This window comes from Methylocaldum gracile, from assembly GCF_053646815.1.
Map to the genome: position 1 here is coordinate 3,663,291 of NZ_CM132196.1, position 115,343 is coordinate 3,778,633.

General features: G+C 57.4%; 106 protein-coding genes, 1 tRNA gene, 1 pseudogene and 1 CRISPR repeat array (1 of these 109 only partly in view). Of the genes and pseudogenes, 54 read left to right on the plus strand and 54 right to left on the minus strand.

Going from position 1 to position 115,343, the window contains the following annotated elements; genetic code table 11:
* Nucleotides 1-33 precede the first annotated feature (33 nt).
* The 5 genes from ACWJJK_RS16190 to sufT are packed head-to-tail and all read left to right on the plus strand — an operon-like array spanning nt 34 to nt 4,027.
* A complete protein-coding gene (locus tag ACWJJK_RS16190; protein ID WP_086135277.1) occupies nt 34-1,359 on the plus strand; it encodes a TRZ/ATZ family hydrolase in 1,326 nt (441 codons plus the stop codon).
* A complete protein-coding gene (gene ubiG / locus ACWJJK_RS16195) occupies nt 1,356-2,066 on the plus strand; it encodes a bifunctional 2-polyprenyl-6-hydroxyphenol methylase/3-demethylubiquinol 3-O-methyltransferase UbiG (protein ID WP_156879558.1) in 711 nt (236 codons plus the stop codon). The genes ACWJJK_RS16190 and ubiG overlap by 4 nt, the downstream gene beginning before the upstream one ends.
* A gap of 4 nt (nt 2,067-2,070) precedes the next feature.
* Entirely contained in the window at nt 2,071-2,748 is a 678-nt protein-coding gene (locus tag ACWJJK_RS16200) for an HAD family hydrolase (RefSeq protein WP_347257279.1), read from the plus strand.
* Nucleotides 2,745-3,467 carry an SDR family NAD(P)-dependent oxidoreductase gene (locus ACWJJK_RS16205; protein WP_077731162.1) on the plus strand — a complete coding sequence of 241 codons (723 nt, stop codon included), beginning with the start codon at nt 2,745-2,747 and terminating at the stop codon, nt 3,465-3,467. Before ACWJJK_RS16200 ends, ACWJJK_RS16205 begins: the two co-directional genes overlap by 4 nt.
* Before the next feature lie 5 nt (nt 3,468-3,472).
* Nucleotides 3,473-4,027 carry a putative Fe-S cluster assembly protein SufT gene (gene sufT / locus ACWJJK_RS16210; RefSeq protein ID WP_077731161.1) on the plus strand — a complete coding sequence of 185 codons (555 nt, stop codon included), beginning with the start codon at nt 3,473-3,475 and terminating at the stop codon, nt 4,025-4,027.
* Between the two features lie 258 nt (nt 4,028-4,285).
* Here the strand turns inward: sufT and ACWJJK_RS16215 are convergent, their stop codons facing one another.
* From ACWJJK_RS16215 to ACWJJK_RS16280, 14 genes are all read right to left on the minus strand, one after another.
* Complete coding sequence (locus tag ACWJJK_RS16215) at nt 4,286-4,825, minus strand: DUF2058 family protein (protein ID WP_086135488.1); 540 nt, start codon at nt 4,823-4,825, stop codon at nt 4,286-4,288.
* Nucleotides 4,826-4,894: 69 nt separating this feature from the next.
* Nucleotides 4,895-6,055 carry an MFS transporter gene (locus ACWJJK_RS16220; RefSeq protein WP_156879556.1) on the minus strand — a complete coding sequence of 387 codons (1,161 nt, stop codon included), beginning with the start codon at nt 6,053-6,055 and terminating at the stop codon, nt 4,895-4,897.
* Nucleotides 6,056-6,078: 23 nt separating this feature from the next.
* The gene (gene aroC / locus ACWJJK_RS16225) at nt 6,079-7,179 is read right to left on the minus strand and encodes a chorismate synthase (RefSeq protein WP_156879555.1); all 1,101 of its coding nucleotides are present in this window, start codon (nt 7,177-7,179) and stop codon (nt 6,079-6,081) included.
* A gap of 43 nt (nt 7,180-7,222) precedes the next feature.
* Entirely contained in the window at nt 7,223-7,834 is a 612-nt protein-coding gene (locus ACWJJK_RS16230) for an arylesterase (RefSeq protein WP_077731158.1), read from the minus strand.
* Between the two features lie 225 nt (nt 7,835-8,059).
* Nucleotides 8,060-8,983 (minus strand): 50S ribosomal protein L3 N(5)-glutamine methyltransferase, encoded by a 924-nt coding sequence (gene prmB, locus ACWJJK_RS16235; protein WP_156879554.1) that lies wholly within the window; start codon nt 8,981-8,983, stop codon nt 8,060-8,062.
* Nucleotides 8,984-9,154: 171 nt separating this feature from the next.
* Nucleotides 9,155-10,186: an N-acetyl-gamma-glutamyl-phosphate reductase gene (gene argC, locus ACWJJK_RS16240; protein ID WP_156879553.1), complete on the minus strand. Its 1,032-nt coding sequence runs from the start codon at nt 10,184-10,186 to the stop codon at nt 9,155-9,157.
* Between the two features lie 64 nt (nt 10,187-10,250).
* Nucleotides 10,251-10,604, minus strand: a complete 354-nt coding sequence (locus ACWJJK_RS16245) for an integration host factor subunit alpha (RefSeq protein ID WP_077731155.1) — start codon at nt 10,602-10,604, stop codon at nt 10,251-10,253.
* 4 nt (nt 10,605-10,608) lie between these two features.
* Nucleotides 10,609-12,987: a phenylalanine--tRNA ligase subunit beta gene (gene pheT, locus ACWJJK_RS16250; protein WP_156879552.1), complete on the minus strand. Its 2,379-nt coding sequence runs from the start codon at nt 12,985-12,987 to the stop codon at nt 10,609-10,611.
* 21 nt (nt 12,988-13,008) lie between these two features.
* Nucleotides 13,009-14,034 carry a phenylalanine--tRNA ligase subunit alpha gene (gene pheS, locus ACWJJK_RS16255; protein WP_454128291.1) on the minus strand — a complete coding sequence of 342 codons (1,026 nt, stop codon included), beginning with the start codon at nt 14,032-14,034 and terminating at the stop codon, nt 13,009-13,011.
* 84 nt (nt 14,035-14,118) lie between these two features.
* Nucleotides 14,119-14,466: a 50S ribosomal protein L20 gene (gene rplT, locus ACWJJK_RS16260; protein ID WP_077731152.1), complete on the minus strand. Its 348-nt coding sequence runs from the start codon at nt 14,464-14,466 to the stop codon at nt 14,119-14,121.
* 29 nt (nt 14,467-14,495) lie between these two features.
* Complete coding sequence (gene rpmI / locus ACWJJK_RS16265) at nt 14,496-14,693, minus strand: 50S ribosomal protein L35 (RefSeq protein WP_077731151.1); 198 nt, start codon at nt 14,691-14,693, stop codon at nt 14,496-14,498.
* 22 nt (nt 14,694-14,715) lie between these two features.
* A complete protein-coding gene (infC, locus tag ACWJJK_RS16270) occupies nt 14,716-15,240 on the minus strand; it encodes a translation initiation factor IF-3 (protein ID WP_077731150.1) in 525 nt (174 codons plus the stop codon).
* Nucleotides 15,241-15,261: 21 nt separating this feature from the next.
* Complete coding sequence (gene thrS / locus ACWJJK_RS16275; protein ID WP_077731212.1) at nt 15,262-17,178, minus strand: threonine--tRNA ligase; 1,917 nt, start codon at nt 17,176-17,178, stop codon at nt 15,262-15,264.
* 53 nt (nt 17,179-17,231) lie between these two features.
* Nucleotides 17,232-17,308: transfer RNA gene (locus ACWJJK_RS16280), tRNA-Val, on the minus strand.
* Nucleotides 17,309-17,537: 229 nt separating this feature from the next.
* Between ACWJJK_RS16280 and ACWJJK_RS16285 the strand changes: the two genes are divergently transcribed.
* The 3 genes from ACWJJK_RS16285 to ACWJJK_RS16295 all read left to right on the plus strand — a co-directional run bounded on the left by ACWJJK_RS16285 (nt 17,538) and on the right by ACWJJK_RS16295 (nt 20,112).
* Entirely contained in the window at nt 17,538-18,083 is a 546-nt protein-coding gene (locus tag ACWJJK_RS16285; protein WP_166642486.1) for a Slp family lipoprotein, read from the plus strand.
* Nucleotides 18,084-18,116: 33 nt separating this feature from the next.
* A complete protein-coding gene (locus tag ACWJJK_RS16290; RefSeq protein WP_276205404.1) occupies nt 18,117-18,665 on the plus strand; it encodes a Slp family lipoprotein in 549 nt (182 codons plus the stop codon).
* A gap of 244 nt (nt 18,666-18,909) precedes the next feature.
* A complete protein-coding gene (locus ACWJJK_RS16295; protein WP_077731147.1) occupies nt 18,910-20,112 on the plus strand; it encodes a DesA family fatty acid desaturase in 1,203 nt (400 codons plus the stop codon).
* Nucleotides 20,113-20,488: 376 nt separating this feature from the next.
* Here the strand turns inward: ACWJJK_RS16295 and groL are convergent, their stop codons facing one another.
* Together groL and groES are read right to left on the minus strand one after the other, a co-directional pair.
* Nucleotides 20,489-22,126, minus strand: coding sequence for a chaperonin GroEL (gene groL, locus ACWJJK_RS16300; protein WP_077731146.1), 1,638 nt, complete (start codon nt 22,124-22,126; stop codon nt 20,489-20,491).
* A 42-nt stretch (nt 22,127-22,168) separates the two neighbouring features.
* Nucleotides 22,169-22,459 carry a co-chaperone GroES gene (gene groES / locus ACWJJK_RS16305; protein ID WP_077731211.1) on the minus strand — a complete coding sequence of 97 codons (291 nt, stop codon included), beginning with the start codon at nt 22,457-22,459 and terminating at the stop codon, nt 22,169-22,171.
* Between the two features lie 211 nt (nt 22,460-22,670).
* On the opposite strand from groES, the gene ACWJJK_RS16310 reads away from it, so the two are divergent.
* Complete coding sequence (locus tag ACWJJK_RS16310) at nt 22,671-23,639, plus strand: helix-turn-helix transcriptional regulator (RefSeq protein ID WP_077731145.1); 969 nt, start codon at nt 22,671-22,673, stop codon at nt 23,637-23,639.
* Nucleotides 23,640-23,680: 41 nt separating this feature from the next.
* Here the strand turns inward: ACWJJK_RS16310 and ACWJJK_RS16315 are convergent, their stop codons facing one another.
* Complete coding sequence (locus ACWJJK_RS16315) at nt 23,681-23,866, minus strand: hypothetical protein (protein WP_086135268.1); 186 nt, start codon at nt 23,864-23,866, stop codon at nt 23,681-23,683.
* Nucleotides 23,867-24,012: 146 nt separating this feature from the next.
* Here ACWJJK_RS16315 and ACWJJK_RS16320 point away from each other — a divergent pair, with 146 nt between their 5' ends.
* From ACWJJK_RS16320 to cas2, 9 genes are all read left to right on the plus strand, one after another.
* Nucleotides 24,013-24,309 (plus strand): type II toxin-antitoxin system Phd/YefM family antitoxin, encoded by a 297-nt coding sequence (locus ACWJJK_RS16320; RefSeq protein WP_077731143.1) that lies wholly within the window; start codon nt 24,013-24,015, stop codon nt 24,307-24,309.
* Nucleotides 24,306-24,728, plus strand: coding sequence for a type II toxin-antitoxin system VapC family toxin (locus ACWJJK_RS16325; protein WP_077731142.1), 423 nt, complete (start codon nt 24,306-24,308; stop codon nt 24,726-24,728). The genes ACWJJK_RS16320 and ACWJJK_RS16325 overlap by 4 nt, the downstream gene beginning before the upstream one ends.
* Nucleotides 24,729-24,805: 77 nt before the next feature.
* Nucleotides 24,806-27,103, plus strand: a complete 2,298-nt coding sequence (locus ACWJJK_RS16330; RefSeq protein ID WP_168183891.1) for a CRISPR-associated endonuclease Cas3'' — start codon at nt 24,806-24,808, stop codon at nt 27,101-27,103.
* 100 nt (nt 27,104-27,203) lie between these two features.
* Nucleotides 27,204-27,941, plus strand: a complete 738-nt coding sequence (cas5c, locus tag ACWJJK_RS16335) for a type I-C CRISPR-associated protein Cas5c (RefSeq protein WP_086135266.1) — start codon at nt 27,204-27,206, stop codon at nt 27,939-27,941.
* A complete protein-coding gene (cas8c, locus tag ACWJJK_RS16340) occupies nt 27,934-29,682 on the plus strand; it encodes a type I-C CRISPR-associated protein Cas8c/Csd1 (protein ID WP_086135264.1) in 1,749 nt (582 codons plus the stop codon). The genes cas5c and cas8c overlap by 8 nt, the downstream gene beginning before the upstream one ends.
* A 24-nt stretch (nt 29,683-29,706) precedes the next feature.
* Nucleotides 29,707-30,702: a type I-C CRISPR-associated protein Cas7/Csd2 gene (gene cas7c, locus ACWJJK_RS16345; RefSeq protein WP_086135262.1), complete on the plus strand. Its 996-nt coding sequence runs from the start codon at nt 29,707-29,709 to the stop codon at nt 30,700-30,702.
* Nucleotides 30,699-31,340 carry a CRISPR-associated protein Cas4 gene (gene cas4 / locus ACWJJK_RS16350; protein ID WP_077731137.1) on the plus strand — a complete coding sequence of 214 codons (642 nt, stop codon included), beginning with the start codon at nt 30,699-30,701 and terminating at the stop codon, nt 31,338-31,340. Before cas7c ends, cas4 begins: the two co-directional genes overlap by 4 nt.
* Entirely contained in the window at nt 31,337-32,371 is a 1,035-nt protein-coding gene (cas1c, locus tag ACWJJK_RS16355; protein WP_077731136.1) for a type I-C CRISPR-associated endonuclease Cas1c, read from the plus strand. The genes cas4 and cas1c overlap by 4 nt, the downstream gene beginning before the upstream one ends.
* 7 nt (nt 32,372-32,378) lie before the next feature.
* Nucleotides 32,379-32,669, plus strand: a complete 291-nt coding sequence (gene cas2, locus ACWJJK_RS16360) for a CRISPR-associated endonuclease Cas2 (protein WP_077731135.1) — start codon at nt 32,379-32,381, stop codon at nt 32,667-32,669.
* A 190-nt stretch (nt 32,670-32,859) separates the two neighbouring features.
* Nucleotides 32,860-35,563: a CRISPR direct-repeat array (repeat unit 37 nt; unit sequence GTATCTCCCGGCTTAATAGCCGGGAGTGGATTGAAAC).
* Nucleotides 35,564-35,761: 198 nt separating this feature from the next.
* Here cas2 and ACWJJK_RS16365 read toward each other — a convergent pair.
* Nucleotides 35,762-36,934 carry an NnrS family protein gene (locus ACWJJK_RS16365; RefSeq protein WP_077728106.1) on the minus strand — a complete coding sequence of 391 codons (1,173 nt, stop codon included), beginning with the start codon at nt 36,932-36,934 and terminating at the stop codon, nt 35,762-35,764.
* Nucleotides 36,935-36,961: 27 nt separating this feature from the next.
* Nucleotides 36,962-37,324, minus strand: a complete 363-nt coding sequence (locus ACWJJK_RS16370; protein WP_077728136.1) for a DUF488 domain-containing protein — start codon at nt 37,322-37,324, stop codon at nt 36,962-36,964.
* Between the two features lie 168 nt (nt 37,325-37,492).
* On the opposite strand from ACWJJK_RS16370, the gene ACWJJK_RS16375 reads away from it, so the two are divergent.
* Entirely contained in the window at nt 37,493-37,822 is a 330-nt protein-coding gene (locus ACWJJK_RS16375; RefSeq protein ID WP_077728105.1) for a DUF1820 family protein, read from the plus strand.
* 42 nt (nt 37,823-37,864) lie between these two features.
* On the opposite strand, the gene ACWJJK_RS16380 is transcribed toward ACWJJK_RS16375, so the two are convergent.
* The 13 genes from ACWJJK_RS16380 to ACWJJK_RS16440 all read right to left on the minus strand — a co-directional run bounded on the left by ACWJJK_RS16380 (nt 37,865) and on the right by ACWJJK_RS16440 (nt 48,827).
* A complete protein-coding gene (locus ACWJJK_RS16380; protein ID WP_077728104.1) occupies nt 37,865-38,257 on the minus strand; it encodes a ClpXP protease specificity-enhancing factor in 393 nt (130 codons plus the stop codon).
* Nucleotides 38,257-38,874 (minus strand): glutathione S-transferase N-terminal domain-containing protein, encoded by a 618-nt coding sequence (locus ACWJJK_RS16385; RefSeq protein ID WP_156879550.1) that lies wholly within the window; start codon nt 38,872-38,874, stop codon nt 38,257-38,259. Before ACWJJK_RS16385 ends, ACWJJK_RS16380 begins: the two co-directional genes overlap by 1 nt.
* Before the next feature lie 179 nt (nt 38,875-39,053).
* Nucleotides 39,054-39,776 carry a cytochrome c1 gene (locus ACWJJK_RS16390; RefSeq protein WP_077728103.1) on the minus strand — a complete coding sequence of 241 codons (723 nt, stop codon included), beginning with the start codon at nt 39,774-39,776 and terminating at the stop codon, nt 39,054-39,056.
* Between the two features lie 2 nt (nt 39,777-39,778).
* On the minus strand, nt 39,779-41,200 hold the full coding sequence (locus tag ACWJJK_RS16395; protein ID WP_454128292.1) for a cytochrome b: 1,422 nt from the start codon (nt 41,198-41,200) through the stop codon (nt 39,779-39,781).
* Nucleotides 41,201-41,205: 5 nt separating this feature from the next.
* On the minus strand, nt 41,206-41,799 hold the full coding sequence (gene petA / locus ACWJJK_RS16400; RefSeq protein ID WP_077728101.1) for a ubiquinol-cytochrome c reductase iron-sulfur subunit: 594 nt from the start codon (nt 41,797-41,799) through the stop codon (nt 41,206-41,208).
* A gap of 179 nt (nt 41,800-41,978) precedes the next feature.
* Entirely contained in the window at nt 41,979-43,070 is a 1,092-nt protein-coding gene (hisC, locus tag ACWJJK_RS16405; protein WP_156879547.1) for a histidinol-phosphate transaminase, read from the minus strand.
* On the minus strand, nt 43,067-44,380 hold the full coding sequence (gene hisD / locus ACWJJK_RS16410; protein WP_077728099.1) for a histidinol dehydrogenase: 1,314 nt from the start codon (nt 44,378-44,380) through the stop codon (nt 43,067-43,069). The genes hisC and hisD overlap by 4 nt, the downstream gene beginning before the upstream one ends.
* Nucleotides 44,381-44,385: 5 nt before the next feature.
* Nucleotides 44,386-45,030, minus strand: coding sequence for an ATP phosphoribosyltransferase (gene hisG / locus ACWJJK_RS16415; protein WP_156879546.1), 645 nt, complete (start codon nt 45,028-45,030; stop codon nt 44,386-44,388).
* 10 nt (nt 45,031-45,040) lie between these two features.
* Nucleotides 45,041-46,306, minus strand: coding sequence for a UDP-N-acetylglucosamine 1-carboxyvinyltransferase (murA, locus tag ACWJJK_RS16420; RefSeq protein ID WP_086135255.1), 1,266 nt, complete (start codon nt 46,304-46,306; stop codon nt 45,041-45,043).
* An 18-nt stretch (nt 46,307-46,324) separates the two neighbouring features.
* Nucleotides 46,325-46,669 carry an STAS domain-containing protein gene (locus ACWJJK_RS16425; protein WP_166642485.1) on the minus strand — a complete coding sequence of 115 codons (345 nt, stop codon included), beginning with the start codon at nt 46,667-46,669 and terminating at the stop codon, nt 46,325-46,327.
* Between the two features lie 24 nt (nt 46,670-46,693).
* Nucleotides 46,694-47,194: an outer membrane lipid asymmetry maintenance protein MlaD gene (mlaD, locus tag ACWJJK_RS16430; protein ID WP_077728095.1), complete on the minus strand. Its 501-nt coding sequence runs from the start codon at nt 47,192-47,194 to the stop codon at nt 46,694-46,696.
* Nucleotides 47,194-47,976, minus strand: coding sequence for a lipid asymmetry maintenance ABC transporter permease subunit MlaE (gene mlaE, locus ACWJJK_RS16435; protein WP_077728094.1), 783 nt, complete (start codon nt 47,974-47,976; stop codon nt 47,194-47,196). The genes mlaD and mlaE overlap by 1 nt, the downstream gene beginning before the upstream one ends.
* 29 nt (nt 47,977-48,005) lie before the next feature.
* Nucleotides 48,006-48,827: an ABC transporter ATP-binding protein gene (locus tag ACWJJK_RS16440; RefSeq protein WP_077728093.1), complete on the minus strand. Its 822-nt coding sequence runs from the start codon at nt 48,825-48,827 to the stop codon at nt 48,006-48,008.
* A gap of 177 nt (nt 48,828-49,004) precedes the next feature.
* On the opposite strand from ACWJJK_RS16440, the gene mtgA reads away from it, so the two are divergent.
* Nucleotides 49,005-49,727 (plus strand): monofunctional biosynthetic peptidoglycan transglycosylase, encoded by a 723-nt coding sequence (gene mtgA / locus ACWJJK_RS16445; RefSeq protein WP_086135252.1) that lies wholly within the window; start codon nt 49,005-49,007, stop codon nt 49,725-49,727.
* Nucleotides 49,728-49,757: 30 nt separating this feature from the next.
* Here mtgA and ACWJJK_RS16450 read toward each other — a convergent pair whose 3' ends face one another.
* Together ACWJJK_RS16450 and speE are read right to left on the minus strand one after the other, a co-directional pair.
* Entirely contained in the window at nt 49,758-50,021 is a 264-nt protein-coding gene (locus tag ACWJJK_RS16450) for a DUF4404 family protein (RefSeq protein WP_077728091.1), read from the minus strand.
* 58 nt (nt 50,022-50,079) lie between these two features.
* Complete coding sequence (gene speE, locus ACWJJK_RS16455) at nt 50,080-50,928, minus strand: polyamine aminopropyltransferase (protein ID WP_086135251.1); 849 nt, start codon at nt 50,926-50,928, stop codon at nt 50,080-50,082.
* 74 nt (nt 50,929-51,002) lie between these two features.
* Between speE and speA the strand changes: the two genes are divergently transcribed.
* From speA to ACWJJK_RS16470, 3 genes are read left to right on the plus strand one after another with little or no spacing between them, the layout of a single operon-like run.
* Nucleotides 51,003-52,877, plus strand: coding sequence for a biosynthetic arginine decarboxylase (gene speA / locus ACWJJK_RS16460; protein WP_156879545.1), 1,875 nt, complete (start codon nt 51,003-51,005; stop codon nt 52,875-52,877).
* A 30-nt stretch (nt 52,878-52,907) separates the two neighbouring features.
* Nucleotides 52,908-53,768, plus strand: coding sequence for an NAD(P)-binding domain-containing protein (locus ACWJJK_RS16465; RefSeq protein WP_434114292.1), 861 nt, complete (start codon nt 52,908-52,910; stop codon nt 53,766-53,768).
* Nucleotides 53,765-55,045 (plus strand): PepSY domain-containing protein, encoded by a 1,281-nt coding sequence (locus tag ACWJJK_RS16470; RefSeq protein ID WP_434111859.1) that lies wholly within the window; start codon nt 53,765-53,767, stop codon nt 55,043-55,045. The genes ACWJJK_RS16465 and ACWJJK_RS16470 overlap by 4 nt, the downstream gene beginning before the upstream one ends.
* 398 nt (nt 55,046-55,443) lie before the next feature.
* Here ACWJJK_RS16470 and ACWJJK_RS16475 read toward each other — a convergent pair whose 3' ends face one another.
* Entirely contained in the window at nt 55,444-56,685 is a 1,242-nt protein-coding gene (locus ACWJJK_RS16475; protein ID WP_077728088.1) for a sialidase family protein, read from the minus strand.
* Nucleotides 56,686-56,829: 144 nt separating this feature from the next.
* Nucleotides 56,830-59,121 carry a TonB-dependent receptor family protein gene (locus ACWJJK_RS16480; RefSeq protein WP_077728087.1) on the minus strand — a complete coding sequence of 764 codons (2,292 nt, stop codon included), beginning with the start codon at nt 59,119-59,121 and terminating at the stop codon, nt 56,830-56,832.
* Nucleotides 59,122-59,679: 558 nt separating this feature from the next.
* On the opposite strand from ACWJJK_RS16480, the gene ACWJJK_RS16485 reads away from it, so the two are divergent.
* The 23 genes and pseudogenes from ACWJJK_RS16485 to ACWJJK_RS16595 all read left to right on the plus strand — a co-directional run bounded on the left by ACWJJK_RS16485 (nt 59,680) and on the right by ACWJJK_RS16595 (nt 83,427).
* On the plus strand, nt 59,680-60,387 hold the full coding sequence (locus ACWJJK_RS16485) for an energy transducer TonB (protein WP_077728086.1): 708 nt from the start codon (nt 59,680-59,682) through the stop codon (nt 60,385-60,387).
* Between the two features lie 13 nt (nt 60,388-60,400).
* Entirely contained in the window at nt 60,401-61,063 is a 663-nt protein-coding gene (locus ACWJJK_RS16490; RefSeq protein ID WP_077728085.1) for a MotA/TolQ/ExbB proton channel family protein, read from the plus strand.
* 2 nt (nt 61,064-61,065) lie between these two features.
* A complete protein-coding gene (locus tag ACWJJK_RS16495) occupies nt 61,066-61,473 on the plus strand; it encodes an ExbD/TolR family protein (RefSeq protein ID WP_077728084.1) in 408 nt (135 codons plus the stop codon).
* Between the two features lie 118 nt (nt 61,474-61,591).
* A complete protein-coding gene (locus tag ACWJJK_RS16500; protein ID WP_077728132.1) occupies nt 61,592-62,602 on the plus strand; it encodes a KpsF/GutQ family sugar-phosphate isomerase in 1,011 nt (336 codons plus the stop codon).
* The gene (kdsC, locus tag ACWJJK_RS16505; RefSeq protein ID WP_077728083.1) at nt 62,602-63,138 is read left to right on the plus strand and encodes a 3-deoxy-manno-octulosonate-8-phosphatase KdsC; all 537 of its coding nucleotides are present in this window, start codon (nt 62,602-62,604) and stop codon (nt 63,136-63,138) included. The genes ACWJJK_RS16500 and kdsC overlap by 1 nt, the downstream gene beginning before the upstream one ends.
* A complete protein-coding gene (gene lptC, locus ACWJJK_RS16510; protein ID WP_077728082.1) occupies nt 63,138-63,713 on the plus strand; it encodes an LPS export ABC transporter periplasmic protein LptC in 576 nt (191 codons plus the stop codon). The genes kdsC and lptC overlap by 1 nt, the downstream gene beginning before the upstream one ends.
* Complete coding sequence (gene lptA / locus ACWJJK_RS16515; protein ID WP_240502362.1) at nt 63,700-64,401, plus strand: lipopolysaccharide transport periplasmic protein LptA; 702 nt, start codon at nt 63,700-63,702, stop codon at nt 64,399-64,401. Before lptC ends, lptA begins: the two co-directional genes overlap by 14 nt.
* 3 nt (nt 64,402-64,404) lie before the next feature.
* Nucleotides 64,405-65,130: an LPS export ABC transporter ATP-binding protein gene (gene lptB / locus ACWJJK_RS16520; protein WP_077728081.1), complete on the plus strand. Its 726-nt coding sequence runs from the start codon at nt 64,405-64,407 to the stop codon at nt 65,128-65,130.
* A gap of 92 nt (nt 65,131-65,222) precedes the next feature.
* Complete coding sequence (locus tag ACWJJK_RS16525; protein WP_077728080.1) at nt 65,223-66,686, plus strand: RNA polymerase factor sigma-54; 1,464 nt, start codon at nt 65,223-65,225, stop codon at nt 66,684-66,686.
* Between the two features lie 30 nt (nt 66,687-66,716).
* Nucleotides 66,717-67,004, plus strand: a complete 288-nt coding sequence (gene hpf, locus ACWJJK_RS16530) for a ribosome hibernation-promoting factor, HPF/YfiA family (RefSeq protein ID WP_077728079.1) — start codon at nt 66,717-66,719, stop codon at nt 67,002-67,004.
* A 60-nt stretch (nt 67,005-67,064) separates the two neighbouring features.
* On the plus strand, nt 67,065-67,922 hold the full coding sequence (rapZ, locus tag ACWJJK_RS16535) for an RNase adapter RapZ (protein WP_077728078.1): 858 nt from the start codon (nt 67,065-67,067) through the stop codon (nt 67,920-67,922).
* A gap of 93 nt (nt 67,923-68,015) precedes the next feature.
* Complete coding sequence (locus tag ACWJJK_RS16540) at nt 68,016-69,245, plus strand: ABC transporter substrate-binding protein (protein WP_454128293.1); 1,230 nt, start codon at nt 68,016-68,018, stop codon at nt 69,243-69,245.
* A 40-nt stretch (nt 69,246-69,285) separates the two neighbouring features.
* Nucleotides 69,286-70,251 (plus strand): PQQ-dependent catabolism-associated beta-propeller protein, encoded by a 966-nt coding sequence (locus ACWJJK_RS16545; protein WP_077728076.1) that lies wholly within the window; start codon nt 69,286-69,288, stop codon nt 70,249-70,251.
* Nucleotides 70,252-70,254: 3 nt separating this feature from the next.
* A complete protein-coding gene (locus tag ACWJJK_RS16550) occupies nt 70,255-70,998 on the plus strand; it encodes an ABC transporter ATP-binding protein (RefSeq protein ID WP_077728075.1) in 744 nt (247 codons plus the stop codon).
* Complete coding sequence (locus ACWJJK_RS16555; RefSeq protein ID WP_077728074.1) at nt 70,995-71,804, plus strand: ABC transporter permease; 810 nt, start codon at nt 70,995-70,997, stop codon at nt 71,802-71,804. The genes ACWJJK_RS16550 and ACWJJK_RS16555 overlap by 4 nt, the downstream gene beginning before the upstream one ends.
* The gene (rfbB, locus tag ACWJJK_RS16560; RefSeq protein ID WP_086135240.1) at nt 71,801-72,871 is read left to right on the plus strand and encodes a dTDP-glucose 4,6-dehydratase; all 1,071 of its coding nucleotides are present in this window, start codon (nt 71,801-71,803) and stop codon (nt 72,869-72,871) included. Before ACWJJK_RS16555 ends, rfbB begins: the two co-directional genes overlap by 4 nt.
* A gap of 65 nt (nt 72,872-72,936) precedes the next feature.
* Nucleotides 72,937-73,815 (plus strand): annotated as a pseudogene (rfbA, locus tag ACWJJK_RS16565) (glucose-1-phosphate thymidylyltransferase RfbA).
* Nucleotides 73,812-74,369 carry a dTDP-4-dehydrorhamnose 3,5-epimerase gene (gene rfbC / locus ACWJJK_RS16570; RefSeq protein WP_156879543.1) on the plus strand — a complete coding sequence of 186 codons (558 nt, stop codon included), beginning with the start codon at nt 73,812-73,814 and terminating at the stop codon, nt 74,367-74,369. Before rfbA ends, rfbC begins: the two are co-directional and overlap by 4 nt.
* Entirely contained in the window at nt 74,366-75,280 is a 915-nt protein-coding gene (gene rfbD, locus ACWJJK_RS16575) for a dTDP-4-dehydrorhamnose reductase (protein ID WP_156879542.1), read from the plus strand. The genes rfbC and rfbD overlap by 4 nt, the downstream gene beginning before the upstream one ends.
* 339 nt (nt 75,281-75,619) lie before the next feature.
* Nucleotides 75,620-79,138: a DNA polymerase III subunit alpha gene (gene dnaE, locus ACWJJK_RS16580; protein WP_086135482.1), complete on the plus strand. Its 3,519-nt coding sequence runs from the start codon at nt 75,620-75,622 to the stop codon at nt 79,136-79,138.
* A complete protein-coding gene (locus tag ACWJJK_RS16585; RefSeq protein WP_156879541.1) occupies nt 79,135-80,499 on the plus strand; it encodes a TolC family outer membrane protein in 1,365 nt (454 codons plus the stop codon). The genes dnaE and ACWJJK_RS16585 overlap by 4 nt, the downstream gene beginning before the upstream one ends.
* A 112-nt stretch (nt 80,500-80,611) precedes the next feature.
* Nucleotides 80,612-82,585, plus strand: a complete 1,974-nt coding sequence (gene ftsH / locus ACWJJK_RS16590; protein ID WP_454128294.1) for an ATP-dependent zinc metalloprotease FtsH — start codon at nt 80,612-80,614, stop codon at nt 82,583-82,585.
* A gap of 323 nt (nt 82,586-82,908) precedes the next feature.
* A complete protein-coding gene (locus tag ACWJJK_RS16595) occupies nt 82,909-83,427 on the plus strand; it encodes a nuclear transport factor 2 family protein (protein WP_077728068.1) in 519 nt (172 codons plus the stop codon).
* A 59-nt stretch (nt 83,428-83,486) separates the two neighbouring features.
* Here the strand turns inward: ACWJJK_RS16595 and ACWJJK_RS16600 are convergent, their stop codons facing one another.
* Nucleotides 83,487-84,947, minus strand: coding sequence for a glycosyl hydrolase family 57 (locus ACWJJK_RS16600; RefSeq protein WP_077728067.1), 1,461 nt, complete (start codon nt 84,945-84,947; stop codon nt 83,487-83,489).
* Nucleotides 84,948-85,077: 130 nt separating this feature from the next.
* Between ACWJJK_RS16600 and ACWJJK_RS16605 the strand changes: the two genes are divergently transcribed.
* Nucleotides 85,078-85,932: a DUF3530 family protein gene (locus tag ACWJJK_RS16605; RefSeq protein WP_347257397.1), complete on the plus strand. Its 855-nt coding sequence runs from the start codon at nt 85,078-85,080 to the stop codon at nt 85,930-85,932.
* Between the two features lie 66 nt (nt 85,933-85,998).
* On the opposite strand, the gene ACWJJK_RS16610 is transcribed toward ACWJJK_RS16605, so the two are convergent.
* The 3 genes from ACWJJK_RS16610 to purM form a co-directional block, all read right to left on the minus strand.
* Entirely contained in the window at nt 85,999-86,373 is a 375-nt protein-coding gene (locus tag ACWJJK_RS16610; protein ID WP_077728065.1) for a cupin domain-containing protein, read from the minus strand.
* Nucleotides 86,374-86,444: 71 nt separating this feature from the next.
* On the minus strand, nt 86,445-87,170 hold the full coding sequence (locus tag ACWJJK_RS16615) for a glycosyltransferase family 2 protein (protein ID WP_077728064.1): 726 nt from the start codon (nt 87,168-87,170) through the stop codon (nt 86,445-86,447).
* Between the two features lie 28 nt (nt 87,171-87,198).
* Nucleotides 87,199-88,248, minus strand: a complete 1,050-nt coding sequence (gene purM, locus ACWJJK_RS16620) for a phosphoribosylformylglycinamidine cyclo-ligase (RefSeq protein ID WP_156879540.1) — start codon at nt 88,246-88,248, stop codon at nt 87,199-87,201.
* A gap of 220 nt (nt 88,249-88,468) precedes the next feature.
* On the opposite strand from purM, the gene ACWJJK_RS16625 reads away from it, so the two are divergent.
* From ACWJJK_RS16625 to ACWJJK_RS16640, 4 genes are all read left to right on the plus strand, one after another.
* Nucleotides 88,469-89,452, plus strand: a complete 984-nt coding sequence (locus ACWJJK_RS16625) for a DUF2066 domain-containing protein (protein WP_280858437.1) — start codon at nt 88,469-88,471, stop codon at nt 89,450-89,452.
* Nucleotides 89,449-90,018: a CDP-alcohol phosphatidyltransferase family protein gene (locus ACWJJK_RS16630; RefSeq protein ID WP_156879539.1), complete on the plus strand. Its 570-nt coding sequence runs from the start codon at nt 89,449-89,451 to the stop codon at nt 90,016-90,018. Before ACWJJK_RS16625 ends, ACWJJK_RS16630 begins: the two co-directional genes overlap by 4 nt.
* 67 nt (nt 90,019-90,085) lie before the next feature.
* A complete protein-coding gene (locus ACWJJK_RS16635) occupies nt 90,086-90,481 on the plus strand; it encodes a hypothetical protein (RefSeq protein ID WP_156879538.1) in 396 nt (131 codons plus the stop codon).
* Nucleotides 90,482-90,716: 235 nt separating this feature from the next.
* Nucleotides 90,717-91,766 carry a COX15/CtaA family protein gene (locus ACWJJK_RS16640; RefSeq protein WP_156879537.1) on the plus strand — a complete coding sequence of 350 codons (1,050 nt, stop codon included), beginning with the start codon at nt 90,717-90,719 and terminating at the stop codon, nt 91,764-91,766.
* A 2,070-nt stretch (nt 91,767-93,836) separates the two neighbouring features.
* On the opposite strand, the gene ACWJJK_RS16645 is transcribed toward ACWJJK_RS16640, so the two are convergent.
* The 14 genes from ACWJJK_RS16645 to ACWJJK_RS16710 form a co-directional block, all read right to left on the minus strand.
* Nucleotides 93,837-94,274, minus strand: a complete 438-nt coding sequence (locus tag ACWJJK_RS16645) for a barstar family protein (protein ID WP_454128295.1) — start codon at nt 94,272-94,274, stop codon at nt 93,837-93,839.
* Between the two features lie 11 nt (nt 94,275-94,285).
* The gene (locus ACWJJK_RS16650; protein ID WP_156879535.1) at nt 94,286-101,611 is read right to left on the minus strand and encodes an RHS repeat-associated core domain-containing protein; all 7,326 of its coding nucleotides are present in this window, start codon (nt 101,609-101,611) and stop codon (nt 94,286-94,288) included.
* An 86-nt stretch (nt 101,612-101,697) separates the two neighbouring features.
* Nucleotides 101,698-103,407 (minus strand): binary toxin-like calcium binding domain-containing protein, encoded by a 1,710-nt coding sequence (locus tag ACWJJK_RS16655; protein WP_156879534.1) that lies wholly within the window; start codon nt 103,405-103,407, stop codon nt 101,698-101,700.
* Nucleotides 103,408-103,508: 101 nt separating this feature from the next.
* Nucleotides 103,509-103,931, minus strand: a complete 423-nt coding sequence (locus tag ACWJJK_RS16660) for a hypothetical protein (RefSeq protein WP_454128296.1) — start codon at nt 103,929-103,931, stop codon at nt 103,509-103,511.
* 223 nt (nt 103,932-104,154) lie between these two features.
* Nucleotides 104,155-104,577 carry a hypothetical protein gene (locus ACWJJK_RS16665; RefSeq protein ID WP_454128297.1) on the minus strand — a complete coding sequence of 141 codons (423 nt, stop codon included), beginning with the start codon at nt 104,575-104,577 and terminating at the stop codon, nt 104,155-104,157.
* A gap of 959 nt (nt 104,578-105,536) precedes the next feature.
* Complete coding sequence (locus ACWJJK_RS16670; RefSeq protein ID WP_086133563.1) at nt 105,537-106,325, minus strand: hypothetical protein; 789 nt, start codon at nt 106,323-106,325, stop codon at nt 105,537-105,539.
* Nucleotides 106,322-107,065 (minus strand): type III pantothenate kinase, encoded by a 744-nt coding sequence (locus tag ACWJJK_RS16675; protein ID WP_454128298.1) that lies wholly within the window; start codon nt 107,063-107,065, stop codon nt 106,322-106,324. Before ACWJJK_RS16675 ends, ACWJJK_RS16670 begins: the two co-directional genes overlap by 4 nt.
* Nucleotides 107,066-107,078: 13 nt before the next feature.
* Nucleotides 107,079-108,068: a biotin--[acetyl-CoA-carboxylase] ligase gene (locus ACWJJK_RS16680; protein WP_454128299.1), complete on the minus strand. Its 990-nt coding sequence runs from the start codon at nt 108,066-108,068 to the stop codon at nt 107,079-107,081.
* Between the two features lie 24 nt (nt 108,069-108,092).
* The gene (locus ACWJJK_RS16685; protein WP_434111812.1) at nt 108,093-108,728 is read right to left on the minus strand and encodes a PilZ domain-containing protein; all 636 of its coding nucleotides are present in this window, start codon (nt 108,726-108,728) and stop codon (nt 108,093-108,095) included.
* A 19-nt stretch (nt 108,729-108,747) separates the two neighbouring features.
* Complete coding sequence (locus ACWJJK_RS16690) at nt 108,748-110,025, minus strand: replication-associated recombination protein A (RefSeq protein WP_166642529.1); 1,278 nt, start codon at nt 110,023-110,025, stop codon at nt 108,748-108,750.
* Nucleotides 110,026-110,065: 40 nt separating this feature from the next.
* Nucleotides 110,066-110,689: an outer membrane lipoprotein chaperone LolA gene (lolA, locus tag ACWJJK_RS16695; RefSeq protein ID WP_077728049.1), complete on the minus strand. Its 624-nt coding sequence runs from the start codon at nt 110,687-110,689 to the stop codon at nt 110,066-110,068.
* Between the two features lie 14 nt (nt 110,690-110,703).
* Nucleotides 110,704-112,065 (minus strand): adenylosuccinate lyase, encoded by a 1,362-nt coding sequence (gene purB / locus ACWJJK_RS16700; protein WP_454128300.1) that lies wholly within the window; start codon nt 112,063-112,065, stop codon nt 110,704-110,706.
* A 36-nt stretch (nt 112,066-112,101) separates the two neighbouring features.
* Nucleotides 112,102-113,226 carry a tRNA 2-thiouridine(34) synthase MnmA gene (gene mnmA / locus ACWJJK_RS16705; protein WP_454128301.1) on the minus strand — a complete coding sequence of 375 codons (1,125 nt, stop codon included), beginning with the start codon at nt 113,224-113,226 and terminating at the stop codon, nt 112,102-112,104.
* 4 nt (nt 113,227-113,230) lie between these two features.
* Complete coding sequence (locus ACWJJK_RS16710) at nt 113,231-113,710, minus strand: NUDIX hydrolase (RefSeq protein ID WP_156879529.1); 480 nt, start codon at nt 113,708-113,710, stop codon at nt 113,231-113,233.
* A 160-nt stretch (nt 113,711-113,870) separates the two neighbouring features.
* Here ACWJJK_RS16710 and ACWJJK_RS16715 point away from each other — a divergent pair, with 160 nt between their 5' ends.
* The 3 genes from ACWJJK_RS16715 to clpA all read left to right on the plus strand — a co-directional run.
* Nucleotides 113,871-114,623, plus strand: coding sequence for an elongation factor-1 alpha (locus tag ACWJJK_RS16715; protein WP_077728045.1), 753 nt, complete (start codon nt 113,871-113,873; stop codon nt 114,621-114,623).
* Nucleotides 114,624-114,741: 118 nt separating this feature from the next.
* Entirely contained in the window at nt 114,742-115,062 is a 321-nt protein-coding gene (gene clpS / locus ACWJJK_RS16720) for an ATP-dependent Clp protease adapter ClpS (protein WP_077728044.1), read from the plus strand.
* A gap of 15 nt (nt 115,063-115,077) precedes the next feature.
* Nucleotides 115,078-115,343: the 5' end (the start) of an ATP-dependent Clp protease ATP-binding subunit ClpA gene (gene clpA / locus ACWJJK_RS16725; RefSeq protein ID WP_133716913.1), read on the plus strand. It continues 2,002 nt past the right edge of the window; 266 of the gene's 2,268 nt are visible here — the first part of the coding sequence; it begins with the start codon at nt 115,078-115,080; its stop codon lies beyond the right edge, outside the window.

Below are 115,343 nucleotides of genomic sequence, written 5' to 3' on the forward strand. Positions count from 1 at the left end.
ATGATAAAGTTTAGTGAAACACTAGGTTATCGAATGCAAATCGACACTCTGCTAAAGGCGCGCTGGATCATCCCGGTGGAGCCCGATCGTATTGTTCTGGAACATCATGCTCTCGCCATAGACGGCGGGCGGATCGTGGACATCCTGCCGATTTCCGAGGCCGAACTTAAATATCAAGCCGCGTCGGTGGAGTCGCTCGATCGTCATGCTCTGATCCCAGGCTTCGTCAACGCCCATACCCATGCCGCCATGACGTTGTTGCGCGGCGTGGCCGACGACCGTCCGCTGATGGAATGGCTGCTCGACCATATTTGGCCCTTGGAACAGAAATGGGTCGGCGAGAACTTCGTGCGCGACGGCACCGATCTGGCGATGGCGGAAATGATTCGCGGGGGCGTCACCTGCTTCAACGACATGTATTTTTTTCCCGAGGTTACTGCCCGCCAGGCGGCACGTTGCGGCATGCGCGCCGTGGTCGGCCTGATCCTTATCGATTTTCCGAGCGCATGGGCGAGCGGCCCCGACGAGTATTTATCCAAGGGACTGGCGCTGTACGACGAACTTCGCCACAACCCTTTGATCACCACGGCGTTCGCCCCGCATGCGCCCTATTCCGTTTCGGACGAGCCCTTGCTGAAGGTTCGTACCTTGGCTGCGGAACTCGACCGCCCGATCCACATGCATCTGCACGAAACCCGGGACGAAATCGATCAGGGCCGCCAGCGTTACGGCATGCGCCCCATGAAGCGGCTTCAGCAGCTGGATCTTTTGGGCCCGTCCTTCGTTGCGGTACATATGACCCAGCTCACGGATGAAGAAATCGGCCAATTCGCCGAATCCGGCGGCAGCGTCGTGCACTGTCCCGAATCGAATCTGAAGCTGGCCAGCGGCTTTTGTCCCGTCGCCAAGCTCGTCAAGGCGGGCATCAATGTCGCCATCGGCACGGACGGCGCGGCCAGCAACAACGATCTCGACCTGATGGGTGAAATGCGTGCCGCGGCCTTGCTCGCCAAGGCGGTATCGGGAGATGCCGCCGCGGTTCCGGCCCATACCGCATTGCGGATGGCGACGCTCAACGGGGCCAAGGCCTTGGGACTCGAGGCGGAGATCGGTTCGCTGGAAATCGGAAAGTCTGCCGATATCACGGCTATCCATCTCGACGAACTCGAAACCCAACCCTTGTACGACCCGATTTCGAATGTCGTCTATGCGGCCGGACGCCATCAGATCACTGACGTCTGGGTGGCGGGACGCCAGCTTCTGAAAAACCGCGAGCTCACGACTCTGAACACCGAAGAACTTTTCCAGAAAGCCGCCGCCTGGCGGGAGAAATTAATCAGCGTACAGGAACGGCCATGACGAGCACCGAAAACGTCCACGAACACGAAATCCACAAATTCGGCGTGCTGGCCGATCGCTGGTGGGACCTCGACGGGGAATTCAAGACCTTGCATGCGGTCAACCCTTTGCGCATTCAGTTCATTCGCTCCTTCGCGGAACTCGAAGGCAAGCGTGTCGTCGATGTCGGTTGCGGCGGTGGAATACTGAGCGAGGGACTGGCGCGGGCCGGCGCCCAGGTAGTCGGTATCGACCTAGCCGAAGAGCTTTTGGACGTCGCGAAATCCCATGCGGACGAATCGGGGATCGGTGTGGATTATCGACGGGTCAGCGCCGAGGCGCTTGCCGAGGCGGAATCCGACAGCTTCGACATCGTGACCTGCATGGAAATGCTGGAGCACGTGCCGGAACCCGCATCGGTGGTCAGAGCCTGCGCCAAACTGGTCAAGCCGGGCGGACGGGTATTTTTCTCCACCCTGAACCGGAAGCTCAAAGCCTATCTCCTCGCGATCGTCGGTGCAGAATACCTCTTGAACATGATTCCCAAGGGAACCCACGACTACGCGACCTTCATCAAACCGTCCGAGCTCAGCCGATGGGCACGGGAAGCGGGACTCGAGCTTCTCGGCATGGAGGGCATCGCCTACAACCCGATCACCGGGCAGTTCACCCTGAGCCGCGATTTGGATGTCAATTACCTGGCGGCATTCGCCAGACCCGAGGAATAAACGCATGGCAGCAAACCCGACGGTTTCCGCCGTGCTGTTCGATCTGGACGGAACTCTGCTCGACACCGCGCCCGATCTGGTCTTTGCCGCCAACGCCGCGCTCGCCGAGGCCGATATTCCGCCGCGTTCCGTGGACGAACTCAAGCCCTGCATCTCGGGCGGCGCCGCCGTCATGCTGCGCTGCGCGTTCAACGGGGATTACGAGCCGGCGCTCTTCGGCCGAGTGCAGCAACGGATGCTGGAGCTTTACCACGCCCATGTCGCCGACCGCACCCGCTTCTTCGACGGTACCGAATCCGTGCTCGGCGAGCTCGAACGGCGCGGCATTCCCTGGGGCATCGTCACCAACAAGATGAGCAGGTTCACCGATCCCTTGCTGAAAAAACTAAATCTGGCCGACCGTGCCGGATGCGTCATCAGTGGCGACACCACCGCCGAAAAAAAGCCGCATCCACTTCCCCTTCTGGAAGCCAGCCGGCGTTTGAATCACCCCCCGGAAGAGTGCGTCTACATCGGCGATGCTCCCGGCGACGTGGAAGCCGGCCGCCGAGCCGGCATGACGACCCTCACGGCGCTGTACGGTTATATCGCGGCGGAGCATGCGCCTCATGACTGGGGCGCCGACGGCCTGCTTGCGACACCTCGGGATCTGCTGCCCTGGCTGGACGGAGCGCTGTCATGAGCGGCTCGATGCTTGCTGACCGCGTCATTCTCGTTACCGGTGCCGGCGGCGGGCTCGGCTCGGCGGTTTCGAAGACTTGCGCCGCCGAGGGCGCGACGGTCATCCTGCTCGGAAAGACCATACCGAAGCTGGAGAAGGTCTACGACGCCATCGTAGCTGCCGGAGGACCGCAACCGGCGATTTATCCACTCGATTTGGCCGGCGCTACCGAGGACGATTACCGCGATCTCGCAGCCTCGGTCGAGCGGGAATTCGGCGCGCTGCACGGACTGGTGCATTGCGCTGCCGAGCTCGGCGCACTCGGACCGGTAAGCGATATCAGCGGTGGACTGTGGCAACGTCTGCTTCACGTCAACCTGACCGCGCCGTTCCTGCTGACCCGGGAACTCCTGCCATTGATAGCGAAATCTCCCGATTCGGGCATCGTATTCATCACCGACTCGGTGGCCCGAACCGGAAAAGCCTATTGGGGTGCTTACGGGGTGGCCAAGATCGGCCTGGAAGGCTTCGGGCGAATCCTTTCGGACGAGCTGGAAAGCCGCAAGGTTCGCGTTCACCTGTATTCGCCGGGTCCCATGCAGTCCCCGCTTCGCCGGCGCGCCTATCCGGCCGAGAACCCGGCGGGGCTGCCTTTGCCGGACATCCATGCGGAGCAAATCGCCCGCCTGCTGAGTCCAAACGAAACACCTTCAAACGCTTATCTGATTAACAACGCATAACACTTATGTACGGTTACGGTCGCGAAAGCATCGTCCTTCAGCGGGATGTCAACGTCGTCCAGATCCCCGACGGCACCCCCGGTTCACTGCCGAAAGGCCACGTAGTAAGTCTGTATCAGTCTTTGGGCGGCAACTTCACCGTGGTCACCGAAATGGGCCAGATGGTGCGCATCGCCGGAAACGACGCCGATGCCCTCGGGAAAGAACCGCCGATCATGGGCAATCTCGTGAGCGGCACGGATCCCGAATCCGTCGAAAAAAACGTTTGGGAAGTGCTGAGGACCATTTTCGACCCGGAAATACCGGTCAACATCGTCGACTTGGGGCTGGTCTACCACTGCAAGGTGACTCCCGTCGAAGAGGGCAAGAACGATGTCGACATCATCATGACCCTGACCGCACCCGGCTGCGGCATGGGCCCTGTCCTGCAATACGACGCCGAAGCGGCGGTAAGAAATCTCCCGGGCGTGAACAGGGTGAACGTCGAAGTGGTCTTCGATCCGCCCTGGTCGCGCGACATGATGTCCGAGGTGGCGAAACTTCAGCTGGGAATGATCTAGACCATTTTCCGGTTTGGTACGGTCCCCCAGGCTGCCCGTAAGTCGGCCATCCTTTGCCAACAAAACCTCTGGCCGATCTGTAAACGTCGGGAAAGGATTCCCGACCTACTCGGCCGCCCAGGCGCATCGTTGTAGGTCGGCAATCCCTTGCCGACAACCCGCTGTGTTGAGAACCGACGTCCTGGCGCTGCCGGAGCGTCCGTTTGCGATTGGGGTGGGATTCCCGACCTACAACTGATCACACGTCGCCAGACGCGCCTACCACATCAAATCGTCGGGGATCTTGTAATCGGCATATTCGTCGTCGGCATCCTGCGCTTGATCGGGCTGATTGAGCAGAACGATTCGGGTTTCATCCCGCTGCTTGATTTTTTCGGCCACCGGCAGCGGGACGATCTCATACCGAGACTCCAGGCTGGCTATTGCAAGCCTGCCCGCCACAAGACTTTGATGTACCGTTTTGGACACATAGAGGGTTTTGACCTTGTTGTCGTGCGCGAACCGGTAAGCGATCTCGTCCTCCCCCGGCGAGACGCGGTTCATCTCGATCAGCTGCTTGATTTGCGCGGCAAGCGCTTTTCTTTCCGCTTCTTTGGCTTTTTCCAGATTGAGCTGGCGGTCACGCTCGACTTTTGCCGCCATAGCGTCCTGAGCCGCGCGCTTGCTCTCGTCCTTTGCGGCGGCATTTCCGTGGCGATTCTGCTTTTCTTGTTTCCGCGCTTCCTTGCTGGCCTGTTTGGCTTGCTTGTCGTTGACCAAGCCCGCCTTTAGAAGCTGATCTCTCAGGGAGTTACTCATGCCCATGGCTCCTGTTTCGTCTCATATTCAATGCCACACCCACATCTTTCAATACCGACGGCAGAACGGTCAATCCACATCCCGTTTCCCAACGGACGGCCAGGCGACCAGTAAGGCCAATAAGCTGGAGCCCGCCGCCGCCGTATAAACCCAGTGAGGCCCCCACGCCGTCCAGAAGTATCCGCTGTATAGACTACCCAGCGCGCCGCCCAAACCGAAACTGAGGGCACTGTAAAGGGCTTGTCCTTTGCCGTGATGCGGACCGCGGAAATGGCGATGCACCAGATGGATGGCGGCCACGTGGGCCGAGCCGAAACTCGCCGCGTGAAGCAGTTGGCCGGAGAAAATCGCCGCAAGGCTATCGACACCCCAGGCAATCAATAGCCAGCGCACAACGCTCAGGGCGAGGCTCGCCAGAAAGATCCGGCGCAGACTGTAGCGCGCCAGTAAACGGTGCAAGAACGCGAACAGCACGATTTCCGCCAGGACGCCGAGTGCCCATAACTGACCGGTCTCGCCGCTGCTGAAGCCGTGATCCCGAAGATATACCGAGAAAAAGACGTAGTAAGGACCGTGTGCGAGTTGTTGCAGCATGCACGCCAGGAAAAAAGCAATGACGTCGCCATGCTTCAAGATATTCGACAAAGAGCTCGGTTCCGGGCCATGAATTTCCTTCGGACCTCTCGGCACAGCCAGGCTGACCAGCCACAGCCCGCCGAACAGCAGCACGATCAACTGCGGTAGACAACCGATCGAAAGGACGCGCTCCAAAGCCTTGCCGATCGACACGACCGCCGCGATGAAGCCAATCGAGCCCCATACCCGCACCCAACTGTAGCGATACGTATCATGGCGCAGGTGATTGAGCGTGACGGTTTCGAAAAGCGGCAGCATGGCATTCCAGAAGAAACTGAATACCAGCATGACCAGGGCGAATCCTGCGAATCCTTGCAGTCTTAAAACCAGGCTGAAAGCGACTAGGGTGAAAAATCCGGCGAGCCGGACGACGGACAGGGTCCGCCCCGTTCGATCCGCCAGCCACCCCCAAAGATTCGGCGCGACGACTCGGGTCGCAGCGGTAATGGCGATCAACTGGCCGATCTCCGCCGCAGAGAATCCCGTGTCCTGGAGATAAAGCGCCCAGTACGGCAAAAAGGCGCCCAGCGCCGCGAAATAGAAAAAATAAAAGCCGGACAACCGGCCGTAAGGCACTTTACGCGCCGAGAGCATGGCTGGCGGAAGATCGTTCGGGGCTACGGAGCCCTGGATGGAATCGGCGCCAATTCCGTCTTCACGTCCGGATTCTGGGCGCGATGCCGCAGGTAATGATCCATCAGCACTAGGGCCGTCATCGCTTCGGCGATGGGGGTGGCCCGGATGCCGACGCAGGGGTCGTGCCGACCCGTGGTGATCACCTCCACGGGCTCGCCCCTGACGTTCACGGAACGGCCCGGCAGGCGCAAGCTGGAGGTCGGCTTCAGTGCGATGCTGGCAACGATATCCTGTCCCGAGGAAATGCCGCCCAATACTCCGCCGGCATGATTGCTCAGGAAACCTTGCGGACTCATCTCGTCGCGGAACTCGGTGCCTTTCGCCTCGACGCAGGCGAAACCGTCGCCGATCTCCACCCCTTTGACGGCGTTGATGCTCATCAAGGCATAAGCCAGCTCGGCATCCAGCCGGTCGAAAATCGGTTCGCCCCAGCCCGGCGGCACGCCGGTCGCGACGACGTTGATGCGCGCGCCGATGGACTCCCCTTCTTTGCGCAGAGCGTCCATATAGGCTTCCAGCTCCGCGACCTTCTCGGGGTCTGGGCAGAAGAACGGGTTGTTGTCCACCTCCTCCCAAACCACCCGATCGATCTTGATCGGGCCGAGTTGGGCCAGATAAGCGCGGATCGTCACGCCGACCCGTTCTTTCAGATATTTCTTGGCGATGGCGCCGGCAGCCACCCGCATGGCGGTTTCGCGAGCGGACGAGCGCCCGCCGCCGCGGTAATCCCGGAAGCCGTATTTCATATGGTAGGTGTAATCGGCATGACCCGGCCGAAAGGAGTCGGCGATCGTGGAGTAATCCTTGGAACGCTGATCCACGTTCGCGATCAGAAGACCGATCGGGGTGCCCGTGGTACGCCCGTCGAACACCCCGGACAAAATCTTCACTTCGTCGGGCTCGCGGCGTTGCGTGGTATGCCGGGATTTGCCGGGGCGCCGCCGTTCCAGCTCCCCCTGAATGTCGGCCTCGGACAACTCCAGGCCCGGCGGGCAGCCGTCCACGATGCAGCCGATGGCGGGACCGTGGCTCTCGCCGAAGGAAGTGACGGTAAAGAGTTTGCCTAGGGTGTTTCCGGACATGGTAAAGATTTCAAACGTTCCTAAACGACGGAGCTATTAAGGTTCAAATCGCCCCCGCCACCTTGAGCCGATCCGCCACTGCCTCGGCCAGCATCCGATAGCCCGGCCCATTCGGGTGTACCCCATCGGATTTGAGCGAATTGTCCCGGATGATTTTGCTCAGCGTCCCGGTTTCGAAGGGAATCGCGAACTCTTCGGCGATCTTTGCATAAAACTCGGGCGGCGAGAACATCAGCCCGAACTTGGGCACGGCGATCAAAACCACGCTGATGCCGCGGTCCCTGGCCAATTTGACCATGGCCCGGACGTTGTCGGCCGCCTGCTGCTCGCCCAAGTTGCGCAGAAAATCGTTACCGCCGTGGCATAGAATCAACAGCGTGGGCTGATGCTCGTCCAGCAGTGCCGGCAGGCGCTCCAGACCTTCCGCACTGGTTTCGCCCGGCACGCCGGCGTTGATGACCTCTCGCCCGATCAAGCCTTGCAATACCGATGGATAACTCTGCTCGGAACCGGCGCCGGTTCCGAAAGTCAGGCTGTCGCCGAACGCGAGCACCTTCGCCTCCGTCGGAAGCTTCGGCAGTTTCGCGCTAGAGCCACAGGCCACCAGCCATAACAGCAGAACAGACATACCGGCGACTTTTAACTGAACTCTCATTGTTTCCCTCTGCTTGATCTTGTTCGTTAGTAACGGGTCGATCACGTTGAATCAACGTGCAACAAATCCTGGGCTGTGGTTACGAGGAACCGCATAGTGAACGAAGCATACGGTTCGCGTACTCATCGCCCCCGACAAGAATAGTCGTGCCTCGGATTGCTGCTAGCAGAGATTCCATGAGAGATTGCAATATTGTCCCAGCGCTGGCGGACTTGTCAGCTTCTTCTAACTCTTCTGAAAAAGCTTGTTACACCGGTCGACCTGTTCGGCAGTCAGCAGGAACACACCCTCGCCGCCCCGCTCGAAATCCAGCCAGTAGAAGGGAACTTCCGGGTAGGCGGTTTCCAGGGCTTCGGCGCTGCTGCCGACTTCGACGACAAGAACGCCCTCCGGTTTAAGGTGGCGATGGGCGTCCCGGAGGATGCGGCGCACGCAATCGAGGCCGTCTTCGCCCGCTTCCAGGCCCAGCCTCGGCTCGGCGTGATATTCCGGCGCCAAGCCGCGCCACTCGTCGAGGTTTACGTAAGGAGGATTGCTGACGATCAGATCGTAACGCCGGTCGCCCAACTCGGAGTAAACGTCCGATTTGATGGCGTTCACCCGGTCTTCCAGGTGGTGCTTCTTGATATTGATACGCGCCACTTCCAGCGCGTCCGACGAGATATCGACGGCGTCGACCCGTGCCTCCGGAAAGGCGTAAGCGCAAGCGATGGCAATGCACGCGCTGCCGGTGCAAAGATCGAGCACGTCGTGCACCCGGTCCGCCTCGATCCAGGGAGCGAAATGGTTTTCGATCAGTTCGGCGATGGGCGAACGCGGCACCAGTACCCGTTCGTCAACATAGAAGGGCAAACCGGCAAAAGAAGCCTCGTGAACGAGATACGCCAGAGGCTTGCGCTCGACGATGCGGCGCTGGATGAGTGCGAGGACACGCTCGCGCTCGTCCATGGTCAACGTGGCCGCGAAATAGCCGCCCGGGAGATCGTAAGGCATATGCAAGGTATGAAGCACCAAGGCGGCGGCTTCGTCCAGTGCGCTGGCGGTACCGTGGCCGAAAAACAACTCCGCTTGCACGAAACGGCTGGCGGCCCAACGGATGTAATCGCGGATGGTGGTTAAGGTTACGGACGGATGGGGTGATGTCGACATGGCCGAAGATTCCGGTAGACCCGGTATTGTAATGGAAAATCGCCCCGTACCGACGAGGCTTATGGAAAATCCGCCGACGGACGCACTAGAACCAACGGGTACGTTACCACCAGAGCTACGGTTTACGCGAACGGTCTACTTGAGTCTCTGCCCGTCACCATTGAAACCGCTTTAGGGATAAAGCCCGATATTTCTGAGCCCTTTCGTTTCCTCCAGGCCAAACATCAGGTTCATGTTTTGCACCGCTTGGCCGGCTGCACCTTTCACCAAATTGTCTATGACCGACAAAATTACCACCGTATTGCCGTCCATAGGCCTATGGACGGCAATCTGGCATCGGTTTACGCCGCGCACGTTGCGAGTGTCGGGATGGGAACCCGCCGGCAGAACGTCGACGAAAGGTTCGGCTCGATAGCGCTCCTCGAATAGCGCCTGCAAGTCGCCGTGCGCGGCGCTCAGTTCGGCATAAACCGTGGCGTGAATACCCCGAATCATGGGGATCAAATGGGGCACGAAGGTGAGGCCCACGTCCTGTCCTGCGGCTTGGTCCAATCCCTGCTTGATTTCCGGCCAATGACGATGGCCTTTGACGCTATAAGCCTTGAGGCTCTCGCCCGTTTCGCTCATAAGCATGGGAATTTCTGCTTTGCGCCCGGCGCCGCTAACACCCGATTTCACGTCGGCGATGATGCGGTCCAAGCGAATCGCCCTCGCCTCAATCAATGGCAATAATGCCAGTTGAACCGAAGTCGGATAACAACCGGGGCATGCGATCAGCCGCGCCGACCGAATCAGTGCCCGATTCACTTCGGGCAGCCCGTAAACGGCTTCTTCCAACAGCTGGGGAGAAACGTGCGGCTCTCCGTACCAATGAGCCCATACATCCGGGTTTTTGAGGCGGAAATCGGCGGACAGATCGATAACTTTGACGCCCCGCGCCAACAAGGCTTCGGCCGTCCGCATCGCAGTGCCGTTGGGCGTCGCGAAAAACACCACGTCGCATCCGGCTAGCGCATCCGCCGAGGGGTCGACGAAGATCGCATCGACGAAACCCCGCAGGTTCGGATACAGCTCGTCGACTCGTTTTCCGGCATCGGCCCGCGAGGTGACGATGGTTATGGCGACGTCAGGATGAAGCGCGAGAATCCGCAGCAACTCCACACCGGTATAGCCGGTACCGCCTACAATGCCGACTCGGATCATTCTCGGCTCTCTCGTTCGAAACGAATTAGGGACGATTTCCGCGAAGGAAGCAGGTCAAGAAAACTCACGACCCTCGAGATTTTTTCGCGCTCGGCGCTTCGCTTTCTAGCCGAACGTTCTCGGCGTTTTGTCTCGAATACGCTTCCACGCTGACCTTCAATTTCTGTCCCGGCTTGAACGTCACCACACGGCGCGCGGTGATCGGAATCTCTTCACCGGTTTTCGGATTTCTGCCCGGCCGCTGATTTTTGTCGCGAAGATCGAAATTGCCGAACCCAGACAACTTCACTGAATTTCCTTGCGCCAGCGCGGCCTTGATCTCTTCGAAAAACTGGTCGACCAACTCCTTGGCATCCCGCTTGTTAATGCCGTGGTTCTCGAAAAGCCTCTCAACCATATCTGCTTTGGTCAGTGCCATCTTTTCAATCTCTCAACCTAGCATTGAATTCTCTGCTCAGACGTTCCAAAACGCGTCCTACCGTTTCATCGACCCTGGCGTCGGTCAAGGTTTCGGCCTCATCCTGCAACACCAAACCGAGAGCGACGCTCTTCCGACCGGTCTCGACACCCTGCCCCCGGTAAACGTCGAACACCACGACCTGGCGCAAGATAGAGCTATCCGCTTCTTTCACGCACTCGATCAAACGATCGATCGTGACGGATTCGTCAACGATGACCGCGATATCCCGGCGCACCTGCGGGAACTTCGATATTCCGTGGAATACCGGAATATGCCTTCCGAGCAGCACGTCTTGATCGAGCTCGAACAGAAACACGCTCTGTTCGAGGCTTAGTTGCTTTTCCAGGCGAGGATGCAGCATTCCGATCCAACCAAGCCGTTCGCCCTCGAGCCGGATTTCCGCCGATTGCCCAGGATGAAGCGCCGGATGAGCAGCGGCGACAAATTCCAAACCAGCCTCCCGGCCGGTCAGTTTGACGATGCCCTCGACATCGGCCTTCACGTCGTAAAAATCCACGGAGCGAGCCGCTTCTCCCCACTGCTCTTCATGTACCGCCCCTATCGCCAGGCCAGCGATAGATTTCCGCTGTTCGATGCCGCTGCTCCGCCTCGCGAAACGCAGACCTGCTTCGAATAGGCGCACCCGGTTCTGCTGGCGGAACGTGTTCTTGAGAGCCGCGTCCAGCAAACCGCACCAAAGGCCGGTGCGCATGACGGCCAAGTCGGAGGAAATCGGATTCTTCAAGGCCAGATAGGGAATTTCCGGCTCGATCAGCGCCTGCCGAGCTTCGTCCACGAAACTGTAGGTAATCGCCTCCTGGTAACCGCGATCGACCAGGAGGTTCTTAACCCGGTCCAGATCGAGTATTCGTTCGGACACCGGACGCATCGCCGTCGCCATGACCGGATGGCGGCGCGGCAACGATTCGTAGCCGTAGACCCGTCCGAGCTCCTCGATGAGATCGGCCTCTATGGCGATATCGAAACGAAATCCGGGCGGCGTCACGGACCATCCCTCCGGATGGTCCGCGAGAGTCATTCCCAGCCGTTTGAGAATTTCGGCGACCTTCGGTCGTTCGATGCTCATGCCGAGCAGACGGGTAATCCTCGCGTAACGCAGCGGAATCGGCGCGCGTCGCGGCAAATGCGGGGGGCTGGCCGCTTCGACGATGGGTCCCGCTTCTCCGCCAGCAATGGATAATATAAGTTCGCTGGCCCGCTCGATGGCACGAGTCTGCAACTCGGGATCAACGCCTCTCTCGAAGCGATGGGACGATTCGGTATTCAGCCCGTAGCGCCTAGCCTTGCCCATGATAACGCTCGGCGTGAAAAAAGCGCATTCGACGAAAATATCGGCAGTGCCATCGCCCACCGCGGAGTCGCTGCCGCCCATGATGCCCGCCAATGCCAAGGCTTTTCGTTGATCGGCGATCACCAAAACATCGGAGTCCAGCGCGATTTCCTCGCCGTTCAAGAGGCGCAGCTTCTCGCCCGGCGCCGCATAGCGAACGTGGATGCCGCCCTCCAGCTTGGCCGCGTCGAAGGCGTGCAAAGGTTGTCCCATTTCCAAGAGCACATAATTGGTAACGTCCACTACCGCATCTAGGGATCGGATACCGGCGCGCCGCAAACGTTCGCGCATCCATAGCGGTGTCTGAACGGTACGCGATACGCCTTTGATCAGCCGCCCCAAATAGCGCGGGCACGCTTCGGGTGCGGAAACGCTCACCGGGTGCTCTTCTCGAATCGTTGTAGGAACGGCAGGAACGTCCGGTACCGCCCAATCCAGAGCGTTGAGCAAGGCCACTTCGCGCGCAATGCCTTCTACGCTTAGACAATCCGCGCGGTTCGGTGTCAGATCGACCTCGATGATGCAATCGTCCAGTTTCAGATAATCCCGAACATCGATCCCCACTGGAGCATCCGAGGGCAATTCCATCAGCCCTGCTTGGGGATCGTCTATTCCCAACTCCTTGGCCGAACACAGCATGCCAAACGAGGCGATGCCGCGAAGCTCTGACTTCCGAATGGAAACATCCCCCGGCAGACGTGCCCCTTCGATGGCGAGCGGCACACGCATCCCGACCCGGACGTTGGGCGCTCCGCATACGATTTGAAGAGGTTCACCGGAACCGCCGGACACCAGACAGACTCGCAGCCGGTCGGCGTGTGGATGCGGCGAGACTTCGAGAACTTCGGCCACGATAACGCCGCTGAACGACGCAGCGGCGGGTTCGGCGCTATCGACCTCAAGACCCGCCATCGTCAACTGATGAACCAGTCTTTGCGTGTCTATCGATGGATTGACGTATTCTCGTAGCCAGGCCTCGCTGAAGCGCATGGGAAGGACCGTATGTTGTTCTTAAAATGCCGCGAATTGTGAAAGAAATCTAAGGTCGTTCTCGAAAAACAGCCTGAGGTCGTTGATGCCGTAGCGCAGCATCGCGAGCCGTTCCACGCCCAAACCGAAGGCGAAACCGGTATAGCGTTCCGGATCGATCTTGACGAATTCGAAAACCCGCGGATGGATCATCCCGCAACCCATTACCTCCAGCCAACCGGTCTGCTTGCAAACGCGGCAACCTTCGCCTCCGCACATGACGCACTCGATATCGACTTCGGCGGACGGTTCGGTAAACGGGAAATAAGACGGGCGGAAACGTACCTGCATGTCCTTTTCGAAGAACAAGGTCAGGAACTCGTAGAGAATACCCTTGAGGTCGGCAAAGCTGACGTCCCGATCGACGACGAATCCTTCCACTTGATGAAACATCGGGGTGTGGGTCAAATCGGAATCGCAGCGATAGACGCGGCCCGGCGCGATGACCCTAAGCGGCGGGCTCTGGGTCTCCATGATCCGCACCTGCACCGGTGAGGTATGGGTACGCAGGAGGGTGTGCTCGTCGAAATAAAAAGTGTCGTGCATCGCCCGCGCGGGATGATGGGCGGGTATGTTCAACGCTTCGAAGTTATGGTAATCGTCCTCGACTTCGGGGCCTTCGACGATGTCGAATCCAACGTTCTTGAAGAGTTGGCTAATGCGCCGCAACGTCAGAGTGACCGGATGGAGCCCTCCCGTACGCTGCCCGCGCCCCGGCAGGGTAACGTCGATGGTTTCCCGCTTGAGACGTTCTTCCAGCTCGCTCGCCTCCAGAATACTCTTTCGGGCCTCCAAATCGGCTATAAACTGGTCTTTGGCCCGATTAACCCGGCCTCCGGCCTCCCGTCGCTGTTCCGCCGGAAGCGTACCGAGTTCTTTCATGCGCTCGGTAAATACACCTTTCTTGCCGAGATAATGTACTCGCACTTGATCGAGTTTTCCGAGCGTATCGGCCTCGGCCACTTGCTTTCTGGCCTGCACGAGAAGCTCTTCAAGGGGTGTACTCACAGCCTTGCTCGCTTGGACAACGGTTTTGAAATGAAGAACGGGAAAAACTCCGGGCGAGTCTTTCCCGTGAAGATCAGACGCGGGCTAACCCTGGGCGATCTTGGCCAATTCAGCGAACGCATCTTTGTCGCGAACAGCCAAATCTGCCAGAACTTTACGGTCGATTTCGACGGACGCCTTTTTCAGGCCATCCATAAAACGGCTATAAGACAGTCCGAATTCGCGCGCGGCGGCATTGATTCTCACGATCCAAAGCGCACGGAATTGGCGTTTTCTCTGTCTGCGATCCCGATAAGCGTATTGGCCGGCTTTGATAACCGCCTGCTTGGCAACGCGATAAACTCGGCTACGGGCGCCGTAATAACCTTTCGCCTGCTTGAGAACCTTTTTGTGCCGGGCTCTCGCAGTGACGCCTCGTTTTACTCTAGGCATGGGCTTCTCTCTCGATGGGCAAGAAAAAATCAGCTATAAGGCAACAAGCGAGTCGCGCTCCGCACATCCGAAGGGTGCAAGGCAGCGGGATTGCGCAGTTGGCGCTTTCTCTTGGTGCTCTTCTTCGTCAGAATGTGACGACGATGCGAATGATTGCATTTGAAACCGCCGGACGCAGTACGCTTGAAGCGTTTCGCTGCGCCGCGATTGGTCTTCATCTTAGGCATATAAATCTCCAACAACTCAAGATTATTTTTTTCTCTTCGGCGCAAGCGTCATGCTTAACTGCTTACCTTCCATTTTCGGAAACTGCTCTACGACGGCGTGCTCCACGAGGTCCGTCTCGATCCGCTTCAGAAGGTCAATGCCCAATTCGCGATGACTCAATTCTCGACCGCGAAACCGAACAGTGACCTTTGCCTTATCGCCGTCCGATAGAAAGCGAATGAGATTGCGCAGCTTGACCTGGTAATCGCCCTCGTCCGTACCCGGCCGGAATTTGATTTCCTTAACCTGAATCTGCTTTTGCTTTTTCTTGGCCGCTTGCAGCTTCTTATTCTGCTCAAAACGGAATTTACCGTAATCCATTACCCGGCAAACGGGAGGATCGGCTGCCGGCGAAATCTCGACCAGATCCAGATTCGCATCATAAGCAATTTGCCTGGCTTCTCTGGTCGACACGACTCCTACTTGATTACCGTCGGGTCCGATCAACCTGACAGTGGGCGCCGTGATCTCTTCATTCAGGCGCGGCTCTTTTCTTTCAGCAGTGATATCCTATTCCTCCGAACGCAATTATTGAAACGCAGCGCGACTCGCCACCTCGTCGGTAAACTTGCCGATCAAATCCGGCAAGCTGAAACCGCCTAGATCCTGGCCTTTCTGTGTACGAACAGAAACGGTACGGGAATCCAGTTCTTTATCGCCGACGATTAATAAATAAGGCACACGCTGCACGGTATGCTCGCGGATTTTAAAGCCGATCTTCTCATTTCTCAAGTCGGACTTTACCCGAAAGCCTTGTTTTACAAGCTCCGCAGCCAATTCGGCGGCATATTCGGCTTGATTTCCGGTAATGTTGAGCACCACCGCCTGAACCGGCGCCAGCCAAAGCGGAAAATACCCTGCGTAATGCTCGATGAGAATGCCGATGAAGCGTTCCATCGATCCTATGATCGCCCTATGCAGCATGACCGGCGTATGGCGGGCATTGTCTTCGCCCACGTATTCGGCACCGAGACGCCCCGGCATCATGAAATCCACCTGAATCGTCCCGCACTGCCATACCCGACCGATCGCATCCTTCAACGTGAACTCGATCTTGGGGCCATAGAAAGCTCCCTCACCGGGCTGCAATTGGTATTCGATGTCTTGCGCGGCCAAAGCAGCCATCAGCGCAGCTTCGGCCTTATCCCAAATTTCATCGCTGCCGAGCCGCTTGGGCGGGCGCGTGGACAGTTTGTACTGGATATCGGTAAAGCCGAAATCCGCGTACACCTTACGCAAGACACCTATGAATGCGACAACTTCCGCCTGAATTTGATCCTCGGCACAAAAAACATGGCCATCGTCCTGATTGAAACCGCGCACACGCATGATCCCGTGCAAGGTGCCGGAGGGCTCGTTGCGATGACAGGAACCGAATTCCCCGAACCGGATCGGCAGTTCGCGATAGCTATGCAGATGCTGTTTGAAAACCTGGATGTGACCGGGGCAGTTCATGGGCTTTACCGCATACTCTCTATTCTCGGACGCGGTAAAAAACATATTCTCGTGAAAGTTGTCCCAGTGGCCCGAAGCTTTCCAAAGGCTTACGTCCAGAATCTGAGGACAGCGGATTTCTTGATAGCCATTCTCACGGAACACCCGGCGCATGTACTGCTCGACCTGCTGATACAGCGCCCATCCATTGGGATGCCAGAACACCATTCCGGGAGCTTCCTCCTGAGTATGGAACAGGTCCTGCAGCTTGCCGATCTTGCGATGATCGCGCTTATCCGCCTCTTCCAGCCGATGCAGATAGGCGTCCAAATCCTTCTTGTCGGCCCAGGCGGTGCCATAGACACGCTGCAGCATGGCATTGCGGGAATCCCCCCGCCAATAGGCACCCGCCACCTTCATGAGCTTGAAGGCTCTAAGCTTTCCGGTATCCGGCACATGGGGACCGCGACAAAGATCGGTAAAATCCCCTTGCGAGTAGAGGGAGATTTGCTCGCCCTGAGGTATGGCTTCGATAATTTCGGCCTTATAGTGCTCGCCCTGGTCACGGAAAAATTTGACGGCTTCTTCCCGACGCATCACCTCCCGCCTGACGGGAATCGCCTTTGCCGCCAATTCCGTCATTTTCTTTTCGATTGCCTCGAGGTCTTCCGGCGTAAAGGGACGTTCGAAGGCAAAATCGTAGTAAAACCCGTTTTCCACCACCGGACCGATCGTCACTTGCGCGCTCGGATACAACGCCTTAACGGCCTGAGCCAGCAGATGGGCAGTTGAATGGCGAATAATCTCCAGCCCGTCCGCGTCCTTACCCGTGACGATTTCGACTGCGGCGTCATGTTCGACAAGAGTCGACAAATCGACCAGTTTCCCGTCGATTCGACCAGCCAATGCCGCCTTAGCCAATCCCGGACCAATGGACTGCGCCACCTCCATAAGCGTTACGGGGTGATCGAATGTGCGAGCGGAACCATCCGGCAGACGTATCACGGGCATCAGTCGAAACCTCTTCAACAAAAAAAGCATCGCCCAGCGATGCTTTTCGGAATTGGTAGGCGCGATTGGACTTGAACCAACGACCCCCACCATGTCAAGGTGGTGCTCTAACCAACTGAGCTACGCGCCTAAAATCAAGAAACGCAATTATAGAGCTATTTTTTGTTTAATTAAAGCCTTTCGTTCTCATCGCATTTAAGCGGCAAAATTTCACGGGTGGCAACGACGGGAATTGGTTATGATGGCCACTAGATGTGAATTCGGCAGGAGCAGTTCTGTCCAATTAAGAGGAAAGCAGTTCCGCAAGGGTGATAAACATGGCCATGTCACCGATCGAAACCTCGATTTCGGAAGTTTGTTTGGGTAGATCGAAGTTGTTCCGATTAGTATTGTTATGGATAACGCTCTTAAGCATAGCGGGGTGCGCAACCAGCCCGTTTTCGAAACCCATTCGGACGGCGACGAAAACGCAGCCATCGTTCTCGGAAATCAGCGCCCGCCCCGACGCCTACAAAGGCAGGACGGTCATGCTGGGCGGCGTGATCGTCCAAACCAGCAACCGCCCACAGTTCACCGAAATCGAAGTCTTGCAAAAACCGCTAGAAAGTTCGGATCGCCCGGAAGACGTCGACACTTCCGCCGGACGATTCCTGATTCACTGCAACCGCTTCCTGGATTCGGCGGTCTATGCGAAGGGACGCGAAGTGACGGTCGCCGGAGAGGTCCAAGGCAAGGAAACCAAGCCTCTCGATCAAATCAACTACACCTACCCGGTAATCGGTTGCAAGGAAATTCATCTTTGGGCCAACCGGCCGACTTACACCTATTATCCGACGCCATACTGGTACGATCCTTGGTGGCGAGGCTGGCCCGGCTATTACCCTTATTGGTACCCTTATTGGTAAGACTCATTCAACTCAAAAGGCTGCAACGCTACTGTGAGAGAATCTCGGATCTCGAAAAAGGACATCCGATCCGGCTACCCAATATCCTGGCCCCGCTTTCTCGGCCTGGCCGCCTTACTTGCGATCACGCTACAACTCAGCGGTTGCGGCTCGGTACTGTCGCGAGCGACCATGGACCAGGTCGATCCGAAACTTTCGCCCGAAACTGTCCTGAATAACCCAAAAGCGTTTATCGGCCAAGCCATTCTCATCGGCGGAACTATCCTTAGCGCCGAAAATCTACAGGAAGGCACGTTAGTCGAAGTACTGACCTATCCCACCGATAGACGAGGCGAGCCGGAACTCAGTGAGCCCGCATTGGGCCGATTCTTAATATTGTATCCCGGCTATTTAGACACACTCATCTACGAACAAGGCCGGCGAATTGTTGCAGCCGGTCGCGTCATCGGCGAACGCACGACGGAAACCGGCGAAGCGACTCGTGCATTTCCGTTGTTACGTCCTTTGGAGATCAAACTGTTATCCGAATATGACACCGGACCTCGGATCGGTATTGGCTTAGGCGTTGGATTTGGCTTTTGATCGATGATCATAGCCTCGCGTCTTGCCGGTCCCTGCAACACTCAATCCCACCCGATAAACCAGTTAGAAAACGTGCGGATTGAAAATCCATTCGATGCTATCCAAAATGGCGTCGCGTGCATTCGCCAAGGCGGATGCTTTTTCCAATTCGTGCTCTTTGAGGCAACTCTATGGAAAGATTTGCAGCCCCTTAAGGATTGTTAGTTAATGCCCATCTCTTATTTTTTATTTTTATAGTGAAAAAATGATTAACGGTTTACTCGACCTCCCCTGGTGGGGACTTATTGCCGTTACGCTCGGTCTGACCCACATCACCATTGCCAGCGTCACGATTTTCCTACATCGCCACCAGGCGCATCGCGCTTTGGACCTTCATCCGGCGGTCAGCCATTTTTTTCGGCTCTGGCTGTGGCTGACAACTGGCATGGGCACCAAGGCCTGGGTCGCGATTCATCGCAAACACCACGCCAAATGTGAAACCCCGGAAGACCCCCATAGCCCTCGCGTGTTTGGCATAAGCAAGGTCTTATGGGAAGGCGCGGAACTCTACCGGACCGAAGCAGCCAATCCGGAAACCTTGGATCAATACGGCTACGGCACGCCTGATGACTGGCTGGAGCGAAAACTTTACTCGCCGCACCCCGGTCTTGGCGTCGCGCTTATGTTTCTCGCCGACGTTGCGCTGTTCGGCTTCTTCGGCATTACCATTTGGGCCGTACAAATGCTCTGGATTCCCTTTTGGGCAGCGGGCGTAATCAACGGCCTGGGGCATTTCTCCGGTTATCGCAATTTTGAAACCCGCGATGCGTCCACCAATCTCTTCCCGATAGGCTTACTGATCGGCGGCGAGGAACTTCACAATAACCACCATGCCTATCCCTCTTCGGCGCGGCTATCCTCCCGTTGGTGGGAATTGGACATCGGGTGGGCCTACATTCGCCTGATGGAACTATTGAAGTTAGCAACGGTTCGCCGGGTTGCTCCAAAAATTCGCATTCTTCACGACAAGAAATTGATCGATTTGGCGACAATACAGGCCGTAATGCGTAACCGGGTCCATGTGCTGGCTTTATACGGCCGTAGCGTGGTGCTTCCGGTCCTGCGTCAAGAATTAAAGACTGCCCTCCCGGCATCCCGACGCCTGCTCCGCGATGCAAAGCCGCTCTTGGTTCGAGAGGATATCCAATTCGATGAGGCCGCCACCCACATCCTTGATCGAGCACTGAACTTGAGCCAAACACTTCACACCGTTTACCAATTCAAGGAGGAATTGAAACAGCTTTGGGCGAACTCTTCAGTCGGCTACGAAGCACGTGTGCAGTCGCTCAGAGAGTGGTGCCAACGAGCGAAGGAGACTGGCATCCAATCACTTCATGAGTTTGCCGACTTGTTGCACGGCTATACCATTACAAATCGGCTGTCCGTCAATTATTTACCCAGCACTTAAGCCAAGCACCACTCACATGCTGCCGTGCGGCGTCTCATGTGAGTCATGATATGGTCGGGAAAGTAGCGACCTGTTCATCCAGGATCAGGCTTTCTCGGCCTTCCGCAACGATCATTTGCGATTGATAAGAATCCCCGATTTACTTGGCGCACCGGTCCTTAGGTCGGCAATCCATAGCGACAAACCCATTGCGTAGAAAAAGGATTTTCGACTTACAAGTCGTGCAGCGCTGTAAGCCGGAATAAGCATTTCCGCGGGTTTATCCATGTAGCTTTGGACAGCGATGCCAAGGACACGGGCCCAAAGCTGAAAATGCTTCAAAAAAAAGCCCCATCCGAAGATGGGGCTTTTTTACACTTAAATGATCGGTCGGCGATTACATCATGTCGCCCATGCCGCCCATTCCACCCATGCCTGCCGGCATCGGAGTCTCTTCCTTCGGCTCTTCGGCAACCATTGCCTCAGTGGTGATCATGAGACCCGCCACGGAACCGGCGTTCTGCAGCGCGGTACGGGTCACTTTCGCCGGGTCCAGAATGCCCATGGCGACCATATCGCCGAATTCGCCGGTTGCTGCGTTGTAGCCGAAATTTCCGGAACCCTCGGCTACCTTGTTCAGAACCACGGACGACTCGTCGCCGGCATTGGCCACGATCTGGCGCAGCGGCTCTTCCATCGCGCGGCGGGCGATGCTGATGCCGACATCCTGATCGTGGTTTACGCCTTTCAGATCCTTGATCTTTTGCAGAGCGCGGACCAGAGCCACGCCGCCGCCCGGCACGATGCCTTCTTCAACCGCAGCGCGGGTCGCGTGCAACGCGTCTTCCACGCGGGCTTTCTTCTCCTTCATCTCGACTTCGGTGGCCGCGCCGACCTTGATCACTGCCACACCGCCGGCCAACTTCGCCAAGCGCTCTTGCAGCTTTTCTCTATCGTAGTCCGACGTGGTCTCTTCGATCTGCTTACGGATCTGGGTGATACGGCCCTGGATTCTTTCCTTAGCGCCGGCGCCATCGATGATGGTGGTTTCTTCCTTGCTGATCTGAACCTTCTTGGCATTGCCCAAATCGTTCAGACTCGCTTTCTCCAGGCTCAGACCCACTTCTTCGGAAATTACGGTGCCGCCCGTCAGGATAGCGATGTCTTCCAACATGGCTTTACGGCGATCGCCGAAACCGGGCGCTTTAACGGCGCAAACCTTGATGATGCCGCGCATGTTGTTGACGACCAAGGTCGCCAGCGCTTCGCCTTCGACATCTTCCGCGATGATCAGCAGCGGACGACCGGCTTTAGCGACGCCTTCGAGTACCGGCAGCATGTCGCGGATATTGGAAATCTTTTTCTCGCAGATGAGGATCAGCGGGTTTTCCAGCTCGGCGCTCATGCTTTGCTGATTGTTGATGAAGTACGGCGACAAATAGCCGCGGTCGAACTGCATACCTTCGACGACATCCAGGCTGTTTTCAAGGCCCGAACCTTCCTCGACCGTGATCACGCCTTCCTTGCCCACCTTGTCCATCGCTTCGGCAATGATCTTGCCGATGCTCTCGTCTGAGTTGGCGGAAATGGTGCCGACTTGAGCGATCGCGTTGCTGTCGGTGCAGGGAACGGACATTTCGTGGATAGCGTCGACGGCGGCGGTGACCGCCTTGTCGATACCGCGTTTCAGATCCATAGGATTCATGCCGGCGGCCACGGCCTTCAGGCCCTCGACCAGAATCGATTGCGCCAGAACGGTGGCGGTGGTGGTGCCGTCGCCCGCGACATCGGAAGTCTGAGACGCGACTTCCTTCACCATCTGAGCGCCCATGTTTTCGAACTTGTCGGAGAGCTCGATATCTTTCGCCACGGATACGCCGTCCTTGGTGACGGTCGGCGCGCCGAAACTCTTTTCGAGCACCACATTGCGGCCTTTCGGACCCAAGGTCACTTTCACCGCCTGTGCCAGAATATTGACCCCGCGAACCATGCGGATCCGCGCGTCATCACCGAATCTTACGTCTTTCGCTGCCATTACGATTTACCTTCGTTGGTTGATGTTGAATTCCGGGCGTGCTCAGTCTTCGAGCACAGCCATGATGTCGTCTTCGCGCATGACAAGGATATCCTCGCCATCGAGTTTCACCTCGGTGCCGGAATATTTGCCGAACAGCACCTTGTCGCCCGCTTTGACTTGCAGCGCGCGCACTTGCCCGTTATCCAGAGTCTTGCCGTTACCCACCGCAAGAACTTCACCGCGCATCGGTTTTTCCGCAGCCGTATCCGGAATCACGATTCCGCCCGGCGAAGTCCGCTCCTCTTCGAGGCGCCTCACGATAACACGGTCATTCAAAGGACGAATTTTCATCATACTCTCCTGTTCCTACTGATGATGTATTGACTGACGAGCGGTCGACCAGACCCTAGCTTTGTTAGCACTCGACTAAAACGAGTGCTAATCATAGCCGTCGAATATTTCATGTCAAGATCAACGCTCCCCCACCACATGTGGAAGAGCTGCGCGAATCCGCGTTTTTCCTGGGTTAAGATTCGTGCGCAACCAGCTTCGAGAAAAGAACATGGACCGCACCGAACGCTTCTACAAAATCGATCAACTGATCCGCGACCGGGAAAACGTCTCTCAAAAGGCGTTTCTTGAAGAATTGGGTATATCGGCAGCCACTTTCAAGCGTGATATCGAATATATGCGTAGTCGATTCAACGCGCCGATCGTTTGGGACCGAAAAACCCGCGGCTACCGCTTCGGGCCCCATGGCGGCGATGCGGCCTACGAGCTGCCCGGCCTTTGGTTCAACGCCTCGGAAATTCACGCTCTTCTCACCATGCGCCAACTGCTCGCAGACCTTCAGCCCGGACTGCTCGAACCGCATATCCAGCCGCTGCTCGCTCGCCTCAATGCCCTGCTCGGCGCCGGCGATCACGAGTGGCAGGAAGTCGAAAAACGGGTCCGGGTGTTCCATGTCGCACGGCGAACGGTGGATCTACAGCATTTCGAAGTGGTTGCGACGGCTCTGCTCAGACGCCGCCGGCTGCGAATTGTCCATTACAACCGCAGCACCGATGAAACATCCGAACGCACGGTGTCGCCGCAGCGCCTGATCCACTACCGCGAAAACTGGTATTTGGACGCCTGGTGCCATCTCCGTGAAGCGATCCGAAGCTTCGCCGTGGATGCGCTCCGCTCCGCATCGGCGCTCAACGAACCCGCCGTAGACATCCCGGACGAAGAGCTGGATCGAGAACTGGCATCCGGTTACGGCATCTTCTCCGGCGCCGAAATCCACTGGGCGGAATTGCGTTTTACGCCCGAACGCGCGCGCTGGGTCAGCCATGAAATCTGGCATCCCAAGCAAAAGACCCGGTTCGAGCCGGACGGCAGTTACACCCTCGAAATCCCCTACGCCGACGACCGCGAACTGATCATGGACATCCTCAAGCATGGCGCGGACGTCGAAATCCTCGCTCCCGAATCGCTCAGGAGCAAACTGCAAGAAACGGTTCGGGCAATGGCGGCCCGCTACGAATAAAAATTTTTACCGATAGAGTTAGTGGCTCACGCCCTGAGCGACTACCTGTCGTAGAGTATCTCCGTCGTTACACCCATCGGAGATACGATCATGTTCAACGTCTTCTCTTCCATCCGCAAAATCCGGAACGCTCGGGCTTCTGCAAGCTCCGCCACCAGCCATCCCGCCTGTCCTTTACAGCCGAGCCCGTTATCCCGCCAAACGCCGGATGCTTCGGCGCGCGTCAACTACGATATTCCGACGTACATCCGACGCGGTATCAAACTCAGCAGCTTGAACTAAGAAACAAGCACGGAACGGCACGATAAATACCAAGCCGAGAATTCGATACAATGACCATATTAACTGGTCATATAGTATCGAGGTATCAATCATGGAAATCACCGCAGCGGAATTCAAAGCCAAATGTTTGAAACTGATGGACGAGGTCAGCAAAACCCATGAGCCCGTCGTCATCACCAAGCGAGGCAAACCGATTGCCAAACTGGTACCGATCGAAGAACCGTCGGAAACCCAATTCGGTTACATGAAAGGCACGGTCACCGTTCTGGGCGATGTCGTTTCCCCTATCGACGAACCCTGGAGCGCGTTAACGGGCGACGAGGATGATCTCTACCGTGATCTCGCGCCGGGTGGACAACCCAACGATGGATGCCGGGCAAATAAATGAACGGACTGTTGCTGGATACCCACGCGTGGCTTTGGTACGCGGAAGGCAATTCCGAGCGCTTGCCGGCGGATGCGGTCGCACATATCGAAGCCATGCGCCGACAGTCGAGACTATTCGTTTCCACGATTTCCATTTGGGAAATCGGCATGTTGCAGAACAAACGCAGACTTACGCTCTCGGCGGCGTTCAATGTTTGGGTCGAGCACGCAACGGCTCTACCGGGGCTTCGATCACTGCCTCTGGATGCCGAAAGCGCGGTGGAAAGCACCCAGCTTCCCGGATCGATCCACGGCGATCCCGCTGATCGTTTTCTTATCGCTATTGCGCGAGTCAAGGGGCTGCATCTGATGACCGCCGACGAGAAGATCGCCGAGTATGCGCGGGAAGGTTATCTCAAAGTTTTCGGTTTGGCGGGCTGAAGGAAATCACATTGCCCGAAGACGATGTAAAAGGCCCAAATCCCTTATTGGAGTCCATGTAAATGTATGGAGGTGCGGTGATCTACTATGCACACAGCGATAACAAGGCCGGATCCAAGCATCCACTAGCAGAGCATTTGCGGGACGTTTCGAAACTCGCAGGAAAATTCGCGGAAGCTTCCAGCTTCGCGGACGAAGCCGGCCTTGCCGGGCTCTTGCACGACCTCGGGAAATATGGCGATCGGTTTCAGGCACGGCTTGAAGGAAAGGACCATGGACTGGATCACTGGTCGATAGGTGCTTGGCTGGCGCTACAAAAGGACTATCAAGCCGTCGCTGCGGCGCTGGCGATTCAAGGTCATCACATTGGCCTGCAATACTTGCGCGGGTCCGAGTTGGCGAAACTAAACCCGACCAAGCTCGTTCAAAGCCATCCCCAACAACTCAGTTTGAGTGAAACGGATCTGGCAACCCTCAAATCACGCCTCCTCGCCGACGGTCTGACTCCGGCAAAGCCCGAGAAAACTGTCTGTGGAACGGAAATCAGATCGGGCTTCGATCTTATGCTCGACATTCGCCTGCTGTTCTCCGCCCTGGTCGATGCCGATTTCCTCGACACCGAAGCACATTTCCAAGGCGGACCGGACGGCAAGCGCCACCGGCCGGACGGGCCGAAGTTGCAAGCTAGCGATGCGCTGGAAATTCTGCTGGCCCATATCGACAAACTCGGCCGCAGTTCGAAGGCCGATCCCGGAGTGGCAAAAGTCCGACAATGGCTGCGCGACGACTGCCTGAGCGCCGCGGAACATCCGCCGGGGCTATTCACACTGACGGCACCGACCGGCAGCGGAAAAACCCTCGCCATGCTCGCCTTCGCCCTGGCGCATGCTGCGAAATACGAATTACGACGGGTGGTCGTCGTCATCCCGTATCTCTCGATCATCGAACAGACGGCTGCCATTTACCGAAGTCTGTTCGAACCGCACTTCGGTACCGACTATGTCTTGGAACATCACTCGCTGGCCGGTTTGGGGAAGGAAGAGTGCGAGTCCGATGCGGAGGGGGAATTTGGTGACTCCGACGAACGCCGACGGCGACAACTCTCGGAGAACTGGGATGCGCCGATCATCGTTACGACCAGCGTGCAGATGTTGGAATCATTGTTTTCGAACCGGCCGTCCGCCTGCCGCAAGCTTCACCGCCTGCCCCGGTCCGTGATTCTGTTTGACGAGGTCCAAACGCTGCCCGCGCCGCTGGCAGTACCGACGCTGGCGACGCTTACTCACTTGGCTCACGCCCATAAGAGCAGCGTCGTGTTCGCGACGGCAACGCAGCCGGCGTTCGAGCATTTGCACGCCCATGTTCGAACGCATGCGCCAGCGGACTGGCAGCCTCAAAAAGTCGTTCCGGCACCGGAGCGCCTATTTACACCGATGCAGCGAGTTAAAAGAATATGGGCTGATCCAAGCCAGCCCGTAGTTTGGCCGGAATTGGCCGAGCAAATCCGTGAAAAACAGCAAATCCTGTGCATCGTCAATCTCAAGCGTCACGCGCGTAAGCTTTGGGAAGAGTTCGACGATCCGAATACCTTTCACCTTTCCACAAATCTTTGCCCTGCGCACCGGCAAGTGTTGTTGGCGGATATCCGTGAACGGCTTGCCACGGATAAACCAGTACGCCTGATCGCCACCCAATGCGTGGAAGCCGGTGTGGACCTGGACTTCCCATCGGTTTTTCGCGCTTATGGCCCGCTCGAAGCTATCATCCAAGCTGAAGGCCGTTGCAACCGAGAGGGAAGACTCGTCGATTTGGGAGAGCTGCGGATATTCATGCCCGAAGACGAAAACTATCCACCGGGCGGTTACCGCCAAGCTGCGCAAATCACCAAGATGCTGTTACAGCGGTTCGGGCCGGAAGGCATGACATTGGATAACCCCGATTTCATCACGGCCTACTATCGGGAGCTTTACGACATCGGAAAACCGGAGGCTTCGAAAAAAACGGAGGAACTCCTCCAATATGTCCGGGAAGGCTCCTTTCCGGATGTTGCTCGCACTTACCGCCTGATCGAACAGGATGCCATTAACGTAATAGTGCCCTACCAGGGAGAAATGGCCTTGTTCGAAGAACTCCTCCGGATGGCGGAAGAAACCGGATTAACCGGAGAGTTCATCAGAAAGGCACGACCGCTCGCTGTCAGCCTGTTTCGCCCCGAATCTGGTAGCCCGGTATGGGACAGTCTGTTGGAAGTTCAGACTCTGAAAAAAGGGCGACGGGGGCGACAAGAAGAATGGTATATCGCCGCGAAATCCGAGCACTATCATCCGCAATTGGGTTTCATGCCGCCGGAAAGCTTGAATTTGTGGATTGCATGAACCATGCGATTAAATCAGTCATCAGCCGCCGAATAAGACTCACTACTACAATTGATCGAGTGCATTGCTCGTTCGAATTATGACAAAGGGGGGATTACTCATGCGTGGACAAACGCACTGCTTGGAAGTGTGGGGCGATTTCGCTTGCTTCACCAGGCCGGAAATGAAGGTCGAGCGCTTCAGTTACCCCGTCATTACGCCGTCCGCCGCCCGCGGCATCTTCGACGCGATTTATTTCAAACGGAGTTACGGGTTCTACTGGCAAATAGAGCGGGTAGAAGTTTTGGCATTTCCGAAATACGTCGCTCTGCGCCGCAATGAAGTAAAAGACAAAGCTCCCAGCGAACGCACGCTGTGGGCATGGATGGAACGAAGAGAGGAACCCGAACCATTGTGGGCGGACGGCGATCGGGACTCCCTCGGCACCGATCAGAAAGGGCGCACACAAAGGCAAACCATGGCGCTTCAAGACGTGCGCTACCAGATTCACGCCCATATTCGGTTACGACACGAAACCCACGACATTCGCGAACTCGACGAACAATTCGCCCGCCGTGCACGAACCGGCAAATGCTTTTACCAGCCCTATTTCGGCTGCCGCGAATTCCCGGCTTATTTCGAACCCGTCGACGAGACCTCTCCGCGGAAACCAGCAATCGGCCTCGATTTGGATTTGGGTTGGATGCTGTATGACGTATTCGACTTGAATCTTGCCAACGATTCTTTCGGAAAACCCTCCATCAGCGTATTCCACGCTCGAATGTCACGCGGAGTGATCGAAATTCCGCCCTATAACAGTTCCGAAGTCCGTAAGAACGAGGAAGCCGGACATGCTTGATTCGGTTCTTAAGCAAGCCGGTAACTCCGAGCCAGGCTTTTCCGAAAAGACCGTCAAATGGCTGATTACCTGCACGAGCGAAGGGCAATTTACCGGGCTGGTCTCTTTAGGCGAAGGCAGAGGCCGTACATTTTCTTCCTGCCCGAATCTGACCCAACCCGAATTGGTCGGCGGCGGTGAGGTACGCAGTCATTTCCTGATCGAAGGACTCCCTACTGTCGCTCTGTATCTTGATCCGAAAGCCGACGAAAAAGAGAAAGCCAAGTTCGAAGCAAAGCACGCGTATTTCATTCATCTACTTAAGCAGGCCGCGGAGCATGCGCCGTATTTGACTGTTGCGGCGAGCCTTCTAGAAAATCCCGAGGCGCTGGCAGCAATTCGGGAAGAACTGCGCGGAGCTAAAGCCAAGTTCACCGAAACCGCAACGCTGCGTATCGACTCCATCACTCCCTTAGAACGAGACGAATGGCGGAACTGGTGGCGGACATTCCGCTCGGGCCTACGAACCGCAAAAGGTAGAAAAGCATCGCCGATGCGCTGTCTCGTTACCGGGGAACTGATCGAGCCAGCCCCTACTCATCCCAAAATCAGCGGCTTGGCAAGCGTAGGGGGTCTCCCTGCCGGTGACGTCCTGGTGGGTTTCGACAAAGCCGCATTTCAATCCTACGGACTGGATCAATCGGCCAACGCCGCCATGTCCGAGGAAATCGCAACGGCCTACACGGAAACCCTCAAACAGCTCATCGCCAAAAAGAGCGTCAAACTCGCCAACACTCTTGCCGTCTATTGGTACACCGAGACTCCCGAACTACCTGATGAAGAGAATCCGCTCAGCTGGATAACCGAAGCACCGGAACTGACCGCCGCAGGCGCCGAAGCCCTGGCCCGCGATCTGCTAGAAGCCATCCGCGAGGGCAAGCGCCCCGACCTTGCCAACAATCGTTATGTCGCCCTGATGCTATCCGGCCAAGCCGGCAGAGTCATGGTGCGGGACGTAATGCAGGGCTGTTTCGAGGAGCTTACTGAGCGTGTTGGTAATTGGTTCGATGACTTGGCCATCGTTACCCGCGATGGCAAAAGTGTGGCCAAATCGCCCAAGTTTCTCGCTGTAGCCGGAAGCTTGGTCCGCGATCTCAAGGATTTACCTTCGCCCTGGCTCCAACAGCTTTGGCGAGCGGCGATAACCGGCGCGCCGATTCCAACCTTCGCTTTGGCGCAAGCGGTTCTGCGCGCCCGCATCGACGTCATCAACCACAACCTCGCATCCCATCCCCGCATGGGTCTCTTGAAAGCCTTTCACATCCGACAAGGAGATCGAGCCATGAGCGCATATTTGAATCCGGAACATCCAAACTCCGCCTATCACTGCGGCCGTTTGCTGGCCGTCTTCGCTAGACTGCAACGAGCCGCTCTGGGCGATGTCGGCGCCGGTGTCGTGCAACGCTACTACACGGCCGCCAGCCAAACGCCGGGACTGGTATTGGGACGATTGGCCGCGAACGCCAAAAATCATTTAAGCAAGCTGGAGGGAGGCTTGGCGTGGTGGTACGAAAACCAGATCGCCGACGTAATGAGCCGGATTCGCGACCAAATTCCAGGCACCTTGACCTTGGAAAATCAAAGCCTGTTCGCCCTCGGTTATTACCAGCAGCTCGCCGCATTGAATGCCGGCAAAGGCAATGGCAATAGAAATTCAGGCATAGAGACTGATCAAAGCACTTCACCCGAATCACAAGACTAACAACAACGACAAGGATCACGGACTATGGCTATCGTAAACCGTTACGAATTCCTGTTTCTGTTCGACTGCGAAAACGGCAACCCCAACGGCGACCCGGATGCGGGCAATGCGCCCAGGATCGATCCCGAAGATATGCGAGGACTGGTTTCGGATGTCGCTTTGAAACGGCGGGTGCGGAACTATGTACAGATAGCGCGAAATAACCAGATGCCCAACGCCATTCTGGTGGAGCATGCCACCAATATGAACCGGCCGATACTTAAGGCGCATGAAGAAACCGGGGGTATCCCGGAAAAAGGAGCGTCCAAGAAAAAGGTCGGCGAAGCTAGGAAATGGATGTGCCAAAGCTTTTTCGACGTACGCACATTCGGCGCCGTAATGAGCACCGGCGCTAACGCTGGTCAGGTACGCGGCCCGGTCCAATTCACTTTCGCCCGATCGCTCGACCCGGTCCTGCCGCTGGATATTTCCATTACGCGCATGGCCGTTGCCGAGGACGTCAAAGGCGCAAAAACGTCGGCGGAATTTCAGCAGTGGGAGGAAGAACAGCCCGAAGACAAACTCCGCACCATGGGCCGCAAAAACCTGATTCCCTATGGTCTCTATGCTGCCAAGGGTTTCATCAGCGCCAATCTAGCCCAAGATACAGGCTTCGGCGACGACGATTTGGCCTTGTTTTGGGAGGCGCTCGCCAATATGTACGACCATGACCGTTCCGCCAGCAAGGGTTTTATGTCGTGTCGCGGCCTTTACGTGTTCAAGCATGTCGGCACCGATTCGAATCTGGAACAGCGCAAACGCCAAGCGATGCTCGGTTGCGCTCCCGCTCACAAGCTGCTGGATATTGGCAGGACCCCGGAGGAAGGCAAAGTAATCGAGATTTGGCTGAAGAAACAACTTGAGACGGCATCGCCCCGTCGCTTCAACGATTACGAAATCAATGTCCGCGCAGATAGGATCCCCGCCGGTGTAGAACTCTGGATGTGGGACGCTGAACGCGGGGCGTTGGTCAAGCAATGACCGACACAAAACCACCTGATCTCATCCCCCTCTCCGCTCTCAACCAATACGCCTATTGCGCGCGGCGCTGCTTCCTCATTCACGGTGAGGGCGAGTTCACGGACAACGTGCATACCGTGAGCGGATCGCGGGAACACGAACGGGTCGATAACGCCGGCTATGAACACAAAGCCGATGTCCGGGTCGAGTATGCGGTACCCGTTTGGTCGGATCGCTTGGGGCTGACCGGGAAATGCGACGTACTGGAGTTTCGAGATGACGGAACGATTTATCCCGTGGAATACAAGCACGGTCCCAAACGGCGCTGGCTAAACGATGACCTGCAGCTCGCAGCTCAAGCCATGTGCGTGGAAGAAATAACCGGCAAACTCGCGCCCAAGGGAGCGATCTTTCACCAAAAATCGCGACGACGGCGCGAAGTGATTATCGACGATTCCCTTCGCTCGCTGGTGAAAGAGACGGCCTCAGCAATTCGCTCGATGCTTGCCGCAGGCGTCAGCCCACCTCCTATCGAGGACTCACGGCGTTGCGGGGAATGCTCTCTCAAGACGATATGCGAACCGGAGCTTCTGCGGGCGGTTGCCCATGTATCGAAATTGGCAGCCGGTCTGTTCCAGCCTGAAGAGGACGCCGTATGACCGTTCTTCTCAACACCCTTTACATCACCACGCCGGATGCATACTTGCGCCTCGAAGGCGAAACCGTGTGTGTGATGATCGAAGAGGAAAAACGGCTACAGGTACCGCTGCATCATTTGGGAGCCTTCGTGCTGTTCGATCATGTAATGCTGAGCCCGGCACTGCTGGGGCGCTGCGCGGAGGATGGCCGCTCCATCGTTTGGCTGGACCGGTCGGGACGCTTCAAGGCACGGCTCGAAGGCCCGGTCAACGGCAACGTGCTGCTGCGCCAGGCCCAGTATCGGGCGGCCGACGACGAGTCGCAAACGCTGGCAATCGCCCGCGCCACCGTCGCCGGCAAGCTGCGCAACAGCCGCCAGGTGCTCATGCGGGGTGCACGGGAAACCGACAGCCCGCCGGAGCGGGACGCACTGGTTCAGGCGGCGCGTCTCATCGCCAATCAGATCCGCAAGATCCCCCAAGCGGACAATCTCGACACGTTGCGGGGGCTCGAAGGCGATTCCGCGCGCATTTACTTCGATGCCCTGCCCTATCTGATGAAGCCGTCGGCCCGCGAAGCTTTTCCTTTCTCGACCCGAAACCGCCGCCCGCCGCGAGACCGCTTCAATGCTCTGATCTCGTTTCTCTACGCCTTGAAGCTGGCCGACTGCCGATCGGCGCTGGAAACGGTCGGGCTCGATCCGCAACTGGGATTCCTTCACGCGGTTCGGCCGGGGCGTCCGGCACTGGCGCTCGATTTGTTGGAGGAATTCCGCGCGCCCCTGTGCGATCGGCTCGCGCTGACCCTGATCAATCGCGGCCAGATTCAACCCAAGGATTTCGACGAACGGGAAGGCGGTGCGGTGCTGCTCAACGACAGCGGCCGGAAGACCGTGATCGCCGCGTATCAAACCCGCAAGCAGGAAACCTTGAAGCATCCGGTGCTGGATGCCGAGGTATCCATCGGTCTCTTGGCGCAATTGCAGGCGAGGCTGTTGGCCCGCTATCTACGCGGCGATATCCCGCACTACGTTCCCTTCCTGAACCGCTGAGGTAAACATGTTGCTTCTGGTCAGTTACGACGTCTCGACCGAAACCTCGGAAGGCCGCCGACGGCTCCGGCGAGTCGCCAAGGTCTGCCTCAACTACGGTCAGCGTGTGCAAAAATCGGTGTTCGAGTGCAAGGTCGAGCCGATGCAACTGGAAATCTTGAAGAACGACCTGCTGGACATCATCAATGAAGAGGAAGACAGCTTGCGGATTTACCGCATCGTAGAGCCGCTTGAAAAAAACGTCATGGAATTCGGCAAGTTCAAGGCGGTCGACTTTACGGATACCTTGATCGTATGAGTGCTCTGCCGATGCGCGAACTGGAAGCAATGGCAAAATGCCGGGACATTCGCGCAGACCATAAACTTATGACTTTATTCCCTTTCGTTGCCAAGAATTCAAAATTTCTTCCGGCTTTGACACTCCCGGTCCTCCCGTTCGCGCTTTCCTGCCGTTTTTTCCTGATTTATTCTTGCTTTGCCGAAAGGCTGTATCTCCCGGCTTAATAGCCGGGAGTGGATTGAAACCCAATTGCCGCCGCCTTTCTTGGTGACTATCTCGTGTATCTCCCGGCTTAATAGCCGGGAGTGGATTGAAACTCGTCAACACTTGGAACGTATGCCGCGGACAGAGCGTATCTCCCGGCTTAATAGCCGGGAGTGGATTGAAACGAGAAGATACCGGGCGCTTAGGGTTTCCATCCAGGTGTATCTCCCGGCTTAATAGCCGGGAGTGGATTGAAACTCCGGGTACCGATTCCGCTATTCCCTCCATTATCTCGTATCTCCCGGCTTAATAGCCGGGAGTGGATTGAAACCTATCCTAAGCCGCTAATTCTTCGCTGCAAAAACTCTGTATCTCCCGGCTTAATAGCCGGGAGTGGATTGAAACTTGGAGAGGACCTCGACCGCTTGCACCGGCTGGGCGGTATCTCCCGGCTTAATAGCCGGGAGTGGATTGAAACCGATCCGGGTAGGAACCTGCAACGGCTCAGCGCCGTATCTCCCGGCTTAATAGCCGGGAGTGGATTGAAACGGCATGGTGTTGCTTGAGCTGCTCGGCCTTGGCCGTATCTCCCGGCTTAATAGCCGGGAGTGGATTGAAACACCTTTTGGGAGGCCCTAACGATTATCGCCCGTTGGTATCTCCCGGCTTAATAGCCGGGAGTGGATTGAAACCTGGTGGGCCTTGCCGAGCTTCCGGCTGTTGCGGTATCTCCCGGCTTAATAGCCGGGAGTGGATTGAAACTCGGGCAGGGTCAACGGCGTGGTGAGATTTACCCGGTATCTCCCGGCTTAATAGCCGGGAGTGGATTGAAACTGACAATGAAACCCTTACCGTTACCCAGTACCGGACGTATCTCCCGGCTTAATAGCCGGGAGTGGATTGAAACAATGGCAATATTACCCATTGACTATCAATCTCATGTATCTCCCGGCTTAATAGCCGGGAGTGGATTGAAACCAAAACCTTGCTAACAATCGCAGTTGGGAACGGCGGTATCTCCCGGCTTAATAGCCGGGAGTGGATTGAAACACTGGTTTATGCTATCTCGGCAAAAACCGATCGAGTATCTCCCGGCTTAATAGCCGGGAGTGGATTGAAACTTTCCGGTTCGGGCAACGCTTTGATAACCGGCGCGGTATCTCCCGGCTTAATAGCCGGGAGTGGATTGAAACATTACGGCGTGTTCCAACATCATCCACACGAAAAAAGTATCTCCCGGCTTAATAGCCGGGAGTGGATTGAAACATGAGCAAAATCTATCTCGACAAAGACGTTTTGACAGGTATCTCCCGGCTTAATAGCCGGGAGTGGATTGAAACTTCAAGATCAAGCCGTGATTTTTCAAGCTCGGCGCGTATCTCCCGGCTTAATAGCCGGGAGTGGATTGAAACGAGTCAAGTCCCGGCAAATTCCATCGCTATTGGCTGGTATCTCCCGGCTTAATAGCCGGGAGTGGATTGAAACTCCAAATCAATTTTGAATGCTTAGTGTTTAAGTGCGTATCTCCCGGCTTAATAGCCGGGAGTGGATTGAAACACTTGCGCATCGTCGGAATGGATAGATTTTCCGAAGTATCTCCCGGCTTAATAGCCGGGAGTGGATTGAAACTACTAAAGTTTCGGCTATTTCAACCGCCTGATCAGGTATCTCCCGGCTTAATAGCCGGGAGTGGATTGAAACATTGTGTCGAGATAGACAATATTACTCATCGCTCCGTATCTCCCGGCTTAATAGCCGGGAGTGGATTGAAACAGCGAGGGGAAATCCTGGATGTCGGGCATGATCCGCGTATCTCCCGGCTTAATAGCCGGGAGTGGATTGAAACCAAAACCTTGCTAACAATCGCAGTTGGGAACGGCGGTATCTCCCGGCTTAATAGCCGGGAGTGGATTGAAACCATTGACCGCCAGACCAATAGGAAATTTACATGGCGTATCTCCCGGCTTAATAGCCGGGAGTGGATTGAAACCTTGCCGCGCTTTAGGCCCATCGCTTCGAGATGGGGTATCTCCCGGCTTAATAGCCGGGAGTGGATTGAAACTGCGCGTGATTGGGGTTGATTGAGGCAACGCGCCGGTATCTCCCGGCTTAATAGCCGGGAGTGGATTGAAACTAGCTATTTCTTGCGCATAATCAGGCGAGCAAATGTATCTCCCGGCTTAATAGCCGGGAGTGGATTGAAACAATCAAATCGCGAAATTTTGTTAGAGCGTCGTGAAGGTATCTCCCGGCTTAATAGCCGGGAGTGGATTGAAACGCCTACCCCTCCTACGAACAGCTCATGGACGACAGTATCTCCCGGCTTAATAGCCGGGAGTGGATTGAAACGCCGTAGGGCGGGCAACTGAAAAGGAGGTCGAAGGTATCTCCCGGCTTAATAGCCGGGAGTGGATTGAAACTAGACATTTCGCGGATGACTATGTATAGGCTTTTGAAGTATCTCCCGGCTTAATAGCCGGGAGTGGATTGAAACATACTACGCAGTTGATTTTCCAGCGCTGCACCGGGTATCTCCCGGCTTAATAGCCGGGAGTGGATTGAAACATTTTTTAGTGGTCGGTCTATTGGCACTTACCGCGGTATCTCCCGGCTTAATAGCCGGGAGTGGATTGAAACAGGATGCTCGCGACGAGCACTCCACGCCCACCGAGTATCTCCCGGCTTAATAGCCGGGAGTGGATTGAAACTTCACCAGGGAAATACCAACATCCCAGTCGAGACCGTTAAGGAAGCTCTGATCAAGTCCTTCGACAGGCTCAGGACGAACGGTAATGTATTGATTCCGTTCGTGGTGAGCCCTTCGACTCGGCTCAGGACAGGCTTGTCGAACGCTCTCCTGAGCCTGTCGAAGGGGCATGAACGGAATCCACTTGTTCAGAGCTTCCTTAAGACGTGAGGCGCGGTGCGAGCAAGATGGGGAGGTAGCGCACCAGAAACAGCAGATAGGCCGCGACCCAGAACCCTATCGCGGCTAACATGGGTAGACCATCCGGTTGCGCGAAAAGCCGGAAAACGGTTCCGAGGGTCATCATTGCGAAAGCGGCGGTCATCGAAGGAAAGGCTCGCAATGGCCGTCCGGTGTGGCCGAGCGCGACTCGAGCCGCGACACCCAGAATCATCGTGCCGATAGCCCCGTAGCCGAGCGCATGCAGACCGCTATCCCAAAGTCCCGGATGATCGAACAGCAGACTCGTTCCGAGCAAGGCCAGCCCGATGGGTATCCAGGCATAGCCGACGTGCAGAATCCAGAGCAGCGGTTCCGGATAGGCCAGCCAACCGCGCCATCGAGCGAGGCGGATGAACTGGAATACGGACGCAATGACGCCCAGTGAGCCGATTTCCGCCGAGTGGGGCCAAAAAACGAAGCCTAGGGCAAACAACAGGCTTACCGCGACGGTGGTGCCCTCGAATCGGTCGAAGGGAGGCAAACTTGTCCCGAGCTGAGGACGATTCAGACGCAGCCAGTTCTGAGTGAAGCTGGGAATGATCCGGCCGCCGATCAGCAGGATCATGCCGATCACGAGACATAACCCGATGCGCAATGCGGCCTCCTGTCCCGCCACATCGCCGGATGCCACGAAGAAGAAATATGCCTCGGTTGCGAGAAATGCAAATAGCAAACCCAGCACTTTATAGTTTCGGGTATTCCGGACCGCGATGACCTCGCGGGAAACGAGCGCCAGCATTCCTCCCCAAAACAGGACACTGGCCGAAGCCCATAAACTGCTGCCGAAAAGACTTGGAAGGAAAGCGCCTATCCGGGCCGCGCCCCAAAGCACACACAGTATCATCAGTGGCGTTCCCGCAACCGGAGGCCGGCCGGTCCAGGTAGCGACGGCTGTCAATAAAAACCCCGCAATCGCTGCTCCGGCGAACCCGAAGATCATTTCATGCCCGTGCCGAACCGCGGCGGGCAATGCATCCGGCCAGGCCAGGACTCCGCTAAGGTGAAGCCCCCAAGCCGAGATAGCCAGAACGGCGTAAACACCCACCAGCAGGAAAAAGGCGCGGAAGGCATAGCTGAACAAAACGCGGGAATCGAAATGGATAGGGTCCATAAATCAGTCGCTCCAATGTACGATACCTTAAGCCAAAGGCGAGGATAAGCGCTTCAAAAGATACTCCGCCAAAGCCACCGCACTGTTGTGCTCGGTGTCGCGAGCGCTGTAGAGCAAGGTGATCCTTCCGCGAGCGGCAGCCTCCAGGAGCGGCCGGAGCACCTCGGGGTTTCGGTCCAGTTCGGTAAAATAACGCCGCCTGAATTCGTCCCATTTTGAAGGGTCATGGCCGAACCAGCGCCGCAGATCGCCGCTCGGTGCCGCCTCTTTGATCCAGGCCGTCATCGCCAACGCCTCTTTTTTGATTCCTCTCGGCCAGAGCCGCTCGACCAGGAAGCGTTCTCCATCGCCAGCAGCCGGCATCTCGTAGACCCGTTTCACACTTACCATGAAGACTCCTCGCGAAACCACGAAATCGATGGCAACTAACATACAGTCAGCCGGCCGCGCGAAATGCTTGAGGCTGACAGCAACGTACGTCGAGTGCGCTAATTGCCTTATAATAAGCCCCACGTCCCGTCCGCCCCGAACCACCTCCCCAATACCTAGCTAACTATCATGTCGGATAATCTGATTTACAAGGTCGTCTTTATCAATCAGAACCAGGTTTACGAAATGTATGCCAAGCGGGTTTTCCAGGGCGAGATGTTCGGATTCGTGGTGATTGAGGATTTTATTTTCGGCGAGACCACATCCGTGGTCGTAGATCCTTATGAAGAGAAGCTAAAGACGGAATTTGCCAATGTCCGGCGCTCATTCATTCCGATGCATGAAATCATTCGCATCGATCAGGTGGAACGCCGCGGGACCGCCAAGATCATTCCCCTCGATCGGGAGGCGGGTCAATCGGGCAAAGTCACGAAGTTTTACGTGCCGGACAAGTCGTAGCGCACACGTTTGTCGGCAAAGGATTGCCGACCTACAAGTGAGTTACTTGACGACCTTGAGCACCGGCTTTTTCTTCGTGCTAGGTGTCTGAGGCGCGGAATCGGCGGGTGGAGGCGTGTCGTCATCTCCCTCATCGTCGAAAATCATTCCTTTTCCGTTTTCTTGCGCATATATAGCCAGAACTGCGCGCATCGGGACGGTTATTTGCATCGGCGTTCCGCCGAATCGGGCACCGAACTCGACCTCTTGATTACCCAGAGACAAGCCGTGCACGGCTTGCGGCCGCAAATTCAGCACGATCTTTCCGTCTTGAACGTACTGCCTGGGCACGACGACACCCTGCGCCTCGGCATCGACGAGCAGATAGGGCGTGAATTGGTTATCGACTATCCAGTCGTATATCGCTCGTATCAAATACGGCTTGAGCGAAGTCATCAGGCACTCAGCGGCTCGGCAAAAGAGGTTAAATCCCGCTCTTGTTCACTTAAACTGGCTTGAAACGCATCGCGCTCAAACAAGTGTCGAGCATAGGCCGTAATCGCCTCCGCCTGTTTCGGCAGATCTATGCCCAACGTGGGCAAGCGCCAAAGCAGCGGAGCGAGCGTACAGTCTACCAAAGAAAATTCGTCACTGAGAAAATAAGGCTTGGAAGCGAATGCCGGAGCCGCGGCAATAAGACTGTCCCGCAGCAGTTTCTTCGCTTTGGTGTCCTTTTTATCCTCCGAACTTTCGATTTCGTCCAGCAATCGGTACCAATCCTGGTCGATACGATGGACCAACATGCGAGCCCGCGCTCTCGATACGGGGTCCATGGGGTGCAACGGCGGATGAGGAAAACGTTCGTCCAAGTATTCCATGATGATCCGGGACTCGTACAGCACCAGATCGCGGTCCACCATCGTCGGGGTGTTCCCGTGGGGATTCAGCGCAAGCAATTCTTCCGGCGGCTGATTGGCATCGACATATTCGATATCCGCCGCAATTCCTTTTTCGAATAAAACAATCCGTGTTCTGTGGCTATAGGCGCAGGTCGGGGAACAAAAAAGCGTCATTACCGATTTGCGACTGGCAGTGGTTGCCACGCTGAACACCTCAAGAAAGACTAAAAGGTTCCGGTTGGAAAAAATTAACGGTTGGCGCACCGGCCTCCGCCGGGAAAAGTCGTTCGCTGCGAGCGCCTACGAACATCATCGGTTTCCAACCGGCCGGCCGCTCATTTTACCATTAAACCTCAATGAATATTCTTCCAATATTCTTTCTTCAATCGGTACATGATTACCGCCAGCACCACTAGGAATAAGATGACGTATTTTCCGAGCGGAAGACGTTGGAGCTTGGAAGGCTCCGACACATATGCAAGAAAGTTGACGATGTCCGTCAGGGCTTGGTCGAATTCCTTAGGCGGCATCTCGCCTTTCTTGACCAGCCGAACGTCGATGACCGCATCTGCGCCATTGATCTTCTTGATCACAGGCTCTTGGGTGCCTTGCAGCTCCCATAAGACATTGGGCATCGCTACGTCTGGAGAAACCAGATTGTTTACCCCGAACGGCCGCTTGGGATCGGTATAAAAGCCTTTGAGATAGCTATAGACCCAATCCCCGCCCTTGGCCCGCACGACGAGAGAAAGATCGGGCGGCGCCACGCCGAAGGCGTTTTCCCCATCCTCCTTACTCATTGCGGTCTCGAGATAGTCGTGAATTTTGACGTTGCCGAACATGAACTCGCGTCGCATGGTGTCCTCGCTGAGCTCCAGGTCCTTGGCGATCCGCGAGTAGCGAATCTGCTTCGCGGAATGGCAACCCATGCAGTAGTTGGCGAAGAAGCCGGCTCCTCTCCGAACCGAATCGGTATCGAAAATATCCACATCGGCGTCCAAGAGTGGCTTTACCGGATCTACCGCAGACGCAGCAAAAGAAAATAACAACAGTGCTATGCCGAATGCCGTTTTCATTCTTATTTGCTTCCGTAAGTTTTCAGCCATCCGGTTACCGCCGATAGCCGTTCTTTTACGTTTTGATAATAGGGATGGGCTCCAACAGCCTCTAACCGCGCTTTCACATTCCGATAGAACTCACTGGTCCGGACTGCCTCCACGCCGCGTTCGACCATCCGCCAATGCCTGCCCTCGCGCTTGCTTAGCGGAATGACGGGTTCGGCCAAGCGTTCGGGTACCGGTTTGGTTTTTTCAAAACTCGGATAAAACGGCATCAAAAGCAGGAAAGCGAAATAAATGATCGTGAACAGCCGAGCAAAAGCCGTTGCAGTCGGCGTGACGGGCTTGGTTCCGAGTATGCCGAGTCCGAAAAAACTCACCACGAACAACGCCAGCGCGATTTTAAAAATCCCCCCTCGGTAGCGGATCGATTTCACCGGCGAGCGATCCAGCCACGGCAGCAAGAACAGCAGAACGATCGATGCCCCCATCGCCATGACGCCGCCCAGCTTATTCGGAATCGCGCGTAACACCGAGTAAAACGGCGTGAAGTACCATACCGGCTGAATATGCTCGGGCGTCGCCGCCGGATTTGCCGGTTCGAAGTTCGGATGCTCCAGGAAATACCCGCCCACTTCCGGCATGTAGAAGATGACGATCGAACAGACGATCAGGAAAATGACCGCGGCGTACAGATCCTTGACGGTGTAATACGGATGGAACGGTATGCCGTCGATCGGAACGCCGTTTTCGGCCTTCTGTTTCTTGATCTCGATGCCGTCCGGATTGCTGGAACCCGTGGTCCGCAGGGCGACCAGGTGAAACACCACCAGAATCAGGATGGCCAGGGGAATCCCGACGACGTGGAGCGCGAAAAACCGGTTCAAGGTCGCATCGGCGACCACGTAATCGCCCCGGACCCATATCGCGAGGTCTTCGCCGATGACCGGAATCGCACCGAACAGCGAGATGATGACCTGCGCTCCCCAGTAGGACATTTGCCCCCAAGGCAGCAGATAGCCCATGAAGGCTTCCGCCATGAGGAGCAGGAAAAGCGTCATGCCGAACAGCCAGATCAGTTCCCGAGGCTTCTTGAAAGAGCCGTAGAAGATCGCCCGGAACATGTGAACGTAGATGACGATGAAAAACATCGACGCGCCCGTCGAGTGCATGTACCGGAGCAGCCAGCCGTAATCGACATCGCGCATGATGTATTCGACCGAATCGAACGCGAGTTCGGCCGAGGGCTTGTAGTGCATCGTCAGAAAAATCCCGGTCAGGATCTGATTGACGAGTACGAGTATCGCCAGGGAACCGAAGAAATACAGGAAATTGAAATTCTTCGGAACGTAGTATTCAGTGAGCTGGCTTGTCCAGAGCTTCGTGACCGGAAACCGCTCGTCCAACCAATTCAAAAGAGCTTTTGCTTTTTCCGAAGCCATCTCGCCTACTCCTCGCCGCCGCTCATACCGATTACGATGCGCGTATCGCCTACAAAGTGATAAGGCGGAATTACCAAATTGGTCGGTGCCGGAACCGCCTTGTACACGCGTCCCGCCAAATCAAAGCGAGAGCCGTGGCAGGGGCAGAAAAATCCGCCCTTCCAGTCCGGCCCCAAGTCGGCGGGTGCAACTTCGGGACGATAGACGGGAGAACATCCGAGGTGGGTGCAGATGCCGACAGCGACAAAAATCTCGGGCTTGATGGACCGAAACTCGTTAGTCATCGCTTTCGGCTGTTCCGACTCTTTCGACCGGGGATCACGCAATTGGTCGTCGAGCGTCGGCAGGATCGCCAAGCTGTTGGGAGTTCTGTTCAATATCCAAACCGGCTTGCCCCGCCACAAGACGCGAATCAATTGTCCCGGCTCGATCTTGCTGATATCGACTTCCACCGGAGCCCCCAAGGCTTCTGCCTTGGCGCTGGGCTTCATGGACGAGATGAACGGCGCCGTCGCGGCGCCGGTGCCTATGGCGCCGATAACCACCGCCGCCTGGGTTAAAAAACGGCGTTTGTCGATATCCACGCCTTCAGTAGTCATGCCAACATCTCCCGAGTACCCCTCTAAGATAGGTCTTATAATTTTCAATTGTATTTGGTTCTAATTCCGGAACCCGCCAGTTCCATATCGTTGAATCGTTATAGTTGACAATGCGTTTCTCCAGGGGGGAGGATTTTGTTTGAGAAAGGCTCAGAAAGCAATAGCACAGGATATATGCCCTACGAAGCCAGAACGTTCGCAAGCGCCTTAAGGAATTTGCGATTTTCCTCCGGCATTCCGATGGTTACACGCAAACACCCCACCAGCCGGCCGCCGGAAGGGTGCAGATTCTTGATCAAGACGCCCGAATCTTTCAGCTTCCGAAACACTTGATTGGCATCGTGCCGCAACAGCCTGAACAAGATGAAATTAGCGTCGCTCTGATAGACCTGGACACCGGAAAGCCGGCCAAGTTCTTCGTATAAGTACTGCCGATCCTGCAAAATGAGCCCCACCTGAGCCTCTAGCACACTCCGCTTCTCGATGGCGAATTCGGTGCTGATTTGGGTCAATACGTTGACATTGTATGGCAGCCGAATCTTGTCGAATTCGTCTATCCAGGCCTTGGCGCCGGCCAAGAAACCCAAGCGCAGCCCCGCCAGCCCCAATTTGGACAGTGTGCGCATGACGAGGAGCCTATCGAATTCCGCGAGTCGAGGCATGAAGCTGCGCCCCGCATAGGCCGTGTAGGCTTCGTCCAAGACCACCAATCCCGGAGCTATTTGCAGGATTTCTGCGACATCGTCGGTATGGAACAAATTGCCGGTCGGGTTGTTGGGGTAGGCCAGAAAGATCACGGCAGGTCGATGCGTCTCGATCGCCGCCCGCATCGCGTCCATGTCCAGAGCAAAGTCCGCTTCCCGCAAGGGTACGCCTACAAACTTGAGCCCCAAGCAGGACGCGATCTGCCGGTACATGACGAAAGTCGGCTCGGGCGCCAAAACCGTCGCGTCGCGTCCTTGCAGTGCCATGAGAATGATCTGAATGATTTCGTCGGAACCGTTCCCCATCAGGAGATCGGCTTCCTCGGGCACCCCGTAAGCTTCGCGCAACTTGGCTTTGAGCCGGTTGCACGAGGGATCGGGATAGCGATTCGGCTGAGCTTCGCGGAGCCGGGCCAGCCATTCCTCGACCATGTCATCCGGCCACGAATAAGGATTTTCCATGGCATCCAATTTGACGTAACCCGAAGAATCCGGAACGTGATAGGCCGACAAAGCCAGTATTTCCGGTCTCAGCAAGGAACAGACCTTGCTCGCGAGATCGCTCATGAGCGTTCTACGATCCGGTATTCGGCGGAGCGCGCATGAGCCGTCAGTCCCTCGCCTCGTGCCAGCACGGACGCGGTCCTCGCCAATTGGTCGGCGCCTTGCCGTGAGCAGAAGATCAGGCTGGACCGCTTTTGGAAATCGTAAACGCCCAAAGGCGACGAAAATCTGGCGGTCCCCGAGGTGGGCAGCACGTGATTGGGACCGGCGCAGTAGTCGCCCAAGGCTTCCGCCGTATAGCGGCCCATGAAAATGGCGCCGGCATTGCGGATTTTGGTAGCCAAACTTTCCGGATCTTCCACGGAAAGCTCAAGGTGCTCGGGCGCGATGCGATTCGCCACCTCCGCCGCCTCGTCCAGATCCCGGACTTCGATCAGAGCGCCGCGGCGGGACAGCGAGGTCCGGATGACTTCGGCCCGCTCCATGGTCGGCAACAGACGGCGTATGCTCGCTTCCACCGCATCCAGATGAGCGCGGTTCGGACTGACCAGTATCGCCTGGGCATCCTCGTCGTGCTCGGCCTGCGAAAAAAGGTCCATGGCAATCCAGTCCGGGTCGGTGCCGCCGTCGCTGATGACGAGAATTTCCGACGGGCCCGCCACCATGTCGATGCCCACCTGGCCGAACACCAGCTTTTTCGCGGTAGCCACGTAGATATTGCCGGGGCCGACGATCTTGTCGACGCGCGGCACCGTGGCGGTGCCGTAAGCCAGCGCCGCCACCGCCTGCGCGCCGCCGATCCGAAATACGCGGTCTATGCCGGCAAGATAAGCGGCCGCGAGAACCAGGGGATTGGTCTCGCCGCCCGGAGTCGGAACCACCATGACGATCTCCGGCACGCCGGCCACCTTCGCCGGAATGGCGTTCATCAATACCGACGACGGATAAGCCGCCTTTCCGCCGGGCACATAGACGCCGACCTTGTCCAAGGGCGTCACTTGCTGTCCCAGCACCGTGCCGTCGGGTTCCGCATAGCGCCAGGAGTCCATCTTCTGGCGCTCGGCGTACAGCCGGATGCGATCCCCGGCCTTCATCAACGCCTCGGCCGATTCGGCGGGCAAACCGTCCCACGCCTTTTTCAGCTCGTCGCGCGACAGTTCGAGACCCGAGGCGTTCACCGCGTCGAAACGGTCATAAAGACGGGTGAGTTCTATCAGCGCGGCATCGCCCTCCTTCCGGATACGCGCGATGATGTCCATCACCCGCGCGTGAATCGCCGCGTCCTCGGCTTCGTCCCAGGCCAAAACCGCGTCCAGACCCTTCGCGAAATTCGCTGACCCCGCTTCGAGACGGGTAATCGAGATATCCAACATGGTGCTTACCCCGCTTGCTTGCTGCGTTCGCTGACGACTTGCCTCAATTCTTCGACGAAGGACGTGACCTCGCGGTGCTTCATCTTCATCGCGGCCTTGTTGACGATGAGCCGGCTGCTGACGTCCATGATCAGATCGCGCGGCTCGAGTCCATTGGCCTTCAGCGTGTTTCCGGTGTCGACGAGATCGACGATGCAGTGGGCCAAACCTACGAGAGGCGCCAGTTCCATAGAACCGTAAAGCTTAATGATATCCGCCTGAATGCCGCGGCTGGCGAAATAACGGTGGGTAGTTTTCACATATTTGGTCGCCACCCGCAATCGACCTCTCGGCACGGGCGCCGAATCCTTCATGGCCGCCGTCATCAATCGGCAGCGGGCAATGCCCAGATCCAGCGGCTCGTACAGCCCTTGGGCATCGTACTCGACCAATACGTCCTTGCCGGCGATTCCGAGATCGGCGGCTCCGTATTCCACGTAGGTGGGCACGTCGGTAGCCCGGATAATCAGGAACTGAACATCCTCGCGATTGGTCGGCAGGATCAGCTTACGGCTCTTGTCCGGATCCACGGTCGGAGCTATCCCGACCTGCGCCAGCAGCGGGAGCGCCTCCTCGTAGATACGTCCTTTCGATATGGCTAGAGTGAGCATGCGGGGCGTTTCAATTGGGTATGCGGCGTATCTCCGCGCCGAGCTGCGATAGCTTCTCTTCGATGCACTCGTATCCGCGATCGATATGATAAATCCGGTCGACGATGGTCTGGCCTTCGGCCACGAGTCCGGCCAGCACCAGGCTTGCCGAAGCCCTCAAATCGGTGGCCATGACCGGTGCAGCCGTCAGGTTCGGCCTGCCCTGAACGATGGCGGTATTGGATTCCAGCTGGATGTCGGCCCCCATGCGCTGCATTTCGTGCACATGCATGAACCGATTTTCGAACACGGTCTCGGTGATCACGCCGACGCCCTCGGCAACCGTGTTCATGGCCGTGAATTGCGCCTGCATATCGGTCGGAAACGCCGGATAGGGCGCGGTGCGCAGCGATACCGCTTGCGGCCGATTGCCCTGCATGTCGAGTTCGATGGTCGAATCGGTACACGTGATCAGCGCCCCGGCCTCGCGAAGCTTGGCCAAGACCGCGTCCAACAAATCCGGGCGGGTATTCTTCAATTTAACCCGGCCGCCGGTCATGGCGGCGGCCACCAGATACGTGCCGGTCTCGATGCGGTCCGGCAGGATACGGTAGTGCAGCCCGTTGGCGGATAGGGATTCGACACCTTCGATTTCCATGATGTCGGATCCCGCGCCGTAAACTTTCGCGCCCATCTGATTGAGGAAATTGGCCAAATCCACCACCTCGGGCTCGCGCGCGGCATTTTCGATGATGGTCGTCCCTTTCGCGAGCACCGCCGCCATCATGAGATTCTCGGTGCCGGTAACCGTAACCTGATCCAGAACCAGGCGGCAACCTTTGAGACGCTTGGCGCCGGCGTGAATATAGCCGTTCTTCACATTGATATCGGCTCCCATTGCGGCCAGACCGTGCAGGTGCAGATTCACCGGCCGGCTGCCGATGGCGCAACCGCCGGGCAGCGAAACCTCGGCACGGCCGAAGCGCGCCAACAAGGGCCCCAAGACCAGAATGGAAGCCCGCATGGTCTTCACGAGCTCGTAAGGCGCGAAAAAATTCTCGATCGGTCCGGAATCCACTTCGATATTGAGCTTTTCGTCCACCATCAGGTGCACTCCCATGCGCCCGAGCAATTCCATGGTGGTGGTAATGTCGTGAAGATGCGGAACGTTGCCGATGATCACGGGCGTTTCCGACAACAATGCACCCGCGAGTATCGGCAATGCAGCGTTCTTGGCCCCCGAAATGCGCAGCTCCCCATGAAGAGGTTTGCCGCCGGTAATAAGAAGCTTATCCATTGTTTGTATATGTTTTTGCTAGTCCGAGATCGATCGATCGACCGCGTCGGTTGAGTCGACGGAAATCAAGTGCTCGATACCGCTGACTCGAGCGATCGCCATGACATGCTGTGGAAGATGCACATAACGCAGTTCTGTCCGGGCTTGCGCCGCCTGCCGCATCCACTCCACCATAAGAGCGACGCCGGCGCTGTCGACGCGGGAGACCCCCCCCAAATCGAACGAAAGCCTGGACGCATCCCGGAAGACGGCCAAAGTCTTCTTCAGCACATCCGCTACGGTCGAAAAGCTCAGCTCGCCCTCGAGCCTGTAGCGGCCTTGACCTTCATCGATAAATTCGAATGGGACGGGGGATTCAGCCATAACGAGCATCGCGTAATTCCGGTATTACTCGGAGGACGTGGCAGCCCCGCCACTCGCTCCGCCGCCTTCCGCTTTGTTGAACAGGAAACGGCTGATGACCTGCTCGAGCACGATCGCCGATTGAGTCAGTTCGATTTCGTCGCCGTCGGCCAGGTGCTCTTCCGCGCCGCCGGGCGACAGACCGATATATTGCTCGCCCAACAGACCGGCCGTAAGTATGCTGGCACTGGTGTCGATCGGAAGCGTGTCGTATTTCGGATCGATCCGCATCTCCACCACGGCTTCGTAGGTTTGATTGTCGAACGATATGGCGCTGACCCGTCCCACCGTGACACCGGCCACCGATACCGGAGCCCGAACTCGCAGACTGCCGATATTTTCGAAGCGCGCGACGATTCTGTAGCTGTCATCGTTGCTCCGCAGTTCGGCGAGATTGCTGACCTGCATGGCTAAGAAAAACAAAGCGATCAAACCAACGGCAACGAACAAACCAACCCAGATCTCGATTGCTTTCGATGACTGCATCAATCCCCCCCGAACATTAAAGCTGTCAGCACGAAATCCCACCCGAGCACGGCGAAGGCCGAATAAACGACCGAGCGCGTGGTCGCCCGGCTGACCCCTTCGGAAGTGGGCACGGCATCGTAACCTTCGAACACCGCAATCCAGGTGACGATGACCCCGAATACCGCGCTTTTGATGAGACCATTAACGATATCATCGTAAAAATCGATTCTGCTTCTCATCTGAGACCAGAACGCACCCTCGTCCACCCCGAGCAACCCGACGCCGACGAAATATCCCCCCATGACGCCGATCATGCTGAACAGCGAGGCCAACAGAGGCATCGACAAACAGCCGGCGAAAAAGCGTGGTGCGATAATGCGTTTTAACGGATCGACCGCCATCATTTCCATTCCGGAAAGTTGTTCGGTCGCCTTCATCAAGCCTATTTCCGCGGTCAAAGCGGAACCCGCTCGCCCCGCAAACAACAAGGCCGTGACCACCGGCCCCAGTTCCCGCACCAAAGAGGCCGCCACCATCACGCCCAAGGTCTGCTCCGCCCCGAAATCGGAAAGTACATTGTAGCCCTGAAGCCCCAATACCATGCCGACAAACAAGCCGGAAACGCTTACCAACAGAATGGTGAGCACCCCCACCGAATAAACCTGCGCCAGCAGCAGGCGAATGCGCCTCAGTATTTCAGGCAGCCCCGTTAGGACATGGCAGATAAACAAGTTGGCCCGACCCAACTTTTGCATCGTGCCCAGGGTCGCGTGTCCAAGTTGCTGGAATGGGGCTAACATGGGATTTTCCGAATAAATGACGGTCTATTTCAGGCAGGCGGATTGAGTAAATCGGCCGCATAATCGGGCGCTGGATAATGAAACGGCACCGGACCATCCGCCAAACCTTCCATAAACTGTAGGACCCAAGGCGACTCCGAATGACGGATCGCGTCGGGCGTGCCTTGGCCGACTACCTTGCCCTCGGAAATAAGATAGATGTAATCGGCAATGGATGCGGTTTCTTCGACATCGTGGGATACGACGATGCTGGTGAGTCCCAGTTCCCGGTTCAGGTCGCGTATCAGCTTCACCAGCACGCCCATGGAAATCGGGTCCTGTCCGGTAAACGGCTCGTCATACATGATCATCATGGGGTCGAGCGTGATAGCCCGCGCCAATGCCACCCGCCTGGCCATGCCTCCGGAAAGCTGCGCCGGCATCAGGTCGCGAGCGCCCCTTAAGCCTACCGCTTGGAGTTTCATCAAGACCAGAGTCCTGATCATGGACTCGGGCAGTTTGGTATGCTCCCGGAGCGGAAAAGCGACGTTTTCGAATACGTTGAGATCGGTCAGAAGAGCGCCGGTCTGAAAGAGCATCCCTATTTTTTTGCGAAGCTCGTACAAACGACCGAGCGATAGCTCGTGCACTATGCGCCCGTCCACGGTGATAGTGCCGCTGTCCGGCCGCAGTTGACCGCCGATCAGTTTCAGGAGAGTGGTCTTGCCGGTGCCGCTGGGCCCCATGATGGCGGTAATCTTGCCTCTGGGGATGTCCAGATTGACGCCATCGAAGATCTTGCGGCTGCCGCGGCTGAACGTGAGGTTTCTGATAGAAACTAGAACTTCGCCACCCGCATTCCCGCCAGCCATGTTTTGATGAAGCGCCACTTAAATCGGTCGGAAAAATGGCGTATTCTGGCCAGCTATGACGCGTGAGTCAACTTTGAAGCGGCTGCAATGGATCTGACAACCCATTCGAGCCCCTGCCGATTAGTCCGTCCGGGGCGCCGCATCAAAGGAATCTTAATAAAAATCCGCAAACGCGAAATGGCGCTGAGAAACATTCTTCGCAAGTTCATCCTGACGTTCGTCGCCCTCACCGTTATCCCCGTCGCCCTGCTTCGCTGGCTTCCTCCGCCGACCAGCGCGTTCATGCTGCGCGCGCAATTTCTGGCGCTTATCGAAGGGAAACCGGGATTCCGGCCGCGCTATAACTGGGTTTCCTGGGACCACATTTCGCCTTATGCGAAAGTCGCCGTGATCGCCGCCGAAGACCAGTTGTTCGACCGGCACTATGGTTTCGATCTGAACGCTATCGGCCAAGCCTGGAAGCATAACCAGCAGGGCAAGCACATCCGGGGCGCCAGCACGATTTCCCAACAAGTCGCCAAGAATCTGTTTCTTTATCCGGGGCAAAACTACTTCCGCAAGGCCTTGGAGGCTTATTTCACTGCGTTGATTGAATTGATGTGGCCGAAGCGGCGGATACTGGAGGTTTACCTGAATATCGCCCAATTCGGCGAAGGAATTTACGGCGTTTCGGCCGCCGGGAAAGCCTTTTTCGCCAAATCGGCATCGAAACTCAACCCGAACGAAGCCGCCCTGCTCGCCGCCGTTCTGCCCAACCCCGTGCGTTTACGTGCGGACAAACCTTCGGCTTATGTGATGCATCGCCGGTTATGGATACTAAGACAGATGAAGCAGCTGGGAGGGTCGGATTATTTGCGGAATGTCGACAGCCAGACTCGGGCAAAAGCGGGTTTAACGTAACCCGCCTTTGCCGAGTGTTTCAGAAGAGGATCAGATCCCCAGGTTGCTCAAGGCAACCATCAAGTCGTTGAGAATGCCGGTAATGCGGGGATGTTCGACTTCGAACTGCGAAATCGCTTCTTTCATGTCATCCACCAAATGCAGGTGATGCTCGTCTTCCGATGCCTCGAGCCGCCGCTCGAGATCGGCAAGCAGCGTTTCCAGCCGAGCCCTCACTTCCGGGTCGCTGGTATTCAGATGTTCAATCTCGGTGCGCAGGTTGAAAAGCGCTTCGCTTATTTCTTTCTCAGTCATGGGATCTTTTCCTCAAACCCGTCGTTTTCCGCAAATCGTAACACAGGCCGCCGTCCGCTCAAGCCATCGCCGCCCTGAAGAACTCCGGCGCGACGAAAGCTGCCTTATGGATCTCGGCGTTGTAGTAGCTCGTTGCAAACGGTTTGTTTCGGGCATCGGCCTCGCGGAAATGGGTCAGACCCGATTTTCCCGCCAGGGTCCCGCTCCACCAGCCAGATGGATAGATGAACTGAGGAAAGAACAAGGTGCGCGTTTCGGGAAATCCCGCCTGGCGCATGGTCTTGTGCATGGCCTCGATCAGCGGCATGTGGAACAGCGGCGATTCGCTCTGCTGGGCGAGAATCCCGTCCTTGCGCAGGCAACGGAAACACTCGCGGTAGAACGCCTCGTTGAATAAGCCCTCGGCCGGCCCCACCGGATCGGTGCTGTCCACGATGATGAGATCGACGCTGTCGGCCGCCGCATCCTTTACCCACTGAATGCCGTCGATGAAGAGCAGCTCGGCGCGCGGATCGTCGTTCGATTCGCACAACTCCGGAAAATACCGCTCGGCAAGCCGGGTCACCCGCTCGTCGATCTCGATTTGAACCGCCCGCTTGACCTCCGGGTGTTTGAGCACTTCCTTGAGGCTCCCGCAGTCGCCGCCGCCGATGATCCAGACGGTTTCCGGATTCGGATGGGTGTATAGCGCCGGATGGGTCATCATCTCGTGATAAAGAAAATTATCCCGATCGGACACCATCGTGCAGCCGTCGATGACCATGAGCGTGCCCAGCCATTCAGTCTCGTAGATCTCGATGCGCTGAAACGGCGTCTGCTCCTCGTGGAGCTTATCAGTCACCTTCAAAGAGAGCGCGCTCCCGTGTTTCGGATAAACCTCGGTAAACCAGTTTTCGTCGCTCAGCATGGTGTTCCTCGCAATGGAAAAATCGGAGGATTTTCCACATAATTCAACCTTTTTTAAAGAGCTTGGCCACCGAAATGAGTTGGAGTCTAGAGCAGGCGGTCGATACCTACGCCATCGAGCACTGGGGAGAAGGCTACTTCGGCATCAATGACGAAGGCCACGTGGTCGTCCGTCCGACCAAGAATCCGGTGCAAGGCACGGTGGATCTCTTCGAAATCGCCCAGGCGGTACGCCAGGAAGGCTTGTCGCTGCCGGTCCTGGTGCGCTTCACCGATATCCTCCGCGACCGCGTGGGCCTGCTGCACAAGGCCTTCGAAAAGGCTCGCCACGAGCACGATTATCGAGGCAGCTATACACCGGTCTATCCGATCAAGGTCAATCAGCAGCGGAGCGTGGTCGAGGGCATTTTAAAAAATGGTCATACGTCAGTCGGCTTGGAAGCCGGCAGCAAATCGGAACTTCTGGCCATACTGGCCTTATCCGATGCCGGCACGGTAATCTGCAACGGCTACAAGGACCGATCCTACATCCGCCTGGCCTTGATCGGACTCAGCCTGGGACTGAACGTCTTCATCGTCATCGAAAAGCTGTCCGAACTGGAGCTGGTGCTTTCCGAATCGCGAGATCTGGGGATTGCGCCGCAATTGGGCGTCCGGATCAGACTGTCCAGCATCGGCGCCGGCAAATGGCAGAACAGCGGCGGCGAAAAATCGAAGTTCGGTCTGCACGCGAACGAACTCCTCAAGCTGATCGTCAAATTGCGAGAAGCCGGCGGACTCGAATGGCTCAAACTGATGCATTTCCACATGGGCTCGCAGGTCGCGAACATCAACGACGTCAAGACGGCGCTGCGGGAAGCCAGCCGCTATTACGCGGAATTGCGGGAACTCGGCGCCCATCTCGCCTGGGCCGACGTGGGCGGCGGACTCGGCGTCGATTACGAAGGCACCCATTCGGTCAGCGACTGTTCCATCAATTACAGCATCGACGAATACGCCCACAGCATCGTGCGCGCCTTTTCGGAGGCCTGCGCCGAATACGGTTTGCCGCATCCTAACCTGATCACCGAATCCGGACGTGCGATGAGCGCACATCATGCGGTGCTGATCACGAATATCATCGATATCGAATCGGTGGCCGAAGACGGAAGCCCTCCGGCCGAAATCAAGGCAAAACCCTTGCAGGACCTGGCCGACCTGCTCCGCGCCCTGCCCCAGGAGTCGCCGCTGGGCGTGTATCACGACGCGCAATTCGATCTCGCCGAAGCCCGAGCGATGTACGTGCAGGGCAAATTGAGCCTGGCCGAACTCGCCGATGCGGAACGGCTCAACGCAGCCATTTGCCATGCCGTTCATAGGCGCCTCGACATCCGTCTCCGCGCCCATCGCGAGCTGATCGACGAACTCAACGAGCGGCTTGCCGACAAGGTGTTCTGCAATTTCTCGCTGTTCCAGTCCATGCCGGACGCCTGGGCGATCGCACAGGTGTTTCCGGTCATGCCGCTGCAGCGCCTGCACGAGGAACCCACGCGCCGCGCGGTGATCCAAGACCTGACCTGCGATTCCGACGGCCGGATCAATACCTACATCGATCGGCAGAGCCTCGAAGCCACCCTGCCGCTGCATACCCACAAGCCGGGCGAACCCTATCTCATCGGCATCTTCCTGGTCGGCGCCTACCAGGAAATTCTGGGGGACATGCACAATCTGTTCGGCGATACTCATTCGGTCAACGTCGAACTCGATGGAGCCGGCGGCTACCGTTTCATCCAGCCCATGCGGGGCGACGGCGCCCACGACCTGCTGCGCTATGTGCATATCGACCCGGAAGAATTGGAGCGCGCCTATCGCAAGAAGCTGGTCGAGGCGCGGATCCCCTCCGAACAGCGCAAGCGCTTCGAGAGCGAGTTGATCGCCGGCTTGCGAAGCTACACCTATCTCGAGGAGTAAACGGCATTGAACACCGAAGGCAAAAAGGACATTAGGGCGGGCTTCATCGGTCTCGGCGCGATGGGCACTCACATGGCGCGAAACGTGGCCAAGGGCCGTTATTTGGCTTCCGTCTGGAACCGCACCGAAGCCAGCGCGATAACGCTTTCTCAAGAATTGGGCGTACAGTGCGCCGTCTCGCCCGCCCTGCTCGCCTCGCACGTCGACGTGACTCTAATTTGCGTCTCGGCCGATGCCGACGTGCTGGAGGTGATACACGGCATGTTACCGGCGCTGCGCCCGCACACAGTGGTGATCGACATGTCCACTGTGAGCAGCGATACCGCGCGAGAAGCCGCCAGGCTGGTTGAAAGCAAGGGCGCGGATTTTCTCGATGCGCCGGTGACCGGCGGCGTCGAAGGCGCGAAGAACGGGACCCTAGCGATCATGGTCGGCGGCAAGCTCGAGACCTTGGAGCGAATTCTGCCGGTACTGGAAACCATGGGCAGCCGGATCGTTCACATGGGCGACGTGGGTGCCGGCCAGGCGGCCAAGGCGGTGAACCAGATCATGGCGGCCGGCATCAACGAGGCCGTGACCGAAGCCATGGCATTCGGAGCGGCGCTGGGACTCGACATGCGCAAGGTCATCGACGTCGTTTCCGGCGGCGCGGCCGGAAACTGGTTTCTGGAAAAGCGCGGACCGACCATGACCCAAGGCGTGTTCAAACCCGGCTTCAAGCTCGCCCTGCACCAAAAGGATCTGAAAATCTGCAAGGGCATGGCGGACAAGCTGGGGCTCAAGCTCCCGGTCACCGAAATGGCCATGACCGATTACGCCAAGCTCATCGCGGACGGCCACGGCGACGAGGATATCTCGGCCCTCTATCGTCTCAAGCGGCCATCGCCGTGAATTTCGCACGAACAGCCTGGCTCAGGATCCATCTTTATCTCGCGCTGGGCGGCGGTTTTCTATTCGTCCTGCTGGGGCTCAGCGGAAGTCTCAGCGTCTATCGCGAGGAACTGGACGAACTTCTCAATCCTCGGCTGACGGTCGATGAGCCGAAAGGGGGATACCTCCCCTTGGACCGCATCATGGCGGCGGTGCGGGAGGCGCATCCTGATCGATATGGCGCGTGGGTACTGGAAATGCCGCGCTCCCGCAACGGCATGATCACCGTCTGGTACGAAAAACCCTACGAGACTTTTGGCGAGTTCTATGCGCCTCTCATGGTCTCGGTGAATCCGTACACGGCCGAAATCGTAGCCAGCCGATTCTGGGGCCGAACGGCGGCGACCTGGATATATGACCTCCATACTCAACTGCACTTCGGACGGTTCAGGTGGAACGCCGTCGGCATCCTGGGGCTGTTACTGGTTGCCTCGGCAAGCACCGGCCTCTATCTCTGGTGGCCGGGATTCAGCCGGCTTCGCCGAAGCTTTGTGATCCGACACGACGCCGGCCTGGCACGACTCGCTTTCGACCTGCACCGCACGCTCGGTCTGTTCAGCGCCGTTGTCCTGCTGTTGCTGGCTTTCACCGGATTCCATCTGGCTTATCCGAGCCTGCTGGAAACGATGCTCGGGGCTTCGGAGATGGGCCACGGCGACGAGGGTCCGGAAATCATCAGTACCGGCGCTCCAAATGGTCGCCCCGTCGGCCTGGCCGAGGCGGTTCTGGTCGCACGGGGCCTATTTCCGCACGCCGAAGTGAGGCGCGTCGCGACGCCAGCCGGGGAAAACGGCACCTACCGCATCAATTTGCGGCGCTCCGGGGATGCCAACATCAGACACCCGGCAACCCTGGTCTGGGTCGACCGCTGGAGTGGGCAGATTCGTGAGGTGCGCAATCCTAATAAGTTCAGCAGTGGGCAAGCTTTTATCAGCCGTATCTGGCCCTGGCACACCGGCGAGGCTTTCGGCGCGACGGGCCGCTTCGTCTGGTTCTGTGTCGGCCTGATGCCGCTCGTGCTTTATGTAACCGGCCTATTGCACTGGCTGCACCGGCGCGGTTCGATCGCGGATAGGGAGATCGATCTTTCGACACTTCGGCCTAAGCTGGAACTCGCCTGGAGCGCTTTTTTGCGCCAGTCGGCGGACCTTCTCCGCTTTGTCCGCATCTTGGCAGGGTGGGCTCTGGTGCGATTGATGCGCCTCGCCCAATGGGGCAAGCGGCGCTATCTGGATTGAGGTTCGACGAGGACTCCCTTGGCACGTCGCTTTGATGGGTTACGGCGCACTCGCAGCGCATTAGAGCGTTTTTCATGTCGGTGTACGGATTCGTGTCGGGAAGGAAGAGTGTAGGTCGGCAATCCCTTGCCGACAAAGCCCTTTGCTGAGCCGGTACGTCGGCAAAGGATTGCCGACCTACATATCGGGATCCCTTACACCGAATCGAAAAATGCTCTAATCGACGGCCAACTTATATCGGCGTGCGCCTAACCCATCCTACGAAATCCCGGTTGCCATGACGCATCAAAAGATTCGTAGATGATGGGTAGAGCATTTGTAGGTCGGCAATCCTTTGCCGACGACCCCATTGGCCCAACCGCACTCGCGAGTACCCGCACAGCAGGTATGAAAATGTTCTAGCGGCCGGCCCCATCGAGCGCAATCACCTTGAGCCCGTCCTTTTCCGTAGCCCAGGAAACATAAACCCGGTCGCCGTTGGCGTGCAGGAAGGGGTTGTCAGCCCCGCTTTCGGTTTCGGCCAGAACGCGCGGTTCGGTCCAATTCGCTCCGCCGTCGGTCGAGCGCATGGTCTTGAGCTGATTGTTCTTGCCGTCGAACTCCAGCCAAACCAAATCCACCCGCCGCCCCACGCTCAAGACGTGCGGATGGGCCGGCATGGCCGCCGGATTCCCGAACTTGATCGGTTGGGTAAAGTGCGAGCCGACATCGTCGGAATAGGCATAAAACAAACCCGTCGCGTCGGGCGCGGCGCTATACCAGGTCAAGTGATAGCGTCCATCCCTGGCGATCGACAGCCCTGGCCCGTGGTGGGGACAACCTTCTATGTGCCAGTTTTCATGCGTCACCCGAACCGGCCGGCCCGGCTTGTCCCAATCGGCGAATTTGAGCAGCGCATGGTCGCGGATATTCTCGGGATAGACGTTGCGCCAGACGATGAGCGGCAAGCCGTCGATGTCGATGGCGGCCTGCAGCCGGCAGCACTGACAGGTGTAATCGGCCGCCTTGACATTCGGCTTAAAGCTCTTGCCGCCGTCGTCGGACCAGGTGTAATAGAGAGAAGAACCGTTATACGGCTGGTTCTTGGCCTTCGCGGCTTCGACATCCCTCGCGTCCAGCCAGGCAATGAAGATCTTGCCGTCGCGGCTGATCGCCAGACTGTCGAAAGAATGGCCGATGATGTCCAGGTTGTCGTTAACCGTGACCGGCTTGGAGAACGTCTTGCCGCCATCCACGGAGCGGGCGAAGCGGATATAGCTGCTGAAACGTTTTTCCAAACCTTGCGTCCAGGTGAGATAAATCTCGCCTTTTGGGCCGATCGCGATTTTAGGTCGGCTCTCGCCGTGAGCCAAAACGTTTTCCGGCTCGCGATTGACCGCCACCGGCTTGCTCAAGGTCTTGCCGCCATCCTTCGAGGACTGAACATAGATTCGCCCTTGCTGGACCCATGAAAGCCATAACCGACCGTCGGCATCGAATACCACGCTGGGCGTCCGCGCGCATTTTGGTGTCGGAGCGGCCGCCGAATCCTTGCAATAAGCGGGTTGAGAGGAGGACGGGGCGCTCCCGTGCCCGGCCCAGACGAATTGGCTGACCAGGGCCAACGCCGGCAAGCCGACCAATCTGCAAAACACATTCATCAATCTTCACCTTTTCCGGGTTAACACAACCTCAAACGGAAAATAACCGAGAAATCCCTGTCGGGCTAGGCGCCCTGGAGGGACCTCGGGTGGAAAAACGGCGGGCGAGAAGCAGGGCCTCCTCCGCCGCTGGTTGCCAAGCAATCAGTAATCTATCGAGATGCCCCCGAAGATCGTGCGGTCGAAACCGGGATTCAGGATAGCGGTCCCGCTCCGAGTTGCCCTATCAGCCACGCTCGTGCTGGCGACCCATTTTTCGTCCGTGAGGTTACGTCCTTCGACAAACACGTGATAGCCGAGTTTATTGAACGTATTCTTATAGCCGGCACGGGCGCCAAACAAGGTATAAGCAGGCGCCTTGAGGGTGTTGGCGTAGTCCACGTAATAATTGCTGGTCATGCGGATATTCGGGCCGATGTAGAAACCGGAGGGATGTTCGTACACGGCTTCCGCGCCGCCGAAATGATTGGGCGCCCCCGGAATGTAATTGTCGCCGTAGGCGGAATCGTTGTCGTACAGGAATCGCTGGTAGGTATAGGTCAATCGCACGCGCAGCAGATCATCCCCCATCAAATCCAAAGGAATGAGAGCGCCCGTACCGACTTCGACGCCCGTATGTGTGGTCTTGTCGGCATTATTGGTGCTCGTCTGAGTCTGACCGGGCAGCAGCGTGGAGAGAATCTCGTTGTTGATCCAAGAGTGGTAGACGGCGAGGTCCCAATTGAAGACGCCTGCCTCGCCGCGGGTCCCCACTTCGATCGTCGTCCCCTCCTGCGCATCAAGAGCAGATTCGCTGCTTGTCTGATTCAACCGCGGATCCCGGAACGCCAATTGGGTATTGGTCGGCGGCTCGTAACTGCGGCTGAAATTGGCGAAGAACTGTTGCTTCTCGGTCGCCTGCCAAAGCAGCCCGACCTTGGGACTGAAGGCGGTGTACCAGCGAGACGCATCCGTCTCGAAGGCGTTGCCGATCTGTGACGTGGGCACGAAGAAATCGGTCAGGCTGCGCCGCTTGGCATGAATGAATTGACCGCCCACCACGAGATCCAGGCTGGAGGTCAATGCGAAACGATCTTCCCCGAAGATTTCGATGTTGAAGGCCTCGCTCTTGGCGTTATTCAGCTTGGTGCCGATCTCCGCGCCCGGCAGGGTGTTGTCCACCGTGCCGTAGGACTTGCCCCAGCCGAAGAAGCCGCCCAGCACGAAGCTGTTACGCGAACCGAACAGCGATCCGTCGTGAGTGAAACGCCAACTGAGGCCGGCGTCCTGCTGCCGGTTGCGGTTGAACGAGCCCGCCAAATTGCCGTAGTCGATCAGAAGACCGCCGCACGCGGGATTATTGATCGTCACGATGCCCTCCGAATCCGGCGTTCCCCGGCAAGGCGAGTTTCGGTTGAAAGAATTAAAAGGCGATAAGGGGTGCCACAGCCGACGATTTTCGTACCAAGCCCCCACCGTCAGCACGTCATCTGGCGTGAACTTGATGGTATGCCGGACATCGCCGCGCAGCGTCTCGAGGTTACGTTGAACGTCGAGGGTTTCGAATTTATTGAAGAACGATCCCGGCGATAGACCATTCTGGGCTTGGTAAGGGTCATCATAATACTGCTCGAACGAAAGAGACCCCGGCAGCTGCAGCTGGTTCTTGCTGGCGAACAGATGCACGCGGGTTTCCTGATCCTCGTTCCAGCGGTAACCGAAATTGGCGTAGCCCCTGGAAATATCCTCTTCGCTATGGTCCCGGAAACTATTGTTGTAGGTCCCGGTATAAGAAACGAAATAATCCAGATCCTCGTTCAGCACGCCGCCGACCATCAGTTGGGGACGGTAGTAATCGTGCGAACCGGTGACGAAGGTCGTATGAATGCCCGGCGTATTGCGGCCGTTGCGCGAGACGAAGTTCACCGCGCCGCCCAAGAAGGCCGAACCGTATTGCAGGGCGTTGGAGCCGCGATAAACCTCGGTGTAAAGCGCGTTCATCGGCTCCAGAAGCTCCGGATTGGTAAAGCCGTCGGTTCCGGTGAGCGGCAGGCCGTCGCGCAGATAGCGCAGCCCCGCCGAACCGAAAGTCAGCGAAGTTCCGGCGCCGCGCACCAGAATACGGGTTTCGGAATTGCCGTATCGGCTTTGAGAAAAAACACCCGGCGAATAACTCAGGACATCGGCCACGCCACCCGGCGTCGGGCGGCTGCGGTACTCTTCGGAATGGATGAAGGTGGTTGCGCCCGGAACCTGGGAAAGCTTGTACTTGGCCGTTTCCGCGCTGGGCGTTGTCAGCGATTCCCCGGTTTCTTCGGGGGCCGTCACTTCGATCGTCTGCAAACGATGTTCTTCGGTATGATCGGCGACAGCGAATCCGGAAAACAATAAATTCAGACTGAAAACCGCCATCCCAACACGAAATGGCGATATCAATACATCCTCCTGCATCTTCATATTTATTTTTTCTTTTATTAAGACCGAGCCTTTTAATAGGAAAATTCGTGCCACTCCTTTTCGTCAGCAACCATCCGGTCCACAGCGGCCATGCACGCTGCCGACAGGCAAGAACTGCGTGATATGCCACACCTCGATGTGTCAAATACCGATATCGCTTTCCGCCAAATCGCTCTTCCCCACCGGAAACGAACATGAGCAATTTTCATTTAGCATTTATTTTCAACGATCTATAAAATACGCCGCCACAACGCGATGCTGTCCAGGAACGGAGTCTCCGTGAAACCCAAGATGGGATATCCGGATTGCGTCATATCACACAATCGGGCATGCGCGATGAGCTCATTTGTACCGACAGCCTAGATTTGGCGAGCAGCGCTCCACTCAACTTGATATGGACCGATATTTGCTAAGAATAGATGGTCATAGCACCGGTATTTAGACGTTTGGGATTAAAATCCGTATGTAAAATGCTTACACAGTAAAAATTCTCGTTATTATTCTCAATTTGAGTTGTACCCTCCAATTTCTACCGAACCATCACTCGCACATCTGTATATGACTTCGATGTCCGCCGACACCAAGCAAGGATGTCGCTCGTGGCTGGAGACCGCTTTCTCGATCGCTGCCGCAGCGGCACTGCATGCCGCGGTTTGGGCCGCCTGGCTCGCCGCCCCGGTAGACCGGGAACCGGCGGAAACTCCACCGCAACTGCTGGAAGTCTCGCTTGTCGCGGCACAGCCCGAAGCCAGTCCCGAGCCGCCCCAACCGCAGGTACAACAGCCGCCGCCCAAACCCGAGCCCAAACCGGAAAAACCCGCACCGAAAAAACCGGACAAACCTAAACCCAAGCCCAAGCCTAAACCGGTGGCTCGGCCGACACCGGCACCCGAGCCCTCTGAAACTCCGACGCCCAGCGCGCCGGCCACTGTCCCGACCGCGTCGACCCAGGGCAAGCCGGCCGCACCAGCCCCTGCGCCATTCGTCGAAGCCTCTTACAAGGCGCCGGGCCTGAACAATCCGCCGACGCGTTACCCACGTGTCGCGTTGGAAAGACGCTGGGAAGGCAAGGTCACCTTGCGCGTTCAAGTCATGCCGAACGGCTCGGCGGGCGAGATCAAAATCGAAGGCAGCAGCGGCCACGAGATTCTGGACGACGCGACCGTGGATCAGGTCAAGAACTGGCGCTTTATCCCCGCGCGCAGGGGCGACCGGGCCGTGGTCAGTTGGGTTATCGTCCCGATTGAATACAAACTAAAACGATGAAAAAGGCTATCGCATGATTCAGATCTCTTCTACCGATATCGTTCAGATCACCTTAGGGGTGCTGATCGGATTTTCCGTCATTACTTGGAGCATCATCTTTTTCAAGAGCTGGACGCTCTGGAATATCGGCCAGCGAAATCGCGGCTACAGCAAAGACTTCTGGGCGGCGCCGGATCTCGCCACTGCCTCGGGTCTGGAACATTCGGCGAGTGCCTTGGGCCGCATCGCAGGAGCAGGATTCGGCGTTCTCAAGGACATGCGCAGCAAAACCTCGCGCATGCTCGAGTGGAGCGGCGACATCGAGTCGATTCTGGAACGGTCCCTGCGCCAACAGATCAGCCGAGAACGCAAGGATCTGGAACAAGGGCTGTCCATGTTGGCCAGCATCGGCAGCACGTCGCCCTTCGTCGGGCTGTTCGGCACGGTATGGGGCATCATGCACGCTTTGCAGGACATCGGCGAGGCCAAATCGGCCAGCCTGGATGTGGTCGCCGGCCCGATCGGCGAAGCACTGGTCGCCACGGCAATCGGCATCGCAGCGGCCATTCCGGCGGTATTGGCTTACAATTTCTTTTTGAGACGCATCAAGCTATGCGAAGCGGACCTCGAATATTTTGCCACCGACTTCCTTAATCTCGCCGTGAAGACAGGCCTTAAAGCCGACGGGAGCGAGTAACCATGGGATTCAAAACCGATTCGTCTTCCGATCGGGAGGCCATGAGCGAAATCAACGTGACGCCGCTGGTCGACGTCATGCTGGTATTGCTGGTCGTGTTCATCGTCACCGCACCGCTGCTGACCCAGGCGGTGAAAGTCGATTTGCCGAAGACCGAAAAAACCGACCCCGCCCCCGACAAGCACCTCGCCACCATCGCCATCGACGCCCAGGGTCAGATCACCTTGAACGATCAGCCGCAACCGCTGGAAGCCATGGAGCAGCTTCTGCGCGATCTGCAACAGGCCGATCCGGAACTGATCGTGCAGTTCCAGGCCGACACCGCCGTTCCCTACGGTCGGGTCGCGGAAGCCATGGCCGTCGCTCACAAGGCAGGCATTACCAAGCTCGCGTTTGTCACCCGGGAGTGACCGCTTTTGCGGCACCAAATGCCTCCATTCCCATCGCGAATATCCAGGCTCTTGGAAAACCCGAAATCGGTATGCAATATTCATGGCATAATTGCTTCATTTTGAGCAGTTCACACGCATGACGTCGAGCTTACAGCGCACCACACTCGCCACGACCTACGATGAAGACAGCCTGTGCCGGGCCGGACTCAAGGTCGTACGGACCGAGGCCGAGGCGGTAGCCGCCTTGATGGGGCGCATCGACGGTCATTTCGCGGCGGCCTGCAAACTCATACTGGCCTGCAAGGGCCGGATCGCGGTGACCGGAATGGGAAAATCCGGCCACATCGGCGGCAAGATCGCCGCCACTTTGGCGAGTACCGGTACGCCTGCCTTCTTCGTGCACCCCGGAGAAGCCAGCCATGGCGATTTCGGCATGATCACGGCGCACGATGTCGTTCTGGCCTTGTCGAATTCGGGGGAAACCCCCGAGATTTTGGCCATCTTGCACCTGATCAAACGACTCGACGTTCCTTTGATCGGCATGACGGGCAACCCCAAATCCACGCTGGCCAGGCAATCGCTGGTGCATATCGACACATCCGTAAAGGAAGAAGCCTGCCCGCTCGGTCTGGCCCCCACATCGAGCACGACCGCGACGCTGGCGATGGGAGATGCTTTGGCCGTCGCATTGTTGGAAGCGCGAGGATTCACCCGGGAGGATTTTGCATTCGCGCATCCGGGAGGGAGTCTCGGACGGCGACTGTTAACCCGGGTGCAGGACGTCATGCACACCGGCCCGGAAATTCCGGCGGTGCCGGAAACGGCCCTGGTACGCGACGCGGTTCTGGAAATGACGGCGAAAAAGCTCGGAATGACCGCTATCGTCGATAGCGACTATCGAGTGCTCGGAATTTTTACCGACGGCGACCTCCGGCGATTGTTCGAAAAGGCCGGCGATATTCACACCACGCCGATCAATGAAGCCATGACACAATATTGCACCAAAGTTTCGGCCGAACTGTTAGCCGCGGAATCGGTACGCATCATGGAGGAAAAGCGGATCAGCGCTCTCTTGGTCGTCGACGAGGAGAACAGGCTGATCGGCGCACTCAATATGCACGATTTGCTGAGAGCCGGGGTGGTTTGATGCCCGAGCATGCGCCTCAAGACGTGCTGGCTCGCGCGGCCGGCATCCGCCTGGTCATTTTCGATGTGGACGGCGTTCTGACCGACGGCCGGCTTTTTTTCGACCAGCAAGGCCAGGAATACAAAAGCTTTCATGCCCGCGACGGCCATGGCATCAAGTTGCTTCAGGGGACGGGCGTAGCGACGGCAGTGATTTCCGGTCGGCGTTCGCAGTCGGTGGCGCTGCGCATGGAGAGCCTCGGCATTCGTCATGTCTATCAGGGGTACCAAGACAAACTGGACGCGTTCGAGCATCTTCGCAATGAGCTGGCGCTGGCTCCCGATGAAATCGCCCATGTCGGCGACGATCTCCTGGATCTGCCGATCATGCGCCGAGTCGGACTGGCGGTGGCGGTAGCGGACGCCCACTTCAGCATTCGACAGCATGCCCACTGGGTTACGCCCAGTCCCGGCGGAGCGGGCGCCGCACGGGAAGTCTGCGATCTCGTTATGAAAGCCCAAGGCACCTTGCAAGGCGTTATCGAGAGTCATTTCTGATGAGCATTTTTGCTCTGAGATCGCTGGTAACCTATCTGGGATTGGCCACCCTGGCATTGTTTACCTGGTGGCTTGCCGGCGTTTTTATGCCGGCCGAAGAATCTGCCGGACCGAGAACCCACGGAACAATCGATTATTATTCAAAAAACCTGAGTCGTACGCTGATGGACGAAAACGGCAAACCGAAGCAACTGCTGTTTGCCGTAAACCTTACCCATTATGTGGATCAAGACCGTACCGAATTGGTACAGCCGGTTCTGACGCTCTACGGAAAAGACGGACCGCCGTGGGTCATTCATTCCGATAACGCCCTCATGCCGGGCGAAAGCGATACCATATTTTTGAACGGAAACGTCCTTATTCTGCGCGAGCGGGACGAAAACGGCCGTACGCTGAAAATCGTCACCCAGAACGCCAGAGTCCAACCGGACAACAACTACGCCGAAACCGACGAGTTCATACAGGTACTGAGTCCGCCGGACGAACTGACCGGCAATGGCGCACGAGTTCACTTCGGCGATGATTTAAAAGTCACGATTCTTTCCAATGTACGAAGAAAGCATGAATTCCCCTAAGAGCCGCGGCTGCAACTCGGTAGATCCGAGCGACAGCCCCGGATGCGAGACCTACCGTTTTTATCCAATCGCAAACGGCGTCTTCGGGAAGGGGCTGGCCGGCGCTCCCGGCCAGGCCGTTTGCGATTGGAGCACCGGAATGACCCTTCCAATACGTATTCAGCAAGCGTTCCCTGAAAGGATCGTCGGTTTTATTTCAACCCTGCTGATCGCCTTATGGTTTTTATTCGCCGCTGAGAACACGTTCGCATTGGACAGCGACTCGAAGCAGCCGATTTATATCGAAGCCAACACGGCGACTTACGATGAAAAGACCGGCCAAACCGTATACACCGGTGATGTGAAAGCCACTCAAGGCAGCCTCGATGTTCAAGGCGACCAAATGACCGTTTATCAGAAAGGCGGCCAGACCGAGAAAATTATCGTTACCGGAAATCCCACCCGGCTGAAACAAACCCCGGAAGGCGGCAAGGAAGACATTCACGGGACCTCGCAACGTGCCGATTATTTTCCGGATACCGGAATACTGATCCTCTACGACAAGGCATTGGTCTGGCAGGGACAGAATTCGACCGCCAGCGACATCATCGAGTACGACACCAAAAACGGTTTATTCAAGGCCGGCAGCCCCACCACCGGCAGCAAACGCGTACATGTAAAAATGCAGCCGAAAGAGAAATCCGAATAAGCGATGGCGATTCTAGTTGCTACCGATCTACTCAAACGCTACAACAAGCGCAATGTCGTCAACGGTGTCTCGCTGCAAATCCACAGCGGAGAAGTCGTAGGCTTGCTGGGGCCCAACGGGGCCGGAAAAACCACCAGTTTTTACATGATCGTGGGGGTAATACGTCCGGATAGCGGTACAATCTACCTCGACGAACACAACATCACGAATCTCCCCATGCATGCCAGGGCGCAACTCGGCGTAGGCTATCTGCCGCAGGAGCCTTCGATCTTCCGGAAGTTGACCGTAGCCGACAATTTGCGGGCGGTATTGGAATTGCGCAAAGGATTGACCAACGGACAGCGAGAACTGGTGATCGAGGAGCTTCTCGAGGAATTCAGTATCGGCCATCTGCGCAACCAGCCCGCCCTGGGACTCTCGGGCGGAGAGCGCCGAAGAGTGGAAATCGCGCGGGCCCTGGCCTGCGAGCCGCAGTTCATGCTGTTGGACGAACCGTTCGCGGGGGTCGATCCGATCTCGATCATCGACATCCAAAAGATCATCGAGCACCTGAGAGACCGCGGCATCGGTATTCTCATTACCGAACATAACGTGCGCGAGACGCTCGGAATATGCAACCGCGCCTATATCCTCAGCGGAGGCGTCGTGATCGCAGAAGGCACGGCGCAAGACATAGTACAAAACAAGGAAGTACGCCAAGTTTATCTGGGCGAACATTTTTCCCTTTAGACAGTCCCTTTCATGGTTAGTACCTGTGCACTAGAATGGTTCTGATTTTTCACTCTCACACTGCCAACGCGCATTTCTGGACGTAAAGCTTCATGAAGCAAACTCTGCAACTCCGGTTGGGTCAGCAGCTGACCATGACCCCCCAATTGCAACAGGCTATCAAGCTGCTGCAGTTGTCAAGCCTGGATTTACAGCAGGAAATACAACAGGCGCTGGACTCAAACATGATGCTCGAAGTGGCGGAAGACGAAGGCAGCCACGGGGAGTTTCATGACTCGGTAGAAACCCCTGCCCCGTCCAGCGAGCCGGAATTCAAGGAGTTGTCGAATCTCGACGCCCAAACCGATATCCCCCAGGAATTACCGGTCGATACCTCATGGGACGAGGTGTACGACAGTTTTCAGAGCTACTCCGTCGCGGCCTCAGATTCGGACAGCGACGATTTCATTTTTCAGCGGGCGCCGGCCCAGTCCTTGCAGGATTACCTGCACTGGCAGATGGAGCTGACGACGTTCAGCGAACAGGACTACGCCATCGCCACGGCGATTATCGACGCTATCGATGACGACGGCTATCTGACGGTCAGCGTGGAAGACATCCATCAGGGCCTCGTCAATCAAATCAACGGATTGGAGATCGAGGAAGTGACGGCCGTTCTGCATCGGGTTCAGAATTTCGATCCGCCCGGAGTGGCCGCGCCGGACCTCGCGAATTGCCTGGCGATCCAATTGAATCAGCTGCCCGATGACACTCCGTGGAAAAAGGAGGCGTTCACGCTGGTGACCCGGCATCTGGAGCTCCTGGCCAAGAAAGATCTGGCCAAGCTCAGACGCACGCTGGAGCTGTCCGAAGAGGATCTGAACCACGTGGTGGCTTTGATCCGTACTTTGGAACCCAAACCCGGCCGCAAGATCTCTGCCTCGGAATCTCAGTACGTGATTCCCGATGTGTTCGTGGTCAAGCAGGGAAACGATTGGATCGTCGCTCTCAACCCCGAAATTTCGCCCAAGCTGCGCGTCAATCCGTTTTATTCGGGCATGATCAAGCGCGCCGACAACAGCGCGGACAACGTCACCATGAAGAACCATCTGCAGGAAGCGCGCTGGTTCATCAAAAGTCTGCAAAGCCGGAACGACACCCTGCTGAAAGTGGCTCGCTGCATCGTCGAACGCCAGAAAGACTTTTTGGAATACGGCGAGACGGCCATGAAACCGCTCGTTTTGCGAGACATCGCCGAAGAAGTGGGAATGCACGAATCCACCATTTCCAGGGTTACAACGCAGAAATATATCCACACGCCGAATGGCGTCTTCGAATTCAAGTACTTCTTCTCCAGTCATGTCTCGACGAATGCCGGCGGAGAATGTTCGGCAACCGCCATCAAAGCATATTTGAAAGAAATCATCGAAGGCGAAGATCCGCTGAAGCCTCTGAGCGACCACACGATCGCAGCCATGCTGAAGGGACGGGGCATCAACGTGGCGCGCCGCACCATCGCCAAATATAGGGAAGCCATGGCTATTCCGCCGTCCAACGAAAGAAAACGTGTTTTTTGATAACAATCATCCAAAACTAGGGAGATCATCATGCAAATCAGCATCACCGGCCATCACATCGACGTAACCGAAGCCCTGAGAAATTACGTCATGGAAAAAATGCAGCGGATCGAACGTCATTTCGACAAGATCGTAAATGTGCACGTGGTGCTCGAAGTGCAAAAACTGGCTCAAAAAGCGGAAGCGACGGTGCAAGTCAACGGCGCCAGCTTGTTCGCTCAGGAGGAAAGCGAGGATCTGTATGCCGCCATCGACGGCATGGTCGACAAGCTCGATCGACAAGTCGTCAAACATAAAGAAAAAGTTCAAGAGCACTGATCACTCGCCCCACAGCACATTCGTTTTTTCGGCTGATATAGGCGTGAGCAAAACGTCGCCATGAAACTCGTCATCGTCAGCGGTTTATCCGGGTCGGGCAAGAGTATCGCGCTGGAAACTCTAGAGGATTCCGGTTACTACTGCATCGATAACCTGCCGGTCTCGCTGTTCGAATCTTTTATACGGCAAGCCGTGATCAGCAACCCGGGAGCGTTCCGGAAAACCGCGATCAGCATCGATGCCCGAAATCAGAGCGCGAGTCTGGACCAGTTTCCCCTGACTTTGGAACTGGCCGACAGGTTCGGGATAGAGTGTCAGATTCTCTTTCTACAGGCGGAGACCGACACTCTACTCAAGCGTTTCAGCGAGACCCGCCGCAAGCATCCGTTAACCGATTCGGCTCGTCCGCTCAGCGAAGCGATCGAACTGGAGCGTAAGCTGCTGGAACCGGTCGCGAGTCGCGCCCATCTCCTTGTAGACACCACTTACACCAACATACATCAGTTGCGTGAACTGATAAGAGGCCGTCTCGGAGCGAAGCAGGAGCATTCGATGTCCTTGTATTTCCTGTCTTTCGGCTACAAGAACGGCATTCCGCTCGACGCGGACTTCGTGTTCGATGCGCGCTGTCTACCCAACCCGCATTGGGAACCCAGCCTGCGCAGCAAGACCGGTAAAGACGCGGAAGTGATCGAGTTTCTCGCAAACATTACCGAGGTTCAAAGCTACCTGGACGACGTCGTCGCCCTATTGCAACGCTGGATACCCCGGTTCGCGGACGAAGACCGCAGCTATCTGACCGCTGCCATCGGATGCACCGGCGGACAGCATCGTTCGGTCTATCTGGTGGAAGCGCTGGCAGAACGCTTCCGTTCGGATACGTACGATATTCTTGTTCGGCATAGGGACTTGAATTAGCCCCGACGCCGGACCGCACGGACATCGGGTCTGGCGTTTTTCCGGGCCACAGCCGGTTTCGTTATAATTCCCACGGTCGAACGGTGCGGAATCATGCTTTCAATTTCAAAAACACTACCGCTTATTTTTCTCAGCTTCCTTCTGGCGGCCTTCACGCCGGCCTACGGAGCCAAGAAAACGGCGCCGGCGCCGAAATCCCAACCCAAGGCAAGCGCCGAAGCGAAGCTCGATCAACTGCCCATCGCTTATCTCGCGCAGGCCCCTCAAGGCCCGCCGGTCCTGCCTTTTTTCGAGCAGGCGGTCACCGACCGAGGGGTACAGGGCGCACGTCTCGGCATTCAGGACAACAATACCACCGGCCGCTTCACCCGCCAGAATTTCAGCTTGCGTGAAAGCATCGTGCCGCCGGACGGCGATGTTGCCGCGGCATTCAAAGCCCTGCTGGCAGACGGCCATAGACACATCCTCCTCAACCTGGAGTCCACAAAGATCCGCGAACTGGCGGCTTTGCCCGAATCGAAAAATGTTTTGCTATACGATATCGCCACCCGGGACGATGAATTCCGCGGCGAAGCCTGCCGCCCCAACGTACTCCACCTTTTGCCCAGCCGAGCGATGCGCGCCGATGCCTTGGGGCAATACCTGGCGAAGAAGCGCTGGAACAAGTGGTTCCTGGCTGCCGGACCCAACGACGGCGACAAGCTTTACGCCGAAGCGGTTAAACGCGCTGCCAAGCGTTTCGGAGCGAAAATCGTTGCGGAAAGGACCTGGCAACACAGCTTCGACGAACGCCGCACGCCGGAATCCGAGGTACCGGTTTTCACCCAGGGCGTCGAATATGACATTCTCATCGTCGCCGACGAATCGGGTTTATTCGGTGATTTTCTTCCTTATCGCACCTGGCAGCCTCGCCCCGTCGCCGGCACTCAAGGGCTGGTGGCGACCGCTTGGCACCGGACGCACGAGGCATGGGGCGCGCTGCAATTGCAGAACCGTTTCCGCGATCAAGCCGGCCGCTGGATGACCGAGGAAGATTACGGTGCCTGGCTGGCGGTTCGGGCCATCGGTGAATCGGCCACGCGCACCAAATCGGTCGATTTCGACAAGGTGAAAACCTTTATGCTCGGAGAAGAATTCGCCCTGGCCGGATTCAAGGGCGTGCCCTTGTCGTTCCGACGCTGGAACGGCCAATTGCGGCAACCGGTGCTGATCGCTTCCGAACGGTCGATGGTAGCCGTCGCTCCGGTGGAAGGCTTTCTCCATCCCAAGAACGAATTGGATACCCTGGGTTACGATGAACCCGAGTCGAAGTGCCGCTTCTAAGCCGCGCAATAAATCCCAGTCTTACCAGAGGAAACAATCGATGAAAAAACTGATGATGTCGGCCCTTTTGCTGGGAGGAATGGCCTCTAGCTCCGCTTTCGGCGAAACGGTCTTCGTCACCTTGGAAAAAGACAATGCTCTGGCCGTGGTCGATGCCGCGCAAGGGAAACTCATAAAAACCGTCAAGATCGGGAAACGCCCTCGGGGCATCGTGCTGAGCAAGGATCAACGCCAGCTCTACGTCGCGGCCAGCGACGATAACACCATTCAGGTCATCGATACGGAAAGCTTGAAAGTGGTCGGCAAACTGCCTTCGGGGGAAGATCCGGAAACCTTCGCGAGGGACCCCGAAGGCCGGTTCCTGTACGTCTCCAACGAAGACGACAATCAGGTGACCGTGATCGAGATCGCCTCCAAGAAGGCCGTCAAAACCGTTCCGGTCGGGGTTGAACCGGAAGGCATCGCGGTCAGCCCGGACGGGAAATGGGTGGTCAGCACCAGCGAAACCACCAATATGGCCCACTGGATCGACCGCAGTAGTCTCGACATCGTGGACAACACGCTGGTCGATCCGCGTCCACGCGCCTGCGCATTCACCGACGACAGCCGGCAGCTCTGGGTCACTTCGGAAATTGCCGGCACCTTGACCGTATTCGATGTCGACACCAAACAGCCGGTCAAAAAGATCGGCTTCAAGATTCCCGGCGTCACTCAGGAGAAAATCCAGCCGGTCGGCATTCGTATCGATAAGGATCGACGTTACGGGTACGTGGCCTTGGGGCCGGCGAACCGGGTCGCCGTCATCGACGCGCAAAAGCTGGAAGTCGTCGACTATCTCCTGGTCGGTCAGCGGGTTTGGAACCTCGAATTTTCGCCGGATCAATCCCGGCTCTATACCACCAACGGCGTGAGCAACGACATTTCGATCATTGATCTCAAACAGCACAAGGTTCTGAAGTCCGTCGCCGTGGGCCATTACCCATGGGGGCTCGTCGTTAAACCTTGAACCATGACTCTTAATGCCACACCTGCCCTGACCGTGGCGGGACTTTCCTATGCCTACGGCAAAAAGAAGGCGCTTGACCGCGTGAGCTTTGCCGTTGCGCCCGGTGAATGCACCATTTTGCTGGGCCCCAACGGCGCCGGCAAGACCACGCTGTTTTCCCTGATCACAAGGCTGTACGACAGTCGCGAAGGACGAATCCTTATTGCGGGACACGATGTCAGGAAAGAATTCAGCCGAGCCCTGGCGCAACTGGGCGTCGTTTTTCAGCAAACGACCCTGGATCTCGATCTGACCGTGCTGCAAAACCTTCACTATCACGCTTCGCTGCACGGTCTGAGCCGCCGCCGCGCCGACGCGCGCATCCGGGAAGAACTGGAGCGTCAAGGTATGTTCGAGCGGCGGAAAGAGAAGGTTAGGCAGCTCAACGGCGGCCACCGGCGCAGGGTCGAAATCGCGCGGGCCTTGTTGCATGAGCCCCGGCTACTGCTTTTGGACGAACCCACGGTCGGCCTGGATGTTCCGAGCCGTAAGGCCATCGTCGACTACGTGCATCGGCTGTGTTCCGATAGCGGCATCGCCGTGCTCTGGGCCACTCATCTGATCGACGAGATCTACGAAAACGATCGTCTGGTCGTATTGCACAAGGGAGCCGTTAGGGCCGACGGTTCTATCCCGGAGGTATTGAAAACCACCGGCGCTGAAACCGTGGGCGACGCGTTCCACAGGCTGACGCGGGAGGCCGCATGAGGCTCATGCACTACCTCCGCGCCTTGCGCGGCATCATGGCGCGGGAACTGCTGCGCTTCGTGCACCAGCGCGAACGCTTCGTCTCGGCCCTGGTGCGCCCCCTGGTCTGGCTGTTCATCTTCGCTGCCGGTTTCCGCTCGACTTTGGGCGTCGCGATCATTCCGCCCTATGAAACGTATATTCTGTACGAGGTCTACATCACGCCGGGACTGCTCGGGATGATTCTGCTGTTCAACGGCATGCAGAGTTCTCTCTCCATGGTTTACGACCGCGAGATGGGCAGCATGAAAACCCTCTTGGTGTGTCCCTTGCCCCGCTGGTATTTGCTGATAGACAAGCTCCTGGCCGGCGTTCTGGTCGCGGTATTGCAGGCGTACACCTTTCTCCTCATCGCCTGGTTTTACGACATCCAAGCTCCCTTGGAAGGCTATCTGAGCGTGTTGCCGGCGCTGGTCCTCTCCGGTTTGATGCTGGGCGCGCTCGGCCTGCTGCTGTCTTCTTTCGTCAAGCAGCTTGAGAATTTCGCCGGCGTCATGAACTTCGTGATTTTTCCGATGTTCTTCCTGTCCACCGCGCTCTATCCGCTGTGGAAAATCCAGGAATCCAGCGAACTCCTCTACACTCTCGCCTCGTACAACCCATTCTCCCAAGCCGTGGAACTCATCCGTTTCGCGCTCTACGGTCAGTTCAATCTTTACGCTTGTATCTACACATCCGTGGCGCTGATTGTTTTTCTGATCATCGCCATCATCGGATACAATCCCTCACGAGGAATGATGCAACGTAAGGGTGGACCAGCCGCATGACACAATCGAAAACAATATTGGTAACCGGAGGTGCCGGATTCATCGGGGGAAATTTCGTGCTTCGCCAAATGCGCCGGGCGAATCTTCAAGTCGTCAACCTGGATGCCCTGACCTACGCGGGCAATCTGGATACGCTGGAAAGCATCAAGGACAACCCCGCCCACGTCTTTGTCTTGGGCTCCATCGGCGACCGCAGCCTGGTGGATTATCTACTGGAACGCTATCAGCCGGACGCCATCGTCAATTTCGCCGCGGAAAGCCACGTGGACCGCTCGATCGACTCGCCGGAACCTTTTATTCAGACCAATATTCTCGGCACATTCCAATTGCTGGAAGCGGCGCGCCGTTATTGGCGGTCGCTTTCTCCCAAGGCGCACAAAGCGTTTCGCTTCCTCCACGTCTCCACCGACGAGGTCTACGGAACGCTGGGATCCGAGGGGTTCTTCACCGAGGAAAACCCTTACCGACCAAACTCGCCCTACTCGGCTTCGAAGGCCTCGTCGGACCATCTGGTCAGAGCCTACTTCCACACTTATGGAATGCCGACTCTAACCACCAACTGCTCCAACAACTACGGACCGTACCAATTCCCGGAAAAGCTGATTCCGCTGATGATCCACAATGCCATGAACGGCAAGCCGCTGCCGGTCTACGGGACCGGTGCCAACGTGCGCGACTGGCTTTACGTCGAGGACCATTGCCGGGCCGTCGAACGAGTCCTTGAGGATGGCAAAGCGGGCGAGGTCTACAATATCGGCGGCAACAACGAAAAAACCAATCTGGAAGTCGTCGAGACCATCTGCAGCTTGCTCGATGAATTGTTGCCTAATTCCAAATACCGTCCGCACCGCGAACTGATCACTTTCGTTACGGACCGCCCCGGCCACGATCTCCGCTACGCGATCGATGCCGGCAAGATACGCCGGGAGCTGGGATGGGAACCGGCCGAAACCTTCGAGACCGGACTCCGCAAGACCGTGGAGTGGTATCTGGAAAACCAGAACTGGTGCCAGCGGGTCATGGACGGCAGTTACCGGGGAGAACGCCTGGGAATCGAAAAGTCCTGAGTGCAGCGGTCTGCCGGCGACAACAAACAGCATGCAAGGGGGGAATATCTTTGAAGTCCGATAACTTGAAGGGGATTATTCTGGCTGGGGGCTCGGGCACTCGCCTGCATCCGTTGACCTATGTCGTCAGCAAACAGCTACTGCCGGTTTACGACAAACCGATGATCTATTATCCCCTGTCGGTGCAAATGCTGGCGGGCATACGGGACATACTGATCATCACTACTCCCCAGGACGCGCCTTTATTCCAAAGTCTATTGGGCGACGGCGAGCAATGGGGCATGTCTATCCGTTATGCCGTGCAGCCGAAACCCGAAGGACTCGCCCAAGCCTTCATCATCGGACGGGAGTTTGTCGGCAAGGATCGTTCCTGCCTGATCCTGGGCGACAACATTTTCTACGGCCATGGCCTCCAGACTTATCTGGAAAAAGCGGTTGCCCGCGAAACCGGTGCCACGGTTTTCGGTTATTGGGTCAAGGACCCCGAACGCTACGGCGTCGCAGAGTTCGATGAGAGTGGCCGCGTGGTGAATCTCGTGGAAAAACCCAAGCGCCCCAAATCCAATTACGCCATCACCGGTCTTTACTTTTACGACAACCAGGTGGTCGACATGGCGGCCGACCTGAAACCCTCGGCCCGCGGCGAGCTCGAAATCACCGACATCAACAACCTGTATCTGGAGCAAGGACGGCTTCAGGTCGAAAAACTCGGCCGCGGCGTGGCGTGGCTCGACACCGGAACGCACGACTCGCTGCTGCAAGCTTCCAATTTCATTCAAACCATAGAAGAACGCCAAGGCCTGAAAATCTGCTGCCCGGAGGAAATTGCCTGGAGCCAGGGCTGAATCAGCGGCGGCGATCTGGAAAAGCACGCCATGAAGCTGAACAAGAGCGGCTATGGAGAATACCTGATCAGACTTCTAGAACTGGGCCGCCCCGCATGAATATAGAATCCACTCCATTGCCGGGCGTGTTGCTGATCAAGCCCGACGTCTTCGGCGATGCCCGCGGCTTCTTTCTGGAAACCTGGAATCGGCGGCGCTATCGGGAAGCCGGTTTGGACCGGGAATTCGTTCAAGACAATGTATCGCTGTCGCGCAAAGGCATTCTGCGCGGTCTGCACTTCCAGAATCCCACCCCGCAGGGCAAGCTCGTGCAGGCCTTGCAAGGCGAGGTATTCGACGTGGCGGTCGACATCCGCACCGGCTCGCCGACTTTCGGCCAGTGGTTCGGTGCGCTCCTTTCGGAAGAAAACCACCATCAGCTTTATGTGCCGGAAGGTTTCGCCCATGGGTTCTGCGTGCTGAGCGAGACTGCGCTTTTTTCCTACAAGTGCACCGATTTTTATAATCCGAGCGCGGAATACAGCCTCCGCTGGGACGATCCGGATCTGGGCATCACTTGGCCGATCGACAATCCCGTTTTGTCGGCGAAGGACCAATCCGCCCGGAATTTGAAGGATTTTCCCCGCGAGCTGCTCCCCGTCTGGCAAGCATGAAGATTCTCCTGATCGGACGTGAAGGACAGGTGGCGTGGGAGCTACGCCGGAGTCTTGCCTGCCTGGGCGAAACGATAGCACTGGATCGCCGGTCGACTCCGGCTTTGGACTTGACCGTTCCCGATTCCATCCGCGCGTCGGTGCGGCAAATCCGGCCCGGCTTGATCGTCAATGCGGGTGCCTACACCGCCGTGGACAAAGCGGAACAGGAAAACGATCTCGCCTTCCGGGTCAATGCCTTGGCGCCGGGCATCCTGGCGGAGGAAGCGCTGAACGTCGGCGCCGGCCTGATCCATTATTCCACCGACTATGTTTTCCCGGGCGACGGCGATGCGCCCTATCGCGAGGACGATCCGGTGGGCCCGCAAAATGCCTACGGCCGAAGCAAACTGGCCGGCGAAGAGGCCATCCGCCAGGTCGGCGTGCCTCACTTCATCCTGCGCACTGCCTGGGTTTACGGACGGCGCGGCCAGAACTTTCTGCTCACGATGCTGAGACTGATGCGGGAACGCGAACTCGTCCGCGTCGTGGACGATCAGTACGGCGCTCCTACCTGGAGCCGTCTCATCGCCGAGGCCACCGCCTTGATGCTTGCCAAGTCCACCGCGAACGGACGGTTCGAGCCGGGCGATCGGCAAGGAATTTATCATCTGAGCTGCGACGGACAGACGAGTTGGCACGGCTTCGCCTGCAATATACGCGACTACTCCCTCGAAAAGGGATTGTTGCCGGAATCCGCCGCCAGGCTCGAACCAATCCCGAGCTCCGAATACCCCACTCCCGCACGGCGTCCGAAATATTCCGTGCTTTCCAATAAAAGGCTCTTCGAGGAATTCGGTCTGGCCTTACCCGATTGGGACCAGGCTCTCCGTTTTTGCCTGGATGAATTTGCATACCGAACAAAGGATTGAATTACCTATCCTCGGCGTTGGCAAACATGCCTGAACCGTTTCTCACGCCTGAATTACTGCGGTTCCGCAAAGTTCGAATCCGGTCCAGTGGCCGCGAAGCCAAATCGAGCCGACTTTGACGCCGATGTTTACCATACGATGGAAGATCGTCTGATGAACGAATGGTCGACACACGTGCGAATAAAATGACAACGCAGCAGTTCGGATGCGCCTGATTGGCGAGAACACGTTCGAGCCTAGAACGTACATTCTCACGAAAACTAGGAGAATGCCGATCACGCACCGCAACAAGTGACGGAAAACGATCTTTTAGACAAACCTGCAAGCTACCCGAACTTCATGACCGAAGCGCTCGATCCCCGTTTCATTCACCTGCGCGTCCACACGGAATACTCCCTGGTCGACGGACTGGTCGACGTGAAAGCCCTGGTCAAGCGCACGGCGGCGCTGGGCATGCCGGCGGTGGCCGTGACCGACCAGTCCAATCTGTTCGCCCTGGTCAAGTTCTATAAAGCGGCCTTGGCCGAAGGGGTTAAGCCCATTGCCGGAGCCGATGTGCAGCTATACAACGAAGCCGACCCGGCCTCTCCGCATGCTTTGACGCTGTACGTGCAGAATACCGCGGGATACCGCACCCTCACCGAATTGATTTCCCGCAGCTATCGGGAAAATCAGCATCAAGGCGTGCCCTTGCTGATGCCCGAGTGGCTGGAAGAAAAAAACGAGGGACTCTTGGCGCTCTCCGGCGCCCGCCGAGGCGATATCGGACAGGCTTTGCTGATGGGCAACGTAAGCGAAGCGAAACGCCTGCTCGAACGCTGGCTCGGAATTTTCGACCGGCGCTTTTATCTGGAGCTGCAACGCACCGGACGTCCGGACGAGGAGGAATACATCGAGGGTGCCGTGAGCCTCGCGATCGAGCTCGACGTCCCGGTGGTCGCCACCAACGACGTACGTTTCATCAGCCCGTCGGAATTCGAGGCTCACGAAGCCCGGGTCTGCATCCATCAGGGCCGGGTATTGGACGATCCGCGCCGCCCGCGCGATTACACCGAGCAGCAATATCTCCGAAGCCCCGAGGAGATGGCGGAGTTGTTCGCCGATCTCCCCGAAGCCCTGGAAAACTCGGTCGAGATCGCCAAACGCTGCAATCTCGAACTGACCCTAGGCAAGAACTTTCTGCCGCAATTCCCCGTACCCGAAGGCATGAGTACGGCGGAATTTTTCGCCGAGGAGTCGCGCAAGGGGTTGAAGGAACGTCTGGCGGTCCGACCGCCCACCGGGAGCGGGAGTCTCGAAGACCGGCGCAAGCGCTACGAAGAGCGGCTGGAACTGGAAATCTCGGTCATCAATCAGATGGATTTCCCCGGCTACTTCCTGATCGTGGCCGATTTCATCCAGTGGGCCAAGAAAAACGGCATTCCGGTTGGGCCGGGACGCGGCTCCGGCGCGGGCTCGCTGGTGGCCTACGCCCTCAAGATCACCGACCTCGATCCCATCGAATTCGAACTGCTCTTCGAGCGCTTTCTTAACCCCGAGCGCGTGTCCATGCCCGACTTCGACGTGGACTTCTGCATGGAGCGCCGCGACGAGGTGATCGACTACGTAGCCCGCAAATACGGGCGCGACCGGGTGTCCCAGATCATCACCTACGGCAGCATGGCGGCCAAGGCCGTGGTGCGAGACGTGGGCCGGGTACTGGGCCATTCCTACGGTTTCGTGGACAAGATCGCCAAGCTGATTCCGTTCGAACTGGGCATCACCCTGGACAAGGCCCTCACCGACAGCGAAGACCTCAGAAAGCTGTACGAGAGCGACGAGGAAGTCCGAACGCTGATCGACCTCGCCAAGTCGCTCGAAGGCATTACCCGCAACGCCGGCAAGCACGCGGGCGGCGTCGTCATCGCGCCGTCCCAGCTGATCGATTTCTCCCCGCTGTACTGCGAACCGGGCGGCGAAAACCTGGTGACCCAGTTCGACAAGGACGACGTGGAAGCGGTGGGTCTGGTCAAGTTCGACTTTCTGGGACTCCGCACTCTCACCATCATCGACTGGGCGCTGGAAACCATCAACAAACAGCGGGCCGAGAAAGACGCGCCGCCGGTGGACATCGCCCAAATTCCCCTGGACGACCCCGACACCTACAAGCTGCTGAAAAGCTGTTCGACAACCGCCGTCTTCCAGCTCGAATCACGCGGCATGAAGGACCTGATCCGGCGCCTGCAACCGGACTGCTTCGAGGACATCATCGCCCTGGTGGCGCTGTTCCGTCCGGGCCCGCTGCAGTCAGGCATGGTCGACGACTACATCAACGTCAAGCACGGCCGCACCAAGGCGGAATTCCCGCACCCAGTCCTAGAGCCGATTCTCAGGCCCACCAACGGCGTCATCGTATACCAGGAACAGGTGATGCAAATCGCCCGCGACATGGCCGGTTACACTCTGGGCGGCGCCGATCTCCTGCGCCGCGCGATGGGCAAGAAAAAGCCCGAGGAAATGGCGAAACAGCGGGAAATCTTCGTCACCGGCTCGGTCGGGCTAGGGGTCGACGAGAATATCGCCGGCTACATCTTCGATCTCATGGAGAAGTTCGCCGGCTACGGCTTCAACAAGTCGCACTCGGCGGCCTACGCGCTGGTGTCCTACCAGACCGCCTGGCTCAAGGCCCATTTTCCGGCTGCCTTCATGGCTGCGGTGCTGTCCTCGGACATGGACAACACCGACAAGGTCGTGGTCCTGATCGAAGAGTGCCGGGAAATGAAACTGGCCGTCCAGCCGCCGGACATCAACCGCTCAGAATACCGCTTCGCGGTGCTCAACGACCGCACCATCCTGTATGGCCTAGGCGCGATCAAAGGAGTTGGCGAAACGGCGATCCGGGATATTCTCGAGGAGCGCAAACGCGGCGGCCCGTTCGAGGATCTGTACGATTTCTGCCGCCGGGTCGATCTGCGCAAGGTCAACCGGCGCGTGATCGAAGCGCTGATCCGCTCCGGCACCCTGGATTCCATCGATTCGAATCGCGCACGCCATATGGCGGAGCTGTCGGACGCGATCAAAGCGGCCGAACAACACGGTACCATGGCCGAAACCGGGCAGGACGACTTGTTCGGGCTCGGGGGCCCGGCAGAGGCCGAGGATACGCCGCGCGTCGCAACAGCCGTCGAACCTTGGCCGGAAGACGAGCGCCTGGCTTACGAGAAAATGACGCTAGGGCTCTATCTCACCGGCCATCCGATCGGCCCTTACGAGGCCGAAATCCAGCACTTCGTTACCGGCCGTCTCGGAAAATTGTCGCTCGACAACGAGCGGGGGCCCGGAGGACGCCGGGAAGTGCGCGCCGTAGTCGCGGGGCTCGTCGTGGAGCTTCGCGCCCGGCAGAACAAGAACGGCAAGCGCATGGCCTTCGCCACTCTGGATGACCGAACCGGAAGGCTGGAAGTAGCGGTGTTTTCGGAGGTTTTGGAAAAATACCGGGAACATTTGGTGAAGGACGCGCTGCTCGTCGTCGAAGGCAATCTGGGTTTCGACGACTATGCCGGCCAACTCCGCCTGACCGCGGAACACCTGTTCACCATGGCGCAGGCGCGCGCGCACTTCGCCAAACATCTCTTCATTCAATGGCCGCCGTCGGGCCCGAACACCGCCCCTTCGGAAGCCCAGTGGGTCAACGAACTCGTCGATCTGCTCGCACCGTTTCGAGGCGGCAGCTGTCCGATTTATATCGAATACCGAGGGAAAGCGGCACAGACGACGATTCAGCTCGGGGAAGCATGGCGCGTACATCCCGGCGATGAACTGCTCGCGCGTCTTAAAAAGCGTGTCGGAACCGATAAGGTGAAGCTGCATTACCAATGAAAAAAGGCATCTTGCTCGCTCTATTGTTGCTCGTGACGGCAGGCGCGAAGGCGCAGGATCTCTTGCAAATCCTCGAACTCGCGTTGCAACGCGATCCAAGGCTGCGCGAAGTGGAAGCGACCCGCAACGCCGTCCTGGAAGCCAAGCCGCAAAGTGTCGCCCGTCTATTGCCGACTTTGTCGCTGACCGGCGAGCTCAACCGCAACTCCGTGCTGTCGAAGTTCGAGGAGTTTCAGCTCGCCTTCATCGCCGGTGCCCGGAATGTCGGCTTCTGGAACAGTGCGGCCAGCATCAACCTGACTCAGCCGATTTATCATCACGACTATTGGGTCCAGCTGAGCCAGGCGGACAATCAAATCGCCGAGGCGGAAGCCAATTACGCGGCGGAGCAACAAAACCTGATGCTGCGTACCGCGCGTGCCTATTTCGATGTTTTGTTCGCCCAGGACAGCCGCGAATTCGCGCTGGCCGAGCAGCGCGCCATCGAGCGCCAGCTCGAACAAGCCAAGGCACGGTTCGAGGTGGGACTGATCGCCATTACCGACGTGCACGAAGCCCAAGCGGGTTACGACCAGGCCCGGGCTAATGTCATACAGGCCGAAAACCAGGTGGACAACGCGCGGGAAGCGCTCCAGGAAATCATCGGCGAATACGACCTTGCCCTGGCCGAACTCGCCGAAAAGATTCCGTTGAAGGGCCCGGATCCCGAAAACATCGAGAACTGGAGCGACCTGGCCCAGCAAAGCAATCTCAGTATCGTTGCAGCCGAGAACCGCAGCCTGGTGGCGAAAAAAGATATCGATCTTCAGTTCGCCGGCCATCTTCCGTCGATGGATCTGGTCGGCTCGGCGGGATTCACCGATACCAACCGGCCGCGCGGCATACCTACCGAATATCAAGTCATCGGAATGCAAGTCAACGTACCGATGTTCGCGGGCGGCGGCGTCAACTCGCGGGTTCGCCAGGCCCGCCATGAATACGAAGCGGCCCAGGAAAATCTGGACGGCGTACGGCGGTCGGTCAAGCGTCAAGTGAAAGATGCTTACCGTGGTATTCTGTCCGCCATCAGTCAGGTGGAGGCCCTCCAGGCGGCGGTAGTGTCGTCGCAAAGTGCCGTGGAAGCGACCGAAGCCGGGTTGGAAGTCGGCACCCGAACGATGGTCGACGTCCTCGCCGAACAGCGCAATCTGTTTCGGACCAAGCGCGATTATGCGCGGGCGCGCTACGATTACATCATCAACAGTCTGGCGCTCAAACAGGCCGCCGGGACCTTGAACCCAGCGGATCTCGCGATCGTCAATCAGTGGCTGGGTCCGAATTCTCGAGCGGATTCTACGGCACCCGACGAATCCGAGTTCTGACCACGTCAAAAAGAGTCTTTTTTGAGTCAACGCCGCCGGCGGAACCAATCGCACCCCATCGGGTTCGAAACTGTATCCGTCGGCTGTCCCGCGGTTCCATTGGGAGATTCATATGAATAAGAATTCACGAGATTCCTTGTTGGATTCCCTCGGTAAAGGTGTTCAGGAGTTCTGGAAAAAACTGACCGACAACTTGCGAAGCGCAGACCTCGACGGGAAACCCGATACGGAAATCAATCCGCGCGCCGGCGATGAGAGCGATTATCAGAGCATGCGGCGACGGCGCATCAATCTCTGGCTTTATCTCCTTCTGATCTTAGCCACCTTGTATTTCTGGCAGGGCTATCAGGAAGTACGCCAGGACGAAATCCCATATAGCGATTTTCTGAAATACGTGCAGGAACAACAGGTAGAGGACGTCGTCGTGATGGATCAAGTGATCACCGGGTACCTGAAGCCCGAGGCTCCCGGCGAAGAACGACGCCGTTTCATCACCGTGCCATTATGGAATCAGAATTTGGCGCAGGCCCTGGAAGAAAAAGGCGTCAAATACACCGTTCGCTACGGCAACAACTGGTTGGGCAACTTCATCTTCAATTGGTTGTTGCCTATCGGCATTCTGTTCGCGCTCTGGACCTGGATGGCGCGCCGCATGACCGGCGGGCGCGGGCTTTTGAACTTCGGCCGCAGCCGGGTTCGCATTCATGCGGAATCGTCGGTCAAGGTCACGTTTCAGGACGTCGCGGGCGCCGAGGAAGCCAAGCAAGAGCTCAAGGAAACCATCGAATTCTTACGCAATCCGGCCCGTATCCAACGACTGGGCGGCCGCATGCCGAAGGGCGTCCTTCTGGTCGGCGCACCCGGCACGGGCAAGACCTTGCTGGCGCGCGCAGTGGCCGGCGAGGCCGGGGTGCCGTTCTTCAATATCAGCGGTTCCGAGTTCATCGAGATGTTCGTCGGAGTGGGCGCGGCGCGGGTTCGCGACCTCTTCGAACAAGCCCGGCAAAAAGCGCCCTGCATGATCTTCATCGACGAACTCGACGCCATCGGGCGGGCGCGCGGCGGCCCGGTGGTCATGGGCGGTCATGACGAGCGCGAACAGACCTTGAACCAACTGCTCACGGAAATGGACGGCTTCGATCCATCGATCGGGGTGGTGGTCATGGCGGCCACCAACCGCCCGGAAATCCTCGATAGAGCCCTGCTGCGCGCGGGCCGCTTCGACCGGCAGATCGTGGTCGACAAGCCGGGCCTGGACGACCGGGTTGCCATACTCCAGCTGCATACCCGCAATATCAAGTTGGGGCCGGACGTGAATCTCCGGGTCGTGGCCCAACGGACGCCTGGTCTGGTTGGCGCGGATCTCGCCAATATCTGCAACGAAGCCGCCATCATCGCCGTGCGCGAAAACCAGGAAGCGGTCGGCATGAGGCACTTCGAGGCGGCCATTGACCGAATCATCGCCGGCCCCGAGAAAAAGAGCCGTACGCTCAGCGAACCGGAGAAGCGCCGAGTTGCATATCACGAGTCCGGCCACGCACTGGTGGCCGAGGTCGTTCCCACCGGCGAACCGGTACACAAGGTCTCCATCATTCCACGCGGCGCGGCCGCCTTGGGCTTTACCCTACAATTGCCGATCGAGGAAAAATTCCTCGCCACCGAGGACGAACTCCGCGACAAGATCGCCATCCTGCTTGCAGGACGCGCGGCCGAAGAGTTGGTATTCGGCAATATATCCAGCGGCACTCACAACGATCTCGAGAAAGCCAGCGAAATCGCGAGGGCCATGGTTTGCCAATTGGGCATGAGCAAGAAACTCGGCCCGCTCACCTACGGAAAAAGGCAGCAGCTCGCATATCTCAATATCGAAGGAACCGAGGAGCGGAATTTTAGCGAAGAGACCGCGCAGCTAATCGACTCGGAAGTCAGGGAACTGGTCGAGGAGGGGCAGCGCCGGTCGCGGGAAATTCTCACGCAGCGACGCACAACTTTGGATGAAATCGCCAAGATATTGCAGGAACGGGAAGTCGTCAGCGGCGAGGAAATCAAAGAGGTGATCCACAGGATGGAGCGGCGCTCGGCCTGACACTTTCTCACATCCAACGAAGCCACGGGCGGAGATCTATTCTCCGCCTCCTTCGCTTTTCCTGCCATCATGGCCGATAAGCCGATTATCGGCCGCTGTTCCATCTTATCTCGACAAATCGATTCATATCCCGCCAGCGCGCCGCACCGATTTTCCGGCGGCGAGCAAGCGCCTCGATTCGCGTGAATAGTTCACTTCCGGCGGAGATCAAGCCCTCTAGAATCCGAATCGAAGGGAGGTCGCTTGGGAGGCGTCGCATAAGGAATTGGACAAAGCCAGCCTTCAATTTCCCATAGATTTCATTACATCGAAGGACTACAGGAATGACTAACTCATCGCGCTCGAAATTCATCATTTTTCCATTAATAGCCACCGTATGCGGATTCATGCTCGCTTTTGCCGCACCGCAAGCCGTTCGCGCCGATGCCGTCGACGACGAGATCAAAGGGTTGATAATGCAGTTCCATAATGCATCCACGACCGGCGATATCGACTTCATGGAATTCATCACCTCGCGTTCGCCGGATGCCTTGGCCTTGGGCACCGATACCCCCGAGGTCTTCGTCGGCCACGACGCGATCGTAGCCTGGTGGCAAGGCATTTTCGATTTTCTGGCGTCTATCGGTTACGAGAATGGCGGATTGCCGGTGGTTTCGCCGGTCAATCTCCAAGTCGGGCACCGGGGCGCGGTTGCCTGGGCCGCCGAGCAGGCGGTTTGGCACTTCGCGAACGGTGATGTACCGTTCCGCTTGAGCCTGGTGTTCAGGAAAGAACACGGCAACTGGAAAATCATTCAGCAACATTTTTCCATAGGCGTGCCGAATTCCGAGTTACCGATTTGATCGGTCCAAGCAAAAAGCGGGCTGTACAGCCCGCTTCTTTCGCGCCTCGCGAAACTCGTTCAGAAATCGCTGTTGAAGATCTCCGTCGCCCGTCGGCAAATCTCTCGGCCGTAATCCGTCCACAGACCTTGCCCCCAGTACCGGTAGCAACTGGTTTGAGCCGTCATCAAATGGAACAGTGCATTCCGATAACGCGGATCGTCGGTCGGCGCACCTTTTTTCAGGACCTTCTCGTAAAACAGTGCGCTGGCTTCTTCCATGGGGCCCAATACGTTCTCATAGCCTTTCACCCAGGAAATATCGCTGGTCCAGCTGCCGCCCTCCATGTGAAACCGGTGATCTTCTTTCTTGATCTCCTCGATGATTTTTTCCAGCTTTTCGGCACCGTCGCCGGGTTTGAAACGGTCCCAAATCATTTTTTGAAACAAGGGTTGTACCGTCGGGAAATCGCTTTCTGCTATCCCCGTGTCGGCTAAAAATTCCAGGTATTCGGTCACGTTCATGAGCGGCGTTTCCGACCCGCTGGCCTCGCGGACCACCTCCATGAACTTCGGCGGAAATTCGTTCATCATCACGCCGCCGTTCTCGCCATCGGCGATTTGCGTCACCAGCGGCGGGACCGATTTTCCGGCCAGATCCCAGCGGGACAGGCTTCTGGCCTCGTAGTAAGGCTGCATCTGCGCCACCAGCTTGGTATCGCTGCCCTGGGTCTTGATGATCGCGATGATGCTGACGCTTTCGCCTTCCGAATTGGTGCAAACCAGCCGATGCGGCAAATGCTTGTGCTCCGGTCCCCAGCCGTTTTCGGGACGCTCGACGGTATGCTCCTGCACCAGAACCCACGTATAGCCGCAATCCCGGAGCGTCTTCACGAATTCGTAGGCGACATCCGGATGATTCGGCAGCGCCATCTCGGAAGGCGAGAAACCCCGCACCCGCGTCAAAGCCTCAACGCCGAAAATGGCGGCGAAATGATGCTGCCAGGCTTTGACGTGCAGGCGATAATCCTGAACCGGTGTTGACGGGGCCACGGCATGGCCCCAGGGCGCGCCCAGCCATTCGACGGCACGGCGGTAATCCGGATTTACGGTGATCGTCTTGAGATTGTCGAACACGTCGTGCAAGCCCATCTCGCGAAGGCCGTAGAACAGGGTTCCCGAGTATTCCAGCATGACCCTCGGTTCCTTGCCCTCGTGTATCAGTTGCGGCACGAACTCGCCCATGCGCTTGTAGCACCAGTGGAAAACCGGGGCGTTATGGTTATCGCCGATATGCTGATTCTCCATCATGTGCTTGAGATTGCTGATGATCTTGGCGGTGGACGGATCCCCGCCACCGGCCGGAATCAAAGGCTGATGCATGTGCAGCGCGATCGCGGCGGCGCTCTTGATGCGGCCGAACTCGATTGGACTGGAATTCTGGAAGACCGTGTCCGGCCGGTTTCGAATCGCCTGTTCGATCAAAGATTCCGACCCCGAGATATTGGGAAGACCATCGATGGTTTCAGAGAGTGTTTCCATGGGTGACGCTCCGGTACACTGAAGAGGATTGTTCGGCTTCGTAGCGCATTGGCTCCGGCCAGTTTACACCAATCGAAATCGCCGGACCGCTGAACGCTTCATACCTTTTGGCCTTTTTCGAGGAAACAATTTGTGTTCAAAAACCCGCCTCTGTAAGCAAATTTTGATTATCTCGATTTCGGCGTGTCTGGCGAGTAGCGAGACCTTGGCAACGGATGTGCATCGGGAGCGTCAAATCGCCGACGATATCGGGACTCGTACACACCCGGACGAAGCGATTCGGCTGGAAGCGTCCGATCTGGGATTTCAGGGACTATACCGAGAGGCAGTATCGAAAGACGTACGCGGCGGCGTCATCCTGCTGCATGGGAGACATTCGAATCAGGATGCGGCCGATCTTATTCGTCCGCTCCGACTAGGCTTGCCGGTACACGGCTGGAGCAGTTTGTCTTTGGCGATGCCCATATCGGACGCCGACGATCTGCAAGGCCATGCGAATCTTCTTGCAGAAACGATCGCAAGGCTGCAATCCAGCGTGGAGTTTCTCAAGCAGAAAAAAATCGGGAATATCGCCTTGCTGGCCCACGATATCGGAGCATGGACGGCATTGAGCTATCTCGCCGATTCGCCCGACGGAGCCGTGAAGGCCGCGGTGCTGATCGACCCGGCCCCCGTGCGGAAGCTCGATCCACCGCCGATCTCCCCCGATAGCCTGAGCGCCATCCGCTTGCCTATACTTGAAATTCTAAGCAGCCGAATATCGGTGCCGATGGACGACGAAGCGTCCCGCAAGCGGGCCGCCATGAAAACCAATCCGTCCTATCGGTTGCTGGTTCTGAATGAGCCCGATCACGGATGGCAAGACATCGGAGAATTTCTGGTCAACCGTGTTCACGGTTGGCTAACCAATTTGCAGATTAGTGCCGCTTTGGATGCTGCTCCTCCTTCTGCGCCGGAGAAGCAAAGCGGCCTGAATCCAAAATAGCTGCGCCGCCCCTTGGATGACGTGTGCCCACCGGATCGTTCCGCTTCCCATGGGCAAATATCTTGCTTACTTAGGCGCCGCCAATTCCATGATGATGACCTCGGCCTCGCCTTGCCCGACATTCTCCGCCGTCATCCATTGACCGGATTCCCAAAACACCTCTCCGGGCCCGTATTCGCGAACCTGGCCGCCTTCCTCGATTTTCACCTTGCCCTTCACGACGTAACGAGGCCCCGGCCCTTCATGCGTATGCAAAGGTGTCTTGTAACCCTCCGGGAAAATGACCCGAATGACCCGCGAATTGACCTTATTGGTTGGCAGCTCGAGGGCTTTCTCCAAAAGCACTTGGCGAGGCGGCATCTTCGGTTCCTCAGCCCGGCCCACTCCGGCCCAGACTACGGAAAAAACGACAACTGCATGTAGGACGGGATTCGGTCTCATATTATTTTCCTTTGTTCTTATGCGAATTAAATCTAAAAACTTACGCCATCTCGCCCGGGAGATAAAGACCTTTAACCGCCCACTTCCTTCACTTCAGGAAAGCGTGCGCGCCGTTGCAGCCACATCACCCCGCACAGGTCGACAATGCCGACCCATAGCCGGTGCCAGGTGCCATATTTGGACACACCGCGCACACGGGGCCGATGATCGACTTCCACCGACACGACTTTTCCTCCGGCCCGCTGAACAAGCGCGGGAAGGAAACGGTGCATATGGTCGAAATACGGCAGGGAAAGAAACAACTCGCGCGAGAACACCTTGAGCCCGCATCCCGTATCCGGCGTATTATCGTGAAGCAGCGAACTGCGCACGGCATTAGCAACTTTGGAGGAAAACCGCCGCCAGCCGGTATCCTTGCGGCGCTTGCGAAGTCCCGCCACCATGGCCTTCATTCCGTCCTGGTCCATAGACTTCAGGGCCGAGATCAATTTCGGTATATCGGCAGGATTATTTTGCCCGTCGCCGTCCAGGGTCGCGATGATTCGTCCGCGGGCCGCGCGAACGCCGGTCAGCAAGGCGGTGCTTTGCCCGCAGCAGCGTCGGTGACACAGAACGCGCAGCCGCGGGTACTGCGCTCGCAAACCGTCAAGGCGGGTCAGGGTATTGTCGGTGCTGCCGTCATCCACGAAAATCACTTCGTAATTTCCCGCATCGATCAAGGCTCGATCGATTTCGGCGATCAGCGGTTCAACGTTGTCTTCCTCGTTGTGAACCGGCACAACGACACTAAGTTCCATAAATCTTCCTGAACAGTAGCATTGCGTACTAGGGCTGGACGTACCTGACCCGAGGACCGCCATCAGCCGATGCGATCTCGCCGATGGTATACACGGTCTCGCCGGCAGCGGTGAGCAGCGCACGGGCGTTCTCTTCGTCTTCCGGCGCGACGCAGACGATCATGCCGATGCCGCAATTGAAGGTGCGCAGCATCTCGCCGTCCTCTACCCCGCCTTTTTCCTGCAGCCAGCGGAACACGGCCGGTCTCGGCCACGCGAGCGGGTCGACCACCGCCTCCGAGCGATCCGGCAAGACCCGCGGCAGGTTTTCCGTGATTCCGCCGCCGGTGATATGGGCCAGGGCATGAACCCTGATTTGACGCATGAGTTGCAGCAATGGCTTGACGTAGATCCGGGTCGGCTCGAGCAACCATTCGCCCAAGGACTTTCCGTCCAATGATTCATCCAGGCGGCGGCCTTCTCGGTCCACGATCTTGCGGATCAAGGAATAGCCGTTCGAGTGCGGTCCGGAAGACGCCAGGCCGAGCAGTTTGTCGCCCGGACGGACCCGGCTTCCGTCGAGAATCTCGTCCTTCTCCACTATGCCCACGCAAAAGCCGGCCAAATCGTAATCGCCTGTGCCGTACATCCCCGGCATCTCCGCCGTTTCGCCGCCCACCAGGGCGCACCCGGCCAATTCGCAGCCTTTGCCGATGCCTTGGATCGCCGAGGCGGCGACATCCACCTCGAGTTTGCCGGTGGCGTAATAATCGAGAAAAAACAAAGGCTCGGCGCCCTGAACGACGATATCGTTGACACACATTGCAACCAAGTCGATGCCGACGCCGCCATGCTGTCCGCTATCGATGGCCAATCTTAGTTTCGTGCCCACCCCGTCGGTGCCGGCGACCAAAACCGGCTGCTTGTAACGGCCTACCGGAAGCTCGAACAGCGAGCCGAATCCCCCGAGTCCGGCCAGCACACCGGGAATGCGAGTTCTTGCGGCAAACGGTTTAATTCGCTCTACGAGTGCATTACCGGCCTCGATGTCGACACCGGCGCTTTTGTAATCGAGGGATTCGGTTTTGGAATCGGTCAAGCTGAATCTCCGGGATATCAATTCGGAAAAAAGAACTCTAATGAGCCGGAAACCGGTGCCCGTTCAAGTGAAATCTCGACGGGTCGAACGGACATAGAGTGTTTTAGCTGCTCTAAGGGATTGTGATATTGTACAACGCTCTTCGCCAACCTGCGGGAGGATCTTCGTGCGCCTCGTCGCCCTAGTCAGTTTGTGGCTCATAATGGTTTGTCCCAACCTTATGGCCGCGGAAATAAAAGGATTGTATCGAATGGACGTCGCCGTACAGAGCAAAGATGAATCGACACGTAACGAAGACATCCGCAAAGCTCTTGAGCAAGTCCTCAAGCGATTGGTCAGGACCGATGCCATGCAGTCCAAGGCCGTACGCTCCATGCTGGAAAAACCCGACCATTTCGTTCTGCAATACGAGTACATAACCAAGTCGGACACCGATGCGCCGCTCGACTATTTGCGCGTGGAGTTCGATTCGCCGCGCATTAACGACACCTTGCGTAAATCGAACATCAGTCCTTGGGGAGAACAGCGCCCCGAAGTGCTGGTATGGCTTTCGATTGAGGATAATGCGGAAAAATCGATTTTCGTGGCCGATCAAATGCCGGAGATCGACCGCGCGCTACGTGCCGCAGCGGAGGAAAGCGGATTGCCCGTGACGGTTCCTTTGTGGGATTTGACCGACCAACAGAGTCTCAGCATCGACGACCTGGAAACCGGTAACGGAGAGCGAGTCAAGCAAGCGTCCGCTCGATACGAGACCGATGCCGTGCTCGCCGGACGCTTGTCGCATAGACCGGAGGGAACCTGGGATGCCACTTGGCGAATTTACCTTCAAAATCTCGACGAGACTTGGCAGGGAAACTTTCCCGATCTCCAGGAAGCACTCCGGTCGGGTACATCCGGAGTCTACTCCCGCCTGGCCGAACGGTTCATTCCGCGTACCACGCAGGAAACGACTCTGGAATTGAAAATCGTCGGCCTGTCGTCTCTCGATGCGACCGATCGCGCAACCGCCTATCTGAGCCGGCTGTCTCAGGTCAAAAGGCTGGAGTGGATGGGAGTGGACGCCGATCATGCCTTGTTTAAGCTATACGTACTCGGCGACAGGGCGTCGTTGGAGGAGGCCCTCGCTTTAGGGCGGGTGTTGAGACCCGTCGCTAACGAGGACCGGCAGTTTTCCGGGTTAACCTACCGATTAGCCGAATGAAAGCACGTCATATACCCAATATCATTTCGGTTTGCCGAATCCTGCTCGTCTATCCCGTCATCAGTTCGATGCTGGAAAAGCGCTTCGATTGGGCTCTGACGCTGTTCGTGATTGCGGGTGTATCGGATGCTCTGGACGGTTTTCTAGCCAAGCATTTTCACTGGCAATCCCGTCTCGGCTCCTATATCGACCCTTTGGCCGACAAGCTGCTTCTGGTTTCGTCTTATATCGTGCTGAGCTTTATGGGACTGCTCCCGTTTTGGCTCATGGCCACCGTGGTCTTGCGCGACCTGGTGATATTCACCGGTGCAGTGCTGTATTACTTCCTGCTGCGGCCCTTCGAAGGGCAACCGCTCCTGATCAGCAAAGTGAATACATTGCTCCAGCTCTTTCTGGTATTCATCATACTCCTGCACCATGGCTTCGTGTCGTTGCCCGCCAGCCTCATCACCGGCCTGACCGCGATCGTATTTTTGACGACCCTGGTTAGCGGCGCGATGTACGTATATGTCTGGGGAAGCAGCTATTACCGCGAAACCCGAGTCTTTGGCATGCGCAATGACTAACGGCCATTTTTCCACGCTTCGATGGACGCGGTTATCCCGAGTTCGCCGCCATATACCGGCATTCTTGTTGAGCCTTCTTCCTCTCCCGGCGGTTGCCCAAGAATATTTCCTGGGACCCGGCGCAGCGCAGGGCGAGACCCTTTTTATCGAACCCAATAGTCCTCGCGCCAACGAAGATATCCTGATTTATTACCCGCGGCGCGGTTGCAACGACGACCGTGTCGATGCCCGGATGAAAGGAAACGAAATCGAGATCGTCGTCAACCACTACGGGCAGTGCCTTTATACCTTTCAACCGGAGGAAAGCACCCTTCCCGGCTCCGGGCTTTACCGAACCTATCGAATTGGTCGACTGCCGGTCGGAAACTATCGCATTCGGTTGTATTATCAGGATTTATCCGAAAGTTCTCGTAGCCGCAGTTTCAGCATTTCGGAATCCTTTTCGGTCATGCCGGCTCGCTAGAGCATTTTCCGATGTGGTGTAGCGCCCCAGGCTGTCGTAGGTCGGGAATCCCTTCCCGACATCTTCGTCGGCAAAGGATTGCCGACCTACAAGCTTGTTTGCGCATGTATTCTGGGCGTGCCGAGTTCCCGATTCACGCCACTATACTGCGGCGAAAAACGCTCCGAACGCCGGTACCGGCTCGCCGTCCGGCATCGTACAAACATAACGTCCCAATCTTGTCGAACTATCAGTCATGAACGATACGGTCTCTTCCGACTTCAATCCCCAGAACGCTTTTCATTCAAACGCGACCGACTCGGCGATTTCCAAACGGTTCCGCCGCATCGGCCTGATTACGATCGCCGCCGTTTATTTCCTGATCCTGGTCGGCGGCATCGTACGGGCATCCGGTGCCGGCATGGGCTGCCCCGACTGGCCCACCTGCTTCGGCCGCTGGATCCCGCCTACCGACGAATCCCAGCTGCCGCCGAATTACCACGAAATTTACGCCGAGCGCGGCTATGCGGATACCGAGTTCAATCCGCTCAAGACCTGGACCGAATACGTCAATCGGTTGATCGGCGTGAGTATCGGAGTGCTTATTCTGCTGACCTTGCTCTATTCAATTCCATATCTGAAACGAGACCGGGCGGTCTTCTTACTCGCCTTATCCGTATTCTTATTGGTCGGGTTTCAGGGTTGGCTGGGATCTGCGGTCGTCGCCAGCAATCTGCGGCCGGTCATGATTACCGCCCATATGGTGACCGCTTTCGTGATCGTGTGTCTCCTGATCTACGCGATAGCGAGATCGCAGCAGGACACGATACGGAGGCTCGATACTGGTGCGCTATCGCCAAGATTCAAAACGGTCTTGGCGGTAGCGATGGGGATGACGCTGCTGCAAATCACCATGGGAACCCAGATCCGGGAGTCGGTGGACGTCATCGCCACGACCTTCGATCAAGCCGAGCGCCACCTTTGGCGGGAGGAATTTCCGATCATTTTCTACATTCACCGCTCATTCTCCTCCGTCATTCTCTTCACAAATCTCTGGCTCGTCTGGAATCTGGCACGACGCCTCGAACGCGGACACCTGCTTCGAAACTTCGGCTTGGCCCTGGGCGCCTTGGTGGTAGCCGCCATCGGCACGGGGGTAACGCTGGATCGTCTCGGATTTCCGGCTTTCGTACAGCCGATTCACCTCGTCCTGGCCAATCTGATCTTCGGAACCCAGTTTTTCCTGTTTATCGCATTGCGGTATTCGGAAAATCCGAGGGTCACGGCCGCAGCGCGCGTCGATTAGCCTGTAGAAACTATGCAGCGCCTAGCCTGCCAAGCTTGGCCTAGGTCGGGTTGAAGCGTTGCGGAAACCCGGCACAGCCGACGCTTGATCGAGGTCTAGTTTCGTACCTCACCCCGGGGTTTGTAGGGCGGGTTAGGCGCGCACAACGGAACCCCTGCTGGGCACGCTTGGATCCGATGCGTCGTAACCCGCCGTTTACCGAGTAGCCCCTTAGAGTGTTTTCATCTCGCTCGTACGGCAAAACAGGCCTGCAGGAGTCGTTGGCGCCTTCGGCCAGGGTAGATCGACTCAAGCTTTCGTAGGTCGGCAATCCTTGCCGACGAAGACGCTCGGCCGGGACATGGCGTCGGGAAGGGCGGCTTCGGCGCTCCCGAAGACGCCGTTTGCGATTGGGAGGGATTCCCGACCTACTCGCGAGTGCCCGTACAGTAGGTATGAAAATGCTCTAGCTTTCGCGTAATGCGCCGAACGGGACGCCTCTTATGTGGCGTAATACGAGAGTATCCTATTGCACCCGACACGAGTTGGATCTATCGCGACATTCTGTAAGAGATCTGATTTCGGGAAGTTATTCTTAGCCAAATCTTAGTCGACGATGGAAATGTTCGCCGCAGTTTCGGTGTCGCCCCAAATGCTGCAGTTGTTGCTGCCATAAATGGTAACTCTCTTACCGGAAACCGCTGCAGCCAACAGAACACTCATCTGGATTTTGGCCGCGGGCCAATCGTTATTAATCACCCACCTTTCACCACCGGCAAAAGTTGCGCAGCCTGGTGGCGCGACCTTCGTGCCGCCATCAAGATACAAAAACGTGTAGCCGGCAGAATTAGGACCGGAAGCGTACTAGCCATATTCGAATCTCACTGTTCCTGTTTCGGAACCGCTAAATACCGATGTGACCACCAATGACAACGCAATTGCTATGAGTATCTTCATTTTTCCATCCCCTTTCTTACTCTCTTACGGTAGGAACGCCAGTTACCCGATGCCACCGAGAATTGATCCTACTATGTTCTTCTGCAGTCGCTCGGCTATTGGACGGCGTTCAGGCGCCCGATCGTGTCACACCGGAAGTTCGCGGCAATGACCTTCGCTGTCTTCGAGGTTGTCGAGGAGCCCGCCGGGACTGTGGCGGCAGAGCTTGTAGGGGATAACCCCAAAAGGCGGGTTACGCGAGCACGCTAACCCGCCCGAGCCACGCGGGCTGACCAACGAATAGACTGACGTCCGCAACCGCATTGGGAAAAATAAATCTGTCTTTTTTCTCGATCATTTCAGTGTTACGGTTTTGTGGAATGATCCACCGGATATCCCACCCAATATACCGTTTCAGAGTCCCCCGCGAGGTCGCACTGATTGGTGCCGTAAACCGTCACCTGCTTTCCGGAGACTTGCGCCGACAACAAAAGAGCGTATTGTTCCTTTCCTGCCGGATTTCCGAGATCCATTACCCACCGTCGCTTATATGTGTTGCATGCCGGCGGATTTAGATGGTTGGTCGTATAAAAATATACGAGTCTTCCGTTTCCGTAGCCGCCGACGTGTTCAATCTCGACATTTCCATTTCCCCCGCCCGCTATGGCAGAGACCGGAAACAAAAGCGACACGAATATTGTTTTATAGCATTTGTTAAGCGCTTTCATGGTCGGTGTCTTCTTTTTACGTATAGCGAAGCCGTAGAAAAGCCCGTGACGGGGTCAGACTGTTATTGCTGGACTTCGGCGTCTTTGGTTTCCGTACCCAAGGCCACTTCCCTGAAGGAAATCTGAAGCAAACACAAAAAGCCTGACCCTTTCACACATTGATGCGCGCCGTAACCCGCCGTTTACCGAGCGACCCGAACGGCGGGTTACGCGAGTACGCTAACCCGCCCTACCGAGCTATTTGGAAGAAAGACGCTATTTTCGGCAGAATCAATACCAATATCAAACCGCTCCAGAGTATTTCTTGCATCGATAGCTCGCGTAGGGCGCATTAGCTTGAGCGTAATGCGCCGAATGGAACGTTCCCCATGCGGCGCAATACGGGAGTACCCTATTGCGCCCTACGCGGGCTCGACAACCCCGCCGATCAACCCTTTGAAGTAAGAAGACTCGCCACTACGTCTCTAACTTGAGGCGGGAAGATAACTCTCAGTTCGTGGTCAATGTATGGCCACTCTGGCGGAGACTCCGCAGTAGGCGCCTTGGCATTTTCTGACCAGTCAACAAGCACCGTTTGGAGTATATCCAGGTAAATGCGGCACTCTGCTGGGTTGTCACATAGCGGAAGATCACTATGCACAACCACAACCCTCCTATTGTTTATCCAACTGAAGTCACGCAAACAGTCGAGCAACGCATCCCAGTTGCCGCCGAAGTAATCAGGAAAATGGCCAGCATGTGCGAACGCAGTGAGCAAATCGGCCTTGGAGCGAATCCCAGCCGGAATCCTCAGGACATAGTCCTCTTGCCCACACAGGGACTCCGGCGACTCTATGAATGCAAATGTCATTTCGGTGTTGGCCATGTCTATACCCTCTATGGATTCACACGAATAAACGTCCTGTAGTGATCCGGCGTGTAGAAGATCTCACCACCTTGGCCAGTCACAATGCGTTGAGGCCCTGGACCATTCACGCCGGGCGTCGGATGGACATACTCCCTGTAATACCCCGCCGGCTGTTGCGGCAGCAATCCCTCTTTGTTGCCAAACACAGCACCATCATTGCGATGAGGGAAGGTCTTACCAGCAGATATGCGGTCGAGTGTCGGTTTCAGATCGACCGTACCCTCAAGAACATTGCCCGTTACGCGGTCGGTTACCTTCGCGCCGTTAATGAAGCGCGATTCGCTGGCTGTCCCCTTTGCCACTCCCTTCATTATTGCTCCGACGATGCCAGTTCCTAGCTTAGCCTCAGGAGCCCCCAGACTCGTGCTAATGTCCAGCACATCCAATGGGCCGGGGGCGGTGCCGATCTGATTGCATAAGCGTTGGCCGCAGGATGTCGGCGAACCGCCGATCATATCTCTTCCGGCATCACTGGCAGTTTCACCCGAATCGGCAAAAACGACCCGTCCCGAGGAGGTCGATCCGCCCAACCCGGAACTGACACTCGCTGTGCCCGTCCCGCCCGAGAGTGACGTGTACGGCTTACTCACTCCAGCGAAATAAGATTGTACCTGCGTCGCAATCGGATTCATCCGCGACAGCCCCAACGGATCGGTAAAACTCACCGGATTGTTCCCGACATACGCATACGGGTTCAGCCCGTCGGCAAAGCCCGCCGGGTCGCGCTGGGTGAAACGGCCGAGGGTCGGGTCGTAATACCGCGCCCGATAGTAGATGAGCCCGGTGGCGTCGGGCTCGCGGCCCGCGTAGCCGTAGCGCGGGAGAGCCCCGCCAGAAAGGGTTTGGCCGAAGGCGGCATAGCGGGCGCTGGCGGTGATCGATCCGGCGGCATCGGTCACCGCCACCACCGAGCCGAGGGCGTCGGCGTGGTAATAGGCCGTGCCGCCAGCACCGGTCCGGATCAGCGGACGATCGAGCCCCGCGTAGGTGTACAAGGCCTGTGCCTGGGTCCAGGTGCTCCCGTAGTCGCTCCAGATCTCCAGCCCGGCATAGACGGAGCGCCGGGGCGTGCCGTCCACATTGACTTCGATGCGCCGGTCCTGGTGATCGTAGGTATACGCTTCCGGGGCGATCCCGGTGCCGCTCGCGGCCACCAGCCGCTCCAGGGCGTCGTAGGCCAGGTCGAGCGTCGTGCCTCCGCCGCTCCGCTGAATCAGATTGCCGGTCAAGTCATAGGTGTAGCTCGCCAGGATGGCGCCGGTGTCGGAGCCGCTCCGGATTTCCCGGAGCTGTTGGGCGGCGTCGTAGACGTAGCGCTGGACGCTGCCATCCGGGGCTATCCGCTCGCGCCGGTTGCCGTACGCATCGTAGGCGTAGGCTTCGGCCAAGGTCGCGCCCGCGTTCGTCCGCACTTCCCGCAGCCGGTCAAGGGCATCGTACTGGTAGGTGTAATCGGTCTCCGCCCCGGCGATGGCTTCGAGGTGGCCGGTGCGCCGGCCGAGGGGGTCGTACTGGTAGGTATGATGGCTGACCTCGGTGCCGCCCGCCGCCCGGTTGACGAGTTCCCCGAGGTAACCCTCGGGGGTGTAGCGGTAGAGGGTGCCGTAGCCGTTGGCCATGGTGGTTTCCAAAAGCCGTCCGCCGCCGTCGAACACGAAGTTGACCCGCTCGCCCTCCGGCGCCTGCACGGCACTCAAGCGCCCGACCGCATCGTAGAGGAAATCGCGGCGGTGGCCTTCGCTATCTTCGAGACTGTCGAGGAGTCCGCCGGGGCTATGGCGGTAAGTCAGGGTCTTGGGACCGCGGCTGTCGGTCACCGTGGCGAGGCGATGGGCGGTGTCGTAGGTGTACTGGTAGGTAACTTCCGGCGTCTGCGCGGTCAGTACCTGGCCCAGGGCATCGTAGGTGTACTGGGTGACGTGGGGCGCGGGATCGGTGTCGGAAAGCTTGGCGGTCCGCCGGATCAACAACCCATTGCGGGTGTGATCGTATTCCCATTCGACCACATGGCCGTTGGGGGACACGCGACGGATGGGGTTGCCGTAGGCATCGTAGGTCCAGCGGGTGGTGTGGCCGTTGGCGTCGGTAGCTTCGATCACCCGGCCGAAGTCGTCGTAGCCGTAGGTCGCCTGGTCCGTCAGAGTTTCGCTGCCGGTGGGCGTGCGATAGCCGGCCCGGATTTTTTGCACATCGCCCAAGGCGGTGTACTGGGTTTCCGTGACCTGGCGGATAGCGGTCAGGCCGAGGGCGTCGTGCACGGGACCGATCGTCTTGACCGGCCGGTTGAGCACGTCGTACTCGGTCAGAGTCTCGCGCCCGCCGTTGTCCACGGTCCGGGTAACGTTGCCGTTTTGGTCGTAGAAGTAGTCGGTATAACGCCCGTCGGGGCCGGTCAGCCGCTTCAGCCGCCCGTTCTGGGTCTGGTCGTAATAGGCGTACTGGGTGACGAGACCGTTGGGATCGGTCACCCGGATGGGCCGTCCGCCGATGTCGTACTCGGTGACGACCGCGTTCCCCTGTTGGTCGAAGGCCCGGGTCGGCCGGTTGAGGGCGTCGTATTCGAACCGGACGCTGTAGCCGTCCGGGTTGGTGATCTTGAGGACGTTGCCGACTTCGTCGTAGGTGAACTGGGTCGCGTGCCCGGCGGTATTGCGGCGGACCACGGGCCGATCGAGGGCATCGTATTCCACGACGTCCTGCTGGAGAAGCCCGTAGACGCCGTTGCCGTCGAAGGCGATCAGGCTGGCGCCGATCGGGTTGCCGTTATTGTCGTAGGCGAAGTCGCGCCATTGCCGGAGGGCATCGGTCGCGCGTGTGATCTGGCCGTCGTCGTTGTAACGCGTCTCGGCCGGGTAGAACCGCGCGTCCACGGCGACGGTCGGACGCCCCAAGGCATCGAAGGCTTGGCTCGCGTTGGTGCATCGGTCGGCTAACGTGGCTTCACCCAGTTGCTGCAAGCCGCAGCGCTTGATCGATGTGGGGTTGAGCGCCGAGGCGTCGTATCCGAACTCGACGTAGGGACCTTCCTGGGTGGTGAAATCCCGCACGCGCTTCGTGCGCGTGAGGTTGCCCGCCCCGTCGTAGGTATGGATCGTCCACGCGGCGATTTGCGCGGGCGTGGGGGTATCGGTATTCACGCCCGCTTTCAAGGCGATGACCTCGGTGCGGTTGCCGCGGGCGTCGTAGCGGTACAGCGTGTAATGGCCGTTGGCGTCCTTGGTCTTGGTCGGCAGGTGGAAGGCGTTGTAGCCTTCGTAGGTGACGGTGCTGCTGCCGTCGGGCAGGGTCATCGTGGTCACGTTGCCCGACGCATCGTAGGCGTACCGGATCGTATTGCCGAGCGCATCGCGCCGCTGCGTCTCGTTGAGTGGATTGGCCGCATCCTGGTATTCGTAGACCAGCCGCGAGCCATCCCCTTGCTGGTGCTGGAGCTGTTGCCCCCATTCGTTGAAAAGATAGGTCTGGCTCACTCCGCGCTCGTCGACGGTGGTCGTTTCCCGGCGGAATTTGTTGTACCGGAAGGTGTAGGTATGTCCCTGGCTGTCGGTATGCCGGAAGGTCTTGCCGTTGGCGTAATACTCGAAGCTCATGCCGTTGCCGTTCGGCCGCGTGTAGGTCTTCAGGGCATGATCGAGATTGGTGCCATCGGCGGCGGTGTAATAGGTGTAGGCCGTCGAACTACCGCGACGCCCCGCGACGACCTCCGGGCTTTCGAATTTGACGAGATCGCCGCGGCCGTCATAGGTGTAGCGGAAGGTGCGCCCTGCCCAGTCGGTGATGCGGGTAATATGGCTCCCGCCGTTGTCGTACCAGAACCGAAGCGTGCGCCCGATCCCGTCGACGACGGTGGAGAGATTCGCGCCGCTATAGCCGAAACTCAAGGCATTGTTGTTGCGGTCGACCACGCGAACCAGTTTCGCCGTCTGGCCGGCCGTACCGGGGATGTTCTGGAAATAGAACACCAGCCCGGATTTTTCCTTCAGGCTGTATTCGCCGTTGGCTTCCCGTTTCGCGGTGACGCGGAGACCCGTTTGAGGCGTTAAGGTCGCATTCAACGGCACGCCGCTGGCCGTGCCTGCGACGCTTAAACGGCTCGCCGAGCCCGAGCCGTCGACCCAAATCACCGTGTCGACAGTCCCGTTCGCATTCTCATCGAAGAACTGCAGCTGATGGTTGAAGCTGTGCGTCCAGCCGAAACCCAAGGGGCCGTCCTTGCGGACGTTCGAGTTATAGGTGCGCTCGAATACGATGTCGAGTCCCCCTCGCCCCCGGATGGCCAAGTCCCGCTCCGGATGGTAGAGATTGCCGGAGACCAGGTTGACGGGATCGCCGCCAACGTTTGTTTTTCCGGCTACATAGCCCGTATTGCTGCCCGGTCCGAAATGCGGGGTGTCGATTTTGATGTTGCTGTTAGGGACTGGGCCTACTGTCAGGGACGTCGCAATCGTGGGCGTAAAGACCGATCGAAAGCCGGTGCCCAACGCTTGATCAAAGTAATTGCTAATCGGCCTTGCTAGGGAATAACCGCCTTGGGCCGTGGTGTAATCGCCGGAAATCGTGTAGCTGGTACTAGCCGATTGCAGATTTTGATTACCGTCCAGAGTGGCCTTTTCCGCCACCCACACGGCGCCGGCCCAGCCGTCGTAATTGATCAGGCACCGTGGTAGGGTGATTTTGAAATAGCCTTGCGCAAACAGATTCTTTAAGCTGTTTTTGACAGCAGTTGAATAGTTCAGGTTGATCGGCGAAGTCGCGCAGCCGATATTCAATTGGGTATCGACATCCGCACTGCCCGTCAGGGCCACTACGGGCAGGCCGGTATCATTGGCGAACTGCAGGCCGCGGATGGTGCTGACGGCGTCCACGTGGGCCTGTTCCTGCCAAATGTACGATTCGTAGGCAGAAGCGGAATAACCCGCCAACAAGTAATTGTTGTAATTCGCGGCACCGGTGACGATGTTCCGAGAGCGGAGGCTGCCGCCCGGCACATCGACCAGGAGTCCTTTGCGCGAGACTGCAAAGGGCAGGTCGAACACGTACTCCACCTTCATCGCCGTGGACGTGAGCCCGATGTGATTGCCGCTGTCGCCGGTCTCGCCGTAGAGCCGTCCCACGGTTTTTCCCGCCTCGGTGATGTAGTCCATATATTTCAGCCCGGCAATGTGGAGGTATTCGCCGAGCGTGTCGTCCATCCGAGTGTTGGGATTCGCAGTGGTTTCGACGGCGTCGAGTAGCTTCGCCGAGCGCGCTTCGATCAGGTCGTCGGACGCATGAAAGGCGTAGACCTGAAGCGCATGGTAGTTGTACGCTCCGATGTTCCAGTATTGAACCTGATTGATCGTGACGTTATTGAGCGAAAGACGTATTGTCAGTTGGTTGCTGCGGGTGCAGAAACCCACAGCCGTGCGGGTTCCGGCGGGCGTAATATCCACGCCGTCCCGCCTGAAAACCGGCTGGACCAAGGTCTGCTGATAATTGGAGGTAGTCGCACAAGGCACCTCCATCGCCGTTCCGAACTGCCAGGCCGCGACGTTGCCCGCGGCGGTATTCGATGCGTTGGTTTGCACGAAGGACAGGGTCAATCGGCTCGAAGCGAGTTCGGCCATCGGCCGATTGAGTGTTGGCGCCAAGGCAGTGCCGGATTGATTCAGCACCGTGAACTGGGCAAAGTAGCGGTGGGTATCCGGCAACACCGCGGTTTCGGACTGGCCGCTCCCCCAATCCTTAAAATTCAGGACGTCGTAAGGCAGCGTGCTGGGCAACACGTCGATGTTCCGTTGCAGGATGGCGCCCCGATATCCGCCGCCGTGCACGAGCGATGTCCCCAGCGCCGCTTCCATCTGATCCTTCAGCGCTTCCTGAGGCATGACGGTCGTGCGCTTGCTCAAATACGCGTTGTAGTCGAAGCTGAAGCCTGGAATATCGGCAACGGTCGTGCCGTTCGTGTAGGTCATCTCCTTGAAGCTCGGATCCAGCGGAATCCAATGGAACCCGCTATTGTCGTTGCGCGAGCCGCGGTAATTGCCATAGGGCACGCAGGCTTCGATCCATACGTGGGAAAAGCTAATCCGGCCGGACGGCAGCAGTTCCTTTGGTATCTGCCCAACACCCAACCTGGACCAAGCTCCATTCACAGCCTTTACGCCCAACCAGTCCAGCATACGCGGATCGCTGTATTGGAACGCAACTTCGCCGTAGACATACCGGGCCGGAATCTTGGCGATGCGCAGCAGAGCAATCAACAGCGAAGCTTGATCGGTGGCGTTGCCGGAGCCGCTCACCAAGGTCGCGGAAGCACCTTTCAATGAGCCGAAGTAAGGCTGGAATTCGATCTGGTTCTTGACGTATTCGTAAATCTTGACCGGCGAATACTGCAATTTCTCGGCGAGGGCCAACACGTCCGGATCGTTCAGATTGATTTCCGGCAGGGCGTTGCCGAGATCCGCCGCCTGATAGCCGCAAGCCACCGCTTCGGGCGCCGCGGCCGAAGGCGGGGCGGCTTGAGCCGTGCCTATCCCTAACGCATCCATCAGCTTGTCGACGGACTCGGCCAGCTTCTTCGAATGGCCCGAAGGTTCGACACGAGCCCCGGCATTTCCTATCGGTGCGGCATAGGCAGGCGGAGGGGCGTTCGGGATATCGTCGGTCGTGAGTTTTGTCGGCTCCTGCTGGGTGAAGGTCGGCTGGGGCTGGGTCTGCACCTCAACCGGCGGCGCTTGGAGTTGCTGCAGGAGGCCTTGCAGGGTCGCCAAGGCCTGATGCCGTTCGCCGGCGGTCTGGGCACCGAGTGCGGCGTCCAGAGCGCGATCCAGCCGATCGAAGCGCTCGCGTACCTGTTCCGCGAGCCCCGAATTTTCCAAGCCTCGGCCGGCCAGCCAGCCTTCGATTTCAGAACGGTAGGCGCGGAAGCCGTCTCGTTTTTGCTCCAACTGCTTCGTTAGCTGCGGAACCTGATCGTTTCGCGCTTCCGAAAACTCGGTGAGCAATCGTTGCGTATCGCGATGTTCATTCGCGATGCCTTTCGACCAATTTTCGGTATCGCCGGGTTCACCGTCCCCAATGTAGGCAGCCGCGATGGTCTCCGCGGCGGAATCGAAATCCGGCATCGCCGCTCCGGTCCGCGGCGAGTATTGCTTCGGTGGCTTGGCCTTTATCGATTCGGCATTCGATGCCGACGTTTCGGAATCGACGGATTTTTCACCACCGGCAAACCAGGTCAAAGCCGCAATCGTTACAACGACCAAGATGGCGATGATCGAGAGTCGAAACGTCCCCCACGGCGCTTTATTTTGCATTTGTTATGGTCTCCAAGAACGCATCCGTACACAGCCACCGGCAAGAGGCGGCAACAACCCCTGAACGGGGTTTCTCACCCCGCCGGCTATAGCAGCAGCGTGGAAATGATGCTGATCACGGCCGGCTCGTTGACGACCGGGTTACGCCCGATTTGAACTTCAGCGCCGTCGGCCATGTTGTCGTGATCGGTATCGGGGACATCGGGATCGCTGCGGTAAGTGTATTCCCCGAGATTCGGGAGCGCGTCGTTGTCGGGATCGAGCGCCGCATCGTTCGGATCATAGGGATTCAACGCATGGGCCAATTCCCAGACATTGGGCATGCCATCCTGATCCGTATCCCAATAATCGGGATAATTGGTCCATTCGAGGCTGTCTGGGATGCCGTCCAGGTCCGTATCGGCAGCAAGCGGATTCAAGCCGTCCCGCAGTTCGAAAAAGCTCGGAACACCGTCGCCGTCCGTATCCGTTGTCGTGTCGTTCTGGGCGATGACGCGCAAATAGCCCGGCACCGCGACGGCAACGCCCTGGCTGTCCTTAAGATTCAACACGAAGGGATAGGAACCGGCCGCCGCGGGCGTCCCGGAAAGCGACCAGGGCGCGGCGGCGCTCACCGCGATGCCGGGCGGCAGATGCCCGCCGCCAAGCGACCAGACGTAGCCGGGCGTGCCGCCGGCCGCGGACAGCGGATAGGAAAAAGTGGCCTCGGCGAGCGCTTCCGTTGCAATCGGGTTGCCGCGCAGGTTGGTCGGATTCGGCGTTGCGGTCAGGCCGTTTTGCGGCAGCAGCTTCCAGCCGTCAGCCTGATTGGGGTCGGTGCCCACCAAGGGTTCGACCGCATCGGGAATGCCGTCGCCGTCGCTGTCGGCCATCATGGTCGGCGGAAAGGTCCGCAAGGCGAGTCCCGTTTCGTAGGCGTCCCCGTTCCAACTGCCGTCGGCCGCTTGCCGATTTTGCAGGAAGGCGGCGGCTTGCGCCAAAGCGGTATCGGTGCCGGCCGGCGCGAGCCCGGCGGCCGCGGCTGCTTGTAAGGCGAGGTAAGCCGTGGCGGTGGACCGCTCCACGCCGGTGTCGGCGCTGTGGTCGGTAAAGCTCCCATCGGCTTGCTTTTTAGCGAGCAGCCAGTTGGCGGCGCGCGAGACTTGCGAACCGACGGCAGTCTGGCCGCCCTGATAGAAATGGCTTAGCGCCACCACGTTCGCCGCCGTCGGGAGGATGGCGGGCGTCTTGTTCACGCCCAGGGAGCCTCCCCAGTAAGACCAGCCACTGTCTCCGGCCGGTTGCCCCGAACCGGTCAGATCGAAATAAGTAGTGGTGGGCGCCGCAACGCCGGCCGACCGTAAAGCTTCCATTGCCAGCCCGGAATCGGGAAATCCCCCGTCGTACCCGCTGTAGGCGCCCCAAATCCCCTCGGCATTACGGAGCCCCAGCAAGGCATCGGTCAGCCCCAGTTCGGCGGTAGCGATGCCGGCATTTTCCAGCGCGATCACCTTGCGGGCCAGAGAATCGACACTGTCGGCCTTTTGATTCGAGAGCCAGGCCAATGCCCGGGCGTAATGGAACCCCTTGTCGGCGCCAGAATTCTTCAAGGCGGCCAAGGCTTCCGCCGTGGCGGCTACCTGCGCCCCGCCCTGCCCCCAACTGCCGTCGCCGTTTTGATGTTGAATCAGCCAACCGATGGCTTCGGCGCGGTCGAGGTCCGCATTGGCGAAGGCCGGTTTGGGTGTACTGGCGACTAGGGCCGACAGACAGGCGATCATCCGGATTAGTCGGACTCGCTTCTCATTTGTAGTCATAACATCCTGCTTTCTCACGCCATCTTTTTCAAAGGCATTTGGCCGATCAAAGAACCCTTTCGCTGTGCACACAATCACATCGACTGCTCATCACGTGAGGGTTAATTTGGCTGGAGTACAACGCCGTCCAGCGAGTTAGGAGCTGTAGTTGAAACGCATCCGGCAGAATAGATCAAAAGGGGTTTTCCGTTAGCCTCGGCCAATGAAATCTGAGAGATGATCACTCTTTGCGCCTCGGTCGGCACACCATTTGTGTAAGGCATAAAAAATACCGCAGACGATTCCCCCAAATTCCCACTATTAAGGAGATAGTTCGAACAGTTGTTGACGTTGGTAGCGCCTTGCGGGTTCATGAATATCCAAAAGCCCGACGTCATTACCTGTATCCCGATGATCTTCGCCCAGCCTTGAGTCCATCCAGCCGCCGAACCGGATACGGGTATCAACAGCATAGCGGTCAATAGGCCGTTTAAGGCCAATTGAAATGGCCCTTTTCCGAGACGTTGCATGGTTATTCGCTGCATAGCTTGCTCCCGGTTCTTATTAAATTCGAAGTTTCTGCCCCGTTCTCTCGCGCATCGAAACATCCGGGAAACAATTGCCCGAAGCGGTCGTGCTCGCTTGTTCCTGGTCATGACGTCTTGCTTCCCACGTTGGTTTTTTAAAGGGATGTAGCCCATCAGACCGTGTGCGTTCAGCGCACATGATCGCCAGGATCTACGACACCGGATTTTCGTATAGAGACGGTTAATTACTCTTCAGCTGTAGACTGTCGATAGTGTTGTACACATTACAACCGGTAGAAAAGATCCTGACGAGTTGGCCGGTACTCACGGCCAGCGAAAGCTGGGCGATCATGACTTTCTGTGCTTCGCTGGGCGTGCCGCTCGTCGGATAAGTGATCCGAAATATTGCAGCGGGCTGCGCCACATACCCTGCAGGCCCCAAATAATGTGGACAGTTGTTGATATTTTGAGCGGCTTGCGGATCCACCCAGATATAAAAATCCGTCGAGTTTGGCTGGGTTGCGAACACTTTGCCCCAGTCTTGAGTCCATCCCGGACCAACCGCCCACCCGGATACCGGGATCGACAGCACACCAGCCAGAACGCTGAATAAACCCGATCGAAACAGCGTTTTTGTTACCCATTGCACATTTGTTCGCTGCATGGCTTGCTCCTGGTTCTTAGAAATTGAAGTCGCCCCCTGCCCCCGTTTCCGCAACCATAGAAAATCCGAGAAACGAAGGCCATTTCACTTCGCTCTGCATCGAGCGTTCATGTCTAGATCGTGTCAACGTAAATCCCGCAAACACCCCGAAGCCCAGAACATGGGCTATCAAATCTCGAACATCCGCCTGCCTACAGCGCGCACATCAGTTGGCGAAAAACGAACGACCTCAGCCAGGGGCTTAACCGGCGAATAGGAAGGGGGGACGCGGTATCATCATGGCCATTCCGGACGACGCTCATGGCGCACCCGAACAGTCTGCCTCAGAGTCGGATTTTTGTTTTCGTCTGAAATCCGAATAAAGACCTGATCAAGCCCCCCGCGGCTCTCGTACTTGCGCGCAAGTTTGACGGCTGTAACTCAAGCGTGACAAGTCAGCCAAAGCTGAAAAATATGTAAGCCTTAGCAGACAGATGTTGAGGTGTGAATAATTGAAGTGCTCACGCCATTACGGGTTTAGAGCGTTTTCCATCCCGGTGTACGGATTCGTTCCAGGAGGGGAGAACGTAGGTCGGCAATCCCTTGCCGACAAAGCCCTTCGCCGAGCCGATACGTCGGCAAGGGATTGCCGACCTACATATCCGAATCCCTTACACCGATTCGGAAAACGGGCTAGCCAGAGAGGGGGGACACGAGGGCGTAAGAAAGGGCATGCGCAACGGCTTTCAGATCCACACCGCTAAACTGTGGTGAAAAATGCTCAAGGCACTCGTTGATGTGGTCGGCGAATCCGCTTACGAGATCGCTGCCTTATGCAAGCTGTCGAGAAACGAGCCACATCTCAGGCGTCAGCAAAGGATTGCCGACCTACGCCTTTCCAGAAATGAAACACATCCGTCGGGGAAGGATTATCGACCTTCGGCATTGCCCCCAGCGGATTTATCGAGGACAGCGCCCGATCAATCACAGGGAATGAGAGCCGGGGATAACCCCGCTGCGCCCTTCGCATCCGTAGACTTCAGAATTTCGTCCAAGTCCGATGCTGGACGAGTCCATGGAATCCGAACCCAATAAGCCTCGTTTCGCACTTGGCGGGGTACTACCTCGGTAATGATGCCCTGTTCCGTGAATGTCTTCTGAGCCTGCTCGGCTCGGTTTCTGGTTTTAAAAAGACCAAGGGATATCGCGCCTTGTAAAGCGCCCTTGTCGAACAGCCAAAGGTCGGTTACTCCTTTCTCGAGCAGCATCTTCCGGTTCGCCTTGGCGGTATCCAGATCGTGAGCCTTGGGAAACAGCACCCACCAACCGTCGGTCAGATCCGAAGGTTTCTTGATAAGGCTAGCCTGATCGGACTCAGGCTTAACCAGATTCAAGACTTCGCGCGCCCGCGTCTCGTCCGTAATCGGGCCCCACTGAAAACAGCCCGATTCCACGGCCCGTGTCGACAATGTGGACGGCGTGTCGGTAGGTACTTCCGATTTTTGGGCCGACTCCGATTCGACAATCGATGTCGTCCCCTTGATCTGTTCCGGCTTAGCCTCGGTCGTGGACACCTCTGCCAAAACCAGGTCAGGGGCTTTTTCGGGCGACCCAGTGCGCTCGCTGAGCAAAGCTATTTGTTCCACGACATGGGGGAGCCGCAATTCCTGATAGGACGACGCACTACTGACTCCCCGCCCGAGTATGCTGCTTTCCCACAGGAAAAATACGACGTTCGCCAGAATCAGACTATAAAAAGCATACTTCATGAAACGCTTCTCGCGATGCGGAGCAATCCCCGCAAAATCAGATCCGGAACAACCTTACACGGGCCGTCGAGTTTGTCGGCAATCCTATCCGCATCGCCGCCGGTAATGACCAAATCGGGTACATGCCCCAATTCTTTCTCCGCTTTTCCGACCGATCTCTCGATCAGTCCCGCGCAAGCGGCTAATACTCCGCCTTCTACGGCTGCGGCTGTGCTCCGCCCTAAAACCTCGGGATCGCCGCGGTCGATTTCTCCGATGCCCTTCGTTTCCAGCGCCAACGCCCGTTTCATCATCGCCAAGCCGGGCGCGATGAGGCCGCCGAGATGCCGGCCTTGCGCATCAAGTACGTCGAAGGTCAACGCGGTACCACAGTCGGCGACACAGACCGGCCCCTTGCTGAACTCCCGCACGGCAATCAGACTCACCCAACGGTCGACCCCTAGCTTTTCCGGCTTTTCGTAACCGTTCACCACACCGTAGCCTCGATCGGCCGGTTTGACGAAGTTTGGCGAAACTCCCCAGCGTCTTTGCGTCCAGGCCGTTGCGATGTGTTCCGCCTCGCCGCCGACAACGTTACAGATATATATGCGGCGCTGTATGGGCAGAGTCAGCCAGTGGCGGTCGAATGACTCTTCTAGCGATTCGCCAGCCGAAGGGAAAGATTCGCCCGAAACAATCCGATTGTCTTGGGCGATTCCCCATTTCACTCGGCTGTTGCCGATGTCGACCAGAAGCCGCATGACAGTCTCCGGCTCAGCCGGCGATCCGGAGCCGCACATCACCGGACGCGAACTCGCGGCGTTTCCCGTCCTTGCACACCACGACCAGCAACCCTTCTCCGGTAACATCCGCAACTGTGCCGGCGGTTTCCGTATCGCCCTGACGGACGACCACCTCGCGCCCGGTCAGATGATGATAGCGACGCCATTCAGGAAGATAGGGCTCAAGTCCGGTGTGCCGATAATCGTTCAGCAAAGGCAAAAGCTCGCTCAGAATCGAGGCGGCCAGGCGGTTTCTCGCGGGAGCCGATGCGCCGGCCACCGTGGCAAGATCGACCCACGCCTGATCTATCCCGCGCCCCACGGCGGAGGGAATGTAGCGGTTCAGCCCCAAGCCCACGATCACGGCGCATCCGCCATGGGCTTCCCCGGCGACCTCCAGCAAGATCCCCCCCAATTTGCGATCTTCCCACAAGATGTCGTTCGGCCACTTGAGTCCGACCCCAATGATCCCCATACGGTCCAGGGCCCGAATCACGGCCACCCCGACAGCCAGGCTAAGGCCTGCCACGAGGGAGTGATCGTCGAAACGCCACAAGACCGACAGATAAATATTTGCTCCCAGGGGCGAAAGCCAGGAACGACCTATTCGTCCCTTGCCGGCCGTCTGCGTTTCCGCGAGGCATACCGCCCCCGAGGGAGCACCTTTCGCAGCGAGGCGCATCAAATGCGTATTTGTCGAATCGATCTCGTCGCAGATGTCGAGACCGCCGAGCAGCCGGCCGGCGCTCGGACTCAACGAGGATTGGATGACTGTTTCGCTGAGCAATTCAACGGGCTGGGTCACCCGGTAGCCTTTGCCCGGCAAGGCAGCGATTTCAATCCCACGGTATTGCAGGGCACGAACGGCTTTCCAGACTGCCGTTCTGCTGATACCGAGGCGACTCGCCAGTTCCGTTCCGGAGTGAAAGCCATTATCGGACAGCAAATGAAGCAGGGTCTTAGTCAGCGCATCATACTGCATGAATAAAGCGGGGCGCGGAAGCGCTTATTCCGATGGCTGTTTCTTGTTTCTAAGCTGCTGCAGCTGCCGTCTGACGACGTGGCGAATCAGTAGCTCCCGATCGCTGTCGCGCAAGCCGACGAAATCCACGGAAATTTGGTAAGGCAGCTCGGAATCGGGCCCGTTCTTTTTGCAATAAACGATACGACCGTACGCAGTTAACCCGATCAGATCAGGCGGCAAGACCATCTTGATTTCCAGCACTTTACCTGGAGCATAGGGCTTTTCCACATCGAAGGATAAACCGGAAGCGCTGAGGCTAACACCTTGAGTGGTCTGCTCCGGCAAGTTGGCCTCGTAGCTCAGGAAAGCCCGGGCGATGAGATCGATTTTGCGCTCCAGAACCTTCAAAAAATCGCCGATTTCCGGAGTGTCTTTTTCTATTCGCCGCAGCAGCTTTCGGGACTCCTGAGTCAGCAAATCCAGGCTGGCTGAAAGGGCGAAAGAATCCAAGGGAAAGTCCCGCGGACTTCGGTTATCAGGAATCTCATCGGGCGCTATTTCCCTGAAAAAAAGAATAATCTCGTCTTCTATCCGAAAATATCGCCTGCGCTCCTTTTCCGCGTCCCTGCCACTCATCGGTTCCGTCCCCTCGTCATGATCCGCTTGGTGGTCGACCATAAAACTCATCCGATAGTAACTACGTCTTATCCAGAGCCGCCTTATCTAAAACCTTCAGCCGTTCCAATTTTTCCGCGATCTTGATTTCCAGCCCTCTCGAAACCGGCTTGTAGTATGCACGGGGCGGAAACCCTTCGGGGAAATAATTTTCACCCGCCGCATACGCTTCGGGTTCATCATGAGCGTAACGGTAATGCTTTCCGTAATCGAGTTCCTTCATCAATCGCGTGGGGGCGTTGCGAAGATGAGTCGGCACTTCCAAACTGCCGGTTTTGGCAGCATCGGCACGAGCCGTATTATAGGCGACGTATACCGCATTGCTCTTGGGGGCACAAGCGAGATACAGAACCGCTTGAGCCAGGGCCAGTTCGCCTTCCGGACTGCCGAGACGCTCCTGCGCATCCCAGGCGTTCAGGGACAGCTCCAGCGCGCGCGGGTCCGCATTGCCGATATCCTCGCTGGCGATACGGACGATGCGGCGGGCGAGATAAAGCGGATCGCAGCCGCCGTCCAGCATGCGGCACAGCCAGTACAAGGCCGCGTCCGGAGCGCTGCCCCGCACCGATTTGTGCAGCGCGGAAATCTGGTTATAAAAATCCTCGCCCTGCTTGTCGAATCGCCGGTTTCCGCCTCCGGCGAGCACTTCCCGTGCGATGTCCGGGGTGATTTTGTCTTGTCCCACTTCCAACAGATCAAGGGTGATCTCCAGCAGACTCAGGACTTTTCGAGCATCACCGTCGGCCGCCTTGGCGTACCAGCAGCGAAGCTCCTCGGGAAATCCGAGGTCCGGCCGGCCGACGCCTCGTTCGCCATCCCGCAAGGCCCGCTCGATGAGATCCAGCAGATCGTCTTCCGACAAGGACTTCAACAGGTAAACGCGGGCACGCGAAAGCAAGGCGTTGTTCAGCTCGAAGGACGGATTCTCGGTGGTGGCGCCGATGAAATAGATGGTGCCGTCTTCCACATGGGGCAGAAAGGCATCCTGCTGGGATTTGTTGAAGCGATGCACCTCGTCCACGAATAGAATGGTGCGCCGATTATGCTCGGTCAAAAGCCGCTTCGCCTCCGCGACGGCTTCGCGGATTTCCTTGACGCCCGCCAGTACCGCCGAGATCGGCAGGAATTCCGCGTCGGCGTGGCGGGCGACGATCCGCGCCAAGGTCGTCTTGCCGGTGCCGGGCGGTCCCCAGAAAATCATCGAATGAAGCTTGCCGGCCTTGATGGCCTCATAAAGAGGCTTGCCGGGCGATATCAAATGCCGCTGGCCGATATACTCGTCCAGGCAGCGGGGCCGCATCCGGTCGGCCAGAGGTCTCTGAAGATCCGTATTCACGCGTTTATTTTTCCTCGAACACGTCGACTCCCGGCGGAGGACGGAATTCGAACAGGCTGCGGTCCAGCTTGAGTCCCGTTTTCACCCCGGTGAAATAGATGCGGGTGAGCTGGCCGAAATTGTCGCTCAGTTCCATCCCCGCGAGCGTGTCGCCGTCCAGGCCGATCAGGACGTATTTGAATCCGCTGTCTTCGGCCTTCGGCACCAGCTTGATCCAGAACAAGCCCTCGTCCATGCCCTGATTCTCGATCTTGAAATTCTTTTCCAGCGCCACTTCGCCGCTCAGCAGCAGAGCTGGCGTGGAACCGATCGCATCGTCGAGGCGCTTGGCGGTTACCTGTTCGAGGTCGACGTCGTAGAACCAGACCTTGCCGCCATTGGAAACGATTTCCTGGCTGTAAGGCTTCTTGTAATCCCAGCGGAACTTGCCGGGACGCTGAAGATAGAACACGCCGCTGGTGCGCTGGCGGGGACTGCCGGCTTCATCGATCACGACCTGGGAAAATTCCGCCTGTAGGGTATTCGCTTTCGCCAGGAAATTCCGGAGCCGCTGGACCGGCGCCTCTTCCGCCGCTATCGGAAAAACGGGAAGAACAATCAATAAAAGAAGTAATGCTTTTTTGAACATCGTCTGTTTATTGCTCAAGAGTTCTTGGCCAGAATTTCCGCATAGCCGGTGTAATCGCGGGGCGTCAGCGCCAGCAAGCGCTGCTTCGCGTCTTCCGGAATGCTCAGCCCGAGGATGAACTCGGACAGCGCCTCCGGCTCGATGCGCTTGCCGCGGGTCAGGTCCTTCAGCTTTTCGTAAGGCTTTTCGATGCCGTAACGGCGCATGACCGTCTGAATCGGCTCCGCCAGCACTTCCAGATTGGCGGCAAGATCGGCTTCCAGGGCGCCCGCGTCGAGTTCGAGCTTCCCGAGCCCCTTGAAGGTCGATTGCAGCGCAATCAGCGTATGGGCGATCCCTACGCCGATGTTCCGCAGCACGGTCGAATCGGTCAAATCCCGCTGCCAGCGCGAGATCGGCAATTTTTCAGAAAGATGACCGAAGACCGCATTGGCCATCCCGAGATTGCCTTCCGAATTCTCGAAATCAATGGGATTGACCTTGTGCGGCATGGTCGAAGAACCCACTTCGCCAGCCACGGTTTTCTGGCGGAAGTAGCCCAGCGAAACATAACCCCACACGTCGCGGTCGAAATCGATCAGCACAGTGTTGAAACGCGACAGGGCGTGGAAAAACTCGGCAAGATAATCGTGAGGTTCGATCTGGGTGGTGTAAGGATTGAACGTCAAACCCAAAGACGTAACGAAGTTTCGGCAAAAGGTCGGCCAATCGACCTCGGGATAGGCAACCCGGTGGGCATTGTAATTGCCGACGGCACCGTTGATCTTGCCCAATAGTGCGATCGATTCCAACTGCCTCAGCTGTCTTTCGAGGCGGGCCGACACATTGGCGAACTCCTTGCCCATGGTCGTCGGCGTGGCCGATTGTCCGTGGGTACGAGACAGCATCGGCTGGCCAGCATAGATCCTCGACTTTTCTTTGATGGCGGCAACCAGTTGCCGAATCTGCGGCAGCAGAACGCTGTCCCGAGCTTCCTTCAGCATCAAGGCATACGCCAGATTGTTGATGTCTTCAGAGGTGCAGGCGAAGTGGATGAATTCGCTCACCCGAACCAATTCCGCATGATCGGCGATCTTTTCCTTGAGGAAATATTCCACCGCCTTGACGTCGTGATTGGTCGTCCTTTCGATTTGTTTCACGCGTTCCGCATCACTTACGGCGAAACCAGTCAGGATAGCCTCCAGGCGATCGTTGGCGCTATCGCTCAGCGCAGGCACCTCGCCAATGCCCGGCTCTCCAGCCAAAGCTTGCAGCCACCGAACTTCCACCAGCACCCGGAAACGAATGAGGCCGTATTCGCTGAGGATCGGGCGCAACGCGTCCGCTTTGTCGGCATAGCGCCCGTCGATGGGGGAAAGGCAGGTGAGAGACGTCATTCAGAAAACCTTAACTTTATAGTGAGATTGCGAAACTCAGGCCACAGCCCGAAAAACCGACGTCGAGGTCGGGGCGGCGTCTAACGCGCGTTCGATGATCCCGCCGCCCAGGCACTCCTCGCCCTGATAGAACACCACCGATTGGCCCGGAGTCACGGCGCGCTGCGGTCGATCGAAGACGACACGGATTCTCTGTTCGTCGACAGCTTCGACGGTACAGATCTGATCCGGCTGACGGTAACGGACTTTTGCAGCGCATCGAACAGGCGTATCGGGAGCCTTGCCGCGCACCCAGCTCAGGCTTCCGGCTTCCAGGCCGGCATGGAACAGCATCGGATGATCATGCCCCTGACCAACGACCAGGACATTACGCTCCAAATCCTTGGCCAATACGTACCACGGCTCTTCCGAGGCGCCTTTCATGCCGCCGATGCCGAGTCCTTGCCGCTGCCCCAGGGTGTAATACATCAGTCCGTCGTGGCGTCCGATGATCTGACCGTCGGGCGTTTCAATCTCGCCCGGCTGAGCAGGCAAGAAACGCTGCAAGAATTCCTTGAAACGACGCTCGCCAATGAAGCAAATGCCGGTGCTGTCTTTCTTCTGATAATTGGATAATCCTGCCTGCTCGGCACGCTTTCTGACCTCGGATTTTTCCATGCCCCCGATCGGGAACAACACGCGAGCCAACTGCGGCTGCCCCAGGGTGTAAATGAAATAGCTTTGATCCTTCTGTTGATCGATCCCTTTCAGCAGAGTGTAACCGCCGTCCCGACGTCCGACCCGCGCGTAATGCCCCGTCGCGATCAAATCGGCGCCTAAATCCGTCGCATAATCCATAAAGGCTTTGAACTTGATCTGCTGATTACAGAGGATATCCGGATTGGGCGTGCGGCCAGCTCTATACTCGCTCAGGAAGATCTCGAACACCTCGTCCCAATATTCGGCGGCAAAATTGACCGCGTGCAGCGGGATGCCCAGTTTGTCGCAGACGCCTTTTGCGTCGGCGAAATCCTGTGGAGCGGTGCAAAGGCCGGTATGATCGTCCTCCTCCCAATTCTTCATGAAAAGACCGATCACGTCATAGCCCTGTTCCAGGAGCAACAAAGCGGTGACGGAGGAATCCACTCCGCCTGACATACCGACGACGACTTTCTGGGACATGAATTCAACTCAGCAAGGATTTGAGCACCGACAAGGGATAGCGTTCCCCGGCGAGATAATCGTCGATGCATTTCATCACCAAAGGACTTCGAAGACGCATTTTCTCGCTCAAAAGTTCCTCGCGGGTCAGCCACAAACTGCTCACGATGCCCTCGTCGAGAGGACTATCCGGATCGTGACCATCAACCGACCCGACAATTCCGATTCGAAGAAAACTGGCGTCTCCCGAAGCCCGGCGCCATAGATAAATCCCAACCAGTGCCTCGGGTCTGAAATGCCATGCGGTCTCTTCGAAGGTTTCGCGGATAGCGGCCTCGATGACGTTCTCTCCTGCTTCGACATGACCTGCGGGCTGATTGATCACAAGCTCGCCGTTATCGGCTCGCTCCTCGACTACGAGAAAACGCGCGTCCCGCTCGACGATGGCCGCGACGGTGACTCGCGGCCTCTCATTCCGGCTGAATTCGGTTTCGAGCTGGTGCATGCACTTTTAACTGATGTGTAAATTGCCTAGCCGGTTCGCGTGTGCTAAAAGAAAAACGGCCATATAACATATAGAATTAGAATGTTGCGAGGTTTGTCGATGCCCGGTGGGCAGGCTAGGATAAACCCTCTAACTTACCCCTTCCGGCTGGAGCTGAATCATGCCGTTCAACCTAAGCAGTTTAGGATTAGCGATAAAGCTGTTATTTTCCGGTTATTTGACGGTCATAGCAATCGGCTATGCCGTCGCAATGATCCAGATCCTGTTTACCCACGGAATGGCTGACGGCAAATTCGGTCTTTCCATCGAAGATATCGTCTACAGCTATTACGGCAATCGTTCCGGTTCCGTACTTGAAAGCCAGCTGAACGGCTCCATGAAGCCCATGGCGCCGGACGAAGAACGCTTCAAGATCATCCAATGGGTGCGCGACGGCGCCAGCGAGAAAGCTTATGAAAGCGACATAAAGCCCATCTTCGAGCAACGCTGCGTCAGTTGTCACAATGCGGAAGCCGGCGGATTGCCCGACTTCACGCAATTCGCGACCATCAAAGCGCGGACCGCATCCGACGAGGGCGCGACTTTCTCGTCATTGACGCGCGTGTCGCATATTCATTTATTCGGCATTTCATTCATTTTCATGTTCGTCGGACTGATCTTCGCCTTATCCACGGGAGTTCCCGTGAAACTGAAGGGCGCGGCGATCATCATGCCTTACGCTTTCTTACTGCTTGACATCACATCCTGGTGGCTGACTAAACTGAACCCACACTTCGCCCTCCTGGTCGTTCTTGGAGGCGCTGGTTTGGCTATGGCGTTCGTATTCATGTGGGTGGTATCGATGTACGAGATGTGGATACTCCCCAGAAAGCTTCCTTTTCCGGATCGTCGTAACGCTTTAACGCGATCGTGAAACCTATGGCGAATGGTTGTGCCGGGAAATCATTTATACCAAGGGCGGTCTAATACAACGGAGCCCGCAAATGCTATAGTAGCCGTGGTCTAGACATGTTGCAGTTCAAGGGCGAGAAATGGCACAACATCCTGATCACAAGCTCACAGACGATGTTGTCGTACAAGAAGCGAAGCCAAAACTTAAACGGCCACCGCTTTATAAAGTGATTCTGTTGAACGACGATTTCACTCCGATGGATTTCGTCGTTTTGGTATTGAAAACGTTCTTCGGCATGAGCGAGGAAAAAGCTACCCAGATTATGCTTCACGTTCATACGCGGGGCATCGGCGTTTGTGGCGTCTTCTCCAAGGACGTCGCAGAAACCAAAGTCCAGCTGGTGAACGATTATTCTCGGCAGCACCAGCATCCTCTGCTTTGCACAATGGAGGAAGCCTGAACAGGCCCTGATTCTATGTTAAGCAAAGAACTCGAATATTCATTAAACGTCGCGTTCCGATCGGCCTACGAGAAAAGGCACGAATTCATAACCGTCGAGCATCTCTTGCTCGCGATGCTCGACAATTCGATAGCCGTTGAAGTGCTTCGAGCCTGCGGCGCGAACATCGATCAATTGAGAAAGGATCTGACCGAGTTTCTGGATGAAACGACGCCGCTCATCCCGCCTGGCGTGAAGCGCGAAACTCAGCCGACGCTCGGCTTTCAGCGAGTCCTCCAGAG

Excerpts from the sequence above, each read along its gene's own strand:
- ACWJJK_RS16670 (WP_086133563.1), bottom strand. The coding sequence starts at position 106,325 with ATGAAGTATGCTTTTTATAGTCTGATTCTGGCGAACGTCGTATTTTTC.
- rapZ (WP_077728078.1), top strand. The coding sequence starts at position 67,065 with ATGAAACTCGTCATCGTCAGCGGTTTATCCGGGTCGGGCAAGAGTATC.
- ACWJJK_RS16220 (WP_156879556.1), bottom strand. The coding sequence starts at position 6,055 with ATGCTCTCGGCGCGTAAAGTGCCTTACGGCCGGTTGTCCGGCTTTTAT.
- speA (WP_156879545.1), top strand. The coding sequence starts at position 51,003 with ATGAGTTGGAGTCTAGAGCAGGCGGTCGATACCTACGCCATCGAGCAC.
- ftsH (WP_454128294.1), top strand. The coding sequence starts at position 80,612 with ATGAATAAGAATTCACGAGATTCCTTGTTGGATTCCCTCGGTAAAGGT.
- aroC (WP_156879555.1), bottom strand. The coding sequence starts at position 7,179 with ATGTCCGGAAACACCCTAGGCAAACTCTTTACCGTCACTTCCTTCGGC.
- ACWJJK_RS16690 (WP_166642529.1), bottom strand. The coding sequence starts at position 110,025 with ATGCGGCCCCGCTGCCTGGACGAGTATATCGGCCAGCGGCATTTGATA.
- ACWJJK_RS16525 (WP_077728080.1), top strand. The coding sequence starts at position 65,223 with ATGAAGCAAACTCTGCAACTCCGGTTGGGTCAGCAGCTGACCATGACC.
- ACWJJK_RS16645 (WP_454128295.1), bottom strand. The coding sequence starts at position 94,274 with ATGGCCAACACCGAAATGACATTTGCATTCATAGAGTCGCCGGAGTCC.
- rfbC (WP_156879543.1), top strand. The coding sequence starts at position 73,812 with ATGAATATAGAATCCACTCCATTGCCGGGCGTGTTGCTGATCAAGCCC.
- ACWJJK_RS16540 (WP_454128293.1), top strand. The coding sequence starts at position 68,016 with ATGCTTTCAATTTCAAAAACACTACCGCTTATTTTTCTCAGCTTCCTT.
- ACWJJK_RS16245 (WP_077731155.1), bottom strand. The coding sequence starts at position 10,604 with ATGGCACTGACCAAAGCAGATATGGTTGAGAGGCTTTTCGAGAACCAC.
- cas4 (WP_077731137.1), top strand. The coding sequence starts at position 30,699 with ATGACCGACACAAAACCACCTGATCTCATCCCCCTCTCCGCTCTCAAC.
- mlaE (WP_077728094.1), bottom strand. The coding sequence starts at position 47,976 with ATGTTAGCCCCATTCCAGCAACTTGGACACGCGACCCTGGGCACGATG.
- thrS (WP_077731212.1), bottom strand. The coding sequence starts at position 17,178 with ATGCCCGTGATACGTCTGCCGGATGGTTCCGCTCGCACATTCGATCAC.
- hisG (WP_156879546.1), bottom strand. The coding sequence starts at position 45,030 with ATGCTCACTCTAGCCATATCGAAAGGACGTATCTACGAGGAGGCGCTC.
- ACWJJK_RS16325 (WP_077731142.1), top strand. The coding sequence starts at position 24,306 with ATGAACGGACTGTTGCTGGATACCCACGCGTGGCTTTGGTACGCGGAA.
- ACWJJK_RS16675 (WP_454128298.1), bottom strand. The coding sequence starts at position 107,065 with ATGCGGCTTCTGGTCGACATCGGCAACAGCCGAGTGAAATGGGGAATC.
- prmB (WP_156879554.1), bottom strand. The coding sequence starts at position 8,983 with ATGTCGACATCACCCCATCCGTCCGTAACCTTAACCACCATCCGCGAT.
- dnaE (WP_086135482.1), top strand. The coding sequence starts at position 75,620 with ATGACCGAAGCGCTCGATCCCCGTTTCATTCACCTGCGCGTCCACACG.
- ACWJJK_RS16715 (WP_077728045.1), top strand. The coding sequence starts at position 113,871 with ATGCCGTTCAACCTAAGCAGTTTAGGATTAGCGATAAAGCTGTTATTT.
- rfbB (WP_086135240.1), top strand. The coding sequence starts at position 71,801 with ATGACACAATCGAAAACAATATTGGTAACCGGAGGTGCCGGATTCATC.
- ACWJJK_RS16655 (WP_156879534.1), bottom strand. The coding sequence starts at position 103,407 with ATGACTACAAATGAGAAGCGAGTCCGACTAATCCGGATGATCGCCTGT.
- lptA (WP_240502362.1), top strand. The coding sequence starts at position 63,700 with ATGAATTCCCCTAAGAGCCGCGGCTGCAACTCGGTAGATCCGAGCGAC.
- ACWJJK_RS16685 (WP_434111812.1), bottom strand. The coding sequence starts at position 108,728 with ATGGTCGACCACCAAGCGGATCATGACGAGGGGACGGAACCGATGAGT.
- ACWJJK_RS16625 (WP_280858437.1), top strand. The coding sequence starts at position 88,469 with ATGGCCGCGGAAATAAAAGGATTGTATCGAATGGACGTCGCCGTACAG.
- lolA (WP_077728049.1), bottom strand. The coding sequence starts at position 110,689 with ATGTTCAAAAAAGCATTACTTCTTTTATTGATTGTTCTTCCCGTTTTT.
- cas2 (WP_077731135.1), top strand. The coding sequence starts at position 32,379 with ATGTTGCTTCTGGTCAGTTACGACGTCTCGACCGAAACCTCGGAAGGC.
- ACWJJK_RS16595 (WP_077728068.1), top strand. The coding sequence starts at position 82,909 with ATGACTAACTCATCGCGCTCGAAATTCATCATTTTTCCATTAATAGCC.
- ACWJJK_RS16425 (WP_166642485.1), bottom strand. The coding sequence starts at position 46,669 with ATGGCTGAATCCCCCGTCCCATTCGAATTTATCGATGAAGGTCAAGGC.
- ACWJJK_RS16375 (WP_077728105.1), top strand. The coding sequence starts at position 37,493 with ATGTCGGATAATCTGATTTACAAGGTCGTCTTTATCAATCAGAACCAG.
- ACWJJK_RS16390 (WP_077728103.1), bottom strand. The coding sequence starts at position 39,776 with ATGAAAACGGCATTCGGCATAGCACTGTTGTTATTTTCTTTTGCTGCG.
- ACWJJK_RS16200 (WP_347257279.1), top strand. The coding sequence starts at position 2,071 with ATGGCAGCAAACCCGACGGTTTCCGCCGTGCTGTTCGATCTGGACGGA.
- cas7c (WP_086135262.1), top strand. The coding sequence starts at position 29,707 with ATGGCTATCGTAAACCGTTACGAATTCCTGTTTCTGTTCGACTGCGAA.
- ACWJJK_RS16615 (WP_077728064.1), bottom strand. The coding sequence starts at position 87,170 with ATGGAACTTAGTGTCGTTGTGCCGGTTCACAACGAGGAAGACAACGTT.
- mtgA (WP_086135252.1), top strand. The coding sequence starts at position 49,005 with ATGGCGCTGAGAAACATTCTTCGCAAGTTCATCCTGACGTTCGTCGCC.
- cas1c (WP_077731136.1), top strand. The coding sequence starts at position 31,337 with ATGACCGTTCTTCTCAACACCCTTTACATCACCACGCCGGATGCATAC.
- lptC (WP_077728082.1), top strand. The coding sequence starts at position 63,138 with ATGAGCATTTTTGCTCTGAGATCGCTGGTAACCTATCTGGGATTGGCC.
- ACWJJK_RS16495 (WP_077728084.1), top strand. The coding sequence starts at position 61,066 with ATGGGATTCAAAACCGATTCGTCTTCCGATCGGGAGGCCATGAGCGAA.
- groES (WP_077731211.1), bottom strand. The coding sequence starts at position 22,459 with ATGAAAATTCGTCCTTTGAATGACCGTGTTATCGTGAGGCGCCTCGAA.
- ACWJJK_RS16710 (WP_156879529.1), bottom strand. The coding sequence starts at position 113,710 with ATGCACCAGCTCGAAACCGAATTCAGCCGGAATGAGAGGCCGCGAGTC.
- sufT (WP_077731161.1), top strand. The coding sequence starts at position 3,473 with ATGTACGGTTACGGTCGCGAAAGCATCGTCCTTCAGCGGGATGTCAAC.
- ACWJJK_RS16310 (WP_077731145.1), top strand. The coding sequence starts at position 22,671 with ATGGACCGCACCGAACGCTTCTACAAAATCGATCAACTGATCCGCGAC.
- kdsC (WP_077728083.1), top strand. The coding sequence starts at position 62,602 with ATGCCCGAGCATGCGCCTCAAGACGTGCTGGCTCGCGCGGCCGGCATC.
- ACWJJK_RS16660 (WP_454128296.1), bottom strand. The coding sequence starts at position 103,931 with ATGCAGCGAATAACCATGCAACGTCTCGGAAAAGGGCCATTTCAATTG.
- speE (WP_086135251.1), bottom strand. The coding sequence starts at position 50,928 with ATGCTGAGCGACGAAAACTGGTTTACCGAGGTTTATCCGAAACACGGG.
- ACWJJK_RS16320 (WP_077731143.1), top strand. The coding sequence starts at position 24,013 with ATGGAAATCACCGCAGCGGAATTCAAAGCCAAATGTTTGAAACTGATG.
- ACWJJK_RS16640 (WP_156879537.1), top strand. The coding sequence starts at position 90,717 with ATGAACGATACGGTCTCTTCCGACTTCAATCCCCAGAACGCTTTTCAT.
- ACWJJK_RS16610 (WP_077728065.1), bottom strand. The coding sequence starts at position 86,373 with ATGAGACCGAATCCCGTCCTACATGCAGTTGTCGTTTTTTCCGTAGTC.
- ACWJJK_RS16190 (WP_086135277.1), top strand. The coding sequence starts at position 34 with ATGCAAATCGACACTCTGCTAAAGGCGCGCTGGATCATCCCGGTGGAG.
- ACWJJK_RS16365 (WP_077728106.1), bottom strand. The coding sequence starts at position 36,934 with ATGGACCCTATCCATTTCGATTCCCGCGTTTTGTTCAGCTATGCCTTC.
- ACWJJK_RS16600 (WP_077728067.1), bottom strand. The coding sequence starts at position 84,947 with ATGGAAACACTCTCTGAAACCATCGATGGTCTTCCCAATATCTCGGGG.
- ACWJJK_RS16475 (WP_077728088.1), bottom strand. The coding sequence starts at position 56,685 with ATGAATGTGTTTTGCAGATTGGTCGGCTTGCCGGCGTTGGCCCTGGTC.
- argC (WP_156879553.1), bottom strand. The coding sequence starts at position 10,186 with ATGATCCGAGTCGGCATTGTAGGCGGTACCGGCTATACCGGTGTGGAG.
- ubiG (WP_156879558.1), top strand. The coding sequence starts at position 1,356 with ATGACGAGCACCGAAAACGTCCACGAACACGAAATCCACAAATTCGGC.
- ACWJJK_RS16665 (WP_454128297.1), bottom strand. The coding sequence starts at position 104,577 with ATGCAGCGAACAAATGTGCAATGGGTAACAAAAACGCTGTTTCGATCG.
- rfbD (WP_156879542.1), top strand. The coding sequence starts at position 74,366 with ATGAAGATTCTCCTGATCGGACGTGAAGGACAGGTGGCGTGGGAGCTA.
- murA (WP_086135255.1), bottom strand. The coding sequence starts at position 46,306 with ATGGATAAGCTTCTTATTACCGGCGGCAAACCTCTTCATGGGGAGCTG.
- ACWJJK_RS16295 (WP_077731147.1), top strand. The coding sequence starts at position 18,910 with ATGATTAACGGTTTACTCGACCTCCCCTGGTGGGGACTTATTGCCGTT.
- clpS (WP_077728044.1), top strand. The coding sequence starts at position 114,742 with ATGGCACAACATCCTGATCACAAGCTCACAGACGATGTTGTCGTACAA.
- cas8c (WP_086135264.1), top strand. The coding sequence starts at position 27,934 with ATGCTTGATTCGGTTCTTAAGCAAGCCGGTAACTCCGAGCCAGGCTTT.
- ACWJJK_RS16545 (WP_077728076.1), top strand. The coding sequence starts at position 69,286 with ATGAAAAAACTGATGATGTCGGCCCTTTTGCTGGGAGGAATGGCCTCT.
- hisD (WP_077728099.1), bottom strand. The coding sequence starts at position 44,380 with ATGTTGGATATCTCGATTACCCGTCTCGAAGCGGGGTCAGCGAATTTC.
- ACWJJK_RS16500 (WP_077728132.1), top strand. The coding sequence starts at position 61,592 with ATGACGTCGAGCTTACAGCGCACCACACTCGCCACGACCTACGATGAA.
- petA (WP_077728101.1), bottom strand. The coding sequence starts at position 41,799 with ATGACTACTGAAGGCGTGGATATCGACAAACGCCGTTTTTTAACCCAG.
- ACWJJK_RS16630 (WP_156879539.1), top strand. The coding sequence starts at position 89,449 with ATGAAAGCACGTCATATACCCAATATCATTTCGGTTTGCCGAATCCTG.
- rpmI (WP_077731151.1), bottom strand. The coding sequence starts at position 14,693 with ATGCCTAAGATGAAGACCAATCGCGGCGCAGCGAAACGCTTCAAGCGT.
- mlaD (WP_077728095.1), bottom strand. The coding sequence starts at position 47,194 with ATGCAGTCATCGAAAGCAATCGAGATCTGGGTTGGTTTGTTCGTTGCC.
- cas5c (WP_086135266.1), top strand. The coding sequence starts at position 27,204 with ATGCGTGGACAAACGCACTGCTTGGAAGTGTGGGGCGATTTCGCTTGC.
- ACWJJK_RS16650 (WP_156879535.1), bottom strand. The coding sequence starts at position 101,611 with ATGCAAAATAAAGCGCCGTGGGGGACGTTTCGACTCTCGATCATCGCC.
- ACWJJK_RS16395 (WP_454128292.1), bottom strand. The coding sequence starts at position 41,200 with ATGGCTTCGGAAAAAGCAAAAGCTCTTTTGAATTGGTTGGACGAGCGG.
- pheT (WP_156879552.1), bottom strand. The coding sequence starts at position 12,987 with ATGCGCTTCAGCGAGGCCTGGCTACGAGAATACGTCAATCCATCGATA.
- ACWJJK_RS16215 (WP_086135488.1), bottom strand. The coding sequence starts at position 4,825 with ATGAGTAACTCCCTGAGAGATCAGCTTCTAAAGGCGGGCTTGGTCAAC.
- ACWJJK_RS16680 (WP_454128299.1), bottom strand. The coding sequence starts at position 108,068 with ATGCAGTATGATGCGCTGACTAAGACCCTGCTTCATTTGCTGTCCGAT.
- ACWJJK_RS16370 (WP_077728136.1), bottom strand. The coding sequence starts at position 37,324 with ATGGTAAGTGTGAAACGGGTCTACGAGATGCCGGCTGCTGGCGATGGA.
- mnmA (WP_454128301.1), bottom strand. The coding sequence starts at position 113,226 with ATGTCCCAGAAAGTCGTCGTCGGTATGTCAGGCGGAGTGGATTCCTCC.
- lptB (WP_077728081.1), top strand. The coding sequence starts at position 64,405 with ATGGCGATTCTAGTTGCTACCGATCTACTCAAACGCTACAACAAGCGC.
- groL (WP_077731146.1), bottom strand. The coding sequence starts at position 22,126 with ATGGCAGCGAAAGACGTAAGATTCGGTGATGACGCGCGGATCCGCATG.
- ACWJJK_RS16490 (WP_077728085.1), top strand. The coding sequence starts at position 60,401 with ATGATTCAGATCTCTTCTACCGATATCGTTCAGATCACCTTAGGGGTG.
- ACWJJK_RS16550 (WP_077728075.1), top strand. The coding sequence starts at position 70,255 with ATGACTCTTAATGCCACACCTGCCCTGACCGTGGCGGGACTTTCCTAT.
- ACWJJK_RS16230 (WP_077731158.1), bottom strand. The coding sequence starts at position 7,834 with ATGAGAGTTCAGTTAAAAGTCGCCGGTATGTCTGTTCTGCTGTTATGG.
- ACWJJK_RS16485 (WP_077728086.1), top strand. The coding sequence starts at position 59,680 with ATGACTTCGATGTCCGCCGACACCAAGCAAGGATGTCGCTCGTGGCTG.
- ACWJJK_RS16555 (WP_077728074.1), top strand. The coding sequence starts at position 70,995 with ATGAGGCTCATGCACTACCTCCGCGCCTTGCGCGGCATCATGGCGCGG.
- ACWJJK_RS16585 (WP_156879541.1), top strand. The coding sequence starts at position 79,135 with ATGAAAAAAGGCATCTTGCTCGCTCTATTGTTGCTCGTGACGGCAGGC.
- ACWJJK_RS16450 (WP_077728091.1), bottom strand. The coding sequence starts at position 50,021 with ATGACTGAGAAAGAAATAAGCGAAGCGCTTTTCAACCTGCGCACCGAG.
- hpf (WP_077728079.1), top strand. The coding sequence starts at position 66,717 with ATGCAAATCAGCATCACCGGCCATCACATCGACGTAACCGAAGCCCTG.
- hisC (WP_156879547.1), bottom strand. The coding sequence starts at position 43,070 with ATGAGCGATCTCGCGAGCAAGGTCTGTTCCTTGCTGAGACCGGAAATA.
- purB (WP_454128300.1), bottom strand. The coding sequence starts at position 112,065 with ATGACGTCTCTCACCTGCCTTTCCCCCATCGACGGGCGCTATGCCGAC.
- rplT (WP_077731152.1), bottom strand. The coding sequence starts at position 14,466 with ATGCCTAGAGTAAAACGAGGCGTCACTGCGAGAGCCCGGCACAAAAAG.
- ACWJJK_RS16385 (WP_156879550.1), bottom strand. The coding sequence starts at position 38,874 with ATGACGCTTTTTTGTTCCCCGACCTGCGCCTATAGCCACAGAACACGG.
- ACWJJK_RS16380 (WP_077728104.1), bottom strand. The coding sequence starts at position 38,257 with ATGACTTCGCTCAAGCCGTATTTGATACGAGCGATATACGACTGGATA.
- ACWJJK_RS16440 (WP_077728093.1), bottom strand. The coding sequence starts at position 48,827 with ATGGCTGGCGGGAATGCGGGTGGCGAAGTTCTAGTTTCTATCAGAAAC.
- ACWJJK_RS16205 (WP_077731162.1), top strand. The coding sequence starts at position 2,745 with ATGAGCGGCTCGATGCTTGCTGACCGCGTCATTCTCGTTACCGGTGCC.
- ACWJJK_RS16480 (WP_077728087.1), bottom strand. The coding sequence starts at position 59,121 with ATGAAGATGCAGGAGGATGTATTGATATCGCCATTTCGTGTTGGGATG.